This is a genomic window from Dermatophilaceae bacterium Soc4.6 (assembly GCA_039889245.1).
Lineage (GTDB): Bacteria > Actinomycetota > Actinomycetes > Actinomycetales > Dermatophilaceae > Lapillicoccus.
In genome coordinates this window covers 3,316,424-3,428,133 of the sequence record JAZGVH010000002.1, presented here as the reverse complement: position 1 = coordinate 3,428,133, position 111,710 = coordinate 3,316,424, and the positions used below count along the sequence as shown (strand labels likewise).

Here is a 111,710-nt window from a genome sequence, read left to right as displayed (position 1 = left end):
CCCGCCGCCGAGTGCCTCAGCCTCGGACTGGTCACCGAGGTCCTGCCCGCGGCCGAGCTCAGCGCCCGCGTGCAGGAGGTGGCCGCCATCCTGGCCGCCGGGCCGACCCTCGCCTACGGCTCGATCAGGCGAGCGGTGGCGTATGCCTCGAGCCACCCCTTGCCGGAGTCCCTCGACCACGAGGCCCGTCTGATGAACCTCACCGGTCAGAGCGCCGACCACCTGGCCGCGGTGGACGCGTTCCTGGCCAAGCAGGCCCCGGTCTTCACGGGCCGGTGAGTCGCGGTCGTGCCGTCACGGGGGGTAGTCGCTGGGGGGCACGAAGCGCCACAGCTCGTCGATCCAGTACCACTGGCCCACGACGAAGAGCACGAGCACGACGGCCGCCCGCACCGCCACGGCAGCCCAGTGCCTGCGCGGTCCGGCGACGCCGATGAGGACGGCGACCAGCGGGAAGAGGGGGATGAGGTAGCGGAAGACCGAGGTGAAGGGGTCGAGCACCGCGAGCAGGTAGGCGGGGTAGGCCACGGCCCAAGCCCGCAGCTGGGGGCCCAGGCCCCGGGCCCACGGGCCGAGCACCATGACGGCGATGACGACGAAGATCGTGGTGAGCCACACCGGCCCCCAGGTCGGCCCGAAGTAGTAGCGCGACATGTCGAGCCACGGGCGGAAGGGGCGGATCTCGTGGCCCGAGCGCCACGCGCCCATCGTGTCGGTGTAGGCGTTCGACCGGCCGGTGCCCCACCAGGCGATGGCGGGCCAGAGCAGCCCGGCGACCCCACAGCCGGCGAGTGCGGTGAGCCCCGAGACGACCTCGCCGGCGCCCAGCGGATCGACCGCGCGCCGTCGCCAGCGCAGCCACAGGGCCACGACGACGACGGCAGCCAGCGGGAGGGCGATCGGCCGGGCCAGCCCGGTGAGCACCGCCAGTCCGGCCGCCCACAGCCAGCGCTCGCGCGACAGCGCGAGCAGCACGAGGGTCAGCAGGGCCATGGCGGTCGACTCGGAGTAGCCGACCTGGAGCACCGCGGCGGCCGGGAAGCAGGCCCACACGACCACGACGAGCAGGGCGGCCCGCTCTCCCAGACGGTCTCGCAGCAGCACGGCCATCACGCCCGCGGCGACGAAGCCGAGCAGGAGCGACAGCGTCGAGCCGGCGGCGTAGAAGCTGAGGTCCAGACCGTCCATCACGAAGCGGGCGAGCAGCGGGAAGAGGGGGTAGAACGCCCAGGCGTTCTGCTGGGTCACACCGTCGCCGTCGACCGGCAGGGCACCGGGATAGCCCTGCTCGGCGATCTGCTGGTACCACTGCCCGTCCCACTGCGCGGTGAAGGTCAGGTAGGTCACCGGGTCGGTGCCGGGGCCGTTCCACCCCGTGGGCACCTGGTGGCGCGCCACGATCGCCATCAGCACCCCGGTCAGGAGGCGGCACGCGGCATACGCGAGCAGGACGGCCGGCACGAAGCGGGGAAGCCGCGCCATCCGCGCGCCCAGCCCGACGCGACCGCGCGGCGTCTCCAGCTCGCGGACCGTCACGGCAGCGCCCGGTGGCAGCCGGCGAGGTGGTCGTCGACGAGGCCGCAGGCCTGCATCGCGGCATACATCGTCGTCGGTCCGACGAAGGTGAAGCCGCTGGCCTTGAGGGCCTTCGCCAGGGCGACGGACTCGGGGCTGGTGGCGCGCACCTGCTGGAGCGTGGTGGGCCGCCGGTGCGCCGCGGGCACGTGCGACCAGACGACCTGGTCGAGGCCCCCCGCGTCGCGCAGGCGCAGCACGGCGGCGGCGTTGCCGACGGCGGCCTCGATCTTGCGGGCGTTGCGCACGATGCCGGCGTCGGCCATCAGCCGGGCCACGTCGTCGGGCCCGAACGCGGCGACCCGCTCGGGGTCGAAACCCGCGAACGCCGCCCGGAAGGCAGCGCGCTTGCGCAGCACCGTGATCCACGACAGCCCAGACTGGAACGCCTCGAGCGTGAGCCGCTCGTAGAGCGCCCGCTCACCGTGCACCGGGTGACCCCACTCCTCGTCGTGGTACGTGACGTAGTCGGGCGCCGCCGAGGCCCACGCGCAGCGGGCCACCCCGTCGACACCCACGACCACGCCCGCCGACATCGGGGCCTAGGCCGCAGCCGCGAGACCGGCTGCGGTGGCCGCCGCCGCCATCCCGTCGACGGCGCGACCGAAGAGCCGAGCCGTGACCGGGTCGGAGACCCTGGCCAGCAGCCGCCCCACCTGCACCGGCCGCGGCACGATCTGCTCGGCCCAGGTCAGCTGGGTGCGGGTGCCCCCGTCGCGCGGCTCGAGGGTGACCTCGGCCCAGCCGGTCAGGAGGTAGCCGGTCTTGCGCACCCGGAAACGGGCGGGGGCCCCGTCGTCGGTCGGCGGCTCCCACACGGTCAGGAGCATCGGGTCGAGGAAGCCGACCGGGCCCAGGCCGCTGAAGCCCCCGAAGCCCCACCCGACCCGCGGAGACCCCGCGTCGGTGCGCATCCGGGTGAGCGGGATCCAGCGACCGTAGGCCGCGAAGTCGGTGACCGTGGCCCACACGAGCGTGACGGGGGCGTCGACGGTGCGGCGGATGACGGCGGTCATGCGTGCTCCTCCTGGTGGTCGGGCTGAGGTGGCTCGTGGTCGGTCTCGCGCAGTCGGTCGACCTCCTGCTCGAGCACGACGATCTCGTGCCGGAGCCGGTCGACGACCCGGTCGACCTGCGCCATGCGGTATCCGCGCAGCCCGGTGTCGAAGCGCAGCTCGTCGAGGTCGGCGGCGGTCAGCGGCCCGTCGGGCAGGGGGTCGTGCCCGAGCGACGAGGTGACCTCGGCGATGGAGCCGTCCACGCGGCCGAGGACGGCTGCGGTGGTGATGACGATGAGGACGACGGCGAGCGTCGCGACGAACCAGGTCACGACCCGATGCTCCCACGAGCACCCTCGTCGCTGGCGACCACCGCCGCCACAGCCTCCGCCGGGTCGTCGGTGACGAGCAGCTCGTCGAGGTCGGCGGCCCCGACGGTGCCCCGCTCGACGGCGACCTCGCGCAGCCACCCCAGCAGCCCCGACCAGTAGTCGGTGCCCAGGAGCACGACGGGGAACGAGGTGACCTTGCCGGTCTGGGCCAGCGTCAGCGCCTCGAAGAGCTCGTCGAGGGTGCCGAGCCCGCCCGGCAGCACGATGTAGCCCTGGGAGTACTTGACGAACATCGTCTTGCGCGCGAAGAAGTAGCGGAAGTTGACGCCGAGGTCGACGTACTCGTTGAGCCCGGTCTCGAACGGCAGCTCGATGCCCAGCCCCACCGACGTCCCGCCGGCCTCGAAGGCGCCCTTGTTGGCGGCCTCCATCGCCCCCGGCCCGCCGCCGGTGATGACGGCGTAGCCCGCTTCGACGAGCAGGCGCCCCACCTGCTCCCCCAGCGCGTAGGCCGGGTCGTCACGGCGCGTGCGCGCCGAGCCGAAGACGCTGACCGCGCGCCCCAGCTCAGCGAGGGCCCCGAAGCCCTCGACGAACTCGGACTGGATGCGCATCACCCGCCACGGGTCGGCGTGCAGCCAGTCGGCCGACTGCCCGCTGTCGAGCAGGCGCTGGTCGGTCGTCGTCTCGGGCACCTGGTGACGCCGCAGGCGCACGGGTCCGGTGCGGCGCTCCATACGGGAGCCGTCGTCCGGCTCGTTGTCGACATCGCGGTGGGGACGGTCGGCGCTCATCGCAGCCACCGCAGCAGGGCCTGCTCGCAGTCGCCGTACTGGTGCAGGGGCGCGCGCTCCTCGTCGGTGTGGGCGAGGTTCGGGTCGCCCGGGCCGAAGTTGACCGCCGGCACGCCGAGGGCGCTGAAGCGGGCGACGTCGGTCCACCCCTCCTTGGGCCCGACCGGCACGCCGAGGGCCTCGACGAAGGCCTTCGCTGCTGGGAGGGTGAGGCCGGGACGGGCGCCGGGGGCGTTGTCGCGCACGACGACCTCGAAGCCGTCGAAGACGTCGACGACGTGCGCGACCGCCTCGTCAGCGCTCTTGTCGGGGGCGTAGCGGTAGTTGACGGTGACCACGCAGCGGTCGGGGATGACGTTGCCGGCGATCCCCCCGCTGATGCCGACCGCCTGGAGCGCCTCGTGGTAGTCGAGGCCTTCGACGTGGACGACCCGCTGGTCGTAGTCCACCAGCCGCGCGAGGATGGGGGCGGCCCCGTGGATCGCGTTGTCGCCGTTCCACGGCCTCGCCGAGTGGGCGGCGATGCCCTTGACCACCACGTCGACGCGCAGGGTTCCCTTGCACCCGCCCTCGACACCGCCGTCGGTCGGCTCGAGCAGCACGGCGAAGTCGGCCGCGAGCAGCTCGGGGGCATCGCGTGCCAGGTGGGCCAGGCCGTTGTACTGCCCGTCGATCTCCTCGCCCTCGTAGAAGACGTAGGTGACGTCGCGGGTCGGCTCGGTCAGCTGCCGGGCCAGCCGCAGCTGCACCGCGACCCCGCCCTTCATGTCGACCGTGCCCCGGCCGACCAGCTCGTCGCCGCGACGACGGGTCGGCAGGTTGGGCGGGTCGGTCAGCGGCACGGTGTCGATGTGGCCCGCGAGCACCACGCGCTCGGCCCGGCCCAGCTGGGTGCGCGCGACCACGGTGTTGCCGTACCGCGAGACCTCGAGGTGGGTCAGCGGCCCCAGGGCGACCTCGATCGCCTCGGCGAGCGCCGCCTCGTCGAGGCTCACCGAGGGGATGTCGCACAGGGCGACGGTGAGGTCGACCACGTCGGCGTCGAGGTCCAGGGGGAGGGCGACAGGCTGGTCGGGGGCGGGAGACGACACGCTGGGCACGGTGGAGGGCGGCGGCATACGACGAGGCTAGTAGGCGTGGCACCTAGGCTGCTGCCCATGACCGATGCGCCCTCACCGTCCACCGACACCCGCCGGGCCTGGGGCCTCGGAGTGGCCACCGTCGTCGCCGGGTCGCTCCCGGCGCCCGGAGCCCCCCTGGACGAGGGGGTCGTGCTCGACACGTGGTATCCCGCACCGGCGCTCGGCGACGGTCTCGATCCGGAGCAGCCGGTGCCGGCCGACCTGCGGGCCCTCGAGACCGAGGACCTCGACCGTGGCGTCAGCATGCGGGTCGTCGCCGTGAGCATCGACCTCGACGCTCCCCCGACCACTGTGCCCGATGCCTACCTGCGGCTGCACCTGCTCTCGCACCGGCTGGTGGCCCCCAACACGATTAACCTGGACGGTCTCTTCGGTGTGCTGAGCAACGTGGTCTGGACCAGCGCCGGCCCCTGCGCGGTCGACGACTTCGAGGCCACCCGCCTGCGGCTGCGCCGGCGAGGGCCGCTGCAGGTCACCTCGGTCGACAAGTTCCCCCGGATGACCGACTACGTGCTGCCCTCGGGTGTGCGGATCGCCGACGCCGACCGGGTGCGCCTCGGCGCGCACCTGGCGCCCGGCACGACGGTCATGCACGAGGGCTTCGTCAACTTCAACGCCGGCACCCTCGGCACCTCGATGGTCGAGGGCCGCATCGTGCAGGGGGTCGTCGTCGGCAACGGCTCCGACGTCGGCGGCGGTGCGTCGATCATGGGCACGCTCTCGGGCGGCGGCACCCAACGGGTCAGCGTGGGCGAGCGGTGCCTGCTGGGCGCGCAGTCGGGGCTCGGCATCGCCCTCGGCGACGACTGCGTGGTCGAGGCCGGCCTCTACGTCACCGCCGGCACCAAGGTGACCCTGCCCGACGGCTCGGTCGTCAAGGCGGTCGAGCTCTCGGGCCGCGACGGCGTGCTCTTCCTGCGCAACTCGGTGACGGGCACGGTCGAGGCGCGCGACCGCACCGGTCACGGCATCGCGCTCAACGACGCCCTCCACGCCAATACGTGACTGCCCGTGCCCACCTCTGAGCGCCGGCTGGCCGGTCGGCACCCGATGCGGTGGGTCGCGCGCCTGATCGTGGTCGCCGTCGTGGGGAGCGTGGCCGTCGCCGGCTTCCTCGCCTGGCGGTCCGCCCAGCGCGCCTTCTTCACCCCCGTGTGCGCGGCGACCGCATCCGGGACGACCTTCACCTTCACCCCTGAGCAGACCGCGAACGCCGCCCTCATCTCGGCGGTCGCCGTCGAGCGGGGCCTGCCACCGCGAGCGGCGACGATCGCGATCGCGACGGCGATCCAGGAGTCGAAGCTGCGCAACCTGACCTACGGCGACCGCGACTCGGTCGGGCTCTTCCAGCAGCGCCCCAGCCAGGGATGGGGCACCCGCGAGCAGATCCTCGACGCGGTCTACTCGACGGGCAAGTTCTACGACGCCCTGGTCAAGGTGCCCGGCTACACGACCGGCGAGATCACCAAGGTGGCCCAGGCGGTGCAGCGCAGCGCCTTCCCCGAGGCATATGCCGACCACGAGCAGCAGGGCCGGGTGCTCGCCTCGACGCTCACGGGCCAGTCACCGGCCGGTCTCGGCTGCAAGCTCGCCGACCCGACCGCGGTCTCGCCGGCCACCGACGTGGCGTCCGACCTCAAGGCCCAGATGGGCAGTCGCAGCGTCGCGTCGAGCGGGGTCCTGCGGGTGTCGGCCGCGGACGCCACCCACGCCTGGGCCGCCGCTCAGTGGGCAGTCGCGCGGGCCGACGCCTACGGCATCGCCCGCGTCGAGGTCGCGGGTCGCACGTGGGACCGCAGCGACACGGACCCGGCCCTGACGTGGGGCACCGGCGGCTCGAGCGACGCCACCACCGTGACCATCCGACTGGGCGCTGCCTGACCCGGTGCTCCCCGGCCCCCACCCAGACTGGGAGAGGGGCCGGGGGGTGGGACTGCTCCGGTCAGCGGCCACCGAGGTCGACGTAGTCGCGCTCGGTGGCGCCGATGTAGACCTGACGGGGACGACCGATCTTGGTCTCGGGGTCCTCCATCATCTCGCGCCACTGGGCGATCCAGCCGGGGGCGCGGCCCAGGGCGAAGAGCACGGTGAACATCTTCGGGGGGAAGCCCATGGCCTTGTAGATCAGGCCGGTGTAGAAGTCGACGTTGGGGTAGAGCTTGCGCTCGATGAAGTAGTCGTCGTTGAGCGCGATCTCCTCGACACCCTTGGCGATCTCGAGCATCTCGTCGTCGCCACCGAGCTTGGCGATGATCTCGTCGGCGGTCTTCTTGAGGATCGCCGCGCGCGGGTCGTAGTTCTTGTAGACCCGGTGGCCGAAGCCCATGAGGCGGACGCCGTCCTCCTTGTTCTTCACCTTGGTCATGAAGGTGTTGACGTCGTAGTCGGCGTTCTGGATCTTGCCGAGCATCTCGAGCACGGCCTGGTTGGCCCCGCCGTGCAGCGGGCCGGACAGGGCGTGGATGCCGGAGGAGACCGAGGCGTAGAGGTTGGCCTGCGAGGAGCCGACGAGCCGCACGGTCGAGGTCGAGCAGTTCTGCTCGTGGTCGGCGTGCAGGATCAGCAGCAGGTCGAGCGCCTTGACGATGGTCGGGTCGAGCTCGTAGGGCTCGGCCGGGAAGCCGAAGGCCATGCGCAGGAAGTTCTCGGTGAGCGAGAGCGAGTTGTCGGGGTAGAGGAAGGGCTGCCCGATGCTCTTCTTGTGCGCGTAGGCCGCGATCGTCGGCAGCTTGGCCAGCAGCCGCACCGTCGAGAGGTCGATCTGCGCGCGGTCGTGGATGTCGAGGCTGTCCTGGTAGAACGTCGACAGGGCGGAGACGGCCGACGACAGGACCGGCATCGGGTGGGCGTCACGCGGGAAGCCGTTGAAGAACGCCTTCAGGTCTTCGTGGAGCATCGTGTGGCGGCGGATCTTGTCCTCGAACTCGGCGAGCTCGGTCGCGGTCGGCAGCTCACCGTAGATGAGCAGGTAGGACACCTCCACGTAGGACGACTTCGCGGCGAGCTGCTCGATGGGGTACCCGCGGTAGCGGAGGATGCCTGCGTCGCCGTCGATGTAGGTGATCGCGCTCTTGCACGAGGCGGTGTTGACGAAGCCTGCGTCGTAGGTGACCAGGCCGGTCTCCTTGAGCAGGGAGCTGACCCCCAGCGCGTCGCTGCCGTCGGATGCGGCGACCCGGGGCAGGGTGAGGGTCTTGTCGGCAAGGCTCAGGGTGGCTTCGGTGCTGGTTGCGGTCGGGGTGCTCTCGGCGGTCTCTGCGGTCATGTGTGTTCTCCTTGAGGAAACCGTGGACGAGCGGGTCCGGTCGGAACCCAGGCAGATCGTCACCGACGCTACCCCAGCCCGGCCGCCGATCGTGAGTCGGGCGACTGTGACCTTCTCGGGGTCAGAGCCGGGACGCCGCCGCGGCGATACGCTCGTCGGTCGCCGTCAGGGCCACGCGTACGTGACGGTCGCCGGCGCGACCGTAGAAGCTGCCGGGAGCCACGAGGATGCCCCGCTGCGCCAGCCAGGCCACGCTGTCGAGGGCGGGCTCGTCACGCGTGGACCAGAGGTAGAGCCCGGCGCCGGTGTCGGCGACGGCGAAACCGGCCCGCTCCAGCGCCGGCCGCAGCAGGGTGCGGCGCGCGGCATACCGGGCGTGCTGCTCCTCGACGTGGGCGTCGTCGTCGAGGGCGGCGACCATGGCCGCCTGCACGGGCGCCGGGACGATCATCCCGGCGTGCTTGCGCACCTCGAGCAGACCGGCCACCAGGGCTGGGTCACCGGCGACGAAGGCCGCGCGGTATCCGGCGAGGTTCGACTGCTTCGAGAGGGAGTAGAGGGCGAGCAGTCCCTCGTGGCTGCCGCGGGCGACCCGGGGGTCGAGGATGCTCGGCGCGGGGCCGTCGCCCGACCAGGTCAGCTGCGCGTAGCACTCGTCGGAGGCGACGACGACGCGGTGCTGCCGGGCCCAGGCCACCACCTTGGCCAAATGCTCGACGCCCAGCACGGCGCCGGTGGGGTTGCTGGGGCTGTTGACCCAGAGCAGCCGCGGCCGGGTGGCCCTGGTCAGGGGCCCGAGGGCGGTGAGACCGTCGACCACGACGGGGGTCGCGCCGGCGAGCCGGGCGCCGACGTCGTAGGTCGGGTAGGCGACGGCGGGCAGGCCCACGACGTCTCCGACGCCCAGACCCAGCAGGGTCGGCAGCCAGGCCACCATCTCCTTGCTGCCGATGGTCGGCAGCACCCCGGCGGGGTCGACGTCGGGCACCCCGCGGCGCCGGGCGAACCAGGCGGCCACTGCCTCCCGCAGCGCGGGCGTACCGGCCGTGAGGGGGTACCCGGGTGAGTCGGACGCGGCAGCCAGCGCCCGCGCCACCACCACGGGGGTGGGGTCGACGGGCGTGCCGACCGAGAGGTCGACCAGACCGCCTGGGTGCGCGACCGCCGTGGCCTTGTGCACGGCGAGCGAGTCCCAGGGGAAGTCGGGCAGGCCCGACATCCGACCCCTGCTCACGCGCGCGCCGCTGCGGTCACTCGGAGTGCTCCTGCGGGGGCAGGGCCGCGATGAGGGGGTGGTCCTTGGCGATCATGCCGAGCTTGGCCGCGCCGCCCGGGCTGCCGAGGTCGTCGAAGAACTCGACGTTGGCCTTGTAGTAGTCGGCCCACTCGGCCGGGGTGTCGTCCTCGTAGTAGATGGCCTCCACGGGGCAGACCGGCTCGCACGCACCGCAGTCGACGCACTCGTCGGGGTGGATGTAGAGGGACCGCTCCCCTTCGTAGATGCAGTCGACCGGGCACTCCTCGATGCACGCCTTGTCCTTGAGGTCGACACAGGGCTGGGCGATCACGTAGGTCATGGGGTGTGGGTCCTTAGCGCGAGACGGGCTGGAGGCGGGCGCGAGCCCTGCTCCGGATGGTGCTCCTGGTGGTGCACTGGCTGACATCTATTATGCCGAGTCCGGGCCATGGACTTCCTCTGGGGCCACCCCCGGCACACGCCGACCACCGATGGAGACCCCGTGCAGCCAGCCGTCCCCGTGCCGCACCCCCTCCGACCGGGGGCCCGCGTGGTCGTGCGTCACCGGCTGCCTCCCGGATCGGCCCCGTCGCTGAGCGATGTCGTGGGTATCGTGTCGGCGGTCGACGACGCGTCGGTGACCCTCGAGACCACCGAGGGGCCGGTCACCGTGGCCCGGGAGGTCGTCGTGGCCGTGCGCGAGATCCCGCCCCGGCAGGAGCGGCCCGGCCGCCCGCACCGGGCGGTCGGCGTCGCCGACCTCGGGCGCCTGATGGCGCAGGGGTGGCCCGCGGTCGAGTCGGCAGAGCTCGGGGGGTGGCTGCTGCGGGCGTCGTCCGGCTTCACCGGTCGAGGCAACAGCCTGCTGCCGTCTGGCGACCCAGGGCTACCGCTCACCGACGCCGTCGACCAGGTCGAGCGCTGGTACGCCGCCCGTGGGCTCCCGCCTCGGGTCCACCTCGACCTGCCCCGCAGCGGCGACGACTCGGCTCCGACGGGGCCGGCCGAGCTGGGTGAGCCGCTGGCCCTGCGCACCCTCGTCGCCGCCCACCCGCTCGGCGTCGAGCTGCTCGGGCGCGGCTACCAGCCGGTGCAGCCGACGCTGACCATGACGGGGGCCACCGCTGCCGTCCCGCCGCTGCGGGCGGATGCGCCGCCCGTCGAGGTCGACGCGGCCCTGAGCGCCGACTGGCTGGTGGCGTACGCGCGACAGCGCAGCATCCTGCCCGGGGTGACCGAGCAGGTGCTGACGGGCTCCCCGGGCCAGCTCTTCGCCAGCACCGGGGCCCCCGGCCGCCTCACGGCCGTGGCCCGGATGTCGGTGCACCCCGGGTGGGCCGGCCTCCACGCCGTCTGGGTCGACCCGCTGCAGCGGCGGCAGGGGCTGGCCGTCACCCTCATGTCGGCCTTGGCCACGCTCGCCCGCGACCACGCGATGACGTCGATGTACCTTCAGGTCGAGGCGGGGAACACCGCCGCCCAGGCGCTCTACACCGGCCTCGGCTTCAGCACGCACCACGCCTACGTCTACCTGGACCCGCCCGCCCCTCGCCGCTAGCGCGCGTGGTCGGGGTTGGTGCAGGTGATCGTGTCCTGCGGGTCGTACTTCGTCGTGTAGGGCTCCGACCGCACCGCCTTGCCCTTCAGCGAGATCACCCGCGTGACGGTGACGTCGAAGCCGGGACTGCCGGGCTGCGGCACGCAGGCGACGGTGTCGTCGCTGAAGGTGGCGCCGGTGCGGATGTTGCTGCGCGGGCCCTTCTCTGACCTCACGTCGTAGACCTTGGTGCTCCAGATGCGACCGTGCACCTGGTTGTCGGCGACATACATCTGCACGTACATCCCGTAGGGGCTGGTGTTCTTCCACTTGTTGTCGATCGTCGGCCAGTAGACCGTCGCCTCGCGCCCTTCGGGGTAGCGGGAGATGTAGAACGAGTGGGCGGTGTGCTCGACGAGCTCGGTCGCCGCGCTCCACGCCAGGTTGTAGACGACCGTCGAGACCTGCGAGATGCCCCCACCCGTGCCCTTGACCAGCCTTCCCCCCTCGATGACATACCCCTCCTGGTATCCCTTGTCGGCGGTGCGCTCACCAAGGATCCCGTTGAGGGAGAACGTCTCTCCCGGCCTGACCAGTGTGCCGTCGATCGCGGAGGAGGCGGCCACGAGGTTGGCGGTGCGCGAGGGGTTGACCGGGAAGGTCGAGTCGAAGCTCGCGATGACCTCCTTCACGCCGAGGGCCCTGGCCTTCGCCGTGGTGAAGGCGGGGGCCGCAGCCGTCGTGCGGGGGCGCGCGGTGCGGGAGGGGTCGGTGAGGGCGGCGAGCACGAGGTCGGGCACCGTGCGGGTGTCGACGGTCAGCCCGTCGACCCCCGGCACGACCGTCGGGGAGGCGCCCGTGAAAATCAGGCTGGCGTCCTTCGCCGCCGGCAGGACCGTCCTGGCCAGCCCGGTCACCAGGGCCGTGACGCTCGGACGGTCGATGGTCGGGCGCAGGGTGCCGTCGTCGTCGGGCGTCATCGAGAGCATGGGGGCGAGCTGCGTGGGCACGAGCGGCAGCGTGCGGTCGCCCAGCACCAGCGAGACCGGCGCCGACATCGCCGGCCGCGCGAACGAGGTGACCGCCGCCTCGACCTTGGCCTGGGTCACGGCGGGTGCGGCCGTACGCACCCTGGCCAGCAGCGACGGGGTGTGCGGGTAGCCTGCGGCGATCCGGCGGACGAGGTCGGCGACGTCGACGGAGGTGCCGTCCTGGGCCGGCGTCACGGCCACCCTCCCGCCAGGGAAGGTGACGGTGCCGTCGCGCGCCGGGGTCTCGACCGTCGTGGCCCCGGAGCGCACCGCCTCGGTGAGCTTCGCGGTGTCCACCGACGTGGCGACCGGCCGGTGCATCCCACCGGTGAGGTGCTGCCAGATCCGCACCGGGTCGAGCGTGAAGCCCGACATGTCGGCGAGCGTGCGGTCGACGTCGAGGGACAAGCCCGACGAGCTCGGGTCGATCCGCACCGTGCGCCCGGTGTCGCCGACGTTGACGACGATCGGGTCCGACGCGCGTTGCGCGAGCTTCTGCTTGAGCACGGCCGACGCCGCGGTCGGGGTCATGCCCCCGACGCCGACCCCCTCGACGCTGGCCCGCGACGGCACCTGACGACCCACCACGACGGCGAGGGCCACATAGGCCGCACCGACGACGAGGACCGCCGCGAGCAGGCGCAGCCAGGTGGCGCGCGTGTCGTCGGCTGCCACGGTGGTGTCCCCCTCGGAGGGTCTCAGGCCAGGGAGGCGAAGCCGCCTCGGTAGAAGAGGAGGGCGTCACCCGGATGGTCGGCGATCTCTACGGAGAGTACTTCGCCCACCACGAGGGTGTGGTCGCCTGCAGGCACGGTGTTGACGGTCTGACACTCAATCGTTGCCAAGGCGTTGCCGAGCAGCGCCACACCCGTCGCCTCACCCCGCGTGTGGGGCACGCGGGCGAGCTGCTCGTGCAGCGGCCGGCCGCGGGTGGCCAGCCAGAGCGCCGTGGCTCGGTCGGCGGCGGCGAGGATGCTGACCCCGAAGCGACCGGCTCCCAGGACCGCGTCGTGCCAGCGCGCCTCCTGCTCCACCGAGACCAGCAGGAGCATCGGGTCGAGCGAGACCGAGAGCACGCCGTTGGCGGTCATCGCGTGGTCGAGGTCGCCGGTGCGGGTGGTCACGACCGTGACCCCGGTGGCGAACCGGCCCATGGCCTGACGGAAGGCGTCAGAGGTCGGAGGGGTGAGGGTCACCTGGTCATTGTTCCGCATGTCCGGTGCGCCCCGATGCCGTCCGCTCACTCCGCGACCAAGCCCGCCGACCAGGCGTCGGACGACGACGGTCGGGACACGTCGGCCCAGGACCCCGGGTCGACGCGCCCGAAGCCCTCGCGCCCGGGGAGGCGGGTCGCCACCTCATTGCTGAGGGCGAAGAACGGGGTGCCCGCCGTCGGCGAGGGTGCGTGGGTGCGGTAGACGACCAGCTGGGTGGCGTGGGCCTGCAGCGCGAGAGCCTGACGCTGCGTCGAGTCCGGGGACACCACGATGTGGCTCACGCGGTCGTCGTCGACGACGCCGACCGGGTTGAGGGCGTCGGCGTCGGGCAGGACCAGGCGCCGGCGGGCGGACTCCCCGTGCGTGCCGGGCACGACGTGCTCGCGCACCCAGGCCCGGTCCTGCTGCGCCCAGGTGAGGGGTGTGCGGATCTCGAAGGCACGCCCGGGCTGGGCCGGGTCGTCGAGCGCGGCGAGCCGGGCGAGCGCGGCGCGGGTCACCCGGTGGGTCTGGATGTGGTCGGGGTGGCCGTAGCCCCCCTGCGGGTCGTAGGTCACGACGACGTCCGGCCGGAGCGCCCGCACGTGCTCGGCGACGAGAGCCGCCGCCTCCGCCACCGGGGCGCGGGCGAAGGCGCGCGGGTGCTGGGCACCCGGCATACCGGCCATGCCACTGTCGCGGTAGCGCGAGAGGACCCCGGCGCCGGGGTCCTCCCCGAGCACGTGGTGGTCCACCCCGAGGCGGCGCATGGCCTCACGCAGCTCCTCGCGCCGCCAGGGCCCGAGGGGGTCGCCCGTCGCTCCCTCGAGATGGGCGAGCTCGGGCGGGATGACCTCGCCCTCCTCACCCAGCGTCGCGGTGAGCACGTGCACCTCGTCGCCGAGGTCGACGTGGTGGGCCATGGTCACCCCGCAGGTCAGGGTCTCGTCGTCGGGGTGGGCGTGGACGAAGAGCAGACGCGTCACGGCGGGCGCTTCTCAGATGACCTTGCGCACCTCGGGGAAGTGGCAGGCGACCCGGTGCCCGGGAGCCACCTCGACCGGGAGCGGCAGCTCGGACGCGCACTTGTCCTGCGCCTTGGGGCAGCGGGTGCGGAAGACGCAGCCACTCGGCGGGTTCTGCGGCGACGGCAGGTCACCCGTGAGCAGGATGCGCTCCTTCTTCGACTCCCGCGCCGGGTCGGGCGTCGGCACGGCCGAGAGCAGCGCATGGGTGTAGGGGTGCTGAGGCGCCTCGTAGAGGGTGTCGCGGGGGGCGTCCTCCATGATCTTGCCGAGATACATCACCACCACCCGGTCGGAGATGTGGCGCACCACCGACAGGTCGTGGGCGATGAAGACGTAGGCGATGCCGAACTCCTGCTGGATGTCCTCGAGCAGGTTGATGACCTGGGCCTGAATGGAGACGTCGAGCGCCGAGACCGGCTCGTCGCACACGACGAGCTGCGGCTCGAGCGCGATCGCGCGGGCCACACCGATGCGCTGCCGCTGGCCACCGGAGAACTCGTGTGGGTAGCGGTTGTAGTGCTCGGGGTTGAGCCCGACCCGCTCCATCAGACCCTGGACGGCCTTGCGGGTGCCCTGCTCGGGCTTGATGCCCTGGATCTCGAACGGCGCGGCGATGATCGAGCCGACCGTCTGGCGGGGGTTGAGCGAGCCGTAGGGGTCCTGGAAGACCATCTGCATCTGCCGACGCATCAGCCGCAGATCGTCGCCCTTGACGCTCGTGATGTCCTGGCCCTCGAACTCGATCCGCCCACCGGTGGGGTCGAGCAGTCGCAGCATGGTGCGCCCGGCCGTCGACTTGCCGCAGCCCGACTCGCCGACGAGGCCGACGGTCTCGCGGGGGTAGAGGTCGAACGACACACCGTCGACGGCCTTCACCGGCGCGTCGGGACGCCGGATGAGGGTCTGGCGATACTGCGGGAAGTACTTCTGCATGTCGGTCAGACGCAGCAGGGGGGTGCCCGTGCGGGCGGGTGAGGGCCGCAGGGCCTGCGCCACCTGGCCGTCCTGCCGGGTGAGGGCGGCGTCCTGCGTGGTCGAGGGGGTGTCGGTCATCGTCGCCTTGTCGGTCGGCTCGTGGGTCGCGTCGGTGCCGCGGGTGGGGTGCTCGCTCATGACCGGCCCCTCCTCACAGTCGTGGCTTGATCACGGAGTCGAACAGCTGCGTCTGCTGGCCCGTGGACAGGTGGCACCGGTCGAGGTGACCCGGCTGGGACTCTTGGAGCTCGGGCACGGTGGTGCGGCAGCGGTCGTCCGACACCTGGTCGCGGAAGGCGCACCGCGGGTGGAAGGCGCACCCCGACGGCACGTTGATCAGCGACGGCGGGTTGCCGGGCACCGGGTCGAGCCGCGCCTTGCGGGCCCGGTCGAGGCGGGGCATCGAGGTGAGCAGACCCCAGGCGTAGGGGTGGCTCGGGCGGTAGAAGACCTCGTTGACCGGGCCGTACTCGACCGCCTTGCCGCCGTACATCACCAGGATGTCGTCAGCCATCTCGGCGACGACCCCGAGGTCGTGGGTGATCATGATGATCGCCGAGCCGAACTCGCGCTGCAGGTCGCGCATCAGGTCGAGGATCTGGGCCTGCACCGTCACGTCGAGCGCGGTGGTCGGCTCGTCGGCGATCAGCAGCGAGGGGTCGTTGGCCAGGGCCATCGCGATCATGGCGCGCTGCCGCATGCCGCCGGAGAACTCGTGGGGATACTGGTCGGCCCGGCGCGCCGGGCTGGGGATGCCCACCCGACCGAGCATCTCGACGGCGCGCTTCTTGGCCGCCGACTTCGACATGTCGGAGTGGTGGACCCTGATCCCCTCGACGATCTGGGAGCCCACGGTGTAGTAGGGGTGCAGCGCCGAGAGGGGGTCCTGGAAGACCATGGCCATCCTGTTGCCGCGCAGCTGCCGCAGGCGCTCGTCCTTGACGGTCATCAGGTCCTCGCCGTCGAGGATCACCTGTCCGGAGGCCCGGGCCCTCGTGCCCCGGTGCAGACCGAGGATGGCCTGGCTCGTGACCGACTTGCCGGAGCCCGACTCGCCGACGATGCCGATCGTCTTGCCCCGCTGGAGGTCGAAGGACAGGCCGTCAACGGCCTTGACCAGGCCGTCGTCGGTCGGGAAGTGCACCTTGACGTCTCTCAGGGAGAGGTAGGCGGTGGCGTCACCCGACGGGGCGGGCGACGCTGCACGGGGGCTCGTGGTGGTGGTCATGGTGTTGTCCTTAGCCTCAGGCCATCCGCACACGCGGGTCGATGACGCCGTAGAGCACGTCCACCACGAGGTTGGCGAACACGATGAAGAATGACGCGACGAGCACGACCCCGACGATCACCGGCAGGTCGGTCTGCTGGATGCCGAGGATCGCGATCTTGCCGAGCCCGTTGAAGGAGAAGACCTGCTCGCTGATGACGGCTCCACCGAGCAGCCCGCCGAGGTCGAGCCCGGCGGCCGTGACGATGGGCGTCAGGGCAGCGCGCAGACCGTGGCGGCGCACGACGGTCAACTCCTTGACGCCCTTGGCGCGGGCCGTGCGGATGTAGTCCTCCGACATGGTCTCCAGCATGTAGGCGCGGGTGAGACGCACGTAGGAGGCGCTGTAGACGGCCGCGAGGGTCACGGAGGGCAGGAAGATCCCCTGGAGCCAGGCCACCGGGTCCTGGCTCAACGGGGTGAAGGCCGGAATGGGCACCAGCTGGTACTTGATGGCCACGAAGACCAGCAGGAGCTCGCCGATGAAGAACGAGGGCAGGGAGTAGCCGACCAGGCTGATCCCCACGAGGAGCCGGTCGGGCCATCGGCCACGGTTGAGCGCGGCGACGATACCGAAGGTGACCCCGAAGACGATCCACAGGACGAAGGCGCCGGCCGCGATCGAGGCGGTGATCGGCAGACCCTCCCTGACGATGTCGGTGACGCCCCTGACCTGGAGCGTGGAGTAGCCGAGGCAGGGCGCGTCGCACGTGAAGACAGCGGACGGGTTGAGCTTCTTCAGGGCCGGGTCGTCGGGGAAGTCGCGCGCGACGAAGAAGCCCTTGAGGTAGGTGGCGTACTGCACAGGGATGGGCTTGTCGAAGCCGAGCTTGACCCGGTTGCCCTCGATCACCGCTGGCGTGCAGTTCTTCGAGCAGGTGAGCGAGGCGGGGTCGATCGGGGAGGCGAAGAAGACGAGGAAGGTGGTCAGGGTGATGATCGCCAGCATGATGACCAGCGCGACGAGCCGACGGAGAATGTAGAAGAACATGAGTGCTGCGGCGCCGGACGGCGCGCTTCCTCCCTCTCGTGCGGAGGCCAGGAGGGACGCCGGGTGGGGAGGCAAGCCTCCTCACCCGGCGCCCTCTTGGCACGGTGGAGCGTTCAGCAGTCCTTACTGGACGGCGATGTTCGCGAAGTCGGCGTAGCCACCAAGCAGCGAGTTGATCTCGAAGTTCTTGATGTTGGAGCCGGCCACGAACACGAACTTCTGAGCGACGAGCGGCACGACACCACCGTCGGCGACGATCATCGCGTCGATGGCGCCCCAGGCCTTCTCACGCTCAGCGGCGTCCGAGATGAGGTACGCAGCGTCGATGGCCTTGTTGACCGCGTCGTCGTTGAAGTACCCGTAGTCCTGGTTGCTGCTGGTCGCCGTGATGTTGATCCGACCGTCGAACAGCGGCGGGATGTCGGTCGAGCCGGAGGGCCAGTCAGCACCCCAGCCGGCCGAGAAGACGTCCTTGGACTTGCTCGCCGCACTCGAGATGGTGCGGTAGTACTTGTCCGTGATGCCCTCGAGCGTGGTGTTGAAGCCACCCTGGTCCCAGGTCTGCTTGAGCGCCGAGTAGGCCTTGTCGGCCGTCGCCGTCTTGCGGTAGACCACGGTGATCGGGACCGGCGTCGTGATGCCGGCGTCGGTCAGCACCTTCTTGGCACCGACCGGGTCACCCGCGCTCGGCGCGCCGAACGGGTTGGAGTCCTGGTAGCAGGCCAGCGCCGGGTTGCAGATGGCGTTGGTCGGGGTCATGACCTGCGGTCCGCCGTTGGCCGTGACGTAGGCGTCCTTGTTGGTCGACATCGCGAAGGCCTGGCGGATCTTCGGGTTCTTCATCGCGGCGCTCTGGTAGTTCGGCGTCAGGTAGTTGACGTAGGGCGCAGTCGGGTTGAAGGTGCGGTCCTTCGCGCTCGTCGTGCCGACGATCTGCGCGAGCAGCGAGGCGGGGGCGGAGCTGAACGTGATCGCGTTCTTGTCCTCACCACCATTGGCCAGGAGACGCTGGAAGATGACCTCGGTCGTCAGGCCCTCGACGTCGACGATCTTGTCGGGGTAGGCCTTGCGCAGGTCGTCGCCACCGGTCCAGCTGGGGTTGCGCACCCACGTCCCGCCCTTGTTGGCGTCGAACGTGCCCTCGAGCATGTAGGGACCGTCGGAGAACACGTCGAAGAGGCTGTTGGCCCCCTTGTCCTTGTCCTTGCGGAAGGCGGAGAACGCGGCCAGCGACGCGGTCGCCTGGTTGAAGTCGGCCCACGGCTTCTTGAAGTGCAGGGTGAGCTTCTCGCCCTCGCAGGTGATCGCCTTGTTGAAGGCGGCGTCGCCAGCGGCGCTGGGCTTGTAGGGGCCCTTGTAGACCGGAGCGCCGTCGGCGTCCTCGGGGACGTCGAGGAAGGAGAGGATGTAGGTCGGACCGTTGGAGATGACGTCCGTCGCGAAGGTGCGAGAGATGCCGTACTTCACGTCGTCGCAGGTGACGGCCTTGCCGTCCTGCCACTTCGCGTCGCCCTTGAGCGTGAACGCCCAGGTCTTGCCGCCGTCGCTCATGGTGCCGGTGTCGGTGGCGAGGTCGGGGACCAGCTCCGGCTTCTCGCCGGCGGTGTACATCGTCAGGCTGCGCGCGTAGACCCGGTTGGCGAACTCGAGGTCTGCTCCGACGTAGCTCTGCTGGGGGTCGAGACCGTTGTGGGGCCCGACGTTGAGGATGTACAGCGTTCCGCCCTTGGAGGCCGCGGTGGCCGAGGACCCTGCGGTGCTTCCGCCGCCGGAGCCGGAGCCGCTGCAGGCCGCTGCCGCCAGCGCGACGACCGCCCCGAGGGCGACGGTGAAGGCGCCCTGTCTGGTGCGCATCATGTCTTCTCCTTGTATGCACTTGTCCACCGCAGCTGCTGCGGTGGGCTGTCCTGTGGCGGGTGCCACGAGGTTCCTTCGGAGGACGTGTTCCTCCGAGGAGTCTGGGGGTGGGACGTCACGAACGGCCCGCCTTGGGGTCGAGGGCGTCCCGCAGGCCGTCCCCGAGGAGGTTGAACGAGAGCACGAGCACGAACACCGTGAGCCCGGGGAAGAGGAAGTAGGCCGGGTCGGGCAGGGCGTAGGCCACCGAGTCGTTGAGGATGGCCCCGAGGGACGCGGTGGGGGGGTTGATGCCGACCCCCAGGAAGCCCAGCGCCGCCTCGGCCGCGATGTTGGCCGGCATGACGAGCGTCGTGTAGACGAGCAGCGGCGCCCAGAGGTGGGGCAGCAGCTCCTTGAAGTAGATGCGGCCCCGCCGCGCGCCGAGGGACCGTGCGGCCTCGACGAACTCCCGCTCGCGCAGGGAGAGCACCTGCCCGCGGATGATGCGGGCGAAGAACGGGAAGCCGAAGAAGCCGAGCACGATGATCATGAAGAGGATCTTCGGCGTCGGGGCGCTGTCGGGCTGCCCGATGGCCGAGGCGATGCTGCCGACGAGCACCAGCTGGAGCGACAGGAGCATGAGGGTGCTGGGGAAGCTCAGCACGAGGTCCATGAACCGGCTGACCGTCCAGTCGACCCATCCGCCGGCGAAGCCGGCGACCAGACCCAGCAGGGTGCCGATGACCACCGAGAAGACGGTGGCCGACACCGCGACGATGAGGGACGTGGTCATGCCGGTGAGGATGCGGGCCAGCAGGTCTCGACCGGTGCCGGGCTCGACTCCCAGCCAGTGGTCGGCCGAGATGCCGCCCGCGAAGCCCTCCGGGATGGAGCCCAGCCCCTGGACGAGGTCAGGGTGGAAGGCGTCGGGCGAGATGATCCCGGTGGCGCGCATCAACGGGGAGAGCACGGCCAGGAGCAGGAAGAGCACCCCGACTACCAGGGCCCCCATCGTGACCTTGTCGCGACGGACGCGGGCCCGCACGATCTCCCACGGCGAGCGGCCCTTGATCGCGACGGCACCGTCTGAGGTGACGTCGTCGACGGCGCGCGACTCGGCATCTTCCTGGCCCGGGGCGATGGTCATGCGGTGGTGAACCTCTTCTGACGGAAGAACCCCGCCGTGCGGAGGGGGAATCGACGAAACCTTAGACCAGCGTGTCCCACATCGTGAACAACCGGGGGCGGACGTCGCCGGATCGTGACCGTTCGCGTGTGTTGCTGAGAACTGGCTGTGGGTCCGGCCACACGTTGCCTGTGGGCAGGCGTGGCGGCGCTCACGTTACGCCCCCCCGGGGCGTGGATCGCGCCTGCCGGGCCGATGGTGTGTAAAACCTGCGTGACGGGCCCGTGCCGGCGACGACCTCGGGACCCCCGGGGCTCAGCCCTGGACCAGCTGCACCCGAGCGAGGTCGGGGAATCCGCCGAAGAGCGGGTTGTCCTGGTAGCCCACGACGCCCGAGCCGTGGACCAGCACGTGCTTGCGCTGGGCCAGGGGGATGGAGCCACCCCGCGCGGCGATGAGGGCGTCGACCTGCCCCCACGCCGCGGCCCGGGCCGCGTCGTCGGCGGTGGCCGCGGCCCGGTCCATGGCCTCGTTGACCTGCGAGTCGGAGAAGTAGCCGTAGTCCTGCCCGGGCCCGGCAGTGGAGACGTTGACCCGGGCGTCGAAGGTCGGAGGCAGCACGGTGGAACCCGACGGCCAGTCGGCGCTCCAGCTGGCGCGGACGACGTCGTAGCGGTCGGCCGCCGCCGCCGCGGAGATCGCCGCGTAGTAGTCGTCGGTGACCGGCGACAGCGTGACGGCGAAGCCGGCCCGCTCCCAGCCCGCCCGCAGGGCCGCGAAGGCCGTGTCGGCCTCGGCTGACTGCCGGTAGGCCACCCGCAGGGGCACCGGCAGCGTCAGGCCCGACGCCACGAGCACGGCCCGGGCCTTGACGGCGTCACCGGCCGTACCCACGCCGAAGGGGCTGCGGTCGACCCGGCCAGGAAGGCTCGACGCGAGGAGCGAGAACGACGGCGTCATCGCCGACGGCCCACCGTAGGCGGTGACGAACGCGTCGCGGTTGGTCGCCATGGCCAGGGCCTGACGGGCCTTCGCGTTGCCCATCACCGCGCTGCGCACGTTGGGGGCGAGGTACTCCACACTCGCCGCGGCGGGGTTGGTCACGCGGTCCGACAGGCCCGGGGTGGTGAGCAGCTGTCGCTGCAGGGCCGGGGGCGCGTCGGCGAAGGTGACGGCATACCGGTCGGCGCCCTGGTCGTCGATGATGCGCTGGATGGCCGTGGTCGTCTCGAGCCCCTCGCGGATCTCGACCACGTCGGGGTAGGCGACCCGCACGGGGTCGTCGGCCTCGACCCAGGAACGGGTGCGCACGAAGCGGCCGCCGGCGCCGGGCACCCAGTCGCCCTCGAGCATGTAGGGGCCGGCGGAGAAGACCGAGAAGTTGCCGGCCGCCCGCAGGTCGTGGTCCTTGCGCACCGGCGCGAAGGCCGGCAGGGCCACCGCCGAGGCGAAGTCGTAGGTGGGGGCCTTCAACCGGAAGGTGATGGTCGAGCCGCTGCACGAGACCGCACGGTCGTAGGCCGCCTGACCGGTCTGCGCGTAGGGCCCGGCGTAGGCCGAGACGCGTTGCCCCTTCGCGTCGGTCGTCAGCGGGATGTCGAGCAGGGAGACGGCGTAGGGAGGTCCGCCCGGCAGCACGTCGCGCGCGAAGTTGCGCGAGATGCCGTAGCGCACGTCCTCGCAGGTGATCGTGCGCCCGTCCTGCCACAGGGCGTCGCCGACCAGCGTGAAGCGCCAGGTGCGGCCGCCGTCGCTGGGTTGACCCGTGCTCGTCGCGAGGTCGGGCACCAGGTCCTTCGACACCCCGAGCCCGACGGCGGCGACGGTCGTGAGGGTGCGCAGGAACATCCGCACCGACAGGCCCGCCTCGGGCCCGGTGTAGATGCGCTGCGGGTCCCAGTGCTGCACGGGACTGTCGAGGAGCACCTGGAGGGTGCCCCCGCGACCGGCCGAGGAGGGCGAGGGTGGCCGCGGGGGCGTCGTGCAGGCACCGAGCACGAGGGCCGCGAGCAGCGCGAGGCCGACGGCACGCGGTTCCATGGCCCTGCGCCGCGTCGCACCGGCGGGAGGGGTGCCCACTGCTGTGCCCTAGTTGGCCTCGGACTTGGCGGCCGAGCGCGCCCGGGCGGAGGTGCGGGCCCGCTCACCGGCGTCGAGCACGAGCTTGCGGATGCGCACCGCCTCGGGCGTGACCTCGACGCACTCGTCCTCGCGGCAGAACTCGAGCGACTGCTCGAGGCTGAGGGTGCGCGGCGGCACGATCTTCTCGAAGTTGTCGGAGGAGGAGGCGCGCACGTTGGTGAGCTTCTTCTCCTTCGTGATGTTGACGTCCATGTCGTCGGCGCGGGAGTTCTCGCCGACGATCATGCCCTCGTAGACCTCGGTCGTCGGCTCCTGGAACAGCACGCCGCGCTCCTGGAGGTTGACCATGGCGTAGGCCGTGACGACACCCTTGCGGTCGGAGACCAGCGAGCCGCTCGTGCGGGTCGTGATCGTGCCGAACCACGGCTCGTAGTCCTCGAAGACGTGGTGGGCGATACCGGTGCCCCGGGTCTCGGTGAGGAAGAGCGTGCGGAAGCCGATGAGCCCGCGCGACGGCACGAGGAACTCCATCCGGATCCAGCCGGTGCCGTGGTTGGTCATCTGCTCCATGCGGCCCTTGCGGGCCGCGAGGATCTGGGTGATCGCCCCGAGGTGCTCCTCGGGGGTGTCGATCGTGAGGCGCTCGACCGGCTCGTGCATCTTGCCGTCGACCATCCGGGTGACGACCTGCGGCTTGCCCACGGTGAGCTCGAAGCCCTCGCGACGCATCTGCTCGACGAGGATGGCCAGGGCCAGCTCGCCACGGCCCTGCACCTCCCACGAGTCGGGACGCTCGGTCGGCAGGATGCGCAGCGACACGTTGCCGACGAGCTCCTTGTCGAGGCGGTCCTTGACCATGCGGGCGGTGACCTTCGAGCCACGCACCCGGCCGACCATCGGGCTGGTGTTGGTGCCGATGGTCATCGAGATCGCGGGCTCGTCGACGGTGATCAGGGGCAGCGGCCGCGGGTCGTCGGCGTCGGCGAGGGTCTCGCCGATGGTGATCTCGGGGATGCCCGCGACGGCGATGATGTCGCCGGGGCCGGCGCTCTCGGCCGGCTTGCGCTCGAGGGCCTCGGTCATCAGCAGCTCGGTGATCTTGACGCGGGTCTGGGTGCCGTCGTGGCGGCACCACATCACCTGCTGGCCCTTGCTGATTGTGCCGTTGAAGACGCGCAGCAGGGCCAGACGACCGAGGAAGTTGCTCGAGTCGAGGTTGGTGACGTGCGCCTGCAGCGGGGCCTCGTCGTCGTAGACCGGCGCGGGGATGGTGTCGAGGATGGTCTGGAAGAGCGCCTCGAGGTCGTCCTCGTCGGGCATGCCGCCGTTGTCCGGGCGGGTCAGCGACGCGCGGCCGGCCCGGGCCGACGCGTAGACGATGGGGAAGTCCAGGAGCCCTTCCGCGTCAGCGGCGTTGTCCATCAGGTCCATGAACAGCTCGTAGGTCTCGTCGACGACCTCGGCGATGCGCGAGTCGGGGCGGTCGACCTTGTTGATGCACAGGATGACCGGCATCTTGGCCGCGAGCGCCTTGCGCAGCACGAAGCGAGTCTGGGGCAGCGGGCCCTCCGAGGCGTCGACGAGGAGCACGACACCGTCGACCATCGACAGCCCGCGCTCGACCTCGCCACCGAAGTCGGCGTGCCCGGGGGTGTCGATGATGTTGATGGTCACACCCTCGGCGATGCCGGCCTCGATCGCGGCCTTGCCGCGGTAGTGCACCGCGGTGTTCTTCGCGAGGATCGTGATCCCCTTCTCGCGCTCGAGGTCACCGGAGTCCATCGCGCGCTCGTCGATGTGCTGGTGCTCGCCGAACGCGCCCGACTGCCACAGCATCTTGTCCACCAGAGTGGTCTTGCCGTGGTCGACGTGGGCGACGATGGCGACGTTACGGATGTCGTCGCGGGTCTTCCTAGCCATTAGTCCAGTGTCTCAGGGTTTCGTGGGGTCGCCGACCACGCTCGAGAGCAGGCCCTCGAGGGCCCGGGCGGCGGGGAGGTCGGCGGGCAGCCACGGCACGTCGTACAGGTCAGTGCTCGTGAGCCAGCGCAGCCGGTCGTGGTCCTGCAGCGGGGCGGGGGTGCCCGACGTCACGGTGGCCACCCACACGCGCATCCGGTGCCCTTCCCCGAGGGGCCAGGTGCCGTCGGGCAGCGGCCCGGGCAGCGGCGGCCCCACCGCCACGGTGACCCCGAGCTCCTCCTCCAGCTCGCGGTGCAGGGCCGCAAGCGGCTCCTCCCCCGCGTCGACCTTGCCGCCGGGCAGCTCCCAGCCACCGGCGAGAGCTGGCGGCGCGGAGCGGCGGGCGGCGAGCAGACGGGTGGGGCGGACGAGGTCGTCGACGAGGGCCGCGCCCACGACGAGACGCGGGTGGGAGGTCACGGGGGAAACGGTAGGCCAGCCTCACCTTCGGTGACAGACGCCCGCAGGACAGGAGAGCATGTGGGCATGTCGCGTCTCCTGACCGACGAGGAGATCACTCGTCAGCTCACCGGCCTCGCGGGGTGGCGGCGCTCCGGCTCCGCGCTCCTGGCCACCTACACCTCCCCCGCCTTCGCCGCCGCCGTGCGGCTGGTCGACGACGTGGCCGAGGTGGCCGAGCAGATGCAGCACCACCCCGACATCGACATCCGCTGGACGACCACCCACTGGGTGCTCACCACCCACTCCGCGGGCGGGATCACCCAGCTCGACATCGAGCTGGCCCACCGCATCGCCGAGGCCGCCACCGCAGGACACGCGACCGCCGAGGAGGCGTCATGACCACCGACCTGTCCCCCACCGACGGGACGACCGACGAGACGACCGGCGAGGCGACCGGCGAGCTGCTGCCGGTCGAGCCGCACGGCGACGCCGGCAGCCGGCTCAACTGGCTGCGCGCCGCCGTCCTCGGCGCCAACGACGGCATCGTGTCGACCGCCGGGGTCATCGTCGGTGTCGCCGGCGCCACCACCGACCGGGCACCGATCACGACCGCCGGCGTCGCCGCCCTCGTGGCGGGCGCCCTGAGCATGGCCGTGGGTGAGTACGTCTCGGTCAGCACGCAGCGTGACACCGAGAGGGCGCTCATCGCGCAGGAGACCCGCGAGCTCGAGGAGACGCCGGACGAGGAGCTCGAGGAGCTCACCCGGATCTACCAGCACAAGGGCCTGCCCCGCGCCCTCGCGGAGGACGTCGCCGTCGCCCTCACCGCCCACGACGCCCTCGGCGCCCACGCCGAGGTCGAGCTGCAGATCGACCCCGACAACCTCACCAACCCGTGGCACGCGGCGTGGGCGTCGATGGCGGCGTTCACGGTCGGTGGCATCGTTCCCCTGCTGGCCGCGCTGCTCTCCTCGCCCTCGCTGCGGGGGCCGCTGCTGATCGCCTTCGTCGTCGTGGCCCTCGCCCTCACCGGCATCCTCAGCTCTCGCCTCGGAGGCATGCCCGCCGGGCGCCAGGTCGGCCGCAACGTCGCCGGTGGCCTGCTCGCGATGGTGGTCACCTACGGCATCGGCCACCTCGTCGGCAGAGCCATCTAGCCGGTGCTGGTCGCCCTGCGCCTGTCGGTGCCGCCTGACCTGATGGGGCGGGTGGAACCGTTGCTGCGCAACGACCCTGCCGTGTGCAACATCGTGGTCCTGCCCGGCGCAGCGCACGACCCCGAGGGCGACGCGGTGCTCGCGGACGTCGCCCGCGAGCGCGCCGGTGCGCTGCTCGCCGCGCTCGACGACCTCGGGTTGGGTGAGCGCGGCGCCATCAGCGTCTCCGAGCTCAGCGCGACACCGTATGCCGCGGCCCGCGCCGCGGAGCGCGCGGCGCCGGGCAACCCCGAGGACGGCGTCATCTGGCGGGTCGTCGAGGAGCAGGGCTGGGAAGCCGTGCGACCCAGCGTCTCCTTCCACGCCTTCCTCTGGCTGGCCGTGGCGCTGGCGGCGGTCGCCGTCGTCACCGACTCGGCCGTGCTGGTGGTCGGCGCGATGGTCGTCGGGCCGGAGTTCGGTCTCGTCGCCGCCATCTGCATCGGCCTCGTGCTGCGCCGGCCGCGCATCGTCGGCCGGTCGGTGGTCGTGCTGCTGACGAGCTTCGCCGCCGCGGTGGCCGCGGTGACGCTGCTCGCACTGCTGGCCCGGTGGGCGGGGTGGGTCACGCCGGGGCTGGTGACCGCGCCGCGCCCGCTCACCGGCTTCATCTGGCGGCCCGACCACTGGTCGTTCGTCGTGGCCCTGCTCGCCGGGGTCGCCGGCGTGCTCGGCACGACGACGGGCAAGTCGTCGTCCCTGGTGGGTGTCTTCATCTCGGTGACCACCGTCCCGGCGGCCGGTAACCTCGCCCTCGGCATCGCCGTTTGGTCGACGCCGGAGATGACCGGGTCGGTGCAGCAGCTCGGCCTCAACCTCTCCGGTCTCGTCGTCGCCGGCACCGCCACCCTGCTGGTGCAGCGCGTGCTGTGGCACCGGGTCACGCTGCCGTCGCACCGCGCGGCGACCAGACCGGGTCGCGTCGCCGGGGGCCCCGTCAGGCCAGGGTGGCCACCAACACGGCCTTGATGCTGTGCAGGCGGTTCTCCGCCTGGTCGAAGACGATCGACGCCTCCGACTCGAAGACCTCGTCGGTGACCTCGAGCTCGGTGAGGCCGAACTCGTCGTGCACGTCGCGGCCCACCTGCGTCTCGAGGTCGTGGCAGGCCGGCAGGCAGTGCATGAAGCGCACGCCGGGGTTGCCGGTCGCGCGCAGCAGTGCGGCGTCGACGCGGTAGGGCTCCAGCAGCGCGATCCGCTCGGCCCACACCTGCTTGGGCTCCCCCATCGAGACCCACACGTCGGTGTGGACGAAGTCGACGCCGGCGACTCCGGAGGCCAGGTCGTCGGTGACCGTCACCCGGGCCCCCGTGGTCGCCGCGAGGGCCCGTGCCTGCTCCTGCACCTGCGCCGACGGCTGGAGCTGCGGCGGGGCGACGATCCGCACGTCCATCCCCAACATCGCCCCGAGCACGAGCAGGCTGTTGCCCATGTTGTAGCGGGCGTCGCCGAGGTAGGCGAAGGAGATCTGCTCGGCGGGCCGGCGCGCGTGCTCCAGCATCGTCACCGCGTCGCACAGGGCCTGCGTGGGGTGCCAGCGGTCGGTGAGGCCGTTCCAGACCGGGACCCCGGCATACCGGGCGAGGGTCTCGACCGTCTCCTGGCGGTCACCGCGGTACTCGATGCCGTCGTAGAGGCGACCGAGCACCCGGGCGGTGTCCTTGACCGACTCCTTGCGACCGATCTGGCTCCCCGAGGGGTCGAGGCAGGTGACGTGGGCTCCCTGCTCGTAGGCCGCGACCTCGAAGGAGCAGCGGGTGCGGGTCGACGGCTTCTCGAAGACGAGGGCGATCGTGCGGCCCAGGAGCCGGGGCTGCTCGCGTCGCTCGCGCCGCTCGGCCTTGAGCTCGAGGGTCAGCTCGACCAGCGAGCCCCACTCGGCAGGGGTGAAGTCCAGCTCACGCAGGAAGGAGCGCCCGGTCAGACTGGTGCGGGGGGCGGGGGTCGTCATCACCCGCCCATCGTAGGCAGTGGTCCGAACGGGTGAGTCCGACTGGTTCCGTTGGGTCATTTCGGACATGTATCTGGTGAAGTCGCTGTCCCTCTTGATGATTGAGTGCAAACCTTGAGGAACAGGGACGCCGAGAGGCTCCCGACGAAGACTTTGGCGATTGGCCCGTTGCGGTACGAAATCGTCACCAGCCCGGTCCCGGTGGGACCGGGCATCTTCGTTGTCGGGGGTCGATCAGTCGGGCGGGCCCAGCACGAAGGGCGAGCGGCTGGGCAGCTGCTGCTCGGGGCAGGCGCCCAGCACCGCCCGCAGGGCGTCGGCCTCGGGCTGCGTGACCGCAAGGTGCCACGTGAGCTTGACGGCGACCTGGCGCGCGGCATACGCGCAGCGGGCGGTAGTGGACGGAGGCAGCCAGGTGGCGGCATCACCGTCGCCCTTGGCGGAGTTCAGGCGACCGTCGACGGCGAGCAGCTCGAGGGGGTCGTTGGCGAAGCTCTCGCGCTCGGCGGTCGACCAGCCGGCGGCGCCGCTGCGCCAGGCGTCGGCGAGGGCCACGACGTGGTCGACCTGCACCAGCTGCGACGTGGAGGCGCCCCGCACGAAGTCGAGGGGTGCCCCGCTGTAGGGATCGGTGAGGGTGCCGGCCAGGACGACGCAGCCTCGGGTGCCCGGCTTGAGGCGAGCGCCGACCAGGTCGCGCCGCAGGACGTCGTTGCGGGTGTCGCAGCCGTTGCGGTCGGTGTCGAGCCAGGCCTGGCCGAAGGCCGCACGGTCGTAGGCGGCGGCGGGCGCCTCACCGACGACCGGGAGCGCGTCCACCGCGGCCAGGGCCGGGTCGGACGCGCTCGAGGTCGCGTGGACGGTGCGGTCGAGGACGAGCCCCACGGCGGCCGTGCTCACCAGCACGAGCAGGAGCAGCAGCAGATGACGGCCCGTCCGGTGCGCTCGCCGACCACGGAGGGAGAGCCGACCCCGCACGTCACCACCACCTCTCCACCGTGCCGGTCGCCGGTGTCCTGTTGGTGCCACTGGCCGTTTGGCCAAACCCGGAGCACTTTACCCGTTCTTGACCGTATGCTGATGTTGTCGGGCAAGCGCAAGGGCTGGGGGGCCGGAGCGACTCCCGACATCGCAGGGGGAAGGGCTGGACCAGGTCGGGCGCACCCGTGGGGGGTGGCGCACGAGATCGGCACAGCCAGCAGGGGGCGGAAGTGAGGGGCGTCTACCACCGTGGGGGTGGAGAGACGCCCCTCTTCCCGTGCATCCGGCTACTCCAGGGAGAAGCCGATCGCGTGCGGCAGCGCCTCCCAGCCGATCGCCGAGCCGCTGACGATCGTGCGGTCCCAGGTGCGGAATCTCAACGAGTAGCCGCACGAGTGCATGCCGACCGTGTCGAGGTCCCAGCTGCCCGCAGCCACACCGGTGGTCGAGGCTCCCGCGGTGTAGCTGGGGAACAGCTGCGGGGCGTGAAGGGCATACCAGGTGGGGTCGACCGCCCGGGCCGGGAAGGCCTGGCTCGCCGGCTCCAGCTCGAGAGCGATCCGGTCGAAGTGCTCGTCCAGGACCGAGTAGGTGCCGTGGAGGACGTCGCCGACCACGAACTTCATGCAGTCCTGCGCCGGGTTGGTCACGCCGCCCCGGGTGAAGGAGGTCAGGGCGAAGGTCGCCGTCGGCGCCACCTCGTCGAGGCGCAGCGTCACGGACGAGCGGTGCGTGCCGTCGGAGCACAGGAGCGTCTGCGCCGCGTAGGTCGACACCCCGTCCTTGGCCCGCACGAGCACCTCCCACAGACCGGTCATCGGCTCCGAGGTGGACCACTGCGCGAGCACGTTGCCGACCACGCGGCGCCACCCCGCCCCAGCGGTGTTGGGGTCCTCGAGGTAGGTGTACCAGCCGGCGGGGTCGACCGACTGCGTGAGGCCGTACTGCACCGGGAGGGCCGTGCCGACCTGCTCGGTGACGGTGACGCCGAAGTCGTTCGTGAGGGTCTGCCAGCCGCCGCCCGCCGGTCGGACCTGCACCTGGTAGCGCATCGGCGTGGCGCTGAGGTCGGGTGCGCCGGGGATGAAGCCGGTTACCGTGACGACCCCGCCGAAGGGTCGGTCACCGGCCGTGGTGCGGCCGTCAGCCTGGTCGATCGCGCAGACCGGGACGCCCCCGAGCGAGTCGAGCACGGGATTGAGCGCCGTGACCGACCCCGGTGGGAGCGCGACGTGGGTCTCGACCCGGTTGCCCCACGTGGGAACCCATTTTGGGTCGGAGGGAGGCGGGGTCGATTCCCACGACAGGATCGCCCGCACGGTCGGCTGGACCGGTCCGTCCATGCAGGCGCGCCGGTGGGCCCACGTCGACAGCGGGAGGTAGACCGCATACCGCAGACCACCCGCGGGGACGGTGACGTCGTGCACCTGGGCGGTGGCGGTGCCGGCGTACTCGAAGCCCGTGCCCCAGTCGACCCAGAAGGCGACGAACTCGTGGGAGCCCGAGGTGCACGGTCCGCCGGAGTAGCCGTTGGGGCGCTTGACGGTGAGGACCGCACTGAGCGCGTCCTCGACCGGGTCGTAGCCGACGCACCCGAGCTCCTCGAAGGACGTGTCGCCGTCGGTCTGGGCGATGAGGTCGAGGATCGAGGTGAGGTCGGTGTCGACCCCGATCTCCTTCAGGAACGGAGACGGCAGCAGCGGGTGGGGGTGCAGGACCGTGGCCTGGGAGGTGGCCCTCTGCAGCGCGGGGAACAGGAACCGGTGGGGCTGCACGTCGCCCTGCAGGTAGCCGGCAGCCAATGACACCAACGTTGCCGGCTGGGGCGGGTGGAGTGTGAGCGGCTGGTCGAGGTCGAGCAGGGCGGTGATCGACGGCGGCACCTTGGCCTCGATGACCTCGACGAGGTCGTGCAGCAGGAGCAGGGTGCTGCCGGTGGGCTGGACGACGACGTCGACCACGTTGCCCCAGATCGGGAGGAAGTCGGGATCGCCCGGCGTCGGCTCGTGGTTCCACGACAGGACCGCCCGCAGGGTCGGCTGGTTCTGCAGGAAGCACCAGCGGTGCTGCACCGGCACCGACAGGTTGACCGCGAAGTCGAGGGGACGCGCGCCGGTCGTGTCGTGGACGGTGAAGGACTGCACGCCGAGGTCGGTCCACGAGGCCGCTCCGTCGTAGGTGACGAAGAATCGGACGTGCTCCTGCGAGCCGCCACCGCAGAGGGGGCCGGAGTAGCCCGCGTTGGCACCGATGCGGACCACCGCCTCGACCTGGTCGAGGCTCGTCTCGAGGCCCACGCAGGTGAGCTGCTCGAAGGTGGTGCTTCCTGACAGCGACGAGACCACCGGCAGCTGGCTGCCCTTGACCGTCCCGAAGTAGTTGGGGTTGGCCAGCATCAGGGCCGGCGCGCGTCCCCGTAGGGCCAGCTCGGTGACGTCGAGGCTCACGGGCCTCGCGACAGGTCGCTTCCTGGGTGTGGGCATGGTGGTGCTCCCTCTTCGACGGGCGCGACCCCCGAGGCCACGCGACACCCAGAGGAGGGACCCGGGCCGCACCAGATACGGCTCCTCCACCGCACCGCACAATTTCCCGTTGCCCACGACGGCGGCGGTCACTCGCGCCGTGCACGACAATGGAGTCATGAATGTTCCGGTTCGTAGCGCCCGTCGTCCGGCCCGAAGCGACGCCTCCTCCCTGTCCAGCCCCCCCAGCCGCCGCGAGCGACGGGCCTACCCCCGCCGCGACGCCGAGAAGGTCGGTGAGGACGTGCGCCTGCGCAACTGGGCGCGCAACGCCACCCTCGGGCAGCCGGGATCGGTCACCGCCGCGACGACCGAGGCCGAGCTGCAGGCCTTCCTGGCCAGCACGACCGGTCAGGTGCGGATGATCGGCAGCCGCATGTCGCCGGGTCGCTTGCTCGAGGGCTCCGAGCAGGGCGCCCTGCTCGACCTGAGCCTGCTCACCGGTGAGCTCTCGAGCACCGCCGACACGGCCACCTTCGCCGGGGCGACGCCACTGGGCGACATCTACGAGGTGCTCACCGCCCGCGGTCGCATGCTGCCGTCCTCCCCCGGCGTCATCGCCTCGCAGACCCTCGCCGGGGCCCTGTCCACCGGCACCCACGGCCAGGGTCTGCAGCAGAGCTCGATCGCCGACTCGGTCACCTCCATCCGCATGGTGCTCGCCGACGGCACCGTGCGTGACTTCGACCGCGAGGACCCGTGGTTCTCGGCCGTCCAGCTCGGTCTGGGTTCGCTCGGGGTGATCACCTCGGTGACGCTGCGCACCGTGCCCTCGCCGGTCTACACCTGCCGCAAGGACGGCGTTCCCGCCGACACGCTCGAGGACGACCTCGCGCGGTGGAACCACGACGACCTGCTGGTCAAGGCCTGGTGGTTCCCCCAGGAGAACCAGGTGCAGGTATGGAGGGCCTCCGAGGCCACCGACGACGAGGTGCGCCGCTACCGCGAGGGTGGCAGTGAGCTGCTCGAGCACGCGACGACCAGCGACGTGATGAACGAGACCATCGACTCGACGCTGCGACAGATGCGCGACGACACCAAGATCGTCGACGAGCACGGCAAGCCCTTCCGCACGGTCGCCCGCTTCCGCGACTTCACCGACGTGACCGGCGACATCTACCAGGTGTTCTGTCGGGGCATCGCGACCCCGCAGATCAACGTCGAGATCGGTGTCCCGCTCTCGCGGGCCGGTGAGGTCGTCACGGCGATCAAGCGCTGGCACGCCGAGACCCGACCGACGATGCACTACCCGGTGATCCTGCGCTGCACGGGCCCGTCGCAGGCCTGGCTGAGCCCGTCGCACGGCGAGGAGACGTGCTACTTCGGCTTCGTCGTCTACTACTCCGAAGACGGGTCGCTCTCCGAAGAGGGGCAGAGCTTCCTGCACGCGGTCGAGCAGGTGCTGGCCCGGGAGTCCGGGCGACCCCACTGGGGCAAGTACTTCGACGAGTCGCTCTACGACTGGCCGGCGCTCTACCCGCGGTGGGACGACTTCCGGCAGGTGCGTGAGTCGCTCGACCCGCAGCACCGCTTCGCCAACGCGTTCACCGCAGCCCTGTTCGACTGACTGCTCGGACTGATGGAGAGACTGCCGATGAATGCCTGGGTCACGCTGCTGACGTCACCGAGCTATGTGGTGGGGGTCCGCACCCTGCGGGCCTCGCTGACCCGCTCGGGCTCTCCCTACCCCTTGATCGTGCTGGTGACCGACGACATCGACGCGGCGGACCGCCAGGTGCTCGAGGACGACGGGTGCGAGCTGCGAGCGGTCGAGCCCCTGCGGCCGGCGAGCGGGCTGGAGGACAGCTATGCCAACGCCCGCTTCGCGCAGGTCTGGACCAAGCTGCGCGCGTGGCAGCTGACCGACTACACGCGGATCGTCGTGCTCGACGCCGACATGCTCGTCACGCAGAACATGGACGAGCTCTTCTCGCTCGAGCTGGCTGACGGGGCGATCGCCGCCTGCCACGCCTGCCGCTGCAACCCCAACCGGATCGCGAGCTATCCGGCCAGCTGGACGCCGGAGAACTGCTTCTACACCCACTGCCGGGGGCTTGAGCACACGAGCGAGCCCGGTGTGGTCGACAGCTACCTCAACGGCGGCTTCCTGGTACTGACCCCCGACGAGGCGGTCTTCGACGCGATGGTGGAGCAGCTGGCGCAGGTCGACGACCTGGCGAGCTACCCCTTCGCGGAGCAGGACTTCCTCAACGAGTTCTACGAGGGCCGTTGGGTGCCAGTGCCCTACGTCTACAACGCGCTGAAAACCCTTGCGTACCAGCACCCGTCGCTCTGGGACCTCGCCGACGTGAAGAACATCCACTACATCATCGACAAGCCGTGGCAGTCCCCGCTCGACGAGGCCGACGCCTACTTCTTCGTCAACCGTCTGTGGTGGGACGTCGCGAGCGCCCTACCCCGGCCGGAGGTCGTGTCGCCGTAGCGCGTTCGGCCGTCATCTCAGGTGGGACCCGATCGCGTCGGCGACGGCCTGAGGATCCGCAACCGGTATGCCGTGACCCACGCCCTCGAGGGCGAGCTCGCGCGTCACTCCCCCGGCCGCGGCATACCGGCGCAGGACGGCCCGCATCTGCGCGGCCATCGGCTGCGGCGGCATGGCGTCGGCGCCCGGCCAGTCCGGGACGGCCCCGATCTGGCCCAGCATCGCCAGGTCGAACATCGAGCCGTCGGAGACGACCTGGTCGGCGGTGCCGTGCAGCCAGGTCACCGGGGGCTTGGGCTCGAGCCCGGGCAGGGCCGAGACGTCGAACCACCTGGGCGACATGGCGTTGAGCACCCCGCGCCCGCCGGGGGCGAACCCGGGCCAGTGAGCCGACGCGCTCGAGTCACCGGGGTAGGAGTCGTCACCGACCGCGGTGAGGAGCATCTCGTCGACGAGAAAGTCCTCGTCGACCTCCTCGGAGCGCGTGCCGGCGCCGAAGAAGGCCCGATAGACCGACCGGGCCGTGCTGGGGTCGTCAGCCGTCCGGTCCCCGGCCTGCAGGCGATCGAGGAAGGCTGGTGCCGCTCCCCCGCCGCCCGTTCCGGCATCGTCGTCGGTGCAGCGCTCGCCGTCCTCGCCCTTGGTGCCGCCGAAGCCGTAGGGCGAGAGAGGCGCGACGAGCACGACGGCCGCGAGGTCACCCGGATGGGTGAGCAGGTGCTGCTGGAGCACGCCGCCGCCCATCGACCAGCCCGCCGCCACGACGTCGTCGCGACCGGTGAGCTCGAGCATCTCGAGCAGTCCGTGGACGTCGTCGCTCAGGTCGCCCAGGCCGCGGGTGGCGTCGACGGGCTTCGGCTCCGTGCGCCCGAAGCCGCGCAGGTCGGGGGCGACGACCCGCACGTCGTCGGGCAGCAGCGCCGCGACGTCGCGCCACCAACCGCCGGTGACGAGGTTGCCGTGCACGAGCAGGACAGGGCGGCCGTCCGGCGGGCCGCCGGCCCAGACGTTGACGGTGAGCCGAGGGGTCTCGACGAGGGTGGGGCGCAGCTCGGGCACGGTTCCTCCACGGTGAGGGGTCAAGCGGTGGCTCGCAGTCTGCCACGACGGCGGGAGCTGCTCCCGGTGTCGGCGCTCAGCCGATGTGAGCCACCGCAGCCTCGTCGTCGCTCTCGGTGGCGGCGTCCCTGCCGACCGTGAACATGAAGAAGGCGACGACTGCCGCCAGGACGAGGAACCCTGCACCGACCTCGAAGGCCCGGGTGTAGCCCGCCGTGAGAGCTGGGTTCATGCCCGCGGCCGTGGCCACACCGTTGGCGGCGATGTAGGACGTCGTCGCCGCGACGGCGACGGTGTTGAGCAGTGCCGTCCCGACGGCTCCACCCACCTGCTGCGAGGTGTTGAGCATGGCCGACCCGACTCCGGCGTCGGCCTTGCCGATGCCGTGCAGTGCAGTGGTGGATACGGGAATGAAGTTGAACGCCATCCCGAGGCTGATGAGCAGCATGGCGGGCAGCACGTGGGTCGCATACGCCGAGTCGTACTCCAGTCGCGAGAGCCAGAAGAGGCCGAGGGCCCCGACAACCAGCCCGGGGACGATCAGGGGCTTGGGGCCGACCCGCGGCAGCAGCTGGCTCGCGATGCCCGCACCGGCGATGATGCCGACGCTGAAGGGCAGGAACGCGAAGCCGGCGGTGACCGGGGAGTAGCCCTTGACGACCTGGAGATAGAGACCGAGGAAGAGGAACATCGCAAAGAGCCCGACACCAACGATGAGCTGGACGAGGTAGGAGGCCCCGCGGTTGCGCTCCAGCAGGATGCGCATCGGCAGGAGCGGGTTGGGCACCCGGTTCTCGATCACGAAGAAGCTCACGAGCATCACGATCGCGAGGCCGAACCAGGCGAGGGTGGCGGGCTCGCCCCAGTGCGCCGACTCCTTGAAGGAGTGCGGAGCGGCCTGGGTGAAGCCGTAGACCAACGAGACGAGGCCGACCGACACGGTGATGGCACCGAGCACGTCGTACTGCGCGGAGCCGTCGGCGCGGCTCTCGCGCACGAAGGGGACGGCCAGCAGGGCCGCGGCGATGGCGATCGGCACGTTGACCAGCAGGCACCAGCGCCACGAGAGGTACTCCGTGAGCACGCCGCCGAGCAGCAGGCCGATGGCCGCGCCGCCGCCCGCGATCGCGCCGTAGACACCGAACGCACGAGCGCGTTCCTTCGGCTCGTGGAAGGTGACGGTGATGAGCGAGAGCGCGGCGGGGGCCAGGAGCGCGGCGAAGACGCCTTGGAGGCCGCGGGCCGCGAAGAGCAGCCCCTGGCTCGAGGCGATGCCGCCGAGCGCCGACGCGGCGGCGAACCCGATGAGCCCGATGAGGAACGCGCGCTTGCGCCCGATGTAGTCCGCGACCCGGCCGCCGAGCAGCAGCAGCCCACCGAAGGCCAGCGCGTAGCCCGTGACGACCCACTGCTGGTCGGCGTCGGCGATGTGCAGGTCCTTCTTCGCCGAGGGCAGTGCGAGGTTCACGATCGAGGCGTCGAGCACGATCATCAGCTGGGCGATCGCGATGACGCCCAGGGCGCGCCAGCGCAGGGGGTCGAGCGGGAGACCGGCCGAGGACAGCTCCCAGCCGTGGGTGTCGGTGACGGTGCCGTCGGGCGGCTCGAGTGCAGTGGCCATGCGGCAACGCTCCTGCTGGGTCGGATCGGGTCGGGCGTGATGGAAGCCGCCACACGCGTGGTGGCGGCTTCGACGTAGTGACAAGAGTCCCGACCCTCGGAATGTTCCCTCCTTGACATGATGACGACCATGACTGGACAGCTGGCACCGGGCAGCCACGAGGAGGACCGCGCGAGCGAGGTCCGCGCCCTGCTGGCCCACCTCGGCACCGCCATGATCGCGACCGGGCAGCCGGTGCAGGAGATCGAGGAGGAGCTCACCGAGGTAGGCGTCCACCTCGGATTCCCCGAGGTGCAGACCGCCGTCGGTCCCACGGGTCTGCTCGTCACCCTCACGCAGGGTGGTCCCGCGACGCAGCGCTCGGCTCCTGCCGGTCTGCGGCTGCACCAGGCAGCCAGCGTCCGGGTCATCCGCTACCAGCTGCTGCGCGGCCAGCTCGAGCCCTCGGCCGCCCGCGAGGAGCTCACGGCGGTGGCGCGTCGTCCGGTCGGGCATCCTGCCTGGCTGGTGGCGCTGGCCTGGCCCGTCCTCGCCGTCGGCATCGCGTCGATTCTCCAACCCGGGTGGCCCAACGTCGTGGCTGCGGCTGTGGGAGCCGTCATCGTCTTCGTGCTCGTCCAGCTGGCGGAGCGCCACCAGGTGGTCAAGTCGCTGCTTCCGACCCTCGCCGCGTTCGTCGTCTCGATGCTCGTGTTCGGCGCGGCCGACGCGGGCCTGCTCGAAGGCCCCCTCCGCACCGTCCTGCCGCCCCTGGCGGTCCTGCTGCCCGGAGCGCTCGTCGTCAACGGCATGTCGGAGCTGGCCGCCGGGCACATGCAGGCAGGGTCCGCGCGACTCACCTACGGGCTCGTGCAGCTGGGGCTGTTCGCGGTGGGCCTGCTGATGGCGACCACCCTGCTGCGCGTGCCGCCCGCGGCGATGACGAACCTGCGGGTCGACGAGCTCGGCTGGGCCGGCGCCCCGGTCGGGCTGCTGCTCATCGGGTTGAGCATCTGCCTGATGGAGGGTGTGCCGCTGCGGATGCAGGGGTGGGTGCTGCTGGTGCTGACTCTGGCCTTCAGCGCCCAGGTGGCGGGGCAGCAGCTGGGCTCGCTCGGCCTCGGAGGCTTCCTCGGTGCGATCGCCGCCAGCCTCGGGGCCAGCGTCGTGGAGCTGCGCCGGCCGCAGCTGCCCCGCCTCGTGCTCTTCCTCCCGGCCTTCTGGCTGCTCGTGCCCGGCAGCCTCGGCCTGGTGGGGGTCACGGAGCTCGCCGGGGGGAGGGAGTCGGTCACGGCCGTCGCCCTGGGGGTGCTGGGCGTCTCGATCGCCATCTCCCTCGGCCTGCTGGTCGGCTCCGCCCTGGGCCGGTCGGCGCGCGGGTGGCTGGCTGCCCCCCACGACTAGAGCCCACGCCACCGATCGATCGTCAGTCGGTAGAGGACGTGTCGCTGGAGTGGGTGGCCGTCCGGGAGACGCGGGTGCTGGAAGTCGTCGTCCGGGCTGTGAGTCATGCGCAGCTTGCGCATGACGGCGCGTGAGCGAACGTTCTCCACCGCAGTCATGGACACGATCTCGCCGAGGCCGGCGGTCTCGAAGCCGAACCGCACGGCTTCCTGGGCGGCCTCGGTGGCGTAGCCCTTGCCCCAGGCACGCCGGGCGAACCGGTAGCCGATCTCGAAGGCCGGCGTGAAGGGCGCCTCGAACGTCTGGTGGAGGAGTCCGGCGAAGCCGACGAACTCGCCGGTGGCGATCTCTTCCACGGCCCACACCCCGAAGCCGTGCTCGGCGAAGCCTGCCTCTACCCGGTCGACGAACGCGTCGCTCTCCCCGCGGGTCAGCGGGGCGCGAAAGAACTCCATGACCGCCGGATCCGCATTGAGCCGGGCGAACGGCTGCCGGTCAGCCGGACGCCACGCACGCAGCAGCAGCCGTTCTGTCCTCAACATGACACTCATCGTCCGCGATCACCGGGACCAGGCACAACGCCGGTCCCCCGCCACGTGGCCAGCGAGGATGCCCGGCGTCTCGTCACGCCCGACGGTCCCCTGGGGAAGTGAGGGCATGCCTGCGTGACGAACCATGGCGGCGAAGCGACGGTAACCGCCGCCGGGGCAGCTGCTCGTGGGTGGCGTGACGGGGCCGACCCTGGTGCGGGGTCCGCCCACCCGATTCCTGCGGACCGCTCCCGACAACGGAGGCGAGCGATGAGGCTTCTGCTGACAGGTCTGTCCTACCCTGGGCCTGGGGGTCGTCGCCCTGGCCAACACCGGCCAGGGACCCGACACTCAACGGTGGGCGCAGTTCCATGGCGGTCTCGTCCACGCGGTCCTGGGGACCCCACCGGGCACCTTCGCCGTCGATGCGCTCACCCGGTACGCCACGGTGATCTTCGTCGGGGTGCCTCTGCTGCTGTCGTTGGCCCTCGCCGCGCAAGTGCGAGCTGTACGCCCTCGCCGACACGTCTTCTGGTGGTCCGTCCCAGCCATCCTCCTCGGCGTCGGGGCGCTGTGGCTGGGGTACGTCTACGCGCCAGGGAGAGGAGATGGCAGCCCCGTTCACGCCATCTCATCGGCGGTCCCGGACCTGGCTGCGTCAACCCTCGCGGGAACCCTGCTCACCCTCACCTCCCTCGTCGTCCTCGGCCTCGCGCTGCGACGACGTGCCGCGCGCCCCAGCAGCTGCTGGTGACCGCCGCGGGTGCGGTCGTCCGCACCGCCGCGCATCGACCACCAGCCACCCCACCAGAACACCGTCGGCTACCGATGGCGAACGACCCCGTCGCCGTCCAACACGCCCTCGGCCCGTCTCGTCGCAGAGGTCCTCGGCTCCGGTTCGACGAAGCCAGGACAGCCGAACCTCCAAGAGGCGTGAGCTCCCACGACCCCCCACGACGATTTCAGTGTGATCGATCCACGCATCGAGGTCAGTGAGGCGGCCGCGTCGACCCCCCGGCTCGTTCATCTCTTCGACGCGTACCGGGAGCACTACGGGCAGCGGCCTGACCCTGCTGGCTCCGAGGCGTGGCTGAGTCAACACGTGGACTCTGGAGCGTTGTTGGCCTTCTTGGCGCAACGGGGCGGTGAGGCCGCGGGCCTCGCCCATCCCGGCATCACAACGTCTGGGCCACTTCTGGCAGCTACGAGATCTGTACGTGAAGGCGAGCTTCGAGCCGGCAACCGGCTATGCCTCGATGTCGTGGTCGACGCAGCCTGTGTCCGGAGAGGCGGAAGACTGAGCCGTGCCCGACCGACCTGAGATTGTCTGCATCTGTGGCTCCACCCGGTTCGTCGACGAGATGCGGGCGTCGAACCGTGAGCTGACCTTGGCGGGTGTCATCGTCGTCGCGCCCGGCGACGCAGGGGAGGTGATCACGAACGAGCAGAAGGTCGCGCTGGACGCCCTCCACCTGCGCAAGATCGACCTGGCTGACCGGGTTCTGGTGGTCAACCCGGCGGATACGTCGGCGAGTCCACGAGCAAGGAGATCGCCTACGCCCGCGCCACCGGCAAGCCGATCTCGTTCACCGATCCCGTCTGACCACCAGGTGCTTGGGGGGGCATGCGGGCACGAGGTCCGGTCAGGGGTTGGTCGTGTCCGCGGACGGGACCGGGGTCGTGGCCCAGGCAGGGAACGTCGCGACCCGGATGCTGTCCGACCAGGCGGGCGTGACCGACGCCCTGTCGGGGACGATGGTTCGGAAGGGGTTCACCCCGACCCACGACCTGCTCACGACGGGACGGGTCCTGGCCGATGTTGCGGTCCTGATCGCCGGCGGAGGTGAGGCGATCGGGGACATCAGATTTTCCCGCTGGTGTTCGCGGCGGTGTGCACGGTCGGCATGGCCGCGGTCATCCCGCTGAAGCAGCTGTCCAGGCACCCGGGGAAGGGGTCGGGGCCCATGCGTCGGCTAGCCATCTACGCGGAGCCCGGCGAGATGCGACGGGTATGCGAGTCGCTGCGTCAGCGGCGGCCGGTGGGCGGCGACGGTCGCCCGTTGCCTTGGCCGGCGGAGGCGTTCCTGCTCGTACTCACGTCGCCGTCATCTGGCGGGGTCGTCCTGCTGTCTCGGCTCACGGCTGCCGCCGAGGAGCAGGGCATCAGAGTCGTCCGTCACCGCTGAGACCATCCGGGACCCTGGCTGCGCCACGGTGGCGGCCAACCGGTGATGGCGCGATGGCGCGTCCTTCAGATCGTCCCGATCTCGGCGGGAGCCGACGGCTCAGCGGACGTTAACCGCCGCACGTCGACCGGACGTTCGCGGACGGAACGGAACGTCATGACGCGTGCTTGGGGCCCAATGTCTTCAGGCGTCAGCCGGAGCTCTCAGGCGGGGAATACGCCGCTGGAGAGGTACCTGTCGCCGCGGTCGCAGACCACGAAGACGATCGTTGCTGCCTCGACCTCTTGGGCCACCTGCAGGGCGGTCCAGCAGGCGCCGGCCGCGGAGACACCGCCGAAGATACCCTCCTCGCGGGCCAGCCGGCGGGCCGTCTGCTCGGCGTCGGTCTGGGTGACCTCGATGGTCCGGTCCACCGCCGACGGGTCGAAGATCTTCGGCACGTACTCCGGTGGCCAGGCGCGGATACCGGGGATCTTGGAGCCCTCGGCGGGCTGTGCCCCGATGATCTGGATGCCGGGGTCTTGCGACTTCAGGAAGCGCGAGACCCCGGTGATCGTGCCGGTGGTGCCCATCGCGGCCACGAAGTGCGTGATCCGTCCGTCGGTCTGGCGCCACAGCTCCGGGCCCGTCCCTTCCTCGTGGGCACGGGGGTTGTCCGGGTTGCCGAACTGGTCCAGGACCCGGCCGCGGCCCTCCCGCTCCATCCGCGTCACGACGTCGCGGGCCTCTTCCATGCCGCCACCTGCGGGGGTGAGAACGAGGTCGGCTCCGTAGGCCTTCATCGTCTGGATCCGCTCAGTGGAGGCGTCCTCGGGCATCACGATGATCAGTGGGTAGCCGCTGATCGCCGCTGCCATCGCCAAGCCGATCCCGGTGTTGCCCGACGTCGCTTCCAGCAGGGTGTCGCCGGGGGCGATCTCCCCTCGCGCCTCCGCGCCCCTGATCATGCTGATCGCCGGGCGGTCCTTGACCGAGCCGGCCGGGTTGTTCCCCTCGAGCTTGGCGAGCAGCACGTTGCCGCGGCGTTCGTTCTCCGGCCCCGGAAGTCGCTGCAGACGCACCAGCGGGGTGTCACCGATGACGTCCTCCATCGTGGGGTACGCCGGAGGGTTGCTCACACACCGGAGTCTACGGCGGCCCTCGCCGAACAACCGCAGCCGACCGCTCGTCCTCCAGAGACCACCGAGCGCAAAGAGGTCTGCGAGGATGACGCAGGTCCGGGAGGTCGGTCACACACCGCCGACGCTGCCTGTCAAGGGCCATTGAGATCTGCCCAGAGGCGGTCGTGAGACCTGCCCGGTGACGGTCACGAGAACTGCCCGGTGGTGGCCATGGGATCTGCCCAGTGCTGGCCACCCTCGGCCTCAGGGCGTGGGTCAGGTCAAGGGGCTCACCCCCGCGCCGGCGAGGGCTTGGGTCAGGCGGACGCTGTCGCCGGTGGTCTGACAGATGTGGGCGTGGTGCAGGAGCCGGTCGACGGTCGCGGTTGCGAGGGTCTTGGGCATCAGCTCGTCGAACGAGGCGGGGTGCAGGTTCGAGCTGATCGCGATGGACCGCTTCTCGTACGCGGCATCGACGAGGCGGTATAGGCCCTCGGCGGCGTCGTGGGCCACGGGGAGCAGGCCAATGTCGTCGACCACGACGAGATCTGCTCGCAGGACGCGGGCGATGGCGCGGGTGACGGTGTCGTCGGCGCGGTGGCGGCGTAGCAGGATGCCGAGGTCTTCGAGGGTGAACCAGGCGACCTTCAGGCCTTGCTCGACGGCTTGCTGGCCCAGGGCCTCGAGCAGGAACGTCTTGCCGGTGCCCGAGGGGCCGCACACGACGAGGTTCTCCCGCCGGTGGACCCACTCCAAGGTCCGCAGGGCCTGCTGGGTCGGCGCGGGGATCGAGGAGGCCTGCGGGTCCCACGCGTCGAACGTCTTGCCCGTGGGGAACCCGGCGGTGCTGCGGCGGGTCGCGAGGGCGGACCGTTCCCTGCCGGCGGCTTCCTCGCCGAGCAGGGCCCGCAGGACCTCGACGGGTTCCCACCGTTGGGCCTTCGCGGTCGCGACGACTTCAGGGGCGTGGCGCCGGATGTGCGGCAGGCGTAACCGCCGCAGCAGCGCCTCGAGGTCGTCGGGCAGCGGCGGTGGGGCCGGGACACCCAGGGCCGGGGCTGCGGTCGTCTTCGTCGCCGAGCTCACGAGGTCACCTCCGGTCGAGGGTCGTTGACCGTGACAGCACGGTCGTTACACAGCGCCGACGACGACGCCGTCTCCGGGCCCGAGGTCAAGGTCGAAGTCGTGGCAGCGCCGAGGGCGGCCCAGCTGGAGGTGCCCTGGGTCAGGGACCCGTCTTCTCCGGCACGGCTGACCGCCGCGTTCCGCGTGACGTGTTGGTGGTGATCGAGGATGGACGCGAGGTCGGCCTCGGCGAACCGGGCGTGAACCGCGGCGTGGCCCAGCGCCCAGTCGACGTCCTTGGTGTCGAACAGCTTCGCCAACGTCACGGCCTGGGCCATCTTGACCCGGATCTTCGTCGTGCCCGCGGCCGCGGCCTCGCTCAGCCACAGCCGGGCACCGTCACCGATGGTCAGGAACTCAACCTCAGCAGCGTTCCGGGCCAACGGTTTCCGCCCCAGCGCCCCCACGGGGGTGTGGGGGAAGTGGTCATCGTTGATCTTCGGGCTGCCCGGGGTAGCACGGGCGTGGCGGGCGACTTCGACCGGCCCGGTCGGGCCGACGTGCACGAGCACGATCACCTCGTCAGCGCCTTTGCCGTGGACGCGGACCCACACCGTTTGACCGAGCAGCCGGGCCGGGACGGAGTACTGCCCACCCTCGAACGAGACCATCGGGGTGCTCGGCGGCACGGTCCGGGTCACCCCAAACGCGACCGTGTGCGGGACGAGCGGGATGGGGTGAAGCCGGGCGTGTTCCTCGGCGAGCATCTCCACCGGGACCCGGCGGGTGACCCGGTGGACCCTCGTGTTGACGTGGTCACAGAACTCCTCGCACGCGGCCTCGAGCTGCGCGAACGAGGCGTACTGCTCGCGCAGGTTCGTGTCCTTCGGGACCAGGTCAGCCTTGGCGATCTTCACCGACGACTCCGACCCACCCTTCGACGCCGGGTCAGCCGGGACGCAGGTGTGAATGGTGAGACCGTAGTGCCGAGCGAAGGCGACGATCCCCGGGTTGCGCACCGGCACCCCGGCGACATGCTCGGTCGTGACGGTCTTCTCGTTGTCCGTCAACACGTACGTCGGGGCGCCACCGAGCCGGCGCAGCGTCACGTCGAGCGCGGCCATCACCGACGGCATCGTCTTGTCCCGGATCGGCAGGACCACCCGGAACCGCGACCACGCCAACCACGCGATGAACAACGTGGTCTTCACCCCGTCGATGACCGGGCCGTCACCGAAGTCGTACTGCAGCCACATCCCCGGCTCCGTCACCCACGGACGGTGGACGCGGACACGACCGAGGCGGTAGTCCTTCTTCACCGCCGCGACCGCGCGTCGGGTCGTGCGCTCGGACCCGGTGTACCCGAGGGCTGCGAGCTTCTCGTGGGCTCGATCCGCGCGGAGCTTGCCCTTGGACCGCTCGATCCACTCCTCGATCTTGGGCAGGAACTCGTCGATCAGCTGCGGTCTCGCAGCGGGACGATCGGACAGGACGCCCGATTCGCGGGCGGCGACGTACCTCGCGACGGTGTGGTGCGAGACCCCGGACAACTCCCCGGCGTCCCGCAACGACCCGGTCAGGTCGAAGGCTTCCAACATGTTCATGATCTCCTCGGCAGACTTCATGGTGTCCCTCCTGGGGGGCGGCAGGCGCATCAGCACCGCCACCGCACCCCAGGAGGGGCCTCAACCGCTGTATGCGGTGAGGCCAACGAACTCGTGTCGGGCAGATCCCGTGACCGTCAGCGGGCACTTCTCGTGGCCGCTACCGGGCAGTTATGTGGCCGCCTCCGGGCAGTTTCTCGTGGCCGCTGCCACTGCCCGCCGGCACTCCACGGAGCACCAGCGCTTCGGTCGCCCCGGTCGAGGCTCCACGACCAGGCGGCCACACCCGCGGCACGGCCAAGGTGAGCGGGGGCGGTCTCGAGTCACTGACTCTGTTCCAGTCCGAGGGTCCAGGTGACGGTCGCCGCCCGCCGGCGCAGGCGCTTTCCGACCCGGATCCAGCGCGACCCACGGCCCATCAAGACTGAGCCCAGCCGGTGAACGCGGGTGCGTGACCGGCAGACTTGGGCGATGCCACGGCTTCCAGACGGGAACGAGCCGCGCCACCCGGTGCAGGACTACGACGGTCGCGTCGGCGTGCTGAGTTCGCCGGGAACCGATGAGCCGGCGGGGCATGTACTCGTCGAGTCTGTCGTCTATTGGCGTCGGCTGGGCGGGATGTTGTGGTGGCAGCGCTGGGGAGAACCCTTGCCGACGGCGGCAGTCACTCGCACACTCCACGGCGACGTCGATGACTGGCTCATCGAGGGCGAGGAGCTCGGGTCAACGGTCCAGGAGTGGGGCCAGCATCGGTGGCTTGAAGGCGCTGACGGCGACGGACGCCGGGCTTACCAGGTCTCTTGGCTCTCGGCCGAGGAGTCGGTGGACGTCGCTGAACGGGAGCTCGGTGTGGTCGTCAAGGGATCGCGCCAGGGGCGCAGCCTCTAGCGTTTGCCCTCGCGGAGTCCGTCACTCGCCGCGGGAGGCCACGTCAGCTCCGCCCCGGCCTAAATCGTGGACGAGGTCCGGCGCTCCTGTCCGGAGACGACCAAACCGCCTCTAAGCTGCGGGTTTGCACGTTGAAGCGGAACGTTGACAGCCTCTTCCGCAGCTCGGGGTCATTCGGCATAAACATGCTCTGACCTGCGAAGACGCGCCTTCTCTATTCCTGGTCAACTGTGGTCGATTAGGGTGTCTAGGCGTGCTACTGAGGGCATCTTGTGGGCAAGATACTTCCTGCGATGCGATCTTCGTTGTCGATTCCGGTGCCTCTGACCCCAGCTCAGACCTCTCCCGGGCGCCACGGTCGCAGGCCACGCACCTGAGCCCCCTCGCCGTAACCAGACCGTCGTGACAGCCATGGCGCTCGCCCCCGCCCCTCGTCACGCCCGACATCACCTGCGTCACACCGCCCAGACAGACACACCTCGATGTAGGGTCGGGCGGTCGGCCCCTGGCCCGTCGATGCGCGCGGCCGGATCAGGACCAAACGGCCTCGTGGGGACCAAGGTTGCCGTGCACTGCACCCGCTCGTGAAGGGCACCAAGCCGGCCACCATGTCGCTGGCTCCAGTGCCCGCACCGGAGACGGTCAGCTCGTGCAGGCCGCTTGGACCGAACTCAATGGCTGAGAGGTCCCACCGAGCGCGTCGTCGCGGGGCGGGCAGTCTGCTACGAAAGCCCCCTTGGCTCCAATAGGTCCGCACCAAAACGACCCGCGACTCAACCGGGGGTGCGGCCACGCCGAGTAACCCGGTGTTTGACGTGGCGTCGAGCACGCGCTCGTTGCGGGGGGCGCGTCGGTGGCTCGCTCGTGCCGCGCGCAGTTGCTGCGCGTTCGGCTACAAACAGTTCGGCCTGAACGTGGGCGAGAGCGGCCCAGTGTTGTTGTTCAGTCCGGCGAGCACGAGTTGCTGCACGATTGGATCGTTCGGTGTCTGGTCGTGCTCGATCGGGTCGAGTGGGCAGAAGTTCTGGATCACGACGTTCGTGACCTGGGTGGCCGGACCGGCGAGCGCCTCACTGGTGTAGGGCGTCACGATCTCGTCGTGGGTGGTTGCGATCGTCGTGTACAGCACCCTCCCCTGGATGTCACCGCCTGCGTTCAGTTTGGTGAGGAAGGCCGAGCCGGCCGCCTGCTCGGACCCAGCCGCGTTGAAGTCACCGGTGGACGGTGCCGTGAGCGTCGCGGGGGCGGCCACCGTCGATGGTGCACCGTCACCACCGGTGGAGACACCGGGTACGTAGCTCAATGGGTTCGGTTTCAGTGTCGTTCCGTGATTGGAGGGCGCGATGCCGATGAGGGCGTGCACCGTTTTCGTGCCGCCGAGGAACTTAATGTAATACCGCGGCATCATGCCGCCTTGACTGTGCCCTACCACCTCCACCTGCTTGGTCTTCGTCGCACTGAGCACCTTCTGAACGAAGGTGCCGAGTTCCGCGGCGGACTTCTCAATCGGCCCAGACGCGGGCACGGTGTATTCCACGCCATAGTTCAAAGAGAACACGCAGTAGCCGGCGCTCTTCAGCTGCGGCGACATGACGGCCCAGTTCTTCTCCATCGTCTCGTAGGTGCCGGGCACCAGGATCACCGGGTAGGGGTGCGCGACCGACGGCTTGCAGGAGAAGTCGTTCGATCCCGGGGGGCTCACGTCTGACGTCGCACCAAACGCAGGGCCGACACTGGCGGTGACTGCCAGCGTGGCGACACCCGCCGCTGCCAGCATTGACTTGTACTTGAGCAGATCCATCGTGATCTCCAGACGACGACGGCTGGAAGGTCAGTCGGGTACGTAGCCGACCCTTCCAAGTCAGGGTCGTCCTAGCGTAACAGCCATAACTCATCAGCCAGACAACGGCGAACCGACACCATGAACATCCATCGAAGACCCGACGTGCATGCGTCCTTCCGCCGCGAGAGCGGCCGCCCCACACCGCCGCGCAGCGGCCGTCCCCTTCCGCCGCGAGGCGAGATCCCGTCCACGGAATGACCGTGCGTCCTCGATAGGGCCGCGGCGCGCGCAACTGAATGCGGGAGTCAGTCGCACCGCGAGGCTTCGCGGGCGAGCTACGTGCCGTCCGGCTCGCCTCGCTGGAGGTTCACCTGAAATGGCCTGACGGGCGGTGGAGGGCGGCATACTCGTCCCGTGCCCGGGGACGCGAAGACGCTGGAAGCCGGAGGGTCGCTGTTCACCCGGAAGGCGGTTCAACGGCTCGCGGTGGCAGCGTTTGGTTTGGCCGCGTCAGTGTCGTGCTGGCTCATTCTTCGCAGTCCGGCTGACGACCAGCTCGCGGATCTACACGTCTACTGGGGTGGCACCCGTTGGGTCGAGCACGGGCTGGCGCTGTACGACTTCCACGCAGAGAACGGTGATCCCTTCACTTACCCGCCCTTCGCGGCGCTCGTGATGGCGCCGCTGGCACGATTGCCATTCGGCGCGGCGGGCGTGATGTGGACGGCCCTGTCACTGCTGACGATCGTGGGTGTCGGCCGGCTGGTAGCGGGTCGCGCGCTCCACGTGGCGCCGTCCCGTCGGTTGACAACGTCATGGCTGGTCGCGGTGGGGGTGCTGGCGTCAGCCCCGGGGCAAAGCGACATCCACTTCGGTCAGGTGAGCCTGTTCATCGTGGCCGCGGTCCTGGCTGACGGACTGGGGGCGACCGGCTCCCGATGGCACGGAGCCCTGACGGGGGTGGCCGCCGCGGTCAAGCTGACGCCGCTGCTGTTCATCCTCTACTTGGCCGTGACGGGCCAGCGTCGGGCCGCGGCAAACGCCACGGCCGGGTTCATGGTCGCGACGGGTCTGGCGTGGCTGGTGATGCCGCGTGACAGCACCCAGTTCTGGACTTCCGCCATCTTCGCCAGCGACCGGGTCATGGACCTTACCGCGTTGGGCAACCAGTCCGTCAACGGCATGCTGCTGCGGGCCGGGCTGGCGCCAGGGGCTCTCACCGGGGTGTGGGTCGTACTCGTAGGGAGTCTGGTCATCGTCGCGCTGTGGCGGGCCCGGCAGTTGACACAGGCCGGTCAGGCGGAGCGGGCCGTCATTCTCATGGGGTGCGCCACCGTCGCCGCCTCTCCAGTGTCGTGGACCCATCACCAGTTCTGGACCGTCATCGCCGGCGTCCTGCTGCTGGGGACGACTGGCCAGGCCCGGCGGATCGCCGGCGCCCTGCTGCTGATCCTCATGACGATCAACGCCGGCACGATCGTGGCGGCGCTGGGGACGCCCACCCCCGGCGCGGGCTATCTGGCCGACAACCTGCGGGCCCTCGCCGCCTGCATGCTCTGCACGAGCGCCCTGCTCGCGATGAGCGACCTGCGACTGCCCCTGCCGGCATCCGCGTCCGTGCCGCATCGATGGCTGCGCACCCGGCCACGGCTCGTCGCCGTAACCCTGACAACAGCGCTGATCGGGTTCCTCGTTCTCCCCGTCCCCTCCCGCGCCACCCTTGCCGTGACACCGAGCAGCGCTGCCGCCGCCGTAGCCCAGGTCACCGCAGCATGGCCCACCTGCTACCCGACGGCCAGCTGCGGCACTGCAGGACCCCTCTACCCCGTCAACTACTCCGTCGACTTCACCGATCGCGGCATCACCGTCTCGGGCCTGGCCGCCGCCGACGTCACCCGCGTCGAGTACCTCCCTGCCCCGGGCCGGCCCTCCATCCCCATCCCCCTGGGCCGCACACCCACCGGAGACCAAGCCTTCGAGTTCACCACCGGCGACACCACGTATGGCCAACTCCTCGTCTTCGGGACCCACGCACAGCCTCTCGGTGAGCACGGAGACAAGCTCCGCACCGGGTAAATGACATCCACCCGACGCGGGAGCGGCAGCATCCTTCCGCCGCGTAGGCGGCCGTGTCCTTCCGCCGCGAGATGGGCGCGCCCGGAGACCCATCTGGCGTCATCCGTGCTCGAAGCGTTTGGACTAACGTGGTTATGAGCTCGAGGGAACGATCCGCGCTTGAACATCGCCCTGCTCTACGACGGCGCCGGACGCCCCCACGACGCCCTGGCCTACGCCCGCGCCGCCCACACCACCTTCCTCGCCCTCGGCCCGACGCCAACACCGGTGGGTGCTTATCTCTGGTTGTGGGAGGGGACCCCACATTCGGCGCTCACGGGTGCCTCCAACGGGCGACCGCGTCGGAGCCCCCTCCCGTCAGCATGTGGGAAGAAGTCGTCCTGCCAGAGGGTCCGCACGCGCCATGCGTGCGGACCCCCCGGGTCTTGTGCTCCTGACCGCGCTCCTAGCCGAGGTTCAGCTCGAAGATGCGGTTGCCCCAGTTGGCGTTGCCGTCCCCGTTGCCGGGGATGTACTGGGTCGCGAGCCAGACGTTGTTGGTGCCCGGGATGATCTGGCCGTTGGAGTAGTCGCCCCATCTGCCGACGCCGCCGAACTTCGCGGTCCCCGTGAAGCCGTTGTCGGTGGTGACCCCGGCGCCGGCCGTGCGGATCGCGCCGAACGGTTTGCCGGCCGGTGCGGTGGCGTACCCCGCGGACAGGTAGGTGGCTGGTCCGCCGAATCCGAAGGTCATGGCCATGGCCCCGTTCGGGGTCATGTTCAGGTGCGGAAAGAGCAGGTATTCCCCGGACTGGGCGACGTAGCCCTGCCGGGTCACCCGGGTCTGGCTGGAGATGGCCCCACCGGTGACCTGTGGGTGGACGACGAACCACGCGATCCCAGCGCGGGACCCGCTGTCCCCTGCCACGTTTACTGCGGTGTTGAGAGCGCCGACAAGGTTGCCGTTGATGTACTGCACTTCCTGCATGGCGTCGAAGTCAGAGGCCACGACTCCCGTGGTCGGGGCTCCCGCCTTCCCGCAGAGGCTGCCGGTGCACATGCCGGGCGGTGTTTGCGCGTTCGGGGGCAGCGCGTACGCCTCGGACGAGATGACCTGCACCGAGAGGGCCGGGGTACCGCCGCGGGTGACAGCCCCGGTGTCGGTCAGCGCCCAGACGGCGAGCCGGTTGTCGAAGGTGTTGTTCGGGTCCAGGGAACTCATGAGGTACTCGACCCCGGCAGGTCCGTAGCTGTTCGCCGGCTGGACGTGATACCCGGGCACACCCGCGACGGACAGGTTCTGGTAGAAGACCAGGCGCGGGGCGGAGGCTCCGGACACCAGCTGCGACTTCGAGATGGCGTACAGCTGGGCGCCGTTAAACCGCGTCAGCGTCTTGTCGAACTCGTTCGTCGAGATGTAGACGTTGTCCTGGTCGACGCCCAGGATCGGGTAGTCCGCCAGGCACGGGCAATCGGCGTGGTTGGGGTTGGTCGTGTCGACCCGGAAGATCCGGAACTGCCCACGGGGGTCGCTGGTTCGGCTCGTCGCCACGTCCACGTGACTCTCGCTGATCAGTCCGGTCTTGCTGTCGAAGGCGTACTCCAGGATGCTCGCGATCCACCGACCGCTGCTGCTGTCGTAGAAAATGCGAGGGTCCGAGGTGTTCGCGGTCGCCGGCTCCTTAAAGAACGTGTTGAGATAGAACGGCTTCACCAGCACCGCTCCCGAGGTGTCCTGGATCTGGCCGGTGACGTTGACGAAGTTCACGACGAAGCCGTTCCCGGCGCCCAGTCCTTCGTCCGGCGGCTCGAGGTCAAAGCCCGCCGCGGCCTTGTTCTCCAGCGCACTAACACCGTCAAAGCTGTGGAGCAAGGTCGAGCGTGCTGTCGCTGCAGACGCCACCTGAGGGGACGTGAGCGTCGTGAGAGTGTGGGCATTGGTCGATGTCGTCGGGCGTCCCAGCACCGGCAGCTGCCGCCTGGTGACCAGGGTGGCCCTACTCAGGCTGGCCGTCGGCGTCGAAACGCCCACCTGCACCGCACTCGACACCGACACCACCGCAGCCGCACCACCTGAGGCGGCACCACCGGCGGCTGTCGCCACCGGCCACGACGCGAGGCCCGTGACGACCAACGCCCCCACGGCGACCACGCCCAAACGGCGCGGGAAAACCGCAAAACCTGCCATATTGTGCTCCTGATGTCGATGACGAACGAGCACTCCCTCGAGCCCGCCGCTGAGGCACGGCGTTGGAACCTAGGGAGTGTGGCAGCAGCGTAGAGCCGTGTTGAGCCCCAGGACACGGCAACCGCGAAATGCTTCCTTCCGGTTCCCTGAGAGGCGCGCAACCATGGCTCGACAATGTGCGACCAGTCCGACATTGGCGGCGTTGGGTGGGCCCGAGCCGGTCCCGCGTGACCGCGCCCGGGGGAGTCTCCATCGTCGAACGACCGAACGAGGGCAAGATGTCTACCCACGTTGGGGTGTCTGCCGATCCGTCGGCACCGGCCGGTAGGGCTTTGGCATCGAGCAAGGGAACATGCGTCCTATCGCCGCGAGTGCGGCCGTCCCACTTCGCCGCGAGTGCGGCCGTCCCACTTCGCCGCGAGTGCGGCCGTCCCACTTCGGCTCCCTTCTGTTGTCAAGGGGTCGTGACGAGGGCCCGCTGGTGGGTCTTCCGTGGAGCTAGGGCCGGGCGTAGCGTCGGTGCTGCGGGTCCGGGAAGTGGCTGATCCGAAGTGTCGATGTGCGGGGGTAGGTCGGCCGCGCTGGATTCTTGAGACGCCCCGCAGTGCCCTCCCGGACCCGCGTCAGCCTCACGTTCGGCGTCGCGTTCGGCGTCGGCGAGGAGCTGGCGATAGATGGCGTCGGAGATCCGGCGTTTGAGGCACCTCAGCGCCTCGAGCGGCTTCTTGCCCTCGGTGCGCTTGCGCCGGTAGTAGGACCTACCGTCGGTGTCCTGGCGCAGCTGGGTGACCGCGGCGATGTGGATCATGTGGTTCATCCGCCGGTTCCCCGCGCGGGAGAGCCGGTGGCGGTTCTGCTCCCCGGACGACGCGTCCAGCGGCGCCGTCCCGGTCCACGACGCGAACCGGTTGCGGTCGGCGAACCGGGTCACGTCACCGACGTCGGCCAGGACCCGGGCGGCGACCACCGGCCCGACGCCATAGATGTCCATCAAGCGTGACCTGCGGGCCACGACGATCGCCTTAAGCTCGGCGGAGGCCTTCTTCATCTTGACCTCGACCGCGACCAGCTCGGCCAGCTCCTCCACGGCGATCCGCCGACGGGTCCGGCCGGCGATGTCGCGGGGGCGGACACCGGCCAGCATGGCCTTGGCCTGGGCGGTGGACAGGTCACGTTTCGCCTGTCCCGGAAGGAGTTCAGCCAACAACGCCTGCAGCCGGTTGACGGTCTCCACCCGCCTGCGGGTCAGGGCCTCACGCCGGTCGGCGAGCATCCGCAGCGCCTCGAGCTCCCCGTCGACCTGCAGGACCCGCAGCCCCTCGGTGCGGACGGCGACCACCGCGATCGAGTGCGCGTCGAGGGCGTCGGTCTTGCGGTTGTGGCCGGTGTCGAACAGCCGCACCCGGGCCGCGAGCTTGGCCGGGACGTCGACAACGTCGTCCCCGTCCTCGAGCAGCCGCTGGGCCAGCGGGCGACCGGCGCCGTTCGCGCCCTCGACCGCCCACACCCGATGAGGCCACGCCTTGACGTACCTGCGCATCGCGGCGTAGCCCGCCGCGTCGGTCGTGAACCGACCCGAACCGAGCAGACGCTCCTGTCCGTCGACGACCTCGATCGTCGCGGACAGCTTGTGCGGGTCGACGCCGATGACGACGGGTCCTGTGTCCTTCGTGTGATCCGTGTGTTCCATGTGCTGCTCCTGCCTAACACTCGTGCCGATGAGGGGACGGCGAGGTGGGCAGTGCTACTACGAGCAGGGCAGTCCCTTCTTGAGCCACGCCTCGTCACAGTGACCGGCGGGCTGCAGACCGAAGGTGAGCCACACCGATACCGCTAGTGGGCAGCCGCAAAGAGAGCCGCCCGCCGATCACCTAGACCGAGTCTGGCCAGACACCGGTCCTGCAGGGAAGTCTCTAGGACCCTGCTGAACAAGGCTCGTTCGTGGGTCGCGGTCGTCATTCAGGGGACGGCAGGGTGCCGACTGGGGCGCTCAGGGCACCCCGGAGGGCTTGTTCCTCGCGAGACCAGAATGATGTTCCGGTTGGTGTGAGGGAGTGCGGGGCCTGTGTGGGGCCTGCAGGGGTGGTGGACGGGGGGTTCTGCCTCGTTCGTGGGCTCAGGCCAGGACCCAGGCTCCGTCGGTGCGGGTCAGGCCGAGGTTGAGCAGCCGGCGTAGGTTCAGGGCGGCGCTGCGGGTATGGAGCCAGGCGTTGTTCTTCCGCACGCCGCGGTAGCGGACCCGGCGGTTCCTCCCGGCCACGAGCCACGAGATCGAGCGTTCCACCATCGGTCGGTGCTGGCGGTAGTCCGCTTGCCAGGCCGGGTCCTTCGCGCGCTGACGATGCTCGCGCAGCAGCGTGTGATGCCGGTGCAGCTGCAGGATCCGGCCCCGCTTCGCGGTGGTGCACCGGGCCCGCAGCGGACAGCCGACGCACCCGATTCCGAAGGTGACGGTCCGGCTCTTGCTGATGGGGCGGGTCAGGCCGTTGGGGCAGGTCGCGGTGCCGGCCTGCTCGTCGACGGTGAAGTCGTCCTGGGTGAACCCGCCTTCGACGGCGGGCTTGAGGGGGCCGGGTTTGACCAGCGGACGCCGCCGCGCCGCGGTGATCTTCTCCAGCGCGTCACCGGTGGCGTAGGCGCTGTCCCCCAGGACGTCGACGACCTGCCCGTCGGGGAGATCGGCCGCCGCGGGCAGGGTGTCGTCCGCGTCCATCAGCCGCATCCCGGTCGCCCCGTCCGGCGCGAGCGGGCCCGCGCCCTTGGTCAGCTCGCACGCGGTCGTGATCCCGGTCTCGGGCTCGACCGCGATGTGCGCCTTGAAGCCGTCCTGACGCCGGTGCACCGTCTTGTGGATGTGCCGGGCCTCGGGGTCGACGATGCTGATGACCCGATCGGGGGCGACCTTCCGCGCGATCCGCCACCGGCCGTCGGTCCCGTCCGACCCGGGCGCAGGTTCGACGTCCTGCCCCGCGATCAACGCCAGCAACGCGACCGCCTCCGCGCCGACCTCGTCGAGGTCCCACCCGGACACGACCTCCAGCAGCGCGAGGGCGTCACGCACCAACGCGTCGACCAGCACCGCCCGCGCCTCGCGGTCGTCCCAGGCGATCTGGGGCTTACCCGGGTCGTCGTAGTCATGCGCGCAGCACACCGTCGCGACGACCTCGCCCGCGCCGGGGACCTGCCGGACGACCTTACGGATCACCGCGACCAGCTGCGTCACGGTGTCCTGCGTCGCGACCGCATCATCCAACGCGGTCGAGTCCAGGGCCCGCCGGTTCTTCCCCGTCAACACCCCCGTCTCGGCGACCACCACCTTGACCGCGTCGAAGATCCGATGCGGCGCCGCGCTCCCCGCCAACCGCTTCCGCCAGTACGTCAACGTCGACGGGTCGAACCCGCCATGCCCGACCGGCAGGCCACACGCGACCTTCCACCGCAGATCCGTACGCAACGCCGCCATCGCCTCCCGGTCCGAGAGCCCATGCAACGACTGCAACACCATCACCGACGCCGCGACATCCGCCGGCACCGACGGGCGACCCAACCGGGTCGGGAACAGATCAGCGAACATCACCTCCGGGAACAACACCCGCCGCTGCTGCGCCAACAACCCGAACACACTGCCCTTGTCGATCAGATGCCCCGCGACCGACTCAGCATCCAACAGCTCACGCGCATCCAGCGGACGACCCTGCATCCACACATGATCCCAACCCCCGACCAGCGCGACCAGGACGACACGCCTTATTCAGCAGCGTCCTAGTAGCCGCGAGTGCGGCCGTCCCACTTCGGCTCCCTTCTGTTGTCAAGGGGTCGTGACGAGGGCCCGCTGGTGGGTCTTCCGTGGAGCTAGGGCCGGGCGTAGCGTCGGTGCTGCGGGTCCGGGAAGTGGCTGATCCGAAGTGTCGATGTGCGGGGGTAGGTCGACCGCGCTGGATTCTTGAGACGCCCCGCAGTGCCCTCCCGGACCCGCGTCAGCCTCACGTTCGGCGTCGCGTTCGGCGTCGGCGAGGAGCTGGCGATAGATGGCGTCGGAGATCCGGCGTTTGAGGCACCTCAGCGCCTCGAGCGGCTTCTTGCCCTCGGTGCGCTTGCGCCGGTAGTAGGACCTACCGTCGGTGTCCTGGCGCAGCTGGGTGACCGCGGCGATGTGGATCATGTGGTTCATCCGCCGGTTCCCCGCGCGGGAGAGCCGGTGGCGGTTCTGCTCCCCGGACGACGCGTCCAGCGGCGCCGTCCCGGTCCACGACGCGAACCGGTTGCGGTCGGCGAACCGGGTCACGTCACCGACGTCGGCCAGGACCCGGGCGGCGACCACCGGCCCGACGCCATAGATGTCCATCAAGCGTGACCTGCGGGCCACGACGATCGCCTTAAGCTCGGCGGAGGCCTTCTTCATCTTGACCTCGACCGCGACCAGCTCGGCCAGCTCCTCCACGGCGATCCGCCGACGGGTCCGGCCGGCGATGTCGCGGGGGCGGACACCGGCCAGCATGGCCTTGGCCTGGGCGGTGGACAGGTCACGTTTCGCCTGTCCCGGAAGGAGTTCAGCCAACAACGCCTGCAGCCGGTTGACGGTCTCCACCCGCCTGCGGGTCAGGGCCTCACGCCGGTCGGCGAGCATCCGCAGCGCCTCGAGCTCCCCGTCGACCTGCAGGACCCGCAGCCCCTCGGTGCGGACGGCGACCACCGCGATCGAGTGCGCGTCGAGGGCGTCGGTCTTGCGGTTGTGGCCGGTGTCGAACAGCCGCACCCGGGCCGCGAGCTTGGCCGGGACGTCGACAACGTCGTCCCCGTCCTCGAGCAGCCGCTGGGCCAGCGGGCGACCGGCGCCGTTCGCGCCCTCGACCGCCCACACCCGATGAGGCCACGCCTTGACGTACCTGCGCATCGCGGCGTAGCCCGCCGCGTCGGTCGTGAACCGACCCGAACCGAGCAGACGCTCCTGTCCGTCGACGACCTCGATCGTCGCGGACAGCTTGTGCGGGTCGACGCCGATGACGACGGGTCCTGTGTCCTTCGTGTGATCCGTGTGTTCCATGTGCTGCTCCTGCCTAACACTCGTGCCGATGAGGGGACGGCGAGGTGGGCAGTGCTACTACGAGCAGGGCAGTCCCTTCTTGAGCCACGCCTCGTCACAGTGACCGGCGGGCTGCAGACCGAAGGTGAGCCACACCGATACCGCTAGTGGGCAGCCGCAAAGAGAGCCGCCCGCCGATCACCTAGACCGAGTCTGGCCAGACACCGGTCCTGCAGGGAAGTCTCTAGTAGCCGCGTGTGGACCTCACCGCCCTGGCCGACGACCTCGACTTCGACTCGGTGTCGACGACCCTCGACCGCATCACGTGCCGAAGGCCTCCGACCGGGCCGCGATGCAGTTCCCCTTCGGGATGAGGACATCCTCAAGCGCTACCAGGAGGCCCGCATGACGATGCCGCTGCTGCGGCCGCCGTTCCGCGACGTGCCCACGAGCAAGACCCTCGACGACCTCAAGCGCCTCACCGCGGAGATCATGCCCAAGGTCAACGCGGTCTGAGGTGGCGACCCGCGACCGCCGTACGGCGTCATGAGGTTGGGTGAGGAGCAGGCGCGCGCCCGTCTCGCCGCCGAGGTCCACGGGGTGCTCGTCACGCTGCACCCCCGGCGGGGGCCCGACCCGCAGCCCGTCGTCTTCGCCGTGACCGACGACGGCTTCCTCGGCGTGCCGATCGACACCGTCAAGCCCAAGTCGCCGAGCCGGCTGCGGCGCGAGGACAACCTCGACGCCGACCCGCGCGGGTCGCTGCTCGTCGAGCACTGGGAGGTGGAGGACTGGTCGCGGCTGTGGTGGGTGCGCGCCGAGCTGCGGCACGTGCCGGACCCACCGGCCGCGGTGGTCGACGACCTCGCCGACCGGCTGTCGCGCACGGTGTCGCAGTACGCCGACAAGCTGTTCCACCGTGTGCTCGTGTGCCGCATCGTCGCGCTGACGGGCTGGGCGACCTCGAGCGACTGCCCCACCACATGACCCTTTGTTTCCCGAGCAAGGAGATCTCGTGCCGCAGCCCTACCGCTCCGCCATCCCCCCGATCGACACGATGTCGGAGGTGGTCCGGCTCCTCGACGGACTCCCGACCTGGCACCCCAACATGGCGTCGGGCTCCCTCGACTCCGGTGAGGAGGGAGCCGTCGACCCCGTGCGGCGGCTCATCACGACCGACGGCGGGGTCGTCACCGAGCGCCTGCTCGCGCTCGACGCCGAGGCCCATCGGCTCACGTACGCGATCATCGACAGCCCCTTCGCCGTCCGGCGCTACGCGTCGACCATGCACCTGTCACCGGTAACCAGCACGGGCGAGACGTTCGCCGAGTGGTTCGCCGAGTTCGACTCCGAGGGGGCCGACGAGGACCTGCTGATGGCGCTCTTCGGTGACGGCGTGTTCGGCGCGGGGCTGGCGGCGATCGCCGACCACCTGGCGAGGTAGCCCGGTCGAGCTACCTGGGTGGCGTCGGGAGGTGCCCGAGTACGACGAGGAACTCGCGGACCTCCGTCAGCACCCGTTGGTCGTCCTGCGGTGACACGTCCTCCACGACGAGGCGGCCCACGCTGGCCGGCCCTGACGGGAGGACGCGCATCTGGTGACCGGTGTTCAGACGCTTCGTCAGCAGTAGCACGAGGGCACCGTCGGTGACGGGTTCCGACAGCTCCAGCCACAGGTTGCGGCCGCCCTCGTCGCCGGGGACGAACTCTCCGCTTGCCTGGCCGTCGTCTTCGACGTGAGTGATCTCCATCGCCCCAGCCTCCCACGCCCGAGTAGGGAGTCGCTGTCACCCACGACACACGCCTCAGGGTGGGGAGCCGCCGGGGTCGGGTCGAACTTTCGGCCGGTCCCTGGGCGGTGCCGCTTCCCTACCCTGAGGGGGTGAGCAGTTCCACTCCGTTCCCTCCTGGAGGAACCGCGGTCTTCGGCGCCACCGGTCGGGGTCTGGCGGGACTGGGCGTTGGTGGTCTTTGTGGTGGTCTGCGGCGGGCTGGAGGCTGCTCTGCGTGACGACCTCCCGCAGCCGGTGTTGTTGCTGGTGGTGACGGTCGGGCTGGCGCCGCTGCTGCTGTGGCGTCGTACCCACCCGCTCGCCGTGGTCGCGATGGCGTTCGGTGTCGTCGCGGTCGTCGACATCGGGCTGATCGTCGGCGACGCAGCGGCGCTCGACGGCCACACGATGCTCTACGTTATCCTGCTGCCCTACGCCCTCTTCCGGTGGGGTTCTGGGCGCGAGGCGGCGGCGGGTCTGGCCATCGTCCTGGTCCCCGCGACCTTGGCGCTCGTCGGCAGCTCGACCGGCGTCGCCGCCGCGATCGGTAGGTTCGGGGTCCTGGTATCCGCCTTCGCCCTGGGCTGGGCCGTGCGCTCTCAGCACGACGCCGGGGAGCGGTGGCTGGAGCAGGTGAAGTCGCAGGAGCGGGTGCTGCTGGCGCGCGGGCTGCACGACACGGTGGCCTACCACGTCTCGGCCATCGCCGTCCAGCCCAGGCAGGCCGCGCGCTCGCGGCCACCCATCCGACGTCACCACTCGAGGCGTTGAAGGTGATCGAGGTGGAGGCGTCGCGCACGCTGGCACAGATGCGGGCGATGGTCCGGGTGCTGCGCAACGCGACCCCCGTCGAGTACGCCCCGCAGCCCGGTGTCGCCGATCTCGGGCGGCTGACCGGGGCGTCGTCCACCGGGCCACGGGTGGAGGTCAGGGTCGCGGGGGACGTGGCTGGCCTTCCTGCGGCGATCGACGCTGCGGTCTTCCGCATCATTCCGGAGCCCCTTTACTTTGGCCTACCAGGTGACACACCCCGGTGGCAAGAGTCGGGAGACTGAAACGGTGGCGTGAGTAAACGCGGTTCACAGTCGGGAACTCAGCGCGTTCTCGATGTGGGCGAGCTGCGGATCGCGCAGCCCCACGCTGACCACCAGCGCGACCCCGAACTCATCGCGACCTGGCACACCTTCCAAGACGTCGGGGCCCAGCGCCGCGCCGTCCAATGGCTCCTCGACGAACAGCTCATCGACCAGGACGCCGCCGACGAGTTCACCGACGCCCACCCGGACCCCTCCCTGCCCTGACGTCCATCGCTCGACCACCGAGCCTCCTCTCTCACTCGAGGCGCCCCGCCGTCACCTCCGGAGACCGACACCGTCCACACGCACGGCGCCTGCTCCCCTGACTCGAGACGACAGCTTCGTACCCCCCGAGAGAGCCAAAGCCCATGTGCCACACACCTCATGCATTGCCGGTGAGGTTTTGACGGACGAAATCAAGTGGGACCACCGATTGCTGGCCCTCCTCGGGGAGTCCAGGGCCCCTCGCTCAGCTCAGTCCCTCCGAGAGAGTGCGGTGGATCTGCGCCAGGATCGCTGGGATGTCCGTGGCCAAGGTCTGGCGGATGATCGTGGGCTCGACCAGGAGATAGCCGTGGGCAATCCGGTTGCGCATACCCCACATGAGGGGCCAGCTGTCGCCGAACATGTCGTCCCGTACGGAGGGCTCGAGGCGGTTGAGCACCTCGACACCCGCGGACAACCGCATGCAGACGGCGTCCACGACCAGCTGGTCCGTGACATCGCCGTGGGCGTGCTCGAGCATCAACTCGAAGTGGACGAGAGCCTCGCGCAGAAGCTCCTGCTCCGAACGGCTCACAGGTCGACAGCCTCCGCCAGCACTCGCTCCCTCAGATCGGGGCGGAGCCCGGCATCCGGGACGAGGTCGACCGGGGCGCCGATGGCCTCCACAAGCCGCTGCTCGAGCCGTCCGAGCTCCATCAAGCTCAGGGGCTGACCCATGGTGAACAACAGGTCCACGTCCGAGTCGGGGCGATCCTGGCCGGTGGCGACGGAGCCGAACACCCTCACCCGCCCACCGCCGGCCTCGGCCACGATCTGGCGCACCCGGCTAGCGTTGCCTCGCAGGCGCCGCGCCAACGGGGACGTCCCATGAAATCGCAAGAGCCGGGAGACCTCGGGCTGGCTGCGTCCGACCTGTTGGGCGATCTGGTTCTGGGTCATCCCCTCTGACGCAGCCCGCCGAACCGCTCGCACCAGCTCAGCGCGCGCGTGACGCGTGACCTCATCGGTACGACGCGCGACCTCGGCCAAGTCCTCCACCATGACCCAACTATAGCAACTGCTATGACCGGACTAGAAGGGGTGAGGATCAAGGTCGGGCCTTAGACAGCGGAGGCCCGGCGCAACGCGCGGACGCCACGCCACGGTGGAGGTGGCGGGGTCAGCGGCGGACCGGGTACGACCCGCGCGGATACCGATCGCCCGACTGCCGAATGTGCTCGAGGTCTACGACAACGCTGCGCCACCGCGCATCGTCGAGGTCGCCGCGGGCGGCCCGGTCAACCAACTCGCGCAGCACGCGACGGCAGGCGGCCGGAGAGTCGAGCACGGCGTCGACGTGCGCCTCGATGGAGACGACGGGGCTGAGGTAGCGGATGCTGATGGCACCGTTCTCCGCGGCACGACGCTCCTCCGAGGCTGCCCGCCGGCACGCGGCCGAACACCAGCGCTTGGGTCGCCCCGCTCGAGGCGGCCACGGCTCCACCACCAGTCGGCCACAACGGGGGCACGGCCAGGGTGAGCGCGGGCGGTCTCGCGTCACTGCCCCTGTTCCAGCCCGAGGGTCCAGGTGATGACGGTCGCCGCCCGCCAGCGCAGGTGCTTGCCGACCCGGATCCCCTTCGGGCCGTACCCCGTCGTGCGCCACGAGTAGATCGTCTGCTTCGGCACCCTGAGGTAGGCGGCGAGGTCGTCGATGTCCCAGAGCTCCTGGTACTCCACGTGTTTCGTCGGACGCTGAGTCGGCAGGTCCGGCGCCGACCGCACCTGTCCCTTGCTCTCGCTCGGTCGCGTGGTGCTGTCCCACAGCCCCAGCTGCTCCTGGCTCTCGGTGGTCCTGGTCATGGCGACGATCTCCTTGCGACACTCGTGAATTGGGCCTGTCAGCACCGAATGTCGCCGGATCGTCGCCGGTGGACACCACATCGCGCACTTGCCCGACGGACCAGTAGCAGTCACGACCGTCCGCAGCAGGCCACCAGTGGCCCTCGACGCCTGTCCCCGCGCAGAGCTACGGTGGCAAACCTGGAGAGGAACGCCATGGTCGCCACCACGCAGCACCACCGGCACAACGATGCCTGAGGGGGTCAGCCGGCGCGGCGACGCCTGGCGCGCGCGCTACCGCCACCCCGAGACCGGCCGTCAGCACGAGCAGGCGTTCGCCCGGCAGGTCGACGCCGTCCGCTGGTGGCGCCAGCAGCTCGACGCCCTCGACCGCGGCCGGTGGATCGACCCCGAGGCCGGAAAGGTCTCCTTCATCCGCTACTTCGAGGCGTGGGAGCGCGACCAGGTCTGGACCGACGGCACCCGGGCGGCCATGTCGCTCGCCGCCCGCTCGACCACCTTCGCCGAGGTCGACCTGCGCCGGGTCCGGCCCAGCCACATCGAGGCGTGGGTCAAGTCGATGACCGTGCCCACCCAGGTGCGACCCCGCTCCCTGGCGCCCGGCACGATCAAGACCCGCTTCGTCAACGTGCGCTCGGTCTTCCGCGCCGCCGTGCGCGACGGCCTCATCGCCACCGACCCCACCACCTCCGTCCGGCTCCCCCGCCTGCGCAAGCGCGAGGCCGCGATGACCATCCCGACCCCGGACGTCGTACGGTGCATCCTCGACGCCTCCGACCCCCGATTCCGCGCCTTCGTCGGCTTGTGCGCGTTCGCTGGCCTCCGCCTCGGGGAGGCCGCCGCGCTGCGGGTCGACGACGTCGACTTCCTGCGGCGCCAGCTGCAGGTCAGCCGGCAGGTCCAGCGCCGCACCGGTGGCGGCCTCGACATCCGCCTGCCGAAGTACAACTCCGAGCGCACCGTGCACATCCCCGACGCCCTCGTCGAGATGCTCGCCCAACACGTCGAGCAGGGCCTGTGGTGCCCCTGGCTCTTCGCCGGCGTCGACCACCAACCACCCCACCAGAACACCGTCGGCTACCGATGGCGAACGACTCTGATCCGGGCGGGCGTCGAGGGCGTACGGCTGCACGACCTGCGGCACTTCTACGCCTCCGGCCTCATCGCCTCCGGATGCGACGTCGTCGCCGTCCAGCGCGCCCTCGGCCACGCCAAGTCGACCACCACCCTGACCACCTACGCCCACCTCTGGCCGTCCGCGGAGGACCGCGTCCGCGACGCCTCGGCCCGCCTCGTCGCCGAGGTCCTCGAGTCCGGTTCGACGGCCGCAGCGCAACCCGAGGTCCACCAAGCCTGAGACCCACGGCTTCCGGCGGCCCGTCGACCGGCAGACTTGGCCTATGCCACGGCTTCCCACCGGCGTCGAGCCCGACCACCCGGTGCACGAGTACGACGGTCGCGTGGGCGTGCTGAGTGCGCCGGGAACCGATGAGCCCGCGGGGCATGTCGTCATCGAGTCCGTCGTCTACTGGCGTCGGCTGAGCGGGATCCTGTGGTGGCGGCGCTGGGGAAGGCCATTGCAGACGGCGTCAGTCATCCGTGTCCTGCATGGCGAGTTCGATGACTGGGTGATTCAAGGCGACCAGCTCGACTTAGCGCTTCAGGAGTGGGGCCAGCGCCAGTGGGTTGAATACGATGACAACGGTCGCCGGGTCTACCAGGTGTCCTGGCTCTCGGCCGAGGAGTCGGTGGACGTCGCTGAACGGGAAATCGGTGTGGCCGTCGAAGGATCACGCCGGGGGCGCAGACCGTAGCGCTTGCCCTCCCACTCGCCGGCGCGGGAACGCAGTGTCAGCTGGGCCCCGCCCGGCGACGTTTCCCGAGTCGTCGCCGCTGCTGAGGGCACCGTGAGGGCAGATGAGGGCAAAACCGCCTCTGACCTGCGGGTTTACACGTTGAAGCGGAACTCCACCACGTCGCCGTCGACCATGACGTAGTCCTTGCCCTCGATGCGCACCTTGCCCGCCGCCTTCGCCGCGGCCATCGACCCCGCCTCGACCAGGTCCTCGAAGGAGACGATCTCAGCCTTGATGAAGCCGCGCTGGAAGTCGGTGTGAATGACCCCGGCGGCCATCGGCGCGGTCCACCCCTGCCCGATCGTCCACGCCCGCGACTCCTTGGGCCCGGCCGTCAGGTAGGTCTGCAGTCCCAGCGTGTGGAAGCCGACGCGCGCGAGCTGGGCCATGCCCGACTCGGTCGCGCCGAAGCCCTCGAGCATCTCGAGCGCCTCGTCAGGCTCCATGTCCATGAGGTCCATCTCGAGCTTGGCGTTGAGGAAGACCGAGTCGGCGGGCGAGACCGACGCGGCCAGCTGGGTCTTCAACGCGTCGTCGGTGAGCTGGTCCTCGTCGAGGTTGAAGACGTAGATGAAGGGCTTGGTCGTCAGCAGGCCCAGCGCCTTCGCCTCGTCGAGGTCGACCCCGGCGGCCGTGCCCGCGGCATACAGGGTGTCGCCTGCCTCGAGGACCTTCTGCGCAGCGAGCGCGTTGTCGAGCGCGGGACGCTTCTCCTTGACGGTGCGGGCCTCCTTCTCGAGACGCGGCATCGCCTTCTCGAGGGTCTGCAGGTCGGCGAGCACGAGCTCGGTGTTGATCGTCTCGATGTCGCCGGCGGGGCTCACCTTGCCGTCGACGTGCACGACGTCACCGTCCTCGAAGACCCGCACGACCTGGCAGATCGCATCGGCCTCGCGGATGGTGGCGAGGAACTTGTTGCCCAACCCCTCCCCCACCGAGGCGCCGCGCACGATCCCGGCGATGTCGACGAAGGACACCGTCGCGGGCAGCAGCTTCTCGCTGCTGAAGACCGTCGCGAGCGCCTCGAGCCGGTCGTCCGGCAGGGGAACGACCCCGACATTCGGCTCGATCGTCGCGAACGGGTAGTTCGCTGCGAGCACGTTGTTCTTCGTGAGGGCGTTGAAGAGGGTGGACTTGCCCACGTTGGGCAGTCCGACGATTCCGATCGAGAGGGCCACGAGGACAAGAGTTTAGGCGTATGAAGCGCCCACCTCGGACACCCGCCTGTCGTCGGCGATGCCCCCCGAGGCTGTACCCGCCTGTGACATCGGCGGCCTTCCGGACACCGGTCTCTCGGGGCCCCTTGTGCCCACTAGCCTTTCGCCCATGCCGACCCTCTCCGAGACCCTCCTCACCCCCGATCGCCGCCCGGCCGCCGTCGACGCCCTCACGCAGGTCGTCGACGCCGAGGTCGCCTCCAAGTCCGGTCTCGGTGGCGCGGCCATCAAGACCGCCTACGGTGCCGCTCGCAAGATCGACTCCACGCTGGTCAAGAAGGCCGTCGGCCGGATGCCGCCCGACTTCCTGACCGCCCTCGAGCCCTACTGGGAAGACGGCCAGGGCGACTTCAGCGCCCGGCTCGTCTCCCGCGAGGCCGAGGTCACCGAGTCGCTGCTGTCGGTCACCGACGCGCGCGCGTCCAACCCCGACCACGCAGCCGTGGCCAGGGCCTACGGCATGATCCGCCCCAAGGCCAAGGGCCACGTCAGCACGGCTCTGCCGCGGCTCGGCTCGACCCTGCAGTCGCTCGCCGGCTGAGGCGAGTCGACGACCGGAGGGCCGATACGACGCGTCGTACCGGCCCTTCGTCCGTCCCCGCTCAGGCGGTCGGCGACCAGCCCGGCGGCAGACGCACCCCACACAGCTGGCGCGACTGCGCGACCAGCGCGCCGGTGCTGTCCCAGACGCGGGCGTCCTCCTCCATCATCGAGCCGGCCAGCACGTGGCTGGTGACCTGCAGTCGCAGCCACCCCGGGGCCGGGCGCGCGTGCACGTGCGCGGTGAACTCGAGGGTCGGCGCCCAGCCGGGGATGCCGAGGTCGAAGGCGACCGGCGGAAGGCTGTCGAGGGCGAGCAGCAGCATCACGGCGTCGGGCTCGCGACCGTCGACCATGCGCAACCAGGCCCGCATCTCGCCCTGCCCCGATGGCTGGCCGAGCGCCCACCCGACGCAGGCCGGGTCGAGCCGCAGGTCGAGCCGCTCGAGCAGGCTGGAGTCGTTGAGAAAGCTGGGCGGTGCCTCGGTGCTGGCCACGCAGCCCTCGGGCGCCGGCATCGACGGCGGGTCGGGCTGACGCAGCGGACTGGCCCCGGCCACGAGGGCGCCGAGACTGAGCAGGGCCCGCATCCGCTCGACCGGCCGACCGTCAGGACCCAGCTGGGTGAGCGACACCTGCCCGGTGGTCAGGCTGCGCCCGGATCGCAGCACCTCGGTGCTCGCCGTGAGCGGGCCCGGCTGCGACGCGGTCAGGAAGTAGCCGCTGAAGGCGACGGGGTCGCGGTGGCCCTCGATGCCGTCGGCGACGACCCGACGCTGCATCGCGGCCGTCGCGACGGCCATGACCACACCCCCGTTGACCGCGTTCCCGATCCTCCACCCGTCGCCGAAGGCGCCGGCGTAGGTGCCCGACAGGTCGGTGTCGGTGAGGGCGATCGCTGCGTCGTACTCGGTGTCGGTCACAGGCATACGTCTATCACCGCGTCGTCCTCCCGGGGTCTGTCAGTGCCTCGTGCCACGCTCTGACCATGACCTCGACCCCCCTGCTCTGGCTGGTCGCCACGATCGCCCTCATGGTGGGGGCGGTCCTCGCCACCCTGTTCTCCCGCGGGCACTACCAGAGCACGTATGCCGCGCCGCTCGCCGCCGCCTCGGCTGAGCGCGACGTGCTGCGTGAGCGCGTGGTCGACCTCGAGGCGACGCTCAGCGAGGGCTCCGAGACCGCGCAGATGATCGCGCCACTGCGGCACAGCCTCGAGCAGGTGGCCCGGCAGGTGCACGACCTCGAGCGCGACCGCGGCGACCAGTTCGCCCGCGTGGCCAGCGAGCTCACCCGGGTCACGGCGTCGACGACCGAGCTGCGCACCCAGACCGCGTCGCTCGTCGGGTCGCTCAACTCGTCGTCGGTGCGCGGCTCCTGGGGTGAGGTCCAGCTGCGGCGGGTGCTCGAGCACGCAGGGATGCTCGCGCGGTGCGACGTGGACGAGCAGGTGTCGGGCACCTCCGCCGACGGGCGCGGGGTGCGCCCCGACGTCGTGGTGCACCTGCCCGGGGGCAAGGACCTCGTGATCGACGCCAAGGCGCCCATGTCGTCCTTCCTCGCCGCGCAGGCCGAGGGGCTGACCGCGCAGGAGCGCAGCCACCATCTTGCGGGGCACGCGAGGGCTCTGCGCAGCCACGTCGACGGCCTCGCGGCCAAGGCCTACTGGACGGCATTGCCCGTCACCCCCGAGATGGTGGTCTGCTTCGTGCCGGGCGAGGCCTTCCTCACGGCAGCCCTCGCGAGCGACCCCGACCTGCACGAGCACGCGATGCGACGTCGGGTCGTGCTCGCCTCTCCCGGCACGCTCCTCGCCCTGCTGCGCACGGTCGCCTTCACCTGGCAGCAGGACGCGCTCGCCGGCAACGCCCGCGAGCTGCTGGCCGTCGGGCGCGAGCTCTACGAGCGACTCGGCAGCCTGGGCCAGCACGCGAGCCGCATGGGCGCGTCGCTGCAGCGGTCCGTCGAGGCCTACAACGGCTTCATCGGCTCGCTGGAGTCACGGGTGCTGGTCTCCGCCCGGCGGATGCACGAGCTCGGGCTGGTCGACCACGATCTGGCCACGCTCAGGCCGGTCGAGACCGCGGGCCGCCCGCTCACGGCCGTCGAGCTGCTCGAGTCCCTGGAGCCGGACGTGGCCCGGCCCGACCTGCGGTTCGACGACACCGCAGCTCCCGACTCCGCCCAGGCCGCCTCGACTGGCTAGGTTGAGACATGTCCTGGCACCGTGAGTCCTCCGCCCTCCTGCGCGTCGACCGTGCGGCGCTGTGGGCGGCCATCAGGGACGTCGGTGGGTGGCCGCAGTGGTGCGGCGGGCTCTCCGACGCACGTCCGTCGTCGGACGGTGCCGCCGTCGACCTCGTGCCCAGCGGTCTGGTCGGTGCCGTCCACCGACGCACGGCACCTGCCGCCCTGGTCTTGCGTGACGAATCTGGGCGCATCGTCGTCGAGCAGCCCCAGCCCGGAGGTTGCACCCGGGTCACGCTCAGCATCGAGGCCGACGACGGCCGCGACGACGAGGTCTGGCGCCTCCGTCAGGTCGTCGAGGTCGAGGGACCCCTCGTTCTCCTCGCCCAGCGCGGGCTGGCGCTCCCCCTGGCTCGCGGGTTCCCCGACGACGTGATGCGACTGAACGCCCTTCTGGCGGCGCAGGGTGGTGCGCGCCCGGCGCCTGACCCCGCTTGACCGGCGGGGCTGCATACGCCTTCAGGTGCAGCCCAATGTGGGCACAGCACCCGGCGGGGCTGCATACGCCTTCAGGTGAGGCACGATGCGCTGCCGCCTTTCCCCCGCCCCTATCTCAGCGAATCGACGTCCTTCGCCGCGCCAGGGTCGTGGCGCAGCTCTCCCGGCTCGGCCCCCGACGCCGCCTTGAGGTCCCGGCGGAGCTCGGCCGGCAGCGAGAAGATCAGCGACTCCTCGGCAGAGGTGATCGTCTCGACGTCGCCGTAGCCGAGGGCAGCGAGGTGGGCCAGCACGTCGCGCACCAGCACCTCGGGCACGCTCGCGCCCGAGGTGACGCCCACCGTCGTCACGCCCTCGAGCCAGGTGTCGTCGATCTCGTCGGCGTAGTCGACGAGGTGGCCGGCCTGCGCGCCGTGGTCGACCGCGACCTCCACGAGGCGCACCGAGTTGGACGAGTTGCGCGACCCGACCACGATGACCAGGTCGCAGCGGGCGGCCATCTGCTTGACGGCCACCTGGCGGTTCTGCGTGGCGTAGCAGATGTCGTCGCTGGGCGGGTCCTGCAGCCGGGGGAACTTCTCGCGCAGGCGGCGCACGGTCTCCATCGTCTCGTCCACCGACAGCGTGGTCTGCGACAGCCAGACGACGCGCTCGGGGTCACGGACCTCGACGTTGACGACGTCGTCGGGGCCGTCGACGATCGTGATGTGCTCGGGCGCCTCGCCGCTGGTGCCGACGACCTCCTCGTGACCCTCGTGGCCGATGAGCAGGATGTCGTAGTCCTCGTCGGCGAACCGCACGGCCTCGCGGTGCACCTTGGTCACGAGCGGACAGGTGGCGTCGATCGTCTTCAGGCTCAGCCGCCTGGCCTCTTCGTGCACCACAGGCGCCACCCCGTGCGCACTGAAGACGACCGTCGCCCCCTGGGGCACCTCGTCGGTCTCGTCGACGAAGATCGCGCCGCGCTTCTGCAGCGTCGTCACGACGTGCTTGTTGTGCACGATCTCCTTGCGCACGTAGACGGGCGCACCGTACAGCTCGAGCGCCTTCTCGACCGTGACGACGGCCCGGTCGACGCCGGCGCAGTATCCGCGGGGCGCCGCGAGCAGCACCCGCTTGGCGGGGGCGCCCGCGGCCGGGGGCGTGCCGCCGTCAGGGGAGGCGTCGCTGGCGAGCTCGGAGGAAGGCATACCTCCATCGTACGTATGCCGTGACCGCTGACTGCCCTGCTCCACCCCCCGGTGCCCGGCGAGGCCGTGTATCAGGCTGCTCACTCGCCTCCTCCTTCGTGATGACCGACCGTCAGGCCGGCCCCCCCAGTAGTCAGGAGTCAGGCCATGTCCATCGGAACCCACCTCAGGCAGGTCGCCGCCACGGCCGGCGTCGCCGCCGCTGCTTTCGCCGGCGTGAGCAACGCGAACGGAACGGCGACGAGCACCGCCGCCGTGCCGACCCAGCCCAGCATCACCGGGGTCAGCTTCAGCGGCGCCAGCGGCGCCGGCGTCGCCTCCCCGACGATCACCATCACCGGGAGCGGCTTCGGCGCCGCGCCACCCGCCACCGCCAACGACGTGACCTCGTGCGGCACCTACACCGCCAACGGGTCGGTCTACGGCACCAAGCTCTACTTCGTCGCCGACAACAACTTCGAAGCCGGGTACGGCGTCGCCGGCAAGGCCACCTGCATCGGCATCATCGTCTCGTCCTGGTCCCCGAAGCAGGTCGTGCTGCGCTTCGGCAGCTCCTACGGCAGCTTCGCCCACTGGTACCTTCAGAACGGTGACGGCTTCGCGCTCTCGGCCAAGCTCGGTATCTGGGGCGGTGTCGTCACGGGCCTCACCCCCTGACGCGGTGGGGCGCGGGATACTGCAGCCGTGACCACCCCACCGGCCCGCCGACCGCTCCCCGAGCGCGCGGCCGACACGAACGCCGAGGAGCCGTGGCCGCTGCGGATGCTCAGCCTCAAGATCGCCGACTACGTCGACAAGATGTCGGTCGTGTGGGTGGAGGGCCAGGTGGTGCAGCTCAGCACCCGCGGCACCATGGCCTACCTCACCCTGCGCGACGCCGACGTCGACATGTCGATCAACGTCAGCATCTCGATGAACTCCCTGCGGGCCATGCCACCGCTCGCGGAGGGGGCCCGGGTGGTCGTGCAGGCCAAGGCCAGCTTCTGGACCAAGCGGGGCAGCCTCTCGCTCGACGCCCGGCAGATCCGCCCGGTCGGGGTGGGCGACCTGCTCGCCCGGGTCGAGCAGCTGGGGCGGATGCTCCAGCAGGAGGGTCTCTTCGACGCGGGTCGCAAGCGCCCCCTGCCCTTCCTGCCCCGCAAGGTGGGGCTGGTGACGGGGCGTGAGAGCGCAGCCGAGCGCGACGTGGTCGAGAACGCCCGGCGGCGTTGGCCCAGTGTGGAGTTCGAGGTGCGCGAGGTCGCCGTCCAGGGGGTCACCGCCGTCACCGAGGTGACGGCGGCACTGCGCGAGCTCGACGCGGACCGCACCGTCGACGTCATCGTGATCGCCCGCGGTGGTGGCTCCGCCGAAGAGCTGCTGCCCTTCTCCAACGAGACGCTGCTGCGTGCAGTGGCCGCTGCCGTGACCCCCGTGGTCAGTGCCATCGGTCACGAGGTCGACCGGCCGCTGCTCGACCTCGTCGCCGACTGGCGGGCCTCCACACCGACGGACGCCGGCAAGCGCGTCGTCCCCGACGCCGAGGAGGAGCGCGCCCGGATCGAGGGCCTGCTCTCCCGCGCCGGGCGTGCCCTCACGGGTCGGCTGACCCACGAGCGGCACCGGGTCGAGGCCCTCGTGTCGCGCCCCGCCATCGCCGACCCCGGTGCGCTGGTGCGGCGTCACCGCGACGACGTCGTCCGCCTCCGTGAGCGCGGCAGCGAACGGGTGCTCGTGCGGCTGCGTCGGGCCCACGACCAGATCGGGCACCTCGGTGCGCAGGTGCGCGCACTCTCCCCGCAGTCGACCCTGGAGCGCGGGTACGCCGTCGTGCAGCACCCCGACGGCCGTCTCGTCCTCGACCAGACCGAGCTCGCACCCGACCAGCTGCTGCGGGTGCGAGTCGCTCGAGGTGACTTCGGCGTGCGCACCGTCGGCACGCCGACACCCCCCTCCGCGCGTAGTCGGACTGCCCCTAGGGTAGATGTGTGAGCCCGAGGAAGACGACGCCGGCCGACCCCGAAGCGCAAGAGTCTCCGGAGACCACCCCCGCCGGGCCGCTCGCCGAGCCCGCCGCCGACGAGCTCGCCGACATCGCCGGGCTGGGCTACGAGCAGGCTCGTGACGAGCTCGCCCGCATCGTCGCGGGCCTCGAGGGAGGCCAGGTGGCACTCGAGGAGAGCATGCGGCTGTGGCGTCGCGGTGAAGCGCTCGCGGCGCACTGCACGGCGTGGCTCGACGGTGCCCAGCGCCAGGTCGAGGCCGCCACCGGCCAGACCGACTGACCCAGCCAGCACGTCGTACACTCCCCCCGTCGACCCCGTCGACGCCGTGTCGAGTGGGTGGCTGGGGTCAGCTGGCGGTGGCGCGCTGGAGGGCGTTGGTGAAGACGAGCACGTCGGCCAGCGGGGCCGTCGCCGAGACCACCGTGCTCAGACCACCCTGGTGCTCGTCGACGAGGCTCGTGGTGCCGTGGTCGGCGTCGTAGCGCTTCTCCCACGTGCGGCCGGCCGCGTCCACCGACCCGTCGACGACACCTTGCGTGGTCGCCGCAGCGATCCACTTGGGGGTCACCGCCTTGGCCTGACGCAAGGCCACGAAGCCACCGTCGGGCGTGGTCCAGCCGGCCTGCCACGTCACGATGTCGTCGGTGCTCTTGCCGTAGCGCGCGCTCGTGGCCTTCCACCCTGCGGGGAGGGAGACCGGGGCTTCGAGGGCCAGACCCGACTGCCTCACCGCGTCACTGACGACCGACGCCGCATCGACCGCCGGCTGCTGCACCGAGGTGGTGCGGGGCACGATGGCCACGAGCACGGCCACGAAGCCGACGATGACGAGCATCGAGCGCACCAAGTTGGACGACGAGCCCAGGGAGTAGCGGCTCTTCGGTGCGGCCGCCGGGGGCGGCGCCTGCTGGGTGGGCACGGTCACCCCCCCATCGTCGCCGATGCGGCGCCCCAACTCCACACCGGTCCCCTAGAGTCTGGGTGACCGATGAGGGCCGCCCACGGAGGATGACTGCATGAGCACCGACCAGCGGGCGCCGAGCGTGCAGCTCGACCGCCCCGACCGCAACCTCGCGCTCGAGCTCGTCCGGGTCACCGAGTCCGCCGCCATGGCCGCGGGCCGGTGGGTAGGCCGGGGCGACAAGAACTCCGCAGACGGAGCGGCCGTCGAGGCGATGCGCCACCTCATCAACGGCATCAGCATGGACGGCACCGTCGTCATCGGCGAGGGCGAGAAGGACGACGCGCCCATGCTGTTCAACGGCGAGCGGGTCGGTGACGGCACCGGCCCCGAGGTCGACGTCGCCGTCGACCCCGTCGACGGCACCACACTGACCGCCAAGGGCATGAGCAACGCCGTGTCAGTGATGGCCGTCGCCGAGCGGGGCACGATGTACGACCCGAGTGCCGTCTTCTACATGGACAAGCTCGCGACCGGCCCCGACGCCGCCGACGTCGTCGACATCCGCCTCCCGGTGGGCGAGAACATCAAGCGCATCGCCAAGGTCAAGAAGCAGCAGGCTTCCGACGTCACCGTCGTCATGCTCGACCGGCCTCGGCACACCGAGCTCGCGGAGCAGATCCGCGCGGCCGGTGCCCGGCTGTTCTACATCAGCGACGGCGACGTCGCCGGCGCCGTGATGGCGGCCCGCCCCGACACCGGCATCGACCTGCTCGTCGGCGTCGGCGGCACGCCCGAGGGCATCATCGCGGCCTGCGCGATCACCTGCATGGGCGGCGTCATCCAGGGCCGACTCGCCCCGGTCGACGACGACGAGCGCCAGAAGGCCATCGATGCCGGCCACGACCTCGACCGGGTGCTCGCCACCGGTGACCTCGTCAGCGGTGAGTGCTTCTTCGTCGCCACCGGCATCACCGACGGCACCCTGCTCCGCGGGGTGCGGTACGGCCCCCAGACCGCCACGACCCACTCCCTGGTGATGCGCTCGCGCAGCGGCACGATCCGCGAGATCGAGGCCCATCACCAGTTCGCCAAGCTGGCGGCCTACAGCCACCTCGGCTTCGTGCACCCCAGCGCCATCGGGGAGGGGGGACGATGACCACCCCCACGGCGTCGCGGCGCCGCACGCTCGTCCTCGGCGAGGCGCTGATCGACATCGTGCGTCGCCACGACGGATCGAGCAGCGAGCACGTCGGCGGCAGCCCACTCAACGTCGCCCTCGGCCTTGCGGCCCTCGGCGAGGACGTCGACTTCGCGACCCGCTACGGTGACGACGAGCGAGGGCACCGACTGGCGCAGACGCTGGCCGTCGGCGGAGTCCACCCCCTCGAGGGCAGCGACGGAGCGGCGCGGACCTCGTCCGCGGCGGCGGTGCTCGACGAGACCGGCGCCGCGACCTACGAGTTCGACCTCGTGTGGGACCTGCCGGCGACCCCGGTCTCGGAGCAGACCGCCCACCTGCACACGGGCTCGATCGCCGCTGTGCTGGAGCCGGGCGGGTCCGAGGTCGTCGCCGCGCTGGAGGCGGCTCGCGCGAGGGCCACCATCTCGTACGACCCCAACGTACGGCTGCAGATCATGACCGACCTCGACGCAGCGCGCATCCGCATCGAGCAGATCATCGCTCTCAGCGACGTCGTCAAGGCCAGTGACGAGGACGTCGCGGCGCTCTACCCCGGGCGCACGGTCCCCGACGTGCTGCGGGTGTGGGGCGCCCTCGGCGCCTCGCTCGTGATCGTCACCCGCGGTGCGGCCGGCGTCGTGGCGAGCGTGACCGGCACCGGCGAGGTCGCCAGCGAGCCGACCCGGGCCGCTCACGTCGAGGACACCGTGGGTGCGGGCGACTCCTTCATGGCCGGTCTCGTGTCGGGCCTGCTCGAGCACGGCCTGCTCGGGGGGGCCGAGGCCCGCGCCCGACTCGCCACGGCGAGCCTCGTCGACATCCGCCCCGCCCTGGAGCGCGGTCTGTCCACGAGCGCCGTCACCGTCGGTCGCACCGGCGCCTACGCCCCCACCCGCGCCGAGCTCTGAACGGGAGCGAGCGCCAGGACGGCTACCGCGACGGAGGCGGAGCGGTGGACTCTCGGAGGATGAGGTGGGTGGGCAGGACGATGCCCTCGACCGGGGTGCACCAGGGGGCGCCGATCTCGGACAGCAGGAGGGCGCTGGCTCGCGCAGCCTGCGCCCGGACGTCCTGACGCACGGTGCTGAGGCCGAAGACGGCGGCGTGCGGGTGGTCGTCGACGCCGATGATCGACAGCTCCTGCGGTACCCGGACCCCGACCCGCATGGCGGCGGCCAGCACCCCCAGGGCCATCTCGTCCGACGCCGCGACCACCGCCGTGGGGCGCTGCGCACCGGCGAGCATCTCAGCGGCATCAGTCGAGGAGTCACGCGCCGTCCAGTCCGACAGGCGCAGCCAGTCCCGTCGCACGGTGAGCCCGGCCGCGCCCATCGCCTCGAGGAACGAGGTCCGGCGCTCGTTCGGCACCACGCCGTAGGCGTCTGCTCTCACCACCGCACCCGTGAAGGCGATGTCGCGGTGCCCCAGGGAGACCAGGTGCTCGACCGCCGTCCTGACGGTGGCACCGTCGTCGATGCGCACCGACGACCACCCGTCGTAGGTGTTGCCGATCGTGACCGTGGGCAGGTCCAGCTGGTGCAGGAGAGTCTGCTCCTGCTCGGACAGGGGGACATTGAGGACGATGACCCCGTCGACCCGCTTGCTCACCATGTCTCGGGTGAGCTGGCGGCGCCTGCTGGTCGTGTCCTCGAGGTCGAGAAGGAGCACGTGGTAGGCCTCGTCGCGGATCGACTTCTCGATCTCGCTGATGAGGGTCGAGAAGTACCACCGGTCGACGAAGGGGGTGACCACCCCGACGACGCGGGTCCTCCCCGAGGCCAGGGAGGCCGCCGTCGGGGAGGCCACGTAGTGCAGGTCGGTGGCGGCCTTGAGCACCCGGGCCCGGGTCTCGTCGCTCACCCTGTCCAGACCCCGCAGGGCCCTGGACACGGTGGCGACGGAGACCCCGGATGCGTGGGCCACGTCGAGGATGGTCGTCATGATCCTCGGGCGATCAGCCCTTGACTGCCCCTGACGTCATGCCGCGGATGAAGTATCGCTGCAGGGAGAGGAAGACCAGGATGGGGACGATGATCGCGATGAACCCGGCTGCAGGGACGAGCTCCTTGCCCTGCCCGGTCTGACCCTGCAGCCCCTGGAGGGCCACCGTGACGACGGTGTTGTCGCCGCGGCCGAGGAAGATCAGGGCGACCAGCAGGTCGTTCCAGACCCACAGGAACTGGAAGATCGCGAACGACGCGAGCGCCGGCACCGACATCGGCACGATGAGCCGCCAGAAGGTCGTGAAGTGGCTCGCCCCGTCGATCTTGGCCGACTCGATCACCGCCATCGGCAGGCCCGACATGTAGTTACGCAGGATGTAGACCGCCAACGGCATGCCGAAGCCGATGTGGGCCAGCCACACCCCGAGGAACGTGCCGTTGATGCCCAGCTGGTTATAGAGCTTGAGCAGCGGGACCAGGGCGACCTGGTTGGGCACGACCAGCAGACCCACGATGATGACGAAGACGACGTCGCGGCCCCGCCACTGCATGAAGGTGAACGAGTAGGCAGCGAAGGCGGCGACGAGGATGGGGATGACCGTCGCCGGCACGGCGACGACGAACGAGTTGACGAAGGCGTTGCTCATGTTGACGCCACCGACGCCACCGCTCAGGGCGCCCTCGTAGTTGGAGAGCGTCCACTTCGTGGCGTCGAGAGGACTCTTGAAGATCGTCCACCAGCCCTCGGCAAACTGCACGTCACGGGGCCGGAAGGAGTTCACCAGCATGCCAAGGACGGGGATCATCCACAGCAAGCAGATGGCGCCGAGACCGATCTTGACCGGCAGGGAGGCATTACCCTGAGCGGCGCCGAGCTTGCTCTTGCGCAGCTTCTGCGCGGGCTTGTTGTCGTCGGGCAGGTCGGGCGTGCCGGTGCCGACCTGGGTGCTCGCAGTCATCGTGTGGCCTCCTGGAGCCGGAACTGGCGGACTTGGTAGACGAGCACCGGGATGACGGCGATCATCAGGATGACGACGATCGTGGCGGCGTAGCCGTTGTTGCGGAAGGTGAAGAGCTCGGCGTAGAAGCGGCGGCCGATGACGTCGGTGTTGAAGCCACCGTTGGTCGTCACGTAGACGATGTCGAAGATCTTCATGACACCGATGAGCACGGTGATGAAGACCGTGGTGACGGTGGCCCAGATCTGCGGGACGACGATGCTGAAGAAGATCCGGCGCTCACCGGCCCCGTCGATGCGGCCGGCCTCGACCGTGTCCTCCGGGACCGACTTGATCGCGGCCGAGAGCAGCACCATGGCGTAGCCGACCTGGGTCCAGATGAGGATGACCATGAGCAGCAGGCTGTTGAGGTGCAGGGTGCTCGTCTGGAGCCACGCGGTCGGGCCCTGGCCGAACAGCCCGGTGATCGCGTTGAGCAGGCCGGTCTGGGGAGACCCCTCGGGCTGGTACTGGTAGACGAAGCTCCAGATCGTCGCTGCCCCGACCATGCTGATGGCCATGGGCAGGAAGATCAGGGTCTTGGAGAACTTCTCGCCGCGCGGGTTGAGCCGGTCGGCGAGGACCGCGACACCGAGGCCGAGCGCCACCGTGAGAGCCGGGACGATGATGATCCAGAGAAGGTTGTTGAACAGCGACTGGAGGAACGTCTTGTCGGTCAGCAGGTCGGCGTAGTTCTGCAGGCCGACGTAGGCGGTGGTCTGGGCGTTGGCGAAGCTCAGCTGGATGGTGGTGAGGGCGGGGTAGATCAGGTAGACGCCGATCGCGAGGATGGCCGGGCCGGCGAAGACCCAGGGTTTGATGCGGTCCTCCCAACGACCTTTGAGCGACTCGGCCAGCTTGTTGAGGATCCAGAAGAGGATCATCGCGCCGCCGATGCCCCCGATGATGGCGAGCACGGCGTTGAGAATTTTTAGGGCCACGGACCAGGTCCTCTCTGACGATGGTGTGGGCGGTGCTACCGGGGGGAGCTGACGTGGCGGGGGCAGTCCCGGCAGGGGGCCACCCCCGCCACGTCGACATGGTTCAGGTTCAGGGCTTGGGGAAGCTCGCGTCGATGTTGTCGAGCATCGCCGTCTGGTCCTCCGCACCCGAGATCCACTTGACCGTCTCGGTCCAGAACGTGCCAGCGCCGACCACGGCCGGCATCAGGTCGGATCCGTCGAACCGGACCGCGGACGCCTTGTACAGCACGTCACGAGCAATCTTCTGGATGGTCGCGTTCGGGTAGAGCGAGACGTCGAAGGTCTTGTGTGGTGACAGGCCGCCCGTCTTGGCGGCCTCCATGCCGTTCTCCTTGCTGGCGATGAAGTTGCGCACCTTCAGGACGTTCGCGTCGTTGTTGAACGCGGCGGCGAGGTCGCCGCCGACCTCGACCGGGTTGTCGCCGGCCGTCTTGGCCGGGAAGGCCGTGACACCGACGGTGGAGTCGAGGTTGGCAATGACGTTGTCCGGGAACCCACCCTTGTTCGCGATGAAGGTCGCCTGCTTGAAGAGGTAGCAGCCGGGGGGCTGGGTGAAGAGGGCGTTGCCACCGGTCTGGAAGTTGATCGACACGATGGCCTTGGTGCCACCCCGGACGTTGCCGTCGGTGAAGGCGATCTTGTGGAAGTAGTCGTAGGCCGGCTTGATCTCCGGGCTGTTGAACTTCAGCTCACCCTTGACCCACTTGTCGTAGTTCTCGGGGCCGGCGGTCCGCAGGACGAGGTCCTCGATCCAGTCGGTGATGGGCCACCCCGTCGCCTGACCGGACTCGGCGGAGATGCACCAGGGCACCTTGCCCTCGCCACGGATCTTGTCGGTGAGCGCGGCCATCTCGTCGAGGGTCGTCGGGACGGGGTAGCCCCCGGCCTTGAAGGCGGCCTGGTCGTACCACAGCAGGCTCTTGACGCTGACCGCCGCGGGCAGGCCGTAAACCTTACCGTCGGTGCAGGTGCCGGCGCCGACGAAGCCGTTGACGAGGGTCGCCTTGTCGGTGGAGACCGTCGCGTCGTCGTACGGCGTGAGCTTGCCCTGCTTCGCCAGGTCACACATCAACCCGGGCTGCGGGAAGAGGCCCACGTCAGGAGGCGTGCCGCCCGCGACGCGGGTGTTGATCTCCGTGTCCCAGGCCCCGGCCTTGGTGAACTTGATGGTGACGCCGATCGTCTTGGCGTAGGCGTTGACGTCCTTCTGGAACGAGACCTCCTGCTGATCGCCGAAGCCGTACGACACCTCGACCGTGCTCTTGCCCGGACCGGCGGCAGCAGATGCGCCGTTGCTGCTGGTCGAGCTGGACGAGAGGCATCCGGAGGCGAGGCCGGCCACGGTGACCGCGGCGAAGGCGGTCCCTGCTGCCCTACGGGGATTCATTCGTGTGCTTCTCCTTTGAAGTCTCCCGGCGACGTCGCCGGTGAGGGCGGGGACCGGGCCCTCTGCGGTGAGGGGGTTAGTAGCAGTAAAAACGCTTTTACACGCCGAGGCAAGGGTTTGACGTAACGGTTCCGTAACGCACCTGTCGCCGGCCTGTCGTCCCCCTGTGACTCGGGATGCGTTGTGCCACAACAGGATCGAGTTGGTGTGACCACCCAGGAACGGGACGAACAGGGCGAGATCGCTACGCTGGAGGGTAGTCAACCGGGTGTGGACCCGCCGTCCGCAGCCGTCAGCACCAGGAGGAGACCGTCGTGGCCGAGTTCGCCTACGAGGACATGCTGCCCATCGGCCCCGATCGCACGCAGTACCGCCTACTCACCACCGAGGGTGTGCGCACCGTGGAGGGCCCGGGTGGCCGGACGTTCCTCGAGGTCGACCCCGAGGCGCTGCGCCGGCTCACCGACGAGGCGATGCACGACATCGCCCACTTCCTGCGCCCGGCCCACCTGGCCCAGCTGCGGCGCATCCTCGACGACCCCGAGGCGGGCAACAACGACAAGTTCGTGGCCCTCGACCTGCTCAAGAACGCCAACATCGCGGCCGCCGGCGTGCTGCCGATGTGCCAGGACACCGGCACCGCGGTGGTCATGGGCAAGCGCGGGCAGCACGTCCTCACCCCGGTCGACGGCGGCCCCGACGAGGAGGCGATCGCGCACGGGGTCCACGACGCCTACACCCGCCTCAACCTGCGCTACTCGCAGATGGCCCCGGTGACCACCTGGGAGGAGAAGAACACCGGGACCAACCTCCCGGCCCAGATCGAGCTCTACGCCGACACCGCAGCGGGCCACGAGACGACCTACAAGCTGCTCTTCATGGCCAAGGGAGGCGGCAGCGCCAACAAGTCCTTCCTCTACCAGGAGACGAAGGCGGTGCTCAACGAGCGGAGCATGCTGGCCTTCCTCGACGAGAAGGTCCGCAGCCTCGGCACGGCCGCGTGCCCGCCCTATCACCTAGCCGTGGTGATCGGGGGAACAAGTGCCGAGTTCGCCCTGAAGACAGCGAAGTACGCGTCGGCGAAGTACCTCGACGACCTGCCCACGACGGGGGACGCGGCCACTGCTCGGGGCTTCCGCGACACCGCCCTCGAGGAGAAGGTGCTCGAGCTGACCCGCCAGTTCGGCATCGGTGCGCAGTTCGGCGGGAAGTACTTCTGCCACGACGTGCGCGTGGTGCGGCTCCCCCGCCACGGTGCGTCCCTGCCCGTCGCCATCGCCGTGTCGTGCTCGGCCGACCGGCAGGCGATCGGCAAGATCACCGCTGACGGCGTCTTCCTCGAGGCGCTCGAGCGCGACCCGGCCCGCTTCCTGCCGGAGGCCACCGCCGAGAGCCTGGCCGCCGACGCCGAGGCAGCCGGCGACGTGGTGCGCATCGACCTCGGACGGCCGATGGACGAGGTCCTGGCCGAGCTGACCCGCCACCCGGTCAAGACCCGCCTGTCCCTGACGGGAACCCTCGTGGTCGCCCGCGACATCGCCCACGCGAAGATCAAGGAGCGGCTCGACGCGGGCGAGGCGATGCCGCAGTACCTCATGGACCACCCCGTCTACTACGCCGGCCCGGCCAAGACCCCCGAGGGGATGCCGAGCGGCTCCTTCGGGCCGACCACGGCCGGTCGCATGGACTCCTACGTCGAGCAGTTCCAGGCCGCCGGTGGCTCTAAGGTGATGCTGGCCAAGGGCAACCGCAGCAAGCAGGTCACCGACGCGTGCGCCGCCCACGGCGGCTTCTACCTCGGCTCGATCGGGGGCCCGGCCGCCCGTCTGGCCCAGGACTGCATCACCAGGGTCGAGGTGCTGGAGTATGCCGAGCTCGGGATGGAGGCGGTGTGGCGCATCGAGGTGCAGGACTTCCCCGCGTTCATCGTGGTCGACGACAAGGGTCACGACTTCTTCGCCACCGTCACGACCCCGCTCGCCAGCACGATCCCCGTGCGCCCCGGAGCATGAAGTCCACAGAAAGGCATGCCGCCATGTCCATCACAAGTGAGCCATTCGGTGACGACCTCGATCACGTCGACGACTTCGACGACGTCCTCACCGCCAACGCCGCGTTCAGCGCCGACTTCCGCCTGACGGGGTTCGACGGCATCGCCCGCGCCGGCATCGGCATGCTCACCTGCATGGACTCGCGCATCGACCCGCTCGGGATGATCGGGCTCGAGCCGGGAGACGCGAAGATCATCCGCAACCCCGGAGCCCGTCTGACGCCGAACGCCCTCGAGGCGATGGTCCTCGGGGTCAACCTGCTGCAGGTGCGGCGCATCCTCGTGGTGCCCCACACCCGGTGCGCGGTGGCCAGCAGCACCGCGGCCGAGATCTCCGCCCGCGTCGCCTCCGCGGCGGGCGTCGACGACCCGGGTATGGAGTTCCACGTCGTGCAGGACCAGGTCGCCGCCCTGCGCGACGACGTGCGCGCGTTGGCCGAGCACCCGCTCATCGCTGGGCAGGCCCTGGTGGCAGGCTTCGTCTACGACGTCGACACGGGCCTGCTCGAGCGCCGCGCCTGACGGCGCGGGCCGCCGTCAGACCGTCAGGCTGAGGTGCGAGCGCACCGACTCGGCCAGTCGGCCGGCGACCGCCTGGGCCTGGGCCTCATCGGCGGCCTCGACCATGACGCGGACCAGGGGCTCCGTGCCGGACTTGCGCAGGAGCACACGCCCGGACGTGCCGAGCTCGGCCTCGGCTGCCGCCACCGCAGCCTGCACGGCGTCATCACCGTCGACGGCGTCCTTGTCGACCCCCGGCACGTTGACGAGCACCTGCGGCAGGCGGCGCATGACCCCGGCCAGGTCGGCCAGCGTGCGCCCGGTCTGGGCCATCCGCGCCGCCAGCAGCAGCCCGGTGAGCACCCCGTCGCCGGTCGTGCCGTGCTCGAGCAGGATGACGTGGCCGGACTGCTCACCACCGAGCGAGTACCCCCCGGCCCGCATGTCCTCCAGGACGTAGCGGTCCCCGACCGCCGTCTGGCGCACCGTCACGCCCTCCCGGGCCATCGCCTGGAGCATACCGAGGTTGCTCATCACCGTGGCGACGAGGGTGTCGTCCTTCAGGGCCCCACGCTCCCTCAGGGCCAGGGCGATGACCGCCATGATCTGGTCGCCGTCGACGACCTCGCCGGAGGCGTCGATGGCGAGGCAGCGGTCGGCGTCACCGTCGTGGGCGATACCGAGGTCGGCGCCCGCCGCGAGCACGGCGTCACGCAGCGGTGTCAGGTGGGTCGAGCCGTGACCGTCGTTGATGTTGAGGCCGTCGGGCTCGGCACCGATGACGTCGACCCGCGCCCCTGCCCGCCGGAACACCTCGGGCGAGACCAGGGAGGCCGCCCCGTGCGCGGCGTCGATCACGACGTGCACGCCGTCGAGCCGGTGCGGCAGCACGGTGAGGAGGTGCGTGACATACCGCTCGGCGCCGTCGTGCAGGCGTCGCACCCGGCCGACGCCCGCCCCCGTCGGGCGCTCCCACGGCTCGCGCAGCCGGGCCTCGATGGCGTCCTCGAGCTCGTCGGGCAGCTTGTGACCGCCACGGGTGAAGAACTTGATCCCGTTGTCGGGCATGGGGTTGTGCGAGGCGGACAGGACGACGCCGAGGTCGGCCTCGAGCGAGGCGGTGAGGTGGGCGATCGCCGGCGTGGGCAGCACGCCGACGTCGAGCACGTCGACTCCGGCGGACGCCAGGCCAGCGATGACGGCCGCCAAGAGGAACTCCCCCGAGGCGCGCCCGTCGGTGCCGACCACGGCCGACGGGCGATGGCCGACGAACTCACCCTTCTCGGCCAGCACGTGGGCTGCCGCGACCGAGAGGTCGAGGGCCAGCTCTGCCGTGATGTCGGTGTTGGCCTGGCCACGGACGCCGTCCGTGCCGAAGAGTCGAGCCACGAGGTCGCCTTTCGTTGGGCATCCAGCAACGACGACGGCGGCCCGGAGGGTGCCCGGACCGCCGTCGTGGTGGTGCTGGTGGAGCTGTGGGTGCTGGGGAGGGGCCTGCTGGCGCAGGCGCCGATCAGCGCTTGCTGTACTGGGGAGCCTTGCGGGCCTTCTTGAGACCGGCCTTCTTGCGCTCGGGCACGCGCGCGTCGCGGGTCAGGAAGCCAGCCGCCTTCAGCGTGGGACGGTTGAGCTCGGGATCGACCCCGTTGAGCGAGCGGGCGATGCCGAGGCGCACGGCGCCGGCCTGACCGGAGGGGCCACCGCCGTGGACGCGCACGAGCACGTCGTAGGCACCGTCGAGCTCGAGCACGGTGAAGGGCTCGGCCACGATCTGCTGGTGGACCTTGTTGGGGAAGTAGCCGTCGAGGGTGCGACCGTTGATCGTCCACTGGCCGGTGCCAGGGACGATGCGCACGCGGGCGATGGCCTGCTTGCGGCGGCCGGTGGCCGCGCCGGGGGCAGAGGCCGACGGGCGGCGAGCGGGCTCGCCACCGGCGACCGGGCCCTCCGACTGCGAGGTGTACTCGGAGATCTCGGGCTCGTCGGTGTCGAGGACGTCGACGTCGTTGGTGTCAGACACGATGGAAGTTCCTTGTCTAGATGTCTCAGCGTCGGAGCAGCCGGCCGGAGCCTACTGCGCCACCTGCGTGAGCTCGAACGGGACGGGCTTCTGGGCCTCGTGGGGGTGGCTCGGGCCGGCGTAGACCTTGAGCTTGCTGATCTGCTGGCTCGCGAGCGAGTTCTTGGGGAGCATCCCGCGGATGGCCTTCTCGACCGCCCTGGTGGGGTGCTTCTCCAGCATCTGGACGTAGGACGTGGCCCGCAGACCGCCCGGGAAGCCCGAGTGGGTGTAGGACAGCTTCTTCTCGAGCTTGGCGCCGGTGAGGGCGACCTTCTCGGCGTTGATGATGATGACGAAGTCGCCCATGTCGACGTGAGGGGCGTAGGTCGCCTTGTGCTTGCCACGCAGCAGGATCGCCGTCTGGCTCGCGAGGCGACCCAGCACGATGTCCGTGGCGTCGATGATGTGCCAGGCGCGAACGGCCTCGCCGGTCTTGGGGGTGTAGGTGCGCACGATGTCCAGCTTTCGTGTGGATGGTGGTCTCGTCGGCCGTGAGCCCGCTCCCCGATGGGGTCCGGCTCGGCGTCGCCAGCCCTGGGGGGCTCCGGCACAACCTGACCAGTCTACGGATGACCGACGAGCAGCCCAAATCCCCGGTGGCGAGGCGTCATACCGGCCCTGACCTGCGGCGATGCAGCGGGCGGGGGACGGTGAGGTCCCCTCGCCCCACCTCGTGCAAATTATCTGTGCACATGTATTGTGCACAGGTGCCTTCTTCTCCCCCGTCTCCGCAGGAGTCCGCCAAGGTCCTGGCCCACCCCCTCCGGTCGCGCCTCCTGGCTGCGCTGCGGCGCTCCGGAGACGCCACCGCGACCACCCTGGCGGGCCAGCTGGGCACCAACTCGGGCGCGACGAGCTACCACCTGCGCCGGCTCGCCTCGGTGGGGCTCGTCGTCGACTCCGGCACCGGCCGGGGCAAGGAGCGCGTATGGAGCGCCGCGAGCGAGGCCCGTTCGTGGCGGACGGGAGGGCAGGACGACGACGACGCGGCGGCGTCCCTCGACTGGATCGAGCGCGACTATGTGAGGCACTTCGCCACCAAGGCCGAGCAGTGGCTCGACGTCGCGCCCTCGTGGCCACCCGAGTGGGCCGAGCACCTCGGGCTCGCCGACCACGTCACGCTCGTGACGAAGGAGCAGCTGGTGGCCATGCGGACCGAGGTGGAGGAGGTGCTGGCGCGCTACCGACGGGTCGGGCAGGGCAACCCACGGGCCAAGCGGGTCGCGGTCTACACCTACGCCTATCCCGTCGACCTGGACAACCTCCCGCAGAGCCTGGGGGGTGAGCTCAGAGCGGACGGATCTCGCTGACCTCCCCGACGCCGTCACGCTTGACCGCCTCCACGTCGAGCTGGGCGGCGGCCGCCGAGTCGGTCGACCGCAGCTGGTGCGCCTGGAAGGCGAAGACGCCTACGGCGGCGAGCGTGAGCACGCCCCCAGGGCCGCTGACCTACGCCCTGGTCTCCGTCGCGACCATCGCCTTCGCCGGTGTCGGCACCGACGGCATCGGGCTCGGCAACGACGCCCACGCGGACGACGTCTTCGCTGCCATGGGCGCCGAGGTCTTCGGCAGTGGCAGCTTCGGATGGATCATGGTGCACCTGCTCCCGATCAGCGTGCCGGCCTCGGCGGCAGCCAGCACCCAGACCCACCGACGCCACCGTGTGGATGGGTGCCGTGTCCATCGCCTTCTACTACGGCCCCACCGGCTTTGCCTGCGCGTGGTTCTACCGGCACACCATGTGGGCCAAGCCCCGCGACATCCTCATGCAGGGGCTGATCCCCCTGCTGGGCGGCATCATCCTGCTCGGCATCGGATCCCTGGCCCTCGGTGCCGTCCTGATGATCGTCTGGGAGGTCATCAACCCCGAGCACTTCTCCGGGGTCACCCACGACTGACGGTGGGCGACGGTCGGGTCAGCGCCGACGCGCGACCCGCCCCTCGTCCCACACCGCGTCCGCGCTCTCGTAGACCGTGCCCTCGGCGCCGAGCACGAGGAAGCGGTCGAAGGACCGCGCGAACCACCGGTCGTGGGTGACGGCGACGACCGTCCCGTCGAAGGCGGCCAGCCCGGCCTCCAGGGCCTCCACCGAGTCGAGGTCGAGGTTGTCGGTGGGCTCGTCGAGCAACAGCAGGGTCGCCCCCGAGAGCTCGAGGAGCAGGATCTGGAAACGTGCCTGCTGCCCTCCCGAGAGGGTGTCGAAGGTCTGCTCCGACGCATGGGCGAGCTCGTAGCGGTCGAGGGCGCGGGCGGCCTGCTCCCGCGGCTTCCCGTCCCGGTGCTCGTCGCCGCGGTGAAGCACCTCGAGCAGGGTGCGGCCGAGCAGGGACGGGTGCTCGTGCGTCTGGGCGAACCACCCGGGCCGCACTCGTGAGCCGAGCCGGACCATGCCGGTGTGCGCCACCCGCTCCGGCTGCACGTCACCCACCGGACGGTGCTCGAGGTCGGGGTCCGACCCGCCGGCCGCGAGCAGCCGCAGGAAGTGCGACTTGCCGGAGCCGTTGGAACCGAGCACAGCGAGCCGCTCGCCGTACCAGACCTCGAGGTCGAAGGGCTTCATCAGCCCGGTGAGCTCGAGCCGCTGCGCCACGACCGCTCGTTTGGCGGTGCGTCCACCCGTCAGGCGCATCCTCACGTGCTGCTGCTGCGGCAGCGCCTCCGGTGGCCCGGCGTCGACGAACCGGCGGAGCCGGGTCTGTGCCGCCTGGTAGCGGGCGGCCATGCTGTCGTTGTAGGCCGACTTGGTCTTGTACATCAGCACGAGCGCCTTCAGCTTGGCGTGCTCCTCGTCCCAGCGCTTCCGCAGCTCCTCGAGCCGGGCGAAGCGGTCTCGTCGCGCGTCGTAGTAGGTCGCGAACGGGCCGGCGTGCACCCACAGCGTGGAGCCCGCTGCGCCGGGCTCGAGGGTCGCGACGCGGGTCGCGACCCGGCCGAGCAGCTCGCGGTCGTGGCTGACGAAGAGCACCGTCTTGGCCGAGGCGACGAGCTGCGCCTCGAGCCACTCCTTGCCCGGCACGTCGAGGTAGTTGTCCGGCTCGTCGAGCAGCAGCACCTCCTCCGGGCCGCGCAGCAGCGACTCGAGGACGAGCCGCTTCTGTTCGCCTCCCGACAGGGTGGTGACCTTGCGCCACTGGGCCTTCTCATAGGGCACGCCGAGGGCGGCGATCGTGCACACGTCCCACAGCGTCTCTGCTTCGTAGCCGCCGGCGTCACCCCAGTCGACGAGGGCCTGGGCGTAGGCCATCTGCACCGACTCGGTGTCGTGCTCCATCATGGCGAGCTCGGTGCGGTCGATGGCGTGCGCGGCGCTCCGGATCTTGTCCGTCGCGACCGTCAGCAGCAGGTCACGCACCGTCGACTCATCACGCACCTGGCCCACGAACTGCCGCATCACACCGAGACCCCCGCTGCGCGTCACGGCCCCCTCATCGGCCACGAGGTCGCCGGACACGATGCGCGTGAGCGTGGTCTTGCCGGTGCCGTTGGGGCCGATCAGCGCGACCTTGGCCCCCTCCCCCACCCGCAGGGAGACCTCGGCCAGCAGCGGCTGCCCGTCAGGGAGGAAGTACGAGACGGTATTGACGTCGACATGGCCCACAGTCGACCAGTCTCACAGACACGGGGGCCGACACGCTGCTCATATATTGCGACCGGCTCCTCGGCCGCACCGGCTCAGGGCAGGTAGCGCCGGGTCCGGGACTCCAGGGCCCGCACGGCCACCTCCTCGTCGGACGGGTAGGTGACCTCCTCGAGACTGAGGCCGTGGGGTGGCATCACCACCACCGCGGGGTCGCGCTCGCCGCCCTGGCGCACCCGCAGCGGCCAGTCGACGCTGCGCTTCCCCTCACCCACGGGCAGCACGGACCCGACCAGTGCGCGCACCATCGAGTGGCAGAAGGCATCGGCGACGACTGTGGCCTCGAGGACCCCGTCATCGAGGCGGACCCACGAGAAGTCGAGGAGCGTCCGCACGGTGGTCGCACCCTCACGACGACGGCAGAACGCGGCAAAGTCCTTCAGCCCCAACAGGTTACGGCTCGCTGCGTGCAAGAGCCCGACGTCCAGCGCCCGCCGCAGGTGCACGGTGTCGTGCCGTCGTAGCGGGTCCTTCGTCGCTGCCGCGTCAGCGATGCGGTAGGAGTAGCGACGTCGGACCGCGGAGAACCGGGCATCGAAACCGTTGGGGGCCAACGACGCCCGGCTCACGACGATGTCGGCCGGCAGGATCCCGGCCAGCCGGCTTCGGGCCGCCTGCTCGGGCGTGCGGCTGGATCGGGCGGGCAGCTCTGACCAGGCGACCCGGTCGACGTCTGCGTGCACGACCTGCCCACGTGCGTGCACCCCGGCGTCGGTCCGCCCGGCGACCGTCAGCCGCACAGGTCGCGGTGCGCGCATCATCGTGGTCAGCCCCCACGACAAGGTGCCCTCCACCGTGCGCAGCGCAGGTTGCGCCGCCCAGCCGGCGAAGGCGGTCCCGTCATAGGCCAGGTCGAGTCGCACACGCACGTTGTCGGGCGAGGGCTCCATACGCCCAATCGTAGTGAGCCCTCAGGCTCGCTCGAGCACCCCACGCACGTAGGCCGCCTGACCGACGTGCTGGGTCACGTCGGCGAGCACGCTCACCATCCGGGCCAGGAGGGTGACCGGGGGGTCCCAGTGCTCGTCGACGACGGCATCCCACAGGTCGTCCGTCACCCCGCCCAGGACCTCGAGGGTGCGGGCCTGCACTGCGCGGTGGTAGTCGACCAGGAAGGCAGCGCTCACGCGCACCTGCCCGACCTCTCGCGCCGATTGGCCGTAGCCGATCTCGTCATCGGCCGACGCCAGACCCGAACGGGCGGCGAAACCGTCGGCGGTCCACACCTGAACCCCCAGCTCGTGCCAGCCGAGGGCGGCAGCGGCTCCGGCCACGTGATGGTCCTGCACCCGGGTGAGGTGCCAGACCAGCCACCCGATCGGGTTGGCGGCGTGGTCGATGCGGGCGGCGAGCTGCTCGTCGTCGAGCCCGTCGACGGCTGCACCCACGAGGTCGGGCAGACGACCGAAGGACTCACGGAAGACGGCGGTGGCGCTCATGGGCCAGACCGTACCCGCTGCTGACCGACGACGACGCCCCACCCGGCAGACCCGGGCGGGGCGTCGCACTGCGGTGCAGGGAGCTGGCGCTCAGCCACCAGCCTTGGTGAAGCCGGCCGCCTCGGCGGCCTCGGACGTGGCGAACCAGACCTCGGGCACCGTCTGCTCGAACCACTGGCCGTCGGGCTCGTGGTACTTCATCGAGTCCTTGTTGCCCTTGATCGGGAAGCCCTCGGGGGCGGCGCCGTCGTCGGTGACGGGGGCCGAGCCCTCGCCGTACTCGCCGGCATCGGTCGGGGCGGGCGACTCGTCGACCGGGGCCTGAGTGACCTCGGTCTCCTCGACCTGCTCGGTCTCCTCGACCTGCTCGACCGCGGGGGCCTCGGCGTCCTTGGCCGCGCGCCTGGTCGCCGCCTCGGCCTCCTTGACCGTCGCCTTCTTGGCCGACATCGGCTCGCGGACGAGCTCGATCACGGCCATGGGGGCGTTGTCACCCTTGCGGGCACCGATCTTGGTGATGCGGGTGTAGCCGCCGGGGCGCAACTCCATGTCGGGCGCGATCTCGGTGAAGAGACGGTGCACGACACCCTTGTCCTTCACGACCGTCATGACCCGGCGACGAGCGTGCAGGTCACCACGCTTGGCAAAGGTGATGAGGCGCTCGGCGAGCGGGCGCAGGCGCTTGGCCTTGGCCTCGGTCGTCGTGATCTGGTCGTGCTCGAAGAGCGACGTCGCGAGGTTGGCCAGCATGAGCCGCTCGTGCGCCGGACCGCCACCGAGACGGGGACCCTTGGTAGGGGTAGGCATTGGTGTTCTCCTGTGTCAGGGGTGCGTCGGGTGGAAGGTCAGAGCTGCTCGTCCTCGGCGAGGGCGCGCCCGTCGTCCGAGGCGTCGTAGTCGTCGTAGTCGTCGCTGTAGCTGTCGACGATGGCGCTCGGGTCGAACCCGGGCGGGCTGTCCTTGAGTGCGAGGCCCATCCCGACGAGCTTGGCCTTGACCTCGTCGATCGACTTCGCACCGAAGTTGCGGATGTCGAGCAGGTCGGCCTCGCTGCGTCCGACGAGCTCACCCACGGTGTGGATGCCCTCGCGCTTGAGGCAGTTGTAGGACCGGACCGTCAGGTCGAGGTCCTCGATCGGCAGCGCCAGGTCGGCCGCGAGCGCGGCGTCGGTCGGCGACGGGCCCATGTCGATGCCCTCGGCCTCGACGTTGAGCTCACGGACCAGGCCGAAGAGCTCGACGAGCGTCTTCCCGGCCGAGGCCATGGCATCACGCGGGGCCATCGAGCTCTTGGTCTCGACATCGAGGATGAGCTTGTCGAAGTCGGTGCGCTGCTCGACCCGGGTGGCCTCGACGGAGTACTTGACCGCCAGCACCGGCGAGTAGATGGAGTCGACCGGGATCCGGCCGATCTCGGCGTCGCCGGCCTTGTTCTGGGCGGCGGAGACGTAGCCGCGACCGCGCTCGACGGTCAGCTCCATCTCCATCTTGCCCTTGCCGTTGAGGGTGGCGATGTGCAGGTCGGGGTTGTGCACCTCGACGCCGGCCGGGGGCTGGATGTCGGCCGCGGTGATCTGGCCCGGTCCCTGCTTGCGTAGGTACATGACGATGGGCTCGTCGTGCTCCGAGGAGACCACGAGCGACTTGATGTTGAGGATGATCTCGGTGACATCCTCCTTGCACCCCGGGATGGTCTGGAACTCGTGGAGGACCCCGTCGACGCGGATCGACGTGACCGCGGCACCGGGGATGCTCGAGAGCAGGGTGCGGCGCAGGGTGTTACCGAGCGTGTAGCCGAAGCCGGGCTCGAGAGGCTCGATGGTGAACCGGCTGCGGGAGTCGTTGACGATCTCCTCAGCCAGCACGGGACGCTGTGCGATGAGCACGGTGTTCTTCCTTCCCACGGGCGCCCGCTATTTGACGCCTGTGACTTCCACCGCCCCCGCTCTGTCCGGGGGGCGGTGTCCTTGCTGGTGACGCCCGTATGCCGTGTGCCCACCTCGCGGGGGCACACGGCATACGGCGGGCATCAGTTCTTCGAGTAGTACTCGATGATGAGCTGCTCGGTGAGGATGGTCGTGATCTGCGCCCGGGTCGGGAGCTGGTGGATCAGGATCTGCAGCGAGCCCTCGACGACCTGCATCCAGGCCGGGATCGGACGGTCACCGTAGGTCTGGCGGGCCAGCTCGATCGGGAACGTCTCGCGGCTCTGGGCGCGGACCGTGATGATGTCGTAGGACTCCACGCGGTACGACGGGACGTCGACGCGGTGGCCGTTGACCTCGAAGTGGCCGTGCGTGACCAGCTGACGGGCGGCGCGACGCGTGCGGGCCAGGCCCGCGCGGTAGACGACGTTGTCGAGACGCGACTCGAGGATGATCAGCAGGTTGTCACCGGACTTGCCGGGACGGTTGGCTGCTTCCTTGTAGTAGCGGACGAACTGCTTCTCCATGACGCCGTAGGTGAAGCGGGCCTTCTGCTTCTCCTGGAGCTGGGTCAGGTATTCCTTCTCCTGGATCCGGCGACGGCCGTGCTGGCCGGGCGGGAAGGGACGCAGGTCGAAGTTCTTGTCGCCGCCGACGAGGTCGACCTTGAGGCGACGCGACTTCTTGGTGATGGGGCCGGTGTACCGAGCCATAGCTTGTCGTTACTCCTTGAGTCTTCTAAGCCGGTCAGACGCGACGGCGCTTGGGCGGGCGGACACCGTTGTGCGGCGAGGGGGTGACGTCGTTGATCGCGCCGACCTCGAGGCCGGTGGCCGTGAGAGAGCGGATCGCGGTCTCGCGGCCGGAGCCGGGACCCTTAACGAACACGTCGACGCGCTTCATGCCGTGCTCCATCGCCCGGCGGGCAGCGGCCTCGGCCGCCATCTGGGCGGCGAACGGCGTCGACTTGCGCGAGCCCTTGAAGCCGACCTGACCGGCGGAGGCCCAGGAGATCACGTTGCCGGTGGGGTCGGTGATCGAGATGATGGTGTTGTTGAACGTGCTCTTGATGTGAGCTTGCCCGTGGGCGACGTTCTTCTTCTCCTTGCGGCGGACCTTCTTGGCACCGGCCGCGGCGCGCTTCTGGGGAGGCATTACTTACCGACCTTCTTCTTACCGGCGACGGTGCGCTTCGGGCCCTTGCGGGTGCGCGCGTTGGTCTTCGTGCGCTGACCGCGCACCGGAAGGCCGCGGCGGTGGCGCAGGCCCTCGTAGGAGCCGATCTCGACCTTGCGGCGGATGTCGGCGGCGACCTCACGGCGGAGGTCACCCTCGATCTTGAAGTTGCCCTCGAGGTAGTCGCGCAGGGCGACCAGCTCGGTGTCGTTGAGGTCCTTCACGCGGGTGTCGGGGCTGATGCCCGTCGCGCCGAGCGCTTCCTTGGACCGGGTGCGACCCACACCGAAGATGTAGGTCAGGGCGACCTCGACGCGCTTGTCGCGCGGCAGGTCGACACCAACTAGACGTGCCATAGTGCTTCCTTTTCGTGTGCTTCGGAGGTCTGGAGCAGACACCGTTCCGGTGAGCCGCAGCCCCTCTTCCGAGGGGGCGGTGTGGCCCGAGGGCCATCCGGTCCCCGGCCTCCGAGGCCGGGGGTGACGTCCTGGGCCGACACCGGGTGGCGGGTCGGGCCCAGGGGCCGGGTGCTGCGTGGGTACTGCGTGCTGCGTCGGGAGACCGTGACGCGTGCGGGTGGTGCTTCTGCTCAGCCCTGGCGCTGCTTGTGGCGCAGGTTCTCGCAGATCACCATGACCCGACCATTGCGGCGGATCACCTTGCACTTGTCGCAGATCTTCTTGACGCTCGGCTGGACCTTCATCTGCCTGCTGTCCTCGATCTGGTGTGGTGTTGTCTGGTGATGGGGGCGTGCGGTGGTGCTCAGCGGTAGCGGAAGACGATGCGGCCGCGGTCGAGGTCGTACGGCGAGAGCTCCACCACGACGCGGTCCTCAGGGAGGATCCGGATGTAGTGCTGACGCATCTTGCCCGAGATGTGAGCAAGCACCTTGTGGCCGTTGCTGAGCTCCACGCGGAACATCGCGTTCGGCAGAGCCTCGACAATCGTGCCCTCGATCTCGATGACGCCGTCCTTCTTGGCCATGTCCTCCGTCAATCCGTTGATTACGTGTTGGTGGTACCGAACGAGTGCTCATGGTGGGACTCTGGGCGGCGGAGCACACGACACCCAACGGGCGATACTACGGCAGCGCCGCAGGACCGACCTAATCCGCAGCCGCGGGGGACCCCTCCGGGGTAGCCTGACGGCCGCTGGCGTTCGCACGCGCGGGGGCGAGAGCGATGGCCTGGGCGGCGGGCACCGGGGACGCGGAGGCGGGCACGGGGGTCGCCGGATCAGTCGGACAGAGGGGCGTACGCCGCACCCAGCCGGCCCAGGGCGGCTTCCCCGCCGTCGAGGGCCGTCAGGACCCAGAGCCCAGCGGCGGTGACGGCGACGGAGTTCTCCCAGTGGGCCGCCCGCGACCCGTCGGCGGTGACGACCGTCCAGTCGTCGTCGAGGGTCCTGGTCTGCGGGCTCCCCCACGTCACCATCGGCTCGATGGCACCGGTGAAACCGTCACGCACGAGCGGCCCGTGCTCCCGGACCCCGTAGTTGGGGATCTGCGGATCCTCGTGCATGGTGCGGCCGATCCCGTGCCCGACGTACTCCTCGACGATGCCGTACTCGTGCCCTGCGGCGTCACCGGCGGCCTCGATGCACGCCTCCACCGCCTCGCCGACGTCGAAGAGCCGTCGGCCGACGGCCAGCGCTGCGACCCCGGCCCACATGGAGGCCTCGGTGGTGTCGATGAGGGCCAGGTCGGCGGGCGTGGCGCACGCCGGGCCACCGACCACGAGGGAGACTGCCGCGTCGCCGTTCCAGCCCTCGACCTCGGCCCCGCAGTCGATGGACAGCAGGTCACCATCACGCAGCACCCGAGACCCGGGGATGCCGTGGACGACCTCGTCGTTGACGCTGGTGCACAGCGTGTGGCGGTAGCCGGGCACCAGCTGGAAGTTGGGGATGCCGCCGTGGCTGCGGATGCTGTCCTCGGCCAGCGCGTCGAGCTCGAGTGTCGTCATGCCCGCCCGGACCTCACGCCGGAGCAGGGCGAGCGTCTCGCCGACGAGCAGGCCTGCCGTCCGCATGAGGACGATCTGCTCGGGCGTCTTCGCCGGGGTCTGCTTCCGTCCCAACCTCATGACCGCGTCCGCGCCGTGCTCACGCGGTCGCCGCGTCCCGCATCCCGTCGATGGCGCTCACGAGCCGGGTGGTGACGTCGTCGACGGCACCCATGCCGTCCACCTCGACGACGATGCCCCGCGAGCCGTAGGTCTGCAGGAGGGGGGCGGTCTCCTTGTGGTAGATCTCCATCCGGCCGCGGATCACCTCCGGGGTGTCGTCGGTCCGCCCCTCGATCTGGGCCCGCTGCGAGAGACGCTCCACCACGGCCTCCTCGTCGACGACCAGCGAGACCACTGCATCGACCCGGGCACCGTCCTGGCCGAGCAAGGAGTCGAGGAAGTCGACCTGCCCAGCCGTGCGGGGGTAGCCGTCGAGGAGCCAGCCCTGAGCCGCGTCCTCCCAGGAGAGCCGGTCGCGCACGATCTCGTTGGTCACGTCGTCCGAGACGTAGCCGCCACCCGCGGTGATCTCCACCACCTTGAGCCCCAGCTCGGTCTTGTTCTTGATGTTGGTGCGGAAGATGTCACCGGTCGAGATCGCGGGGATGGAGTACTGCGAGGCGACGTGGACCGCCTGGGTGCCCTTGCCTGCACCGGGCGGACCCATGATGAGAAGACGCATCACCGGAGGAACCCTTCGTAGTTGCGCTGCTGGAGCTGGGCCTGGATCTGCTTGACCGTCTCGAGCCCGACGCCGACGATGATCAGGATCGACGTGCCTCCGAACGGGAAGCTCTGGGCCGCGTTGCCACCGAACGCCTTGAGCGCCAGCAGCGGGATCAGCGAGATGACGGCCAGGTAGAGGGCACCCGGGACGGTGATGCGGGTGAGGACGTAGTCGAGGTACTCGGCCGTGGGTCGCCCGGCGCGGATACCGGGGATGAAGCCCCCGTACTTCTTCATGTTGTCGGAGACCTCGACGGGGTTGAACGTGATCGAGACGTAGAAGAAGGTGAAGAAGAGGATGAGTGCGGTGTAGATCGCCATGTAGATCGGGTGGTCGCCACGCGTCATGTTGGTCGAGATCCACGTGACCCAGCCCGCGGGGGGCTGGCCGTTCTGCGGGGTGTTGAACTGCGCGATCAGCGACGGCAGCGACAGCAGCGAGCTGGCGAAGATGACCGGGATGACCCCGGCCATGTTGACCTTGAGCGGGATGTAGGTCGAGCTGCCGCCGTACATCCGGCGCCCGACCTGGCGCTTGGCGTACTGCACCGGCACCCGCCGCTGCGACTGCTCGACGAAGATCACCGCGGCCATGATGACGAAGCCCATGAGGATGATGCCGAAGAAGACGTCCCAGCGGTTGTCCCTCTGCTGGATCTGCCACAGCGAGCCGGGGAAGCCCGAGGCGATCGAGGTGAAGATGAGGACCGACATGCCGTTGCCGATGCCACGGTCGGTGAGCAGCTCGCCCAGCCACATGATCAGACCGGTGCCTGCCGTCAGGGTCAGGACCATGATGACGATGGTCATGGCACTCTGGTCGTCCATGATCGACGTGCAGGTGGCACCGAAGATCTGCCGCGGGTTACGCGCGAAGGTGATCAGGGTCGAGCTCTGCAGCACCGCCAGGCCGATGGTGAGGTATCGGGTGTACTGCGTCAGCTTGGTCTGGCCCGCCTGCCCCTCCTTCTTGAGGGCCTCGAAGCGCGGGATGACCACGGTGAGCAGCTGCACGATGATGCTCGCCGTGATGTAGGGCATGATCCCGAGCGCGAAGATCGACAGCTGCAGGAGTGCCCCGCCACTGAAGAGGTTGGCCAGGCCGATGAACCCGGACGTCGGGTCGGCCGACGACACGCAGGCGTTGACCTTGGTGTAGTTGACCCCCGGCGTGGGCACCGCCGTGCCGAGTCGGTAGATGGCGATGACGAAGAGCGTGAACAGCAGCTTCTTGCGCAGGTCGGGCGTCTTGAACGCGCGAACGAAACCGGAAAGCAACAGATCCTCCTGGTGCCGCGCGAGCCGCGACGAAGCAAAGTGCGGGTGCGGGCCCAACAGGCGCCCGTGCAACCCCGTGAGAATACCGTGCGGAGCCGGAAGTCACGCACCGGTCCTGCACAACGTGGGCGGCCGGCGGCCCCTCATGGGGACGCCGGCCGCACGATGGGACGCGCCGAGCAGCGCGTCTGATGGCTCAGAGAGCGGTGACCGAACCGCCAGCGGCCTCGATCTTGTCCTTGGCCGTGGCCGAGAACTTGTGCACGGTCACGTTGACCACGACACCGAGGTCGCCGTCGCCGAGCACCTTCACCAGCTCGCCGTCGCGCACCGCACCCCTGGCCACGAGGCTGTCCACGGTGACGTCACCGCCATCGGGGAAGAGCGCCGTGATCCGGTCGAGGTTGACGACCTGGTAGACCTTGCGGAACGGATTCTTGAACCCGCGCAGCTTGGGCAGCCGCATGTGCAGGGGCATCTGCCCGCCCTCGAACCCCTGGGGGACCTGGTAGCGGGCCTTGGTGCCCTTGGTGCCACGACCAGCGGTCTTGCCCTTGGAGCCCTCGCCTCGACCCACGCGGGTCTTGGCGGTCTTGGCTCCCGGAGCGGGACGCAGGTGGTGGACGCGAAGAGGCGCCGCCTCCGAGGAGGTCGCCTTCTTGTCAGTGGTGTCAGCCATAATCACTCAACTTCCTCGACGGCGACCAGGTGGACGACCGTCTTGACCATCCCGCGGATCTCGGGACGGTCCTCCTTGACGACGACGTCGCCGATGCGCTTGAGGCCGAGGGTGCGCAGCGTCTCACGCTGGTTGCGCTTGCCCCCGATCTCCGAACGGGTCTGGGTGACCTTGATCCTCGCCATCAGGCACCTGACCTGGCTGCGTCGGCCTTCTCGGCCGCCGCAGCGGCCTGCGACCGCAGCATGGCAGCCGGCGCGACGTGCTCCAGGGGCAGGCCACGACGGGCTGCGACCTGCTCGGGACGCTCGAGTCCCTTCAGGGCCGCCCGGGTGGCGTGCACGATGTTGATGGCGTTCGACGAGCCGAGCGACTTGCTCAGGACGTCGTGGATGCCGGCGCACTCGAGCACGGCGCGCACGGGGCCACCGGCGATGACGCCGGTACCCGGAGCGGCCGGCTTGAGCAGGACGACACCGGCCGCCGCCTCACCCTGCACGGGGTGGGTGATGGTGCCACCGATACGGGGGACCTTGAAGAAGTCCTTCTTGGCCTCCTCGACACCCTTGGCGATGGCCGCGGGCACCTCCTTGGCCTTGCCGTAGCCGACACCCACGGTGCCGTCACCGTCACCGACGACGACGAGGGCGGTGAAGCTGAAGCGACGACCACCCTTGACGACCTTGGAGACACGGTTGATCGTCACGACACGCTCGACGTACTGGCTCTTCTCGTCGCGGGCGTCACGACCGCGACCGCCGTCACGACGGTCACCGCCGCCACGGGGCGCACGCTCGCCAGCAGCGCCAGTGCTGGCGCCGGTGGTGCCTCGACGCTGGGGTCCGGGCATCAGATGTTCCTCATCTCAACTGTTACGGGCTTCGTGTCGGTCACAGTGAGAGCCCACCTTCACGTGCACCGTCCGCGATCGCGGCGACGCGACCGTGGTACTTGTTGCCGCCGCGGTCGAAGACCACGGAGTCGACGCCGGCCTGCTTCGCACGCTCGGCCACGAGCTCGCCGACGCGCTTGGCCTTGGCCGTCTTGTCGCCCTCGAACGAGCGCAGGTCGGCCTCCATCGTCGACGCCGAGGCGACGGTCTTGCCGACGGTGTCGTCGACGACCTGGACGAAGAGGTGACGGGTGCTGCGGGAGACGACCAGGCGGGGGCGCTCAGTGGTGCCGCTGATCTTCTTGCGACCACGCACCTGACGCCGGATCCGCGCGTCGGCCTTGGTCTTACCGCGCTTGATGATGCCGTTGATGTTCGCCATGGCTTACTTTCCGGCCTTTCCGACCTTGCGGCGAATGTGCTCGCCGGCGTAGCGCACGCCCTTGCCCTTGTACGGGTCAGGCTTGCGCAGCTTGCGGATGTTGGCGGCCACCTCGCCGACCTGCTGCTTGTCGATCCCCTGCACCGAGAACCGGGTGGGGTTCTCGACCGTGAAGGAGATGCCCTCGGGGGCATCGACGGTGATGGAGTGGCTGTAGCCGAGGCTGAACTCGAGCGACTGCCCCTTGGCGGCGACGCGGTAGCCCGTGCCGTGGATCTCCAGCTTCTTGACGTAGCCCTCGGTGACACCGACGACCATGTTGTTGATCAGCGTGCGGGTCAGCCCGTGCAGCGACCGCGAGGCGCGCTCGTCGTTCGGTCGGGTGACCGCGAGGGCGCCGTCGTCACCGCGGTCGACCGCGATGGGCATGGGCACCGTGAGGACCAGCTGGCCCTTGGGTCCCTTGACGTTGACGGCCTGGCCGTCGATCGTCACGTCGACCCCAGCGGGGACGGTGACGGGAAGTCGTCCGATACGCGACATGTCTTCTCCTCCCCTACCAGACGTAGGCGAGGACTTCCCCACCTACGCCGTTCTTGGACGCCTGCTTGTCGGTGAGCAGACCCGACGACGTCGAGATGATCGCGACGCCGAGCCCACCAAGGACTCGTGGCAGGTTGGTCGACTTGGCGTAGACCCGAAGGCCCGGCTTGGACACGCGCCGCACGCCAGCGATGGACCGCTCGCGGTTGGGCCCGTACTTCAGGTCGATGTGAAGCGTGCGACCCACCTCGGCGTCCTCGACCTTCCAGGCGGCGATGTAGCCCTCGGCTTGGAGGATCTCGGCGATGTGGGACTTGAGCTTCGAGTACGGCATAGACACGTCGTCGTGGTGCGCCGAGTTGGCGTTCCTGACGCGGGTCAGCATGTCCGCAATCGGATCGGTCATGGTCATGGTGGGCCTCAGCCCTCTCTCACAACGGTTTCGCCCGGCTGAGCCGACCGACCTGTTGTGTCAGTTACTGCGATGGGTGGTGAAAAGGGTGCTGCTACCACGAGGACTTCGTCACGCCGGGCAGCTCGCCGCGGTGGGCCATCTCACGCAGGCAGATGCGGCAGAGACCGAACTTGCGGTAGACGGAGTGCGGTCGGCCGCACCGCTGGCAGCGGGTGTAGGCGCGGACCTTGAACTTGGGCTTGGCGTTCGCCTTGTTGATGAGGGCGGTCTTGGCCACGGGTCTCTCACATCTCCTTGAAGGGGAAGCCGAGAGCCTTCAGCAGCGCACGGCCCTCGTCGTCGTTCGTCGCGGTGGTGACGACGGTGATGTCCATACCCCGCACGCGGTCGATCCGGTCCTGGTCGATCTCGTGGAACATCGACTGCTCGTTGAGACCGAAGGTGTAGTTGCCCTTGCCGTCGAACTGCTTGGGCGACAGGCCGCGGAAGTCGCGGATACGCGGGAGGGCGATCGTCACGAGACGGTCGAGGAACTCCCACATCCGGTCACCACGCAGCGTCGTGTGGGCGCCGATCGGCATACCCTCACGCAGCTTGAACTGGGCGATGGACTTGCGCGCCTTGGTGACGATGGGCTTCTGGCCGGTGATCGTCTCGAGGTCGCGCACGGCGCCCTCGATCAGCTTGCTGTCCTTGGCGGCGTCACCGACACCCATGTTGACGACGACCTTGACGACGCCGGGCACCTGCATGATGTTCGAGTAGGAGAACTGCTGGTGCAGGCCCGACTTGATCTCGTCCTGGTAGCGGGTCTTGAGCCTCGGCGTCGTGGTGGTCGCCGTGGTCGTGGTGGTCTCGCTCATCAGAGGTCCTTCCCGGAACGGACGGCGACGCGGGTGCGCACGATCTTGCTGCGCCCGTCACGCTCGACCGTCTCCATCCGCATCCTGATGCGGGTCGGCTTCTTGCTCTCGGGGTCGACGATGGCGACGTTGCTCACGTGGATCGGGGCCTCGGTGTGGACGAGCCCACCGGTGCGCGAGCCACGGTCGGTCGCGCCGGCCTTGACGTGCTTGGTGACGCGCCCGATGCCTTCGACGAGCACCCGCTGGCGCTCGGGGTAGACGGCGATCACCTTGCCCTGCTTGCCCCGGTCGCCGCCGTTCTTCTGCGCGCGGCCCGAGATCACCTGGACGAGGTCGCCCTTCTTGATCTTCATCTTCGGGATCGTGGCGTTGGCCATCACAGCACCTCCGGCGCGAGCGAGATGATCTTCATGAAGCGCTTGTCACGCAGCTCGCGGCCCACGGGGCCGAAGATGCGCGTGCCACGGGGGTCACCGTCGTTCTTGAGGATCACGGCGGCGTTCTCGTCGAACTTGATGTACGAGCCGTCCGGCCGGCGGCGCTCCTTGACGGTGCGCACGATGACGGCCTTGACGACGTCACCCGACTTGACGTTGCCACCGGGGATCGCGTCCTTGACCGTGGCCACGATGGTGTCGCCGATGCCGGCGTAGCGCCGACCCGACCCACCGAGCACACGGATGCAGAGGATCTCCTTGGCACCGGTGTTGTCGGCGACGCGCAGTCGCGTCTCCTGCTGGATCACTTGGCCTTCTCCAGAATCTGCACCACTCGCCAGCGCTTCGACGCCGAGAGGGGGCGGGTCTCCATGATGAGCACGCGGTCACCGACCGCGGCGTCGTTGGCCTCGTTGTGGGCCTTGACCTTGCTGCTGCGACGAAGGACCTTGCCGTAGAGCGCGTGCTTGACGCGGTCCTCGACCTCGACCACGACGGTCTTGTCCATCTTGTCGCTGACCACGTAACCCTGGCGGGTCTTGCGGTCGTTGCGCTCCGTGCGGTCAGTGGCCGGCACGGTCTCCGGGCTGGTCATCTCGCTCATGCCTCGTCCTGCTCGTCGCTGGGCTCGTCGCCGGCGGCCTTCTCAGCCTTGGCGGCCTTCTCGCCCTTGGGTGCCTTCTCGGCCTTCGGAGCCTTGTCAGCCTTGTCGGCCTTCTTGGCCTTCTTCTCGGCCTTGGCGTCCACCTCGGTCACCACGGCGGGCGCCTTGGGGGCTGCCGGGGGCAGACCGATGCCGAGCTCTCGCTCGCGCATCTCGGTGTAGATCCGGGAGATGTCGCGCTTGACCGCCCGCAGCCGGCCGTGGTTGTCGAGCTGGCCGGTGGCGGACTGGAAGCGGAGGTTGAACAGCTCCTCCTTCGACTTGCGGAGCTCGTCGACCAGACGGTCGTCACCGAAGCTGCGCAGCGAGTCGGACGCGAGGTCCTTGGTACCAACGGCCATCAGATGTCACCACCCTCACGGCGGACGAAGCGGCACTTCATGGGGAGCTTGTGCATCGCCAGGCGCATGGCCTCACGGGCCACGGGCTCGGTCACACCGTTCACCTCGAACAGCATCCGACCGGGCTTGACGTTGGCGATCCACCACTCGGGCGAGCCCTTACCGGAACCCATGCGGGTCTCGGCCGGCTTCTTGGTGAGCGGGCGGTCCGGGTAGATGTTGATCCACACCTTTCCACCGCGCTTCATGTAGCGGGTCATCGCGATACGAGCGGACTCGATCTGCCGGTTGGTGACGTAGGCGGGCTCGAGGGCCTGGATGCCGTAGTCGCCGAACGCGATCGTGGTGCCGCCCTTGGCAGCCCCGGAACGACCCGGGTGGTGCTGCTTGCGGTGCTTGACTCGACGGGGAATCAACATGGTCAGGCCTGCTCATTCGTGACGGCGGCAACCTCGGTCGCCGGAGCGGACGTGGTCTCGGCTGCGGGAGCCTCGGCCGGCGCGTCACGACGGGCCCGGGTGGGCCGCTCGGCGCCCTCGCGGCGGGGGCCGCGGGGGGCACGAGGAGCCGTCGCCTGCTGCTGAGCGAGCTCACGAGCAGTCACGTCACCCTTGTAGATCCACACCTTGACGCCGATCCGACCGAACGGGGTGCGAGCCTCGTAGAAGCCGTAGTCGATGTTCGCGCGCAGGGTGTGCAGGGGCACACGGCCCTCGCGGTAGAACTCCGAGCGCGACATCTCGGCGCCACCGAGGCGACCCGAGCACTGCACCCGGATGCCCTTGGCACCGGCGCGGGTGGCCGACTGCATCCCCTTGCGCATGGCCCGACGGAACGTCACACGCGCAGCGAGCTGCTCGGCGATGCCCTGGGCGACGAGCTGGGAGTCGATCTCGGGGTTCTTGACCTCGAGGATGTTCAGCTGCACCTGCTTGCCGGTGAGCTTCTCGAGCTCGCCGCGGATGCGGTCCGCCTCGGCGCCGCGGCGGCCGATGACGATGCCCGGACGCGCGGTGTGGATGTCGACGCGGACGCGGTCACGGGTGCGCTCGATCTCCACGCGGGAGATCCCAGCACGCTCCATGCCCTTCTCCATGAGCCGACGGATGGCGACATCCTCCTTGACGTAGTCGCGGTAACGCTGACCCGTCTTGGTGCTGTCGGCGAACCAACGACTCCTGTGCTCGGTCGTGATGCCGAGGCGGAACCCGTACGGGTTGACCTTCTGACCCATCAGCGACCACCTCCCTTAGCTGCGGTCTTCGTACCCGGAGTGGTCTTCTCGGGCTGCGCGACGACCACGGTGATGTGGCTCGTGCGCTTGTTGATACGGCTGGCCCTGCCCTGTGCGCGGGGCCGGAAACGCTTCATCGTCGGTCCCTCGTCGATGAAGGCGGCCTGGATGACCAGGCTGCGCTCGTCGAAGGGCAGCGACTGTCGGTCGGCCTTGACCCGGGCGTTGGCGATGGCGCTCTCGAGCACCTTCTGGATCGGCTCCGATGCCGCCTGGGGGGCGAACATCAGGACCGACACGGCCTCGGCGGCGCGCTTGCCCCGGATGAGGGCGATGACGCGACGGGCCTTCTGCGGGGTCACCCGGACGTGGCGGGCCGAAGCACTCGCCTCCATCAGGTTCTCCTTGACGGTGTTCACGGTCGTGGCGGCCATCAGCGACGACGCCCCTTCTTGTCGTCCTTGACGTGGCCCTTGAAGGTGCGCGTCGGAGCGAACTCACCGAGCTTGTGGCCGACCATCGACTCGGTCACGAAGACCGGGACGTGCTTGCGACCGTCGTGCACGGCGAAGGTGTGGGTCAGCATGTCCGGACTGATGACCGAACGGCGTGACCAGGTCTTGATGACGTTCTTCGTGCCCCCATCGTTCTGGGCGTCCACCTTCTTCTGCAGGTGGTCGTCGATGAAGGGGCCCTTCTTCAGGCTGCGTGGCATTCCTCAGGCTCCTTCTCAGCGCTTCTTGCCAGTACGACGGCGACGGACGATGAACTTGTCGCTCGCCTTGTTGGGACGGCGGGTGCGTCCCTCTGCTTGACCCCACGGGCTGACCGGGTGACGACCACCGGAGGTCTTGCCCTCTCCACCACCGTGCGGGTGGTCGACCGGGTTCATGGCGACACCACGGACGGTCGGGCGCTTGCCCTTCCACCTCATGCGGCCGGCCTTGCCCCAGTTGATGTTGCTCTGCTCGGCGTTGCCGACCTCGCCGATCGTCGCGCGGCAGCGCAGGTCGACGTTGCGGATCTCGCCGGACGGCATACGCAGCTGGGCGTAGGGACCGTCCTTGGCCACGAGCTGCACCTTCGCACCCGCAGAGCGGGCGATCTTGGCGCCGCCACCGGGCTTGAGCTCGATGGCGTGGATCGTCGTACCCACCGGGATGTTGCGCATCGGGAGGGCGTTGCCGGGCTTGATGTCAGCCCCGGGGCCGTTCTCGATGCGGTCACCCTGCTTGAGGCGGTTCGGCGCCAGGATGTAGCGCTTCTCGCCGTCGGCGTAGTGCAGGAGCGCGATGCGCGCCGTGCGGTTCGGGTCGTACTCGATGTGCGCGACCTTGGCCGGCACGCCGTCCTTGTCGTGGCGACGGAAGTCGATGAGTCGGTAGGCGCGCTTGTGACCGCCACCGATGTGTCGGGTCGTGATCCGACCGGAGGAGTTGCGACCGCCGCTCTTGGTGAGCGGGCGGACGAGTGACTTCTCCGGCGTGGTGCGCGTGATCTCGACGAAGTCGGCGACCGACGAGCCACGACGGCCCGGTGTGGTCGGCTTGTACTTACGGATACCCATGGTGTGTTTCCCTTACGTCCTCGTCAGCAGCTCAGGCGGTGGCGCCGAAGATGTCGATGGAGCCTTCCTTGAGCGTGACGATCGCGCGCTTGGTGTCCTTGCGCTTGCCGAGCCCGAAGCGGGTGCGGCGTGCCTTGCCCTTGCGGTTGAGCGTGTGGACCGAGCTGACCTTCACGTTGAAGATCTGCTCGATCGCGATCTTGATCTCGGTCTTGTTGGACCGCGGGTCGACGATGAAGGTGTACTTCCCCTCGTCGAGCAGACCGTAGGACTTCTCCGAGACGACCGGCGCGATCAGGATGTCGCGGGGGTCCTTGATGTGGATGCTCACAGCGCGTCCTCCTTGGTCTTCGCGGCGGCGGTCTCGACGAGGGCGTCGAAGGCGGCCTGCGTGAAGACGACGTCCTCGGCGCAGAGCACGTCGTAGGTGTTGAGCTGGTCGACGAACAGGATGTGGACGTCGGTCAGGTTGCGCGCGCTCTTCCAGCCGGCCTCGTCGCCGCGGGCGAGCGCGACGAGCAGGTTGCGACGGTCGGTGAGCCCGGCGAGGGTGGCGCGAGCCTCCCTGGCCGACGGGGCCTCGCCAGCCAGCAGGCTGGCGATGACGTGGATGCGACCGTGGCGGGCCCGGTCGGAGAGGGCACCGCGCAGGGCGGCGGCCTTCATCTTCTTGGGGGTGCGCTGTGAGTAGTCACGCGGCTTGGGACCGTGGACGATGCCACCGCCGGTGAACTGCGGAGCGCGGATCGAGCCCTGACGGGCGCGGCCGGTGCCCTTCTGGCGGTAGGGCTTGACCCCACCACCGCTCACCTCGGCCCGCGTCTTGGTCGAGTGCGTGCCCTGACGGGCGGCCGCGAGCTGCGCGACGACGACCTGGTGGATCAGGGGGATGTTGGTCTGCACGTCGAAGATCTCGGCGGGCAGCACGGGGGTGCTCTGCGTGGCCATGTCTCTCAGGCTCCCTTCGCAGCCGTGCGGACGAGGACGACTGCGCCGCGGGGGCCGGGAACGGCACCCTTGACGAGCAGCAGGCCCTTGTCGGCGTCCACGGCGTGGATCGTGAGGTTCTGGGTGGTCTGGCGCACGCCGCCCATGCGGCCGGCCATGCGCATTCCCTTGAAGACGCGACCGGGGGTGGAGCACCCGCCGATCGAGCCGGGCTTGCGGTGGTTGCGGTGCGAGCCGTGCGAGGAGCTGACACCCTTGAAGTGGTGTCGCTTCATGACGCCGGCGAAGCCCTTGCCCTTGGTCGTAGCGCTGGCGTCGATCTTCTGCCCGGCCTCGAACGCCTCGGCGGTGATCTCCTGGCCGAGCGCGTAGTCGGCGAAGTCGGCGGTGCGCAGCTCGATGAGGTAGCGGCGGGGGGTCACGCCGGCCTTCTCGAAGTGGCCCTTCATCGGCTTGTTGACCTTGCGGGGGTCGATGTCGCCGTAGGCGATCTGGACCGCGCCGTAGCCGTCGGTCGCGGCGTCGCGCACCTGGGTGACGACGCAGGGCCCGGCCTGGATCACGGTGACGGGCACGAGGCGCCCGTTCTCGTCCCACACCTGGGTCATGCCGAGCTTGTGGCCCAGCACTCCCTTGACGTTCTTCGTGTCAGTAGTCATTGCGAGTCATCTCCCCTGATCAGAGCTTGATCTCGATGTTGACGTCCGCCGGCAGGTCGAGACGCATCAGCGAGTCGACGGCCTTGGGCGTCGGGTCGATGATGTCGATGAGGCGCTTGTGGGTGCGCATCTCGAACTGCTCGCGGCTGTCCTTGTACTTGTGGGGTGACCGGATGACGACGAAGACGTTCTTCTCCGTGGGCAGCGGCACCGGGCCGACAACCGTCGCTCCAGCACGGGTCACCGTGTCAACGATCTTGCGCGCCGAGCTGTCGATGACCTCGTGGTCATACGACTTCAGTCGGATGCGGATCTTCTGTCCCGCCATCTGAGGTAGGTCTCTCTCTCGCCGTACGTCTGCATGGTCACCCGGACACCTGGCCTCCGACCCCCGCGGTCGGGTGTGTCGCACCCGCTCCGCGATCCCGCGCTGGTTCCGTGAGGAACACAGCGCCGGGGTTGTCCATCGAAGGCCCGGTCTAGACCGGGCGCTTGCGCTTCCCTGGGAGCCACACGAGGTGTCCCGTCCAGGGGCGGCGAGGGTGACATGGGTCAGCCTCGCGCGTCAAGCAACCTCACCAGTGTGCCAGAGGCCCACGGCCCCGGCCAAATCCCGGCCCCCGCGGTCGGGCGCGCCGCGCCCCTGCGCCCACCCCGGGCCGGTATGGAGCCCCGCCTACCGGCCGCCCACCGTGGCGGCACGTCGAGCGTGACCTGGTCGAGGCGGGCCGGCGGATCCCCGACGGGGACAGGTCGCCGGCCGCCGCCCGGCACCGCGCGCGCCGTGAGGCAGAAGGGGATACCGGCCGGGCAGCGGAGGAGCATGCGTCCGCGCCCAGAGGGAGGCAGCCACGTCCACGTCGTCGCGAAGGCGGTCGACCGAGACGTCGACCCCAGCCGACGCTCACCCAGGCGTCGAGGGCGAGGACGGGGCCGGAGGCGGCATCGCACAGGCGGGCGTGCCCCCGGGCAACGCGTAGCGGTGGGCGGCCACCCAGGTGTAGACGCGTGCGGCGACCGACCTGACCCCCGGCAGGTCGAGCACGACCCCGGCCGGGTGCCACCCCGGCGCGCCGGCGCGCAGAGCCGCCGCGATGGCGGGCGCGCCCGAGCTGACACGACGATCCGCATCGACGAACTGCACTGCGGCAGAACACATCTCGGGTGTCAGCCCCAGGGACGGCAGGTCGAGCTGCTGCCAGGGCCGCACCACGAAGCGTCGTCGTCGGTCGACCAGTCGAGGCACCAGACCGGCAGAGGTCGTGCAGAAGCCGCAGTCGCCGTCGAAGACCAGGACGGGGGGTCGGGAAGTCACACCACCAGCGTCCCACGCGCCCCACCCCCGCACCGGTGGCAGGGTGGATCCGTGATGGACGACGCCACCCTCGACCGCCTGCTGCTCGACCTCGCCTCCCCCGACCCGTCGGTGCGCGACGACGTCGCCCTCTCCCGGTTGGCCGAGGCGGTGGAGTCCGGGGCCCTCGGGTCGCACCAGCTGGAACGCACCGGGGCCATCCTGACCACCCGTCTGCAGCACCCCGACATCTGGGCACGGTCGTTCGCGCCGCTGGTGCTCGGGGTGCTCGCCGACGCAGGGACCAGCCGAGAGGAGTGGGTCCGAGCCATGTGCCGGTGGTATCCCGAGGAGACCGACCTGCGCGGCCACCACCCCGAGCTCGGGTGGCTCCATGCGGTCGCGCACGGAGCCGACGGCCTGGCAGCCTACGGCCGAGCCCGGTCCAGCGACCCCGGGCTGCTGCTCGCGACGCTCGCCGCCCGGCTCGTCGCACCGACAGACGTCGTGTGGCACGACCAGGAGGACGACCGGGTCGCCCACGCCCTCGCAACGGTGCTCACCGACCCGCGTCTCGACGGGTCCGACGCCGTGCGATGGCTCGAGCCGGTCTCCCACCTGCTCACCACGGGTGAGCCCGGGCCCCTGCCCGCGCGGGTGACCAACACGCTGCACACCCTGCGCAGCCTGAGCGTCGCGCTCGAGCACGAGCTGCTCGTCGGTGGCGAGCCCGCGGCGGTCCCGCACCGCGACGCCGTACGGCGTGCCGTGACGGCGGCGCTGCGGCCACCCACCGCCTGGATGTGGCGCTGACCCGTCGGCGACGGGCTGAGCACCCCGGCGTCGCCCCTCGGGCCGGGTCAGTCGGGGGCGAGGAAGGCGGTCAGGGCGGCGGCATACATCGCGGGGTCGCGGGCGCCCATCAGCTCGCGGGCGCTGTGCATCGACAGCATCGGGGCACCGAAGTCGACGGTCGTCGCCCCGAGCAGCGCCGACGTCATCGGCCCCACCGTGCTGCCGCAGGGCAGGTCGCTGCGGGTGACGAAGCGCTGCATCGGCACCTGCGCCTGCTCGCACGCGAGTCGGAAGGCCGCCGCGCCCACGCCGTCGGTGGCGTAGCGCAGCTGGGCGTTGACCTTGAGCACCGGACCGCCGTTGACCGCGATGAGGTGCTGCGGCTCGTGGCGCTCCGGGTAGTTGGGGTGGGTGGCGTGGGCCATGTCGCCCGAGGCCACGATCGTGCCGGCCAGCGCCCGCAGGTAGTCGTCGCGGGTGCCCCCACGACGCAGGACGATGCGCTCGAGGACCGACGGCAGCAGGGTCGACATGGCCCCCCGCTCCGACTGGCTGCCAACCTCCTCGTGGTCGAAGAGCACGACGACCGGGGTGTGGCCCTCGTTGACGGCGACGGCCTCGACGAGCGCGCGAGTGGCGGCATACGACGTCGCGAGGTTGTCGAGGCGCGGGGCCGCGAGCAGGTCACGGGTCGGACCGATGCGCTGCGAGGCCTGGGTGTCGTGCGTCATGACGTCCCAGCCGAGGACGTCGCGACGCGCCACCTCGACCTGCTCGGCGAGCCACCCGGTGAAGTCGCCCGGCGCCGACCCCTGCATCCACAGCGGCGAGAGGTGCTGCTGCCGGTTGAGGGTGAGGCCGTCGTTCTGCGTGCGGTCGAGGTGGATGGCCAGCTGCGCGACCCGCAGGACCGGGTCGCTGCCCGTCAAAAGTCGGGTGCCGACACCGTGCGGTGCCGTGGCGTCACGCACGGCCACGCGGCCGGAGAGCGCGAGGTCGCGGTCGAGCCAGGAGTTGAGCAGCGGCCCGCCGTAGACCTCGACACCGAGCAGCTGCCAGCCGGCGCGCGCCAGGTCGGGCTGCGGCTTGATGTGCAGGGTGGGGCTGTCGGTGTGCGCGCCCACGATCCGGAAGGGCTCGGCGGTCGCGTGCTCACCCTCGCTGGACCACGCGACGAGCGACCCACCCCGCACCAGGTAGTAGCGCCCTGGCCGCGCGGGGACGGGGTCGGTCTCGTCGAGCCGGCTGAAGCCGGCCTCCTCGAGCAGCCAGCCCGCCTGCAGCACGGCGTGGAAGGGGGTGGGCGAGGCGTCGACGAAGGCCATGAGACCAGCGGCCTCGGAGTCGGTGTCGAACGGGGGCAGAGAGGTCGTCACCACCCCGCGACTGTATGCCGTCGGCCCGACACCGATCGCCTCAGGCGCCGTCGTCCGGGGGCACCGTCGCCGACCTCGGCTCGGGGAGCGTCTCCCACGGGCTGGGCCGTCTCCGTTGTGTCCGCTCTCACGTGGGTTCTAGCCCTCCGGGGGGCGGACGCAAGGGGAGGCGACGAAGAGGCTCGGACCGTGATGCGGTCCGAGCCTCTTCTCGTGCTCCGTGTCGGTCAGGCGCTCACGCGCCTGACCGACACCTGAGTCACTTGGTGATCTTGGTGACGGTGCCTGCACCGACGGTGCGGCCACCCTCGCGGATGGCGAACTTCAGGCCCTCCTCCATGGCGATCGGCTGGATCAGCTCGACGTTCATGTTGGTGTTGTCGCCGGGCATGACCATCTCGGTGCCCTCGGGGAGGTGCACGACGCCGGTCACGTCGGTGGTCCGGAAGTAGAACTGCGGACGGTAGTTGTCGTAGAACGGCGTGTGGCGGCCACCCTCGTCCTTGGACAGGATGTAGGCCTGGGCCTCGAACTCGGTGTGCGGGGTGATCGTGCCGGGCTTGCAGATGACCTGCCCGCGCTCGACGTCCTCGCGCTTGGTGCCACGAAGCAGCAGACCGACGTTCTCACCGGCGCGACCCTCGTCGAGCAGCTTGCGGAACATCTCGACGCCGGTGACCGTGGTCTTGGCCGGGACGCCGGGGCGGATGCCCACGATCTCGATCTCCTCGTTGACCTTGAGGATGCCGCGCTCGATCTTGCCGGTGACGACGGTGCCACGACCGGTGATCGTGAAAACGTCCTCGACGGGCATGAGGAACGGCAGGTCGATGGCGCGCTCGGGCTCGGGGATCGCCGAGTCGACGGCGTCCATGAGCTCGAGGACCGTCTTGCCCCACTCCTCGTCACCCTCGAGCGCCTTGAGCGCCGAGACCTTGACCACCGGCAGGTCGTCACCGGGGAAGTCGTAGGCCGACAGCAGCTCGCGGACCTCCATCTCGACGAGCTCGAGGATCTCCTCGTCGTCGACCATGTCGGCCTTGTTGAGCGCCACCACGATGTAGGGGACGCCGACCTGGCGGGCCAGGAGCACGTGCTCCTTGGTCTGCGGCATCGGGCCGTCCGTCGCCGCGACGACGAGGATGGCCCCGTCCATCTGCGCTGCACCCGTGATCATGTTCTTCACGTAGTCGGCGTGCCCGGGGCAGTCGACGTGCGCGTAGTGACGCGACTCGGTCTGGTACTCGATGTGCGCGATCGAGATCGTGATGCCGCGCTGCTTCTCCTCGGGCGCCTTGTCGATGTCGTCGAACGCGAACTGCGGGTTCAGCGTGGGGTACTTGTCGTGCAGGACCTTGGAGATCGCTGCGGTCAGCGTCGTCTTGCCATGGTCGATGTGACCAATGGTGCCGATGTTGACGTGCGGCTTGGTCCGCTCGAACTTTGCCTTCGCCACTGTGGTCCTCCTCAGGACTTTTGTCGTGAAACGCCCGACGACCGTTGGCTGGACGTGGCGCGTGCTGTCTGCGTGAGTGGTGCTGGGTGGCTTCAGGATGAAGCCGGGGTGGTGTGACGGGTGGGCCGCCCCACCGGATCGCTCCGGTGGGTCAGCCTACGCGACGGACAGGGCCGTCACTCACCACGCGTCTTCTTGATGATCTCCTCGGCCACGGCCTTGGGGACCTCGGCGTAGGAGTCGAACTGCATGGAGTAGTTCGCCCGGCCCTGCGTCTTGCTGCGCAGGTCACCGACGTAGCCGAACATCTCCGACAGGGGGACGAGGCCGCGCACGATCTTCGCGCCGCTGATGTCCTCCATGGCCTGGATCTGGCCACGGCGGCTGTTGATGTCGCCGATGACCTCACCCATGTAGTCCTCGGGGGTGCGCACCTCGACGGCCATCATCGGCTCGAGGAGCACGGGGTCGGCCTTGCGGACGGCCTCCTTGAGCGCCATGGAGCCGGCGATCTTGAACGCCATCTCCGAGGAGTCGACGTCGTGGGCCGCACCATCGAGCAGGGTGGCCTTGATCCCGACGAGCGGGTAGCCCGCCAGCACGCCGTACTGCATGGCGTCCTGGATGCCGGCGTCGACCGAGGGGATGTACTCGCGCGGCACGCGACCACCGGTCACCTTGTTCTCGAACTCGTAGAGCTCGCCCTCCGAGGTGTCCATGGGCGCGATGGCGATCTGGATCTTGGCGTACTGGCCCGACCCACCGGTCTGCTTCTTGTGGGTGTAGTCGAGACGGTCGATCGTGCGACGGATGGTCTCGCGGTAGGCGACCTGCGGCTTGCCGACGTTGGCCTCGACCTTGAACTCGCGCCGCATGCGGTCGACGAGGATGTCGAGGTGCAGCTCGCCCATGCCGGCGATGATGGTCTGGCCGGTCTCGTCGTCGTGGTGGACCTGGAAGGTCGGGTCCTCCTGCGCGAGCTTCTGGATGGCGACACCCAGCTTTTCCTGGTCGCCCTTGGTCTTGGGCTCGATGGCCACCGAGATGACCGGCTCGGGGAAGGTCATCGACTCGAGGATGACCTGGTCCTGGAGGTCGCTCAGGGTGTCACCGGTGGTGGTGTCCTTGAGGCCGATCATCGCGTAGATGTGCCCGGCCGACGCCTCGTCGACAGGGTTCTCCTTGTTGGCGTGCATCTGGAAGAGCTTGCCGATGCGCTCCTTGTTGCCCTTGGTCGTGTTCATGACCTGGGTGCCCGCGGAGAGCTTGCCGGAGTAGACCCGCACGAAGGTCAGCGTGCCGAAGAACGGGTGCGTCGCAATCTTGAAGGCGAGCGCCGAGAAGGGCTCGTCGGTCGACGGCTTGCGAATGACCTCGATCTCCTCCTTGCCCGGCTTGTGGCCGATCATCGGAGGGACGTCGAGCGGGGACGGGAGGTAGTCGACGACCGCGTCGAGCATGGGCTGCACGCCACGGTTCTTGAAGGCCGAGCCGCAGAAGACGGGGTAGAGCTCCGACTTGACGGTGAGTGTGCGGATCCCGCCCTTGATCTCGGCGACCGTCAGCTCCTCGCCCGCGAGGTACTTCTCCATCAGCACGTCGTCAGCCTCGGCCACGCGCTCGACGAGGGCCATGCGGTACTCGTCGGCCTTCTCCTGGAGGTCGGCGGGGATCTCCTGGATCTCGTACTTGGCGCCCATGGTGACGTCACCCTTGGAGTCACCGGGCCACACGAGGGCGCGCATCTCGACGAGGTCGATGACGCCGACGAAGTCGTTCTCGGCGCCGATGGGCAGCTGCATGACCAGCGGCTCCGCACCGAGGCGGTCCTTGATGGTGGCGACGGTGAAGTAGAAGTCGGCGCCGAGCTTGTCCATCTTGTTGACGAAGCAGATGCGCGGCACGTCGTACTTGTCGGCCTGTCGCCACACGGTCTCGGACTGAGGCTCGACGCCCTCCTTGCCGTCGAAGACGGCGACGGCACCGTCGAGGACGCGCAGCGAGCGCTCCACCTCGACGGTGAAGTCGACGTGGCCGGGGGTGTCGATGATGTTGATCTGGCTGCCGGCCCAGAAGGAGGTGACGGCGGCGGAGGTGATGGTGATCCCCCGCTCCTTCTCCTGCTCCATCCAGTCGGTCGTCGACGCACCGTCGTGGGTCTCACCGATCTTGTGGTTCACGCCGGTGTAGAAGAGGATGCGCTCCGTCACCGTCGTCTTGC

Annotated in this window: 120 protein-coding genes and 1 pseudogene (2 of these 121 running past the window's edge); 32 read left to right on the top strand and 89 right to left on the bottom strand. The window is 70.0% G+C overall.

Translation table 11 applies throughout. The features are described 5' to 3' along the window. Positions 1-279 carry the 3' end of an enoyl-CoA hydratase-related protein gene (locus V3N99_16055; GenBank protein ID MEO3938252.1) on the top strand. The gene continues 543 nt to the left of window position 1, outside the view, so 279 of the gene's 822 nt are visible here — the last part of the coding sequence; its start codon lies beyond the left edge, outside the window; it ends in the stop codon at positions 277-279. A 15-nt stretch (positions 280-294) separates the two neighbouring features. On the opposite strand, the gene V3N99_16050 is transcribed toward V3N99_16055, so the two are convergent. Genes V3N99_16050 through dapE form a run of 6 tightly spaced genes read right to left on the bottom strand, consistent with a single transcriptional unit; the run spans position 295 to position 4,817 of the window. Further along, the gene (locus tag V3N99_16050) at positions 295-1,536 is read right to left on the bottom strand and encodes a hypothetical protein (GenBank protein ID MEO3938251.1); all 1,242 of its coding nucleotides are present in this window, start codon (positions 1,534-1,536) and stop codon (positions 295-297) included. Further along, positions 1,533-2,111: a DNA-3-methyladenine glycosylase I gene (locus tag V3N99_16045; GenBank protein MEO3938250.1), complete on the bottom strand. Its 579-nt coding sequence runs from the start codon at positions 2,109-2,111 to the stop codon at positions 1,533-1,535. Before V3N99_16045 ends, V3N99_16050 begins: the two co-directional genes overlap by 4 nt. 6 nt (positions 2,112-2,117) lie before the next feature. Beyond that, on the bottom strand, positions 2,118-2,591 hold the full coding sequence (locus V3N99_16040; protein ID MEO3938249.1) for an SRPBCC family protein: 474 nt from the start codon (positions 2,589-2,591) through the stop codon (positions 2,118-2,120). Beyond that, positions 2,588-2,905: a DivIVA domain-containing protein gene (locus V3N99_16035; protein ID MEO3938248.1), complete on the bottom strand. Its 318-nt coding sequence runs from the start codon at positions 2,903-2,905 to the stop codon at positions 2,588-2,590. Before V3N99_16035 ends, V3N99_16040 begins: the two co-directional genes overlap by 4 nt. Beyond that, the gene (locus V3N99_16030) at positions 2,902-3,642 is read right to left on the bottom strand and encodes a TIGR00730 family Rossman fold protein (GenBank protein ID MEO3938247.1); all 741 of its coding nucleotides are present in this window, start codon (positions 3,640-3,642) and stop codon (positions 2,902-2,904) included. The genes V3N99_16035 and V3N99_16030 overlap by 4 nt, the downstream gene beginning before the upstream one ends. A gap of 53 nt (positions 3,643-3,695) precedes the next feature. Continuing rightward, the gene (gene dapE, locus V3N99_16025) at positions 3,696-4,817 is read right to left on the bottom strand and encodes a succinyl-diaminopimelate desuccinylase (protein MEO3938246.1); all 1,122 of its coding nucleotides are present in this window, start codon (positions 4,815-4,817) and stop codon (positions 3,696-3,698) included. 39 nt (positions 4,818-4,856) lie between these two features. Here dapE and dapD point away from each other — a divergent pair, with 39 nt between their 5' ends. Further along, the gene (dapD, locus tag V3N99_16020; GenBank protein MEO3938245.1) at positions 4,857-5,846 is read left to right on the top strand and encodes a 2,3,4,5-tetrahydropyridine-2,6-dicarboxylate N-succinyltransferase; all 990 of its coding nucleotides are present in this window, start codon (positions 4,857-4,859) and stop codon (positions 5,844-5,846) included. A gap of 6 nt (positions 5,847-5,852) precedes the next feature. Then, complete coding sequence (locus V3N99_16015; GenBank protein MEO3938244.1) at positions 5,853-6,722, top strand: hypothetical protein; 870 nt, start codon at positions 5,853-5,855, stop codon at positions 6,720-6,722. 61 nt (positions 6,723-6,783) lie between these two features. Here the strand turns inward: V3N99_16015 and V3N99_16010 are convergent, their stop codons facing one another. The 3 genes from V3N99_16010 to fdxA all read right to left on the bottom strand — a co-directional run bounded on the left by V3N99_16010 (position 6,784) and on the right by fdxA (position 9,683). Continuing rightward, positions 6,784-8,106 (bottom strand): citrate synthase, encoded by a 1,323-nt coding sequence (locus tag V3N99_16010; protein MEO3938243.1) that lies wholly within the window; start codon positions 8,104-8,106, stop codon positions 6,784-6,786. A gap of 121 nt (positions 8,107-8,227) precedes the next feature. Then, complete coding sequence (dapC, locus tag V3N99_16005) at positions 8,228-9,325, bottom strand: succinyldiaminopimelate transaminase (GenBank protein ID MEO3938242.1); 1,098 nt, start codon at positions 9,323-9,325, stop codon at positions 8,228-8,230. Positions 9,326-9,356: 31 nt separating this feature from the next. After that, positions 9,357-9,683 (bottom strand): ferredoxin, encoded by a 327-nt coding sequence (fdxA, locus tag V3N99_16000; GenBank protein MEO3938241.1) that lies wholly within the window; start codon positions 9,681-9,683, stop codon positions 9,357-9,359. A gap of 108 nt (positions 9,684-9,791) precedes the next feature. Between fdxA and V3N99_15995 the strand changes: the two genes are divergently transcribed. Next, positions 9,792-10,901, top strand: coding sequence for a GNAT family N-acetyltransferase (locus V3N99_15995; GenBank protein ID MEO3938240.1), 1,110 nt, complete (start codon positions 9,792-9,794; stop codon positions 10,899-10,901). Here V3N99_15995 and V3N99_15990 read toward each other — a convergent pair. The 11 genes from V3N99_15990 to V3N99_15940 all read right to left on the bottom strand — a co-directional run bounded on the left by V3N99_15990 (position 10,898) and on the right by V3N99_15940 (position 24,797). Then, positions 10,898-12,586, bottom strand: coding sequence for a VanW family protein (locus tag V3N99_15990; protein ID MEO3938239.1), 1,689 nt, complete (start codon positions 12,584-12,586; stop codon positions 10,898-10,900). The two genes, V3N99_15995 and V3N99_15990, sit on opposite strands and share 4 nt — an antisense overlap. 23 nt (positions 12,587-12,609) lie before the next feature. Continuing rightward, positions 12,610-13,107 (bottom strand): flavin reductase family protein, encoded by a 498-nt coding sequence (locus V3N99_15985; protein MEO3938238.1) that lies wholly within the window; start codon positions 13,105-13,107, stop codon positions 12,610-12,612. A gap of 44 nt (positions 13,108-13,151) precedes the next feature. Continuing rightward, positions 13,152-14,093 (bottom strand): N-acetyl-1-D-myo-inositol-2-amino-2-deoxy-alpha-D-glucopyranoside deacetylase, encoded by a 942-nt coding sequence (gene mshB / locus V3N99_15980; GenBank protein ID MEO3938237.1) that lies wholly within the window; start codon positions 14,091-14,093, stop codon positions 13,152-13,154. Positions 14,094-14,105: 12 nt separating this feature from the next. Next, positions 14,106-15,068 (bottom strand): dipeptide ABC transporter ATP-binding protein, encoded by a 963-nt coding sequence (locus V3N99_15975; protein ID MEO3938236.1) that lies wholly within the window; start codon positions 15,066-15,068, stop codon positions 14,106-14,108. A 193-nt stretch (positions 15,069-15,261) separates the two neighbouring features. Further along, positions 15,262-16,338, bottom strand: coding sequence for an ABC transporter ATP-binding protein (locus tag V3N99_15970; GenBank protein ID MEO3938235.1), 1,077 nt, complete (start codon positions 16,336-16,338; stop codon positions 15,262-15,264). Between the two features lie 16 nt (positions 16,339-16,354). Continuing rightward, positions 16,355-17,368: an ABC transporter permease gene (locus V3N99_15965; protein MEO3938234.1), complete on the bottom strand. Its 1,014-nt coding sequence runs from the start codon at positions 17,366-17,368 to the stop codon at positions 16,355-16,357. Between the two features lie 123 nt (positions 17,369-17,491). Continuing rightward, positions 17,492-19,225 carry an ABC transporter substrate-binding protein gene (locus V3N99_15960; GenBank protein MEO3938233.1) on the bottom strand — a complete coding sequence of 578 codons (1,734 nt, stop codon included), beginning with the start codon at positions 19,223-19,225 and terminating at the stop codon, positions 17,492-17,494. Between the two features lie 115 nt (positions 19,226-19,340). After that, entirely contained in the window at positions 19,341-20,354 is a 1,014-nt protein-coding gene (locus tag V3N99_15955; protein ID MEO3938232.1) for an ABC transporter permease, read from the bottom strand. 294 nt (positions 20,355-20,648) lie between these two features. Beyond that, on the bottom strand, positions 20,649-22,373 hold the full coding sequence (locus V3N99_15950; GenBank protein MEO3938231.1) for an ABC transporter substrate-binding protein: 1,725 nt from the start codon (positions 22,371-22,373) through the stop codon (positions 20,649-20,651). Positions 22,374-22,421: 48 nt separating this feature from the next. Continuing rightward, positions 22,422-24,335, bottom strand: coding sequence for a translational GTPase TypA (gene typA, locus V3N99_15945; protein ID MEO3938230.1), 1,914 nt, complete (start codon positions 24,333-24,335; stop codon positions 22,422-22,424). Positions 24,336-24,347: 12 nt separating this feature from the next. Next, on the bottom strand, positions 24,348-24,797 hold the full coding sequence (locus V3N99_15940; GenBank protein MEO3938229.1) for a (deoxy)nucleoside triphosphate pyrophosphohydrolase: 450 nt from the start codon (positions 24,795-24,797) through the stop codon (positions 24,348-24,350). A gap of 66 nt (positions 24,798-24,863) precedes the next feature. Here V3N99_15940 and V3N99_15935 point away from each other — a divergent pair, with 66 nt between their 5' ends. The 3 genes from V3N99_15935 to V3N99_15925 are packed head-to-tail and all read left to right on the top strand — an operon-like array spanning position 24,864 to position 26,944. After that, positions 24,864-25,178 carry a 4a-hydroxytetrahydrobiopterin dehydratase gene (locus tag V3N99_15935; protein MEO3938228.1) on the top strand — a complete coding sequence of 105 codons (315 nt, stop codon included), beginning with the start codon at positions 24,864-24,866 and terminating at the stop codon, positions 25,176-25,178. Further along, positions 25,175-25,936, top strand: coding sequence for a VIT family protein (locus tag V3N99_15930; protein ID MEO3938227.1), 762 nt, complete (start codon positions 25,175-25,177; stop codon positions 25,934-25,936). The genes V3N99_15935 and V3N99_15930 overlap by 4 nt, the downstream gene beginning before the upstream one ends. Before the next feature lie 3 nt (positions 25,937-25,939). Next, the gene (locus V3N99_15925) at positions 25,940-26,944 is read left to right on the top strand and encodes a DUF389 domain-containing protein (GenBank protein MEO3938226.1); all 1,005 of its coding nucleotides are present in this window, start codon (positions 25,940-25,942) and stop codon (positions 26,942-26,944) included. On the opposite strand, the gene argF is transcribed toward V3N99_15925, so the two are convergent. From argF to V3N99_15910, 3 genes are all read right to left on the bottom strand, one after another. Beyond that, positions 26,913-27,926, bottom strand: coding sequence for an ornithine carbamoyltransferase (gene argF, locus V3N99_15920; protein MEO3938225.1), 1,014 nt, complete (start codon positions 27,924-27,926; stop codon positions 26,913-26,915). The two genes, V3N99_15925 and argF, sit on opposite strands and share 32 nt — an antisense overlap. Before the next feature lie 234 nt (positions 27,927-28,160). After that, a complete protein-coding gene (locus tag V3N99_15915; GenBank protein MEO3938224.1) occupies positions 28,161-28,826 on the bottom strand; it encodes an HNH endonuclease family protein in 666 nt (221 codons plus the stop codon). 368 nt (positions 28,827-29,194) lie between these two features. Then, positions 29,195-31,354 (bottom strand): hypothetical protein, encoded by a 2,160-nt coding sequence (locus V3N99_15910; protein MEO3938223.1) that lies wholly within the window; start codon positions 31,352-31,354, stop codon positions 29,195-29,197. 193 nt (positions 31,355-31,547) lie between these two features. Here V3N99_15910 and V3N99_15905 point away from each other — a divergent pair, with 193 nt between their 5' ends. Together V3N99_15905 and V3N99_15900 are read left to right on the top strand one after the other, a co-directional pair. Beyond that, complete coding sequence (locus V3N99_15905; protein ID MEO3938222.1) at positions 31,548-32,996, top strand: D-arabinono-1,4-lactone oxidase; 1,449 nt, start codon at positions 31,548-31,550, stop codon at positions 32,994-32,996. A gap of 27 nt (positions 32,997-33,023) precedes the next feature. Next, the gene (locus V3N99_15900; GenBank protein ID MEO3938221.1) at positions 33,024-33,872 is read left to right on the top strand and encodes a glycosyltransferase family 8 protein; all 849 of its coding nucleotides are present in this window, start codon (positions 33,024-33,026) and stop codon (positions 33,870-33,872) included. 12 nt (positions 33,873-33,884) lie between these two features. Here V3N99_15900 and V3N99_15895 read toward each other — a convergent pair whose 3' ends face one another. Together V3N99_15895 and V3N99_15890 are read right to left on the bottom strand one after the other, a co-directional pair. After that, complete coding sequence (locus tag V3N99_15895) at positions 33,885-34,931, bottom strand: alpha/beta hydrolase (protein MEO3938220.1); 1,047 nt, start codon at positions 34,929-34,931, stop codon at positions 33,885-33,887. A gap of 76 nt (positions 34,932-35,007) precedes the next feature. Beyond that, positions 35,008-36,552, bottom strand: coding sequence for an MFS transporter (locus tag V3N99_15890; GenBank protein MEO3938219.1), 1,545 nt, complete (start codon positions 36,550-36,552; stop codon positions 35,008-35,010). A gap of 129 nt (positions 36,553-36,681) precedes the next feature. Between V3N99_15890 and V3N99_15885 the strand changes: the two genes are divergently transcribed. Continuing rightward, positions 36,682-37,935 (top strand): threonine/serine exporter family protein, encoded by a 1,254-nt coding sequence (locus V3N99_15885; GenBank protein ID MEO3938218.1) that lies wholly within the window; start codon positions 36,682-36,684, stop codon positions 37,933-37,935. Here V3N99_15885 and V3N99_15880 read toward each other — a convergent pair. Next, a complete protein-coding gene (locus V3N99_15880) occupies positions 37,932-38,477 on the bottom strand; it encodes a GNAT family N-acetyltransferase (protein MEO3938217.1) in 546 nt (181 codons plus the stop codon). The genes V3N99_15885 and V3N99_15880 overlap by 4 nt on opposite strands. 1,292 nt (positions 38,478-39,769) lie before the next feature. On the opposite strand from V3N99_15880, the pseudogene V3N99_15875 reads away from it, so the two are divergent. Continuing rightward, positions 39,770-40,068, top strand: a pseudogene (locus tag V3N99_15875) (hypothetical protein). Between the two features lie 786 nt (positions 40,069-40,854). Here V3N99_15875 and cysM read toward each other — a convergent pair. The 3 genes from cysM to istA form a co-directional block, all read right to left on the bottom strand. Then, positions 40,855-41,769 carry a cysteine synthase CysM gene (cysM, locus tag V3N99_15870; GenBank protein ID MEO3938216.1) on the bottom strand — a complete coding sequence of 305 codons (915 nt, stop codon included), beginning with the start codon at positions 41,767-41,769 and terminating at the stop codon, positions 40,855-40,857. Between the two features lie 258 nt (positions 41,770-42,027). Further along, entirely contained in the window at positions 42,028-42,837 is an 810-nt protein-coding gene (gene istB, locus V3N99_15865; GenBank protein MEO3938215.1) for an IS21-like element helper ATPase IstB, read from the bottom strand. Next, positions 42,834-44,441 (bottom strand): IS21 family transposase, encoded by a 1,608-nt coding sequence (gene istA, locus V3N99_15860; GenBank protein MEO3938214.1) that lies wholly within the window; start codon positions 44,439-44,441, stop codon positions 42,834-42,836. Before istA ends, istB begins: the two co-directional genes overlap by 4 nt. A 489-nt stretch (positions 44,442-44,930) precedes the next feature. Here istA and V3N99_15855 point away from each other — a divergent pair, with 489 nt between their 5' ends. After that, on the top strand, positions 44,931-45,308 hold the full coding sequence (locus V3N99_15855) for a hypothetical protein (protein ID MEO3938213.1): 378 nt from the start codon (positions 44,931-44,933) through the stop codon (positions 45,306-45,308). 892 nt (positions 45,309-46,200) lie between these two features. Here the strand turns inward: V3N99_15855 and V3N99_15850 are convergent. Then, entirely contained in the window at positions 46,201-47,109 is a 909-nt protein-coding gene (locus V3N99_15850) for an alpha/beta fold hydrolase (protein ID MEO3938212.1), read from the bottom strand. 396 nt (positions 47,110-47,505) lie between these two features. Between V3N99_15850 and V3N99_15845 the strand changes: the two genes are divergently transcribed. Continuing rightward, positions 47,506-49,167, top strand: a complete 1,662-nt coding sequence (locus V3N99_15845) for a glycosyltransferase 87 family protein (protein MEO3938211.1) — start codon at positions 47,506-47,508, stop codon at positions 49,165-49,167. A 445-nt stretch (positions 49,168-49,612) separates the two neighbouring features. Here the strand turns inward: V3N99_15845 and V3N99_15840 are convergent, their stop codons facing one another. The 4 genes from V3N99_15840 to V3N99_15825 form a co-directional block, all read right to left on the bottom strand. After that, positions 49,613-51,367: a hypothetical protein gene (locus V3N99_15840; protein MEO3938210.1), complete on the bottom strand. Its 1,755-nt coding sequence runs from the start codon at positions 51,365-51,367 to the stop codon at positions 49,613-49,615. Positions 51,368-51,788: 421 nt separating this feature from the next. Next, positions 51,789-53,024, bottom strand: coding sequence for an IS110 family transposase (locus tag V3N99_15835; GenBank protein ID MEO3938209.1), 1,236 nt, complete (start codon positions 53,022-53,024; stop codon positions 51,789-51,791). 426 nt (positions 53,025-53,450) lie between these two features. Further along, on the bottom strand, positions 53,451-55,034 hold the full coding sequence (locus V3N99_15830) for an IS1182 family transposase (GenBank protein ID MEO3938208.1): 1,584 nt from the start codon (positions 55,032-55,034) through the stop codon (positions 53,451-53,453). A 108-nt stretch (positions 55,035-55,142) separates the two neighbouring features. Continuing rightward, positions 55,143-56,378 (bottom strand): IS110 family transposase, encoded by a 1,236-nt coding sequence (locus tag V3N99_15825; GenBank protein ID MEO3938207.1) that lies wholly within the window; start codon positions 56,376-56,378, stop codon positions 55,143-55,145. Positions 56,379-56,903: 525 nt separating this feature from the next. Between V3N99_15825 and V3N99_15820 the strand changes: the two genes are divergently transcribed. Continuing rightward, complete coding sequence (locus V3N99_15820; GenBank protein ID MEO3938206.1) at positions 56,904-57,344, top strand: hypothetical protein; 441 nt, start codon at positions 56,904-56,906, stop codon at positions 57,342-57,344. 28 nt (positions 57,345-57,372) lie between these two features. Next, positions 57,373-57,801 (top strand): SRPBCC family protein, encoded by a 429-nt coding sequence (locus tag V3N99_15815; GenBank protein MEO3938205.1) that lies wholly within the window; start codon positions 57,373-57,375, stop codon positions 57,799-57,801. 10 nt (positions 57,802-57,811) lie between these two features. On the opposite strand, the gene V3N99_15810 is transcribed toward V3N99_15815, so the two are convergent. Next, positions 57,812-58,108, bottom strand: coding sequence for a hypothetical protein (locus tag V3N99_15810; GenBank protein MEO3938204.1), 297 nt, complete (start codon positions 58,106-58,108; stop codon positions 57,812-57,814). Between the two features lie 210 nt (positions 58,109-58,318). On the opposite strand from V3N99_15810, the gene V3N99_15805 reads away from it, so the two are divergent. Together V3N99_15805 and V3N99_15800 are read left to right on the top strand one after the other, a co-directional pair. Further along, on the top strand, positions 58,319-58,900 hold the full coding sequence (locus V3N99_15805; protein MEO3938203.1) for a hypothetical protein: 582 nt from the start codon (positions 58,319-58,321) through the stop codon (positions 58,898-58,900). A 2-nt stretch (positions 58,901-58,902) separates the two neighbouring features. Next, positions 58,903-59,184: a hypothetical protein gene (locus V3N99_15800; protein MEO3938202.1), complete on the top strand. Its 282-nt coding sequence runs from the start codon at positions 58,903-58,905 to the stop codon at positions 59,182-59,184. A 24-nt stretch (positions 59,185-59,208) separates the two neighbouring features. Here V3N99_15800 and V3N99_15795 read toward each other — a convergent pair whose 3' ends face one another. The 4 genes from V3N99_15795 to V3N99_15780 all read right to left on the bottom strand — a co-directional run bounded on the left by V3N99_15795 (position 59,209) and on the right by V3N99_15780 (position 61,272). After that, positions 59,209-59,448 carry a hypothetical protein gene (locus V3N99_15795; GenBank protein ID MEO3938201.1) on the bottom strand — a complete coding sequence of 80 codons (240 nt, stop codon included), beginning with the start codon at positions 59,446-59,448 and terminating at the stop codon, positions 59,209-59,211. A gap of 226 nt (positions 59,449-59,674) precedes the next feature. Beyond that, on the bottom strand, positions 59,675-60,004 hold the full coding sequence (locus V3N99_15790; protein ID MEO3938200.1) for a HepT-like ribonuclease domain-containing protein: 330 nt from the start codon (positions 60,002-60,004) through the stop codon (positions 59,675-59,677). Beyond that, the gene (locus V3N99_15785; GenBank protein ID MEO3938199.1) at positions 60,001-60,252 is read right to left on the bottom strand and encodes a nucleotidyltransferase domain-containing protein; all 252 of its coding nucleotides are present in this window, start codon (positions 60,250-60,252) and stop codon (positions 60,001-60,003) included. Before V3N99_15785 ends, V3N99_15790 begins: the two co-directional genes overlap by 4 nt. Before the next feature lie 714 nt (positions 60,253-60,966). Then, positions 60,967-61,272, bottom strand: coding sequence for a helix-turn-helix domain-containing protein (locus tag V3N99_15780; protein MEO3938198.1), 306 nt, complete (start codon positions 61,270-61,272; stop codon positions 60,967-60,969). Positions 61,273-61,501: 229 nt separating this feature from the next. Between V3N99_15780 and V3N99_15775 the strand changes: the two genes are divergently transcribed. Then, positions 61,502-62,629: a site-specific integrase gene (locus V3N99_15775; protein MEO3938197.1), complete on the top strand. Its 1,128-nt coding sequence runs from the start codon at positions 61,502-61,504 to the stop codon at positions 62,627-62,629. A gap of 43 nt (positions 62,630-62,672) precedes the next feature. Next, positions 62,673-63,086, top strand: coding sequence for a hypothetical protein (locus V3N99_15770; GenBank protein MEO3938196.1), 414 nt, complete (start codon positions 62,673-62,675; stop codon positions 63,084-63,086). Positions 63,087-63,220: 134 nt separating this feature from the next. Here the strand turns inward: V3N99_15770 and ychF are convergent, their stop codons facing one another. Next, positions 63,221-64,306 (bottom strand): redox-regulated ATPase YchF, encoded by a 1,086-nt coding sequence (ychF, locus tag V3N99_15765; protein ID MEO3938195.1) that lies wholly within the window; start codon positions 64,304-64,306, stop codon positions 63,221-63,223. Positions 64,307-64,454: 148 nt separating this feature from the next. Here ychF and V3N99_15760 point away from each other — a divergent pair, with 148 nt between their 5' ends. After that, positions 64,455-64,886, top strand: a complete 432-nt coding sequence (locus V3N99_15760; protein MEO3938194.1) for a hypothetical protein — start codon at positions 64,455-64,457, stop codon at positions 64,884-64,886. Between the two features lie 61 nt (positions 64,887-64,947). On the opposite strand, the gene V3N99_15755 is transcribed toward V3N99_15760, so the two are convergent. Further along, the gene (locus tag V3N99_15755) at positions 64,948-65,808 is read right to left on the bottom strand and encodes a thioesterase family protein (GenBank protein MEO3938193.1); all 861 of its coding nucleotides are present in this window, start codon (positions 65,806-65,808) and stop codon (positions 64,948-64,950) included. A gap of 65 nt (positions 65,809-65,873) precedes the next feature. On the opposite strand from V3N99_15755, the gene V3N99_15750 reads away from it, so the two are divergent. Further along, positions 65,874-67,091, top strand: a complete 1,218-nt coding sequence (locus V3N99_15750) for a DNA recombination protein RmuC (protein MEO3938192.1) — start codon at positions 65,874-65,876, stop codon at positions 67,089-67,091. An 8-nt stretch (positions 67,092-67,099) separates the two neighbouring features. After that, positions 67,100-67,570 carry a hypothetical protein gene (locus V3N99_15745; protein ID MEO3938191.1) on the top strand — a complete coding sequence of 157 codons (471 nt, stop codon included), beginning with the start codon at positions 67,100-67,102 and terminating at the stop codon, positions 67,568-67,570. Between the two features lie 110 nt (positions 67,571-67,680). Here V3N99_15745 and V3N99_15740 read toward each other — a convergent pair whose 3' ends face one another. After that, on the bottom strand, positions 67,681-68,760 hold the full coding sequence (locus V3N99_15740; protein ID MEO3938190.1) for a 4-hydroxy-3-methylbut-2-enyl diphosphate reductase: 1,080 nt from the start codon (positions 68,758-68,760) through the stop codon (positions 67,681-67,683). Between the two features lie 147 nt (positions 68,761-68,907). Here V3N99_15740 and V3N99_15735 point away from each other — a divergent pair, with 147 nt between their 5' ends. From V3N99_15735 to V3N99_15725, 3 genes are read left to right on the top strand one after another with little or no spacing between them, the layout of a single operon-like run. Next, positions 68,908-69,417: a hypothetical protein gene (locus V3N99_15735; GenBank protein ID MEO3938189.1), complete on the top strand. Its 510-nt coding sequence runs from the start codon at positions 68,908-68,910 to the stop codon at positions 69,415-69,417. Positions 69,418-69,444: 27 nt separating this feature from the next. Next, positions 69,445-70,731 (top strand): exodeoxyribonuclease VII large subunit, encoded by a 1,287-nt coding sequence (gene xseA / locus V3N99_15730; protein ID MEO3938188.1) that lies wholly within the window; start codon positions 69,445-69,447, stop codon positions 70,729-70,731. After that, positions 70,728-71,024, top strand: coding sequence for an exodeoxyribonuclease VII small subunit (locus tag V3N99_15725; GenBank protein ID MEO3938187.1), 297 nt, complete (start codon positions 70,728-70,730; stop codon positions 71,022-71,024). The genes xseA and V3N99_15725 overlap by 4 nt, the downstream gene beginning before the upstream one ends. Positions 71,025-71,091: 67 nt before the next feature. Here the strand turns inward: V3N99_15725 and V3N99_15720 are convergent, their stop codons facing one another. Then, complete coding sequence (locus V3N99_15720) at positions 71,092-71,670, bottom strand: DUF4245 domain-containing protein (protein ID MEO3938186.1); 579 nt, start codon at positions 71,668-71,670, stop codon at positions 71,092-71,094. A 91-nt stretch (positions 71,671-71,761) separates the two neighbouring features. Here V3N99_15720 and glpX point away from each other — a divergent pair, with 91 nt between their 5' ends. Both glpX and V3N99_15710 read left to right on the top strand, forming a co-directional pair. Next, a complete protein-coding gene (gene glpX, locus V3N99_15715) occupies positions 71,762-72,805 on the top strand; it encodes a class II fructose-bisphosphatase (protein ID MEO3938185.1) in 1,044 nt (347 codons plus the stop codon). Beyond that, on the top strand, positions 72,802-73,737 hold the full coding sequence (locus V3N99_15710; GenBank protein MEO3938184.1) for a PfkB family carbohydrate kinase: 936 nt from the start codon (positions 72,802-72,804) through the stop codon (positions 73,735-73,737). Before glpX ends, V3N99_15710 begins: the two co-directional genes overlap by 4 nt. Before the next feature lie 22 nt (positions 73,738-73,759). Here V3N99_15710 and V3N99_15705 read toward each other — a convergent pair whose 3' ends face one another. The 4 genes from V3N99_15705 to V3N99_15690 all read right to left on the bottom strand — a co-directional run bounded on the left by V3N99_15705 (position 73,760) and on the right by V3N99_15690 (position 78,140). After that, on the bottom strand, positions 73,760-74,770 hold the full coding sequence (locus V3N99_15705; GenBank protein MEO3938183.1) for a LacI family DNA-binding transcriptional regulator: 1,011 nt from the start codon (positions 74,768-74,770) through the stop codon (positions 73,760-73,762). A gap of 13 nt (positions 74,771-74,783) precedes the next feature. Next, positions 74,784-75,731, bottom strand: a complete 948-nt coding sequence (locus V3N99_15700) for a carbohydrate ABC transporter permease (GenBank protein MEO3938182.1) — start codon at positions 75,729-75,731, stop codon at positions 74,784-74,786. Next, positions 75,728-76,711, bottom strand: coding sequence for a sugar ABC transporter permease (locus V3N99_15695; GenBank protein ID MEO3938181.1), 984 nt, complete (start codon positions 76,709-76,711; stop codon positions 75,728-75,730). The genes V3N99_15700 and V3N99_15695 overlap by 4 nt, the downstream gene beginning before the upstream one ends. A 109-nt stretch (positions 76,712-76,820) precedes the next feature. Further along, a complete protein-coding gene (locus tag V3N99_15690; GenBank protein ID MEO3938180.1) occupies positions 76,821-78,140 on the bottom strand; it encodes an extracellular solute-binding protein in 1,320 nt (439 codons plus the stop codon). Between the two features lie 314 nt (positions 78,141-78,454). Here V3N99_15690 and V3N99_15685 point away from each other — a divergent pair, with 314 nt between their 5' ends. Beyond that, positions 78,455-80,152, top strand: a complete 1,698-nt coding sequence (locus tag V3N99_15685) for a fumarate hydratase (protein MEO3938179.1) — start codon at positions 78,455-78,457, stop codon at positions 80,150-80,152. A gap of 23 nt (positions 80,153-80,175) precedes the next feature. After that, positions 80,176-80,712 (top strand): carbonic anhydrase, encoded by a 537-nt coding sequence (locus V3N99_15680; GenBank protein MEO3938178.1) that lies wholly within the window; start codon positions 80,176-80,178, stop codon positions 80,710-80,712. A 15-nt stretch (positions 80,713-80,727) separates the two neighbouring features. Here the strand turns inward: V3N99_15680 and glmM are convergent, their stop codons facing one another. The 3 genes from glmM to rplM all read right to left on the bottom strand — a co-directional run bounded on the left by glmM (position 80,728) and on the right by rplM (position 83,206). Next, the gene (glmM, locus tag V3N99_15675; protein ID MEO3938177.1) at positions 80,728-82,080 is read right to left on the bottom strand and encodes a phosphoglucosamine mutase; all 1,353 of its coding nucleotides are present in this window, start codon (positions 82,078-82,080) and stop codon (positions 80,728-80,730) included. Positions 82,081-82,204: 124 nt separating this feature from the next. Then, positions 82,205-82,711, bottom strand: coding sequence for a 30S ribosomal protein S9 (gene rpsI, locus V3N99_15670; GenBank protein ID MEO3938176.1), 507 nt, complete (start codon positions 82,709-82,711; stop codon positions 82,205-82,207). A 51-nt stretch (positions 82,712-82,762) separates the two neighbouring features. Beyond that, complete coding sequence (gene rplM / locus V3N99_15665) at positions 82,763-83,206, bottom strand: 50S ribosomal protein L13 (protein MEO3938175.1); 444 nt, start codon at positions 83,204-83,206, stop codon at positions 82,763-82,765. 254 nt (positions 83,207-83,460) lie between these two features. On the opposite strand from rplM, the gene V3N99_15660 reads away from it, so the two are divergent. Continuing rightward, positions 83,461-84,063 carry a helix-turn-helix domain-containing protein gene (locus V3N99_15660; protein MEO3938174.1) on the top strand — a complete coding sequence of 201 codons (603 nt, stop codon included), beginning with the start codon at positions 83,461-83,463 and terminating at the stop codon, positions 84,061-84,063. Here the strand turns inward: V3N99_15660 and V3N99_15655 are convergent. After that, positions 84,041-84,184, bottom strand: coding sequence for a hypothetical protein (locus tag V3N99_15655; GenBank protein ID MEO3938173.1), 144 nt, complete (start codon positions 84,182-84,184; stop codon positions 84,041-84,043). The genes V3N99_15660 and V3N99_15655 overlap by 23 nt on opposite strands. 245 nt (positions 84,185-84,429) lie before the next feature. Between V3N99_15655 and V3N99_15650 the strand changes: the two genes are divergently transcribed. Next, on the top strand, positions 84,430-84,651 hold the full coding sequence (locus V3N99_15650; GenBank protein ID MEO3938172.1) for a hypothetical protein: 222 nt from the start codon (positions 84,430-84,432) through the stop codon (positions 84,649-84,651). Between the two features lie 18 nt (positions 84,652-84,669). Here V3N99_15650 and V3N99_15645 read toward each other — a convergent pair whose 3' ends face one another. The 35 genes from V3N99_15645 to V3N99_15475 form a co-directional block, all read right to left on the bottom strand. Next, positions 84,670-86,352 (bottom strand): ATP-binding cassette domain-containing protein, encoded by a 1,683-nt coding sequence (locus V3N99_15645; GenBank protein MEO3938171.1) that lies wholly within the window; start codon positions 86,350-86,352, stop codon positions 84,670-84,672. Between the two features lie 74 nt (positions 86,353-86,426). Continuing rightward, a complete protein-coding gene (locus V3N99_15640) occupies positions 86,427-87,281 on the bottom strand; it encodes a tRNA pseudouridine synthase A (GenBank protein MEO3938170.1) in 855 nt (284 codons plus the stop codon). Between the two features lie 21 nt (positions 87,282-87,302). Next, positions 87,303-87,830, bottom strand: coding sequence for a DUF664 domain-containing protein (locus tag V3N99_15635; protein ID MEO3938169.1), 528 nt, complete (start codon positions 87,828-87,830; stop codon positions 87,303-87,305). A gap of 90 nt (positions 87,831-87,920) precedes the next feature. Beyond that, positions 87,921-88,637: a 50S ribosomal protein L17 gene (gene rplQ, locus V3N99_15630; protein MEO3938168.1), complete on the bottom strand. Its 717-nt coding sequence runs from the start codon at positions 88,635-88,637 to the stop codon at positions 87,921-87,923. Between the two features lie 38 nt (positions 88,638-88,675). Continuing rightward, positions 88,676-89,716, bottom strand: coding sequence for a DNA-directed RNA polymerase subunit alpha (locus V3N99_15625; protein ID MEO3938167.1), 1,041 nt, complete (start codon positions 89,714-89,716; stop codon positions 88,676-88,678). 143 nt (positions 89,717-89,859) lie between these two features. Then, the gene (gene rpsD, locus V3N99_15620) at positions 89,860-90,468 is read right to left on the bottom strand and encodes a 30S ribosomal protein S4 (protein MEO3938166.1); all 609 of its coding nucleotides are present in this window, start codon (positions 90,466-90,468) and stop codon (positions 89,860-89,862) included. A 34-nt stretch (positions 90,469-90,502) separates the two neighbouring features. Continuing rightward, positions 90,503-90,910, bottom strand: a complete 408-nt coding sequence (rpsK, locus tag V3N99_15615) for a 30S ribosomal protein S11 (protein ID MEO3938165.1) — start codon at positions 90,908-90,910, stop codon at positions 90,503-90,505. Then, the gene (gene rpsM, locus V3N99_15610; GenBank protein ID MEO3938164.1) at positions 90,910-91,287 is read right to left on the bottom strand and encodes a 30S ribosomal protein S13; all 378 of its coding nucleotides are present in this window, start codon (positions 91,285-91,287) and stop codon (positions 90,910-90,912) included. Before rpsM ends, rpsK begins: the two co-directional genes overlap by 1 nt. A gap of 233 nt (positions 91,288-91,520) precedes the next feature. Further along, positions 91,521-91,634 (bottom strand): 50S ribosomal protein L36, encoded by a 114-nt coding sequence (gene rpmJ, locus V3N99_15605; protein ID MEO3938163.1) that lies wholly within the window; start codon positions 91,632-91,634, stop codon positions 91,521-91,523. A 59-nt stretch (positions 91,635-91,693) separates the two neighbouring features. Further along, positions 91,694-91,915 carry a translation initiation factor IF-1 gene (gene infA, locus V3N99_15600; GenBank protein MEO3938162.1) on the bottom strand — a complete coding sequence of 74 codons (222 nt, stop codon included), beginning with the start codon at positions 91,913-91,915 and terminating at the stop codon, positions 91,694-91,696. Positions 91,916-92,166: 251 nt separating this feature from the next. Further along, the gene (map, locus tag V3N99_15595; protein MEO3938161.1) at positions 92,167-93,015 is read right to left on the bottom strand and encodes a type I methionyl aminopeptidase; all 849 of its coding nucleotides are present in this window, start codon (positions 93,013-93,015) and stop codon (positions 92,167-92,169) included. 19 nt (positions 93,016-93,034) lie between these two features. Then, positions 93,035-93,619: an adenylate kinase gene (locus tag V3N99_15590; GenBank protein MEO3938160.1), complete on the bottom strand. Its 585-nt coding sequence runs from the start codon at positions 93,617-93,619 to the stop codon at positions 93,035-93,037. After that, a complete protein-coding gene (gene secY / locus V3N99_15585) occupies positions 93,619-94,941 on the bottom strand; it encodes a preprotein translocase subunit SecY (protein MEO3938159.1) in 1,323 nt (440 codons plus the stop codon). Before secY ends, V3N99_15590 begins: the two co-directional genes overlap by 1 nt. A gap of 196 nt (positions 94,942-95,137) precedes the next feature. After that, positions 95,138-95,620: a 50S ribosomal protein L15 gene (gene rplO, locus V3N99_15580; protein MEO3938158.1), complete on the bottom strand. Its 483-nt coding sequence runs from the start codon at positions 95,618-95,620 to the stop codon at positions 95,138-95,140. A 2-nt stretch (positions 95,621-95,622) separates the two neighbouring features. Continuing rightward, positions 95,623-95,805: a 50S ribosomal protein L30 gene (gene rpmD / locus V3N99_15575; GenBank protein MEO3938157.1), complete on the bottom strand. Its 183-nt coding sequence runs from the start codon at positions 95,803-95,805 to the stop codon at positions 95,623-95,625. After that, positions 95,805-96,470, bottom strand: coding sequence for a 30S ribosomal protein S5 (gene rpsE, locus V3N99_15570; GenBank protein ID MEO3938156.1), 666 nt, complete (start codon positions 96,468-96,470; stop codon positions 95,805-95,807). The genes rpmD and rpsE overlap by 1 nt, the downstream gene beginning before the upstream one ends. Positions 96,471-96,510: 40 nt before the next feature. After that, positions 96,511-96,894, bottom strand: a complete 384-nt coding sequence (gene rplR / locus V3N99_15565; protein ID MEO3938155.1) for a 50S ribosomal protein L18 — start codon at positions 96,892-96,894, stop codon at positions 96,511-96,513. Between the two features lie 3 nt (positions 96,895-96,897). Beyond that, positions 96,898-97,437, bottom strand: a complete 540-nt coding sequence (rplF, locus tag V3N99_15560; protein MEO3938154.1) for a 50S ribosomal protein L6 — start codon at positions 97,435-97,437, stop codon at positions 96,898-96,900. A 13-nt stretch (positions 97,438-97,450) separates the two neighbouring features. Beyond that, complete coding sequence (gene rpsH, locus V3N99_15555; protein ID MEO3938153.1) at positions 97,451-97,849, bottom strand: 30S ribosomal protein S8; 399 nt, start codon at positions 97,847-97,849, stop codon at positions 97,451-97,453. Between the two features lie 94 nt (positions 97,850-97,943). Next, complete coding sequence (locus V3N99_15550; protein ID MEO3938152.1) at positions 97,944-98,129, bottom strand: type Z 30S ribosomal protein S14; 186 nt, start codon at positions 98,127-98,129, stop codon at positions 97,944-97,946. A gap of 7 nt (positions 98,130-98,136) precedes the next feature. Beyond that, on the bottom strand, positions 98,137-98,715 hold the full coding sequence (gene rplE / locus V3N99_15545) for a 50S ribosomal protein L5 (GenBank protein MEO3938151.1): 579 nt from the start codon (positions 98,713-98,715) through the stop codon (positions 98,137-98,139). Next, complete coding sequence (gene rplX / locus V3N99_15540) at positions 98,715-99,095, bottom strand: 50S ribosomal protein L24 (protein ID MEO3938150.1); 381 nt, start codon at positions 99,093-99,095, stop codon at positions 98,715-98,717. The genes rplE and rplX overlap by 1 nt, the downstream gene beginning before the upstream one ends. Beyond that, positions 99,095-99,463 carry a 50S ribosomal protein L14 gene (gene rplN, locus V3N99_15535; protein MEO3938149.1) on the bottom strand — a complete coding sequence of 123 codons (369 nt, stop codon included), beginning with the start codon at positions 99,461-99,463 and terminating at the stop codon, positions 99,095-99,097. The genes rplX and rplN overlap by 1 nt, the downstream gene beginning before the upstream one ends. Further along, entirely contained in the window at positions 99,460-99,759 is a 300-nt protein-coding gene (gene rpsQ, locus V3N99_15530) for a 30S ribosomal protein S17 (GenBank protein MEO3938148.1), read from the bottom strand. Before rpsQ ends, rplN begins: the two co-directional genes overlap by 4 nt. Beyond that, positions 99,756-100,160, bottom strand: a complete 405-nt coding sequence (gene rpmC / locus V3N99_15525; GenBank protein MEO3938147.1) for a 50S ribosomal protein L29 — start codon at positions 100,158-100,160, stop codon at positions 99,756-99,758. Before rpmC ends, rpsQ begins: the two co-directional genes overlap by 4 nt. After that, entirely contained in the window at positions 100,160-100,579 is a 420-nt protein-coding gene (gene rplP, locus V3N99_15520; GenBank protein MEO3938146.1) for a 50S ribosomal protein L16, read from the bottom strand. The genes rpmC and rplP overlap by 1 nt, the downstream gene beginning before the upstream one ends. Before the next feature lie 2 nt (positions 100,580-100,581). Next, positions 100,582-101,394: a 30S ribosomal protein S3 gene (rpsC, locus tag V3N99_15515; protein ID MEO3938145.1), complete on the bottom strand. Its 813-nt coding sequence runs from the start codon at positions 101,392-101,394 to the stop codon at positions 100,582-100,584. Beyond that, positions 101,394-101,789 (bottom strand): 50S ribosomal protein L22, encoded by a 396-nt coding sequence (gene rplV / locus V3N99_15510; protein MEO3938144.1) that lies wholly within the window; start codon positions 101,787-101,789, stop codon positions 101,394-101,396. Before rplV ends, rpsC begins: the two co-directional genes overlap by 1 nt. Before the next feature lie 38 nt (positions 101,790-101,827). Next, positions 101,828-102,109, bottom strand: a complete 282-nt coding sequence (gene rpsS, locus V3N99_15505) for a 30S ribosomal protein S19 (GenBank protein ID MEO3938143.1) — start codon at positions 102,107-102,109, stop codon at positions 101,828-101,830. 15 nt (positions 102,110-102,124) lie between these two features. Next, complete coding sequence (gene rplB, locus V3N99_15500; GenBank protein MEO3938142.1) at positions 102,125-102,961, bottom strand: 50S ribosomal protein L2; 837 nt, start codon at positions 102,959-102,961, stop codon at positions 102,125-102,127. A 31-nt stretch (positions 102,962-102,992) separates the two neighbouring features. Next, on the bottom strand, positions 102,993-103,292 hold the full coding sequence (gene rplW, locus V3N99_15495) for a 50S ribosomal protein L23 (GenBank protein MEO3938141.1): 300 nt from the start codon (positions 103,290-103,292) through the stop codon (positions 102,993-102,995). Further along, positions 103,289-103,909, bottom strand: a complete 621-nt coding sequence (rplD, locus tag V3N99_15490; protein ID MEO3938140.1) for a 50S ribosomal protein L4 — start codon at positions 103,907-103,909, stop codon at positions 103,289-103,291. The genes rplW and rplD overlap by 4 nt, the downstream gene beginning before the upstream one ends. A 5-nt stretch (positions 103,910-103,914) precedes the next feature. Further along, positions 103,915-104,568 carry a 50S ribosomal protein L3 gene (gene rplC, locus V3N99_15485; protein MEO3938139.1) on the bottom strand — a complete coding sequence of 218 codons (654 nt, stop codon included), beginning with the start codon at positions 104,566-104,568 and terminating at the stop codon, positions 103,915-103,917. Between the two features lie 19 nt (positions 104,569-104,587). Further along, positions 104,588-104,896 (bottom strand): 30S ribosomal protein S10, encoded by a 309-nt coding sequence (rpsJ, locus tag V3N99_15480; protein ID MEO3938138.1) that lies wholly within the window; start codon positions 104,894-104,896, stop codon positions 104,588-104,590. Between the two features lie 576 nt (positions 104,897-105,472). Then, positions 105,473-105,883, bottom strand: a complete 411-nt coding sequence (locus tag V3N99_15475) for a DCC1-like thiol-disulfide oxidoreductase family protein (GenBank protein ID MEO3938137.1) — start codon at positions 105,881-105,883, stop codon at positions 105,473-105,475. A gap of 54 nt (positions 105,884-105,937) precedes the next feature. Between V3N99_15475 and V3N99_15470 the strand changes: the two genes are divergently transcribed. Continuing rightward, positions 105,938-106,675: a DUF2785 domain-containing protein gene (locus V3N99_15470; GenBank protein MEO3938136.1), complete on the top strand. Its 738-nt coding sequence runs from the start codon at positions 105,938-105,940 to the stop codon at positions 106,673-106,675. Positions 106,676-106,722: 47 nt separating this feature from the next. On the opposite strand, the gene V3N99_15465 is transcribed toward V3N99_15470, so the two are convergent. The 3 genes from V3N99_15465 to fusA form a co-directional block, all read right to left on the bottom strand. Continuing rightward, positions 106,723-108,036: a M18 family aminopeptidase gene (locus V3N99_15465; GenBank protein ID MEO3938135.1), complete on the bottom strand. Its 1,314-nt coding sequence runs from the start codon at positions 108,034-108,036 to the stop codon at positions 106,723-106,725. Positions 108,037-108,292: 256 nt separating this feature from the next. After that, positions 108,293-109,489 carry an elongation factor Tu gene (tuf, locus tag V3N99_15460; protein MEO3938134.1) on the bottom strand — a complete coding sequence of 399 codons (1,197 nt, stop codon included), beginning with the start codon at positions 109,487-109,489 and terminating at the stop codon, positions 108,293-108,295. 176 nt (positions 109,490-109,665) lie between these two features. Next, positions 109,666-111,710 carry the 3' portion of an elongation factor G gene (gene fusA, locus V3N99_15455; protein ID MEO3938133.1) on the bottom strand. The gene runs 70 nt beyond the window's last position, so 2,045 of the gene's 2,115 nt are visible here — the last part of the coding sequence; its start codon lies beyond the right edge, outside the window; its stop codon occupies positions 109,666-109,668.

Bases quoted from the DNA above. Each gene is read 5' to 3' on its own strand.
- V3N99_16045 (MEO3938250.1), bottom strand. From the start codon at position 2,111: ATGTCGGCGGGCGTGGTCGTGGGTGTCGACGGGGTGGCCCGCTGCGCG.
- V3N99_16040 (MEO3938249.1), bottom strand. From the start codon at position 2,591: ATGACCGCCGTCATCCGCCGCACCGTCGACGCCCCCGTCACGCTCGTG.
- V3N99_16030 (MEO3938247.1), bottom strand. From the start codon at position 3,642: ATGGAGCGCCGCACCGGACCCGTGCGCCTGCGGCGTCACCAGGTGCCC.
- dapE (MEO3938246.1), bottom strand. From the start codon at position 4,817: ATGCCGCCGCCCTCCACCGTGCCCAGCGTGTCGTCTCCCGCCCCCGAC.
- dapD (MEO3938245.1), top strand. From the start codon at position 4,857: ATGACCGATGCGCCCTCACCGTCCACCGACACCCGCCGGGCCTGGGGC.
- V3N99_16010 (MEO3938243.1), bottom strand. From the start codon at position 8,106: ATGACCGCAGAGACCGCCGAGAGCACCCCGACCGCAACCAGCACCGAA.
- dapC (MEO3938242.1), bottom strand. From the start codon at position 9,325: ATGTCGGGCCTGCCCGACTTCCCCTGGGACTCGCTCGCCGTGCACAAG.
- fdxA (MEO3938241.1), bottom strand. From the start codon at position 9,683: ATGACCTACGTGATCGCCCAGCCCTGTGTCGACCTCAAGGACAAGGCG.
- V3N99_15995 (MEO3938240.1), top strand. From the start codon at position 9,792: ATGGACTTCCTCTGGGGCCACCCCCGGCACACGCCGACCACCGATGGA.
- V3N99_15975 (MEO3938236.1), bottom strand. From the start codon at position 15,068: ATGCAGAAGTACTTCCCGCAGTATCGCCAGACCCTCATCCGGCGTCCC.
- V3N99_15970 (MEO3938235.1), bottom strand. From the start codon at position 16,338: ATGACCACCACCACGAGCCCCCGTGCAGCGTCGCCCGCCCCGTCGGGT.
- V3N99_15965 (MEO3938234.1), bottom strand. From the start codon at position 17,368: ATGTTCTTCTACATTCTCCGTCGGCTCGTCGCGCTGGTCATCATGCTG.
- V3N99_15960 (MEO3938233.1), bottom strand. From the start codon at position 19,225: ATGATGCGCACCAGACAGGGCGCCTTCACCGTCGCCCTCGGGGCGGTC.
- V3N99_15955 (MEO3938232.1), bottom strand. From the start codon at position 20,354: ATGACCATCGCCCCGGGCCAGGAAGATGCCGAGTCGCGCGCCGTCGAC.
- V3N99_15950 (MEO3938231.1), bottom strand. From the start codon at position 22,373: ATGGAACCGCGTGCCGTCGGCCTCGCGCTGCTCGCGGCCCTCGTGCTC.
- typA (MEO3938230.1), bottom strand. From the start codon at position 24,335: ATGGCTAGGAAGACCCGCGACGACATCCGTAACGTCGCCATCGTCGCC.
- V3N99_15935 (MEO3938228.1), top strand. From the start codon at position 24,864: ATGTCGCGTCTCCTGACCGACGAGGAGATCACTCGTCAGCTCACCGGC.
- V3N99_15930 (MEO3938227.1), top strand. From the start codon at position 25,175: ATGACCACCGACCTGTCCCCCACCGACGGGACGACCGACGAGACGACC.
- argF (MEO3938225.1), bottom strand. From the start codon at position 27,926: ATGACGACCCCCGCCCCCCGCACCAGTCTGACCGGGCGCTCCTTCCTG.
- V3N99_15905 (MEO3938222.1), top strand. From the start codon at position 31,548: ATGAATGTTCCGGTTCGTAGCGCCCGTCGTCCGGCCCGAAGCGACGCC.
- V3N99_15900 (MEO3938221.1), top strand. From the start codon at position 33,024: ATGAATGCCTGGGTCACGCTGCTGACGTCACCGAGCTATGTGGTGGGG.
- V3N99_15890 (MEO3938219.1), bottom strand. From the start codon at position 36,552: ATGGCCACTGCACTCGAGCCGCCCGACGGCACCGTCACCGACACCCAC.
- V3N99_15885 (MEO3938218.1), top strand. From the start codon at position 36,682: ATGACTGGACAGCTGGCACCGGGCAGCCACGAGGAGGACCGCGCGAGC.
- V3N99_15880 (MEO3938217.1), bottom strand. From the start codon at position 38,477: ATGTTGAGGACAGAACGGCTGCTGCTGCGTGCGTGGCGTCCGGCTGAC.
- istA (MEO3938214.1), bottom strand. From the start codon at position 44,441: ATGAAGTCTGCCGAGGAGATCATGAACATGTTGGAAGCCTTCGACCTG.
- V3N99_15850 (MEO3938212.1), bottom strand. From the start codon at position 47,109: ATGGATCTGCTCAAGTACAAGTCAATGCTGGCAGCGGCGGGTGTCGCC.
- V3N99_15835 (MEO3938209.1), bottom strand. From the start codon at position 53,024: ATGGAACACACGGATCACACGAAGGACACAGGACCCGTCGTCATCGGC.
- V3N99_15830 (MEO3938208.1), bottom strand. From the start codon at position 55,034: ATGCAGGGTCGTCCGCTGGATGCGCGTGAGCTGTTGGATGCTGAGTCG.
- V3N99_15825 (MEO3938207.1), bottom strand. From the start codon at position 56,378: ATGGAACACACGGATCACACGAAGGACACAGGACCCGTCGTCATCGGC.
- V3N99_15820 (MEO3938206.1), top strand. From the start codon at position 56,904: ATGAGGTTGGGTGAGGAGCAGGCGCGCGCCCGTCTCGCCGCCGAGGTC.
- V3N99_15810 (MEO3938204.1), bottom strand. From the start codon at position 58,108: ATGGAGATCACTCACGTCGAAGACGACGGCCAGGCAAGCGGAGAGTTC.
- V3N99_15780 (MEO3938198.1), bottom strand. From the start codon at position 61,272: ATGACCAGGACCACCGAGAGCCAGGAGCAGCTGGGGCTGTGGGACAGC.
- V3N99_15775 (MEO3938197.1), top strand. From the start codon at position 61,502: ATGCCTGAGGGGGTCAGCCGGCGCGGCGACGCCTGGCGCGCGCGCTAC.
- V3N99_15770 (MEO3938196.1), top strand. From the start codon at position 62,673: ATGCCACGGCTTCCCACCGGCGTCGAGCCCGACCACCCGGTGCACGAG.
- V3N99_15760 (MEO3938194.1), top strand. From the start codon at position 64,455: ATGCCGACCCTCTCCGAGACCCTCCTCACCCCCGATCGCCGCCCGGCC.
- V3N99_15750 (MEO3938192.1), top strand. From the start codon at position 65,874: ATGACCTCGACCCCCCTGCTCTGGCTGGTCGCCACGATCGCCCTCATG.
- V3N99_15745 (MEO3938191.1), top strand. From the start codon at position 67,100: ATGTCCTGGCACCGTGAGTCCTCCGCCCTCCTGCGCGTCGACCGTGCG.
- V3N99_15740 (MEO3938190.1), bottom strand. From the start codon at position 68,760: ATGCCTTCCTCCGAGCTCGCCAGCGACGCCTCCCCTGACGGCGGCACG.
- V3N99_15735 (MEO3938189.1), top strand. From the start codon at position 68,908: ATGTCCATCGGAACCCACCTCAGGCAGGTCGCCGCCACGGCCGGCGTC.
- glpX (MEO3938185.1), top strand. From the start codon at position 71,762: ATGAGCACCGACCAGCGGGCGCCGAGCGTGCAGCTCGACCGCCCCGAC.
- V3N99_15710 (MEO3938184.1), top strand. From the start codon at position 72,802: ATGACCACCCCCACGGCGTCGCGGCGCCGCACGCTCGTCCTCGGCGAG.
- V3N99_15705 (MEO3938183.1), bottom strand. From the start codon at position 74,770: ATGACGACCATCCTCGACGTGGCCCACGCATCCGGGGTCTCCGTCGCC.
- V3N99_15700 (MEO3938182.1), bottom strand. From the start codon at position 75,731: ATGACTGCGAGCACCCAGGTCGGCACCGGCACGCCCGACCTGCCCGAC.
- V3N99_15690 (MEO3938180.1), bottom strand. From the start codon at position 78,140: ATGAATCCCCGTAGGGCAGCAGGGACCGCCTTCGCCGCGGTCACCGTG.
- V3N99_15680 (MEO3938178.1), top strand. From the start codon at position 80,176: ATGTCCATCACAAGTGAGCCATTCGGTGACGACCTCGATCACGTCGAC.
- V3N99_15640 (MEO3938170.1), bottom strand. From the start codon at position 87,281: ATGGAGCCCTCGCCCGACAACGTGCGTGTGCGACTCGACCTGGCCTAT.
- V3N99_15635 (MEO3938169.1), bottom strand. From the start codon at position 87,830: ATGAGCGCCACCGCCGTCTTCCGTGAGTCCTTCGGTCGTCTGCCCGAC.
- rplQ (MEO3938168.1), bottom strand. From the start codon at position 88,637: ATGCCTACCCCTACCAAGGGTCCCCGTCTCGGTGGCGGTCCGGCGCAC.
- rpsD (MEO3938166.1), bottom strand. From the start codon at position 90,468: ATGGCTCGGTACACCGGCCCCATCACCAAGAAGTCGCGTCGCCTCAAG.
- rpsK (MEO3938165.1), bottom strand. From the start codon at position 90,910: ATGCCTCCCCAGAAGCGCGCCGCGGCCGGTGCCAAGAAGGTCCGCCGC.
- rpsM (MEO3938164.1), bottom strand. From the start codon at position 91,287: ATGGCACGTCTAGTTGGTGTCGACCTGCCGCGCGACAAGCGCGTCGAG.
- rpmJ (MEO3938163.1), bottom strand. From the start codon at position 91,634: ATGAAGGTCCAGCCGAGCGTCAAGAAGATCTGCGACAAGTGCAAGGTG.
- infA (MEO3938162.1), bottom strand. From the start codon at position 91,915: ATGGCCAAGAAGGACGGCGTCATCGAGATCGAGGGCACGATTGTCGAG.
- map (MEO3938161.1), bottom strand. From the start codon at position 93,015: ATGAGGTTGGGACGGAAGCAGACCCCGGCGAAGACGCCCGAGCAGATC.
- V3N99_15590 (MEO3938160.1), bottom strand. From the start codon at position 93,619: ATGCGTCTTCTCATCATGGGTCCGCCCGGTGCAGGCAAGGGCACCCAG.
- rplO (MEO3938158.1), bottom strand. From the start codon at position 95,620: ATGGCTGACACCACTGACAAGAAGGCGACCTCCTCGGAGGCGGCGCCT.
- rpmD (MEO3938157.1), bottom strand. From the start codon at position 95,805: ATGGCGAGGATCAAGGTCACCCAGACCCGTTCGGAGATCGGGGGCAAG.
- rpsE (MEO3938156.1), bottom strand. From the start codon at position 96,470: ATGCCCGGACCCCAGCGTCGAGGCACCACCGGCGCCAGCACTGGCGCT.
- rplR (MEO3938155.1), bottom strand. From the start codon at position 96,894: ATGGCGAACATCAACGGCATCATCAAGCGCGGTAAGACCAAGGCCGAC.
- rplF (MEO3938154.1), bottom strand. From the start codon at position 97,437: ATGTCGCGTATCGGACGACTTCCCGTCACCGTCCCCGCTGGGGTCGAC.
- rpsH (MEO3938153.1), bottom strand. From the start codon at position 97,849: ATGACCATGACCGATCCGATTGCGGACATGCTGACCCGCGTCAGGAAC.
- rplE (MEO3938151.1), bottom strand. From the start codon at position 98,715: ATGAGCGAGACCACCACGACCACGGCGACCACCACGACGCCGAGGCTC.
- rplX (MEO3938150.1), bottom strand. From the start codon at position 99,095: ATGGCCAACGCCACGATCCCGAAGATGAAGATCAAGAAGGGCGACCTC.
- rpsQ (MEO3938148.1), bottom strand. From the start codon at position 99,759: ATGAGCGAGATGACCAGCCCGGAGACCGTGCCGGCCACTGACCGCACG.
- rpmC (MEO3938147.1), bottom strand. From the start codon at position 100,160: ATGGCCGTTGGTACCAAGGACCTCGCGTCCGACTCGCTGCGCAGCTTC.
- rplP (MEO3938146.1), bottom strand. From the start codon at position 100,579: ATGTTGATTCCCCGTCGAGTCAAGCACCGCAAGCAGCACCACCCGGGT.
- rpsC (MEO3938145.1), bottom strand. From the start codon at position 101,394: ATGGGTCAGAAGGTCAACCCGTACGGGTTCCGCCTCGGCATCACGACC.
- rplV (MEO3938144.1), bottom strand. From the start codon at position 101,789: ATGGAGGCGAGTGCTTCGGCCCGCCACGTCCGGGTGACCCCGCAGAAG.
- rpsS (MEO3938143.1), bottom strand. From the start codon at position 102,109: ATGCCACGCAGCCTGAAGAAGGGCCCCTTCATCGACGACCACCTGCAG.
- rplB (MEO3938142.1), bottom strand. From the start codon at position 102,961: ATGGGTATCCGTAAGTACAAGCCGACCACACCGGGCCGTCGTGGCTCG.
- rplD (MEO3938140.1), bottom strand. From the start codon at position 103,909: ATGGCCACGCAGAGCACCCCCGTGCTGCCCGCCGAGATCTTCGACGTG.
- rplC (MEO3938139.1), bottom strand. From the start codon at position 104,568: ATGACTACTGACACGAAGAACGTCAAGGGAGTGCTGGGCCACAAGCTC.
- rpsJ (MEO3938138.1), bottom strand. From the start codon at position 104,896: ATGGCGGGACAGAAGATCCGCATCCGACTGAAGTCGTATGACCACGAG.
- V3N99_15470 (MEO3938136.1), top strand. From the start codon at position 105,938: ATGGACGACGCCACCCTCGACCGCCTGCTGCTCGACCTCGCCTCCCCC.